The 115,343-nt window shown below is 52.5% G+C and carries 99 protein-coding genes, 11 tRNA genes, 1 rRNA gene, 4 pseudogenes and 1 riboswitch (2 of these 116 only partly in view); of the genes and pseudogenes, 22 read left to right on the top strand and 93 right to left on the bottom strand.

Translation table 11 applies throughout. From position 1 onward, the window contains the following. On the bottom strand, positions 1–1,108 hold the 5' portion of the coding sequence (locus tag LOK74_RS22845) for a CpaE/TadZ family protein (protein WP_230044299.1). It extends 68 nt beyond the left edge of the window; the window shows 1,108 of its 1,176 coding nt (coding positions 1–1,108); the start codon lies at positions 1,106–1,108; its stop codon lies off the left edge, out of view. 1 nt (position 1,109) lies between these two features. Then, positions 1,110–1,811, bottom strand: coding sequence for a Flp pilus assembly protein CpaB (gene cpaB, locus LOK74_RS22840; RefSeq protein ID WP_230044298.1), 702 nt, complete (start codon positions 1,809–1,811; stop codon positions 1,110–1,112). A 150-nt stretch (positions 1,812–1,961) separates the two neighbouring features. On the opposite strand from cpaB, the gene LOK74_RS22835 reads away from it, so the two are divergent. Next, entirely contained in the window at positions 1,962–2,414 is a 453-nt protein-coding gene (locus LOK74_RS22835; RefSeq protein WP_230044297.1) for a prepilin peptidase, read from the top strand. A 116-nt stretch (positions 2,415–2,530) separates the two neighbouring features. Here LOK74_RS22835 and LOK74_RS22830 read toward each other — a convergent pair whose 3' ends face one another. From LOK74_RS22830 to LOK74_RS22820, 3 genes are all read right to left on the bottom strand, one after another. Beyond that, positions 2,531–3,250: a hypothetical protein gene (locus LOK74_RS22830; protein WP_230044296.1), complete on the bottom strand. Its 720-nt coding sequence runs from the start codon at positions 3,248–3,250 to the stop codon at positions 2,531–2,533. Between the two features lie 84 nt (positions 3,251–3,334). Then, positions 3,335–3,895: a TlpA family protein disulfide reductase gene (locus LOK74_RS22825; RefSeq protein WP_230044295.1), complete on the bottom strand. Its 561-nt coding sequence runs from the start codon at positions 3,893–3,895 to the stop codon at positions 3,335–3,337. A 57-nt stretch (positions 3,896–3,952) separates the two neighbouring features. Next, positions 3,953–5,458, bottom strand: coding sequence for a hypothetical protein (locus tag LOK74_RS22820; RefSeq protein ID WP_230044294.1), 1,506 nt, complete (start codon positions 5,456–5,458; stop codon positions 3,953–3,955). Between the two features lie 119 nt (positions 5,459–5,577). On the opposite strand from LOK74_RS22820, the gene LOK74_RS22815 reads away from it, so the two are divergent. Next, positions 5,578–6,894 (top strand): MFS transporter, encoded by a 1,317-nt coding sequence (locus LOK74_RS22815; protein WP_230044293.1) that lies wholly within the window; start codon positions 5,578–5,580, stop codon positions 6,892–6,894. A gap of 36 nt (positions 6,895–6,930) precedes the next feature. Here the strand turns inward: LOK74_RS22815 and LOK74_RS22810 are convergent, their stop codons facing one another. The 28 genes from LOK74_RS22810 to LOK74_RS22675 form a co-directional block, all read right to left on the bottom strand. Then, on the bottom strand, positions 6,931–7,386 hold the full coding sequence (locus LOK74_RS22810) for a DUF2269 family protein (RefSeq protein ID WP_230044292.1): 456 nt from the start codon (positions 7,384–7,386) through the stop codon (positions 6,931–6,933). Between the two features lie 132 nt (positions 7,387–7,518). Then, positions 7,519–8,106, bottom strand: coding sequence for a TetR/AcrR family transcriptional regulator (locus LOK74_RS22805; protein WP_230044291.1), 588 nt, complete (start codon positions 8,104–8,106; stop codon positions 7,519–7,521). 241 nt (positions 8,107–8,347) lie between these two features. Beyond that, complete coding sequence (locus tag LOK74_RS22800; RefSeq protein WP_230044290.1) at positions 8,348–9,121, bottom strand: IclR family transcriptional regulator; 774 nt, start codon at positions 9,119–9,121, stop codon at positions 8,348–8,350. A gap of 112 nt (positions 9,122–9,233) precedes the next feature. Then, positions 9,234–10,223, bottom strand: a complete 990-nt coding sequence (locus tag LOK74_RS22795; RefSeq protein ID WP_230044289.1) for a U32 family peptidase — start codon at positions 10,221–10,223, stop codon at positions 9,234–9,236. 131 nt (positions 10,224–10,354) lie between these two features. Next, positions 10,355–12,568 carry a dihydroxy-acid dehydratase domain-containing protein gene (locus tag LOK74_RS22790; protein WP_230044288.1) on the bottom strand — a complete coding sequence of 738 codons (2,214 nt, stop codon included), beginning with the start codon at positions 12,566–12,568 and terminating at the stop codon, positions 10,355–10,357. Positions 12,569–12,596: 28 nt separating this feature from the next. After that, the gene (dgoD, locus tag LOK74_RS22785) at positions 12,597–13,745 is read right to left on the bottom strand and encodes a galactonate dehydratase (protein WP_230044287.1); all 1,149 of its coding nucleotides are present in this window, start codon (positions 13,743–13,745) and stop codon (positions 12,597–12,599) included. A gap of 157 nt (positions 13,746–13,902) precedes the next feature. Next, positions 13,903–15,171 (bottom strand): nickel pincer cofactor-dependent isomerase, group 22, encoded by a 1,269-nt coding sequence (locus tag LOK74_RS22780; protein WP_230044286.1) that lies wholly within the window; start codon positions 15,169–15,171, stop codon positions 13,903–13,905. A 37-nt stretch (positions 15,172–15,208) separates the two neighbouring features. After that, positions 15,209–16,285, bottom strand: a complete 1,077-nt coding sequence (locus LOK74_RS22775; RefSeq protein ID WP_420908707.1) for a TRAP transporter substrate-binding protein — start codon at positions 16,283–16,285, stop codon at positions 15,209–15,211. 23 nt (positions 16,286–16,308) lie between these two features. Beyond that, the gene (locus tag LOK74_RS22770) at positions 16,309–17,337 is read right to left on the bottom strand and encodes a C-terminal binding protein (protein ID WP_230044285.1); all 1,029 of its coding nucleotides are present in this window, start codon (positions 17,335–17,337) and stop codon (positions 16,309–16,311) included. A 23-nt stretch (positions 17,338–17,360) separates the two neighbouring features. Further along, entirely contained in the window at positions 17,361–18,638 is a 1,278-nt protein-coding gene (locus LOK74_RS22765; protein WP_230044284.1) for a TRAP transporter large permease, read from the bottom strand. Between the two features lie 3 nt (positions 18,639–18,641). After that, positions 18,642–19,223, bottom strand: a complete 582-nt coding sequence (locus tag LOK74_RS22760) for a TRAP transporter small permease (RefSeq protein ID WP_230044283.1) — start codon at positions 19,221–19,223, stop codon at positions 18,642–18,644. A gap of 14 nt (positions 19,224–19,237) precedes the next feature. Continuing rightward, positions 19,238–20,203 (bottom strand): TRAP transporter substrate-binding protein, encoded by a 966-nt coding sequence (locus LOK74_RS22755; protein WP_420908806.1) that lies wholly within the window; start codon positions 20,201–20,203, stop codon positions 19,238–19,240. Between the two features lie 467 nt (positions 20,204–20,670). Beyond that, positions 20,671–20,886: a hypothetical protein gene (locus LOK74_RS22750; protein WP_230044281.1), complete on the bottom strand. Its 216-nt coding sequence runs from the start codon at positions 20,884–20,886 to the stop codon at positions 20,671–20,673. 120 nt (positions 20,887–21,006) lie between these two features. After that, positions 21,007–22,758, bottom strand: coding sequence for a hydantoinase B/oxoprolinase family protein (locus LOK74_RS22745; protein WP_230044280.1), 1,752 nt, complete (start codon positions 22,756–22,758; stop codon positions 21,007–21,009). Further along, entirely contained in the window at positions 22,755–24,809 is a 2,055-nt protein-coding gene (locus tag LOK74_RS22740) for a hydantoinase/oxoprolinase family protein (protein WP_230044279.1), read from the bottom strand. Before LOK74_RS22740 ends, LOK74_RS22745 begins: the two co-directional genes overlap by 4 nt. A gap of 5 nt (positions 24,810–24,814) precedes the next feature. Further along, positions 24,815–25,924 carry an S-methyl thiohydantoin desulfurase family protein gene (locus LOK74_RS22735; protein WP_230044278.1) on the bottom strand — a complete coding sequence of 370 codons (1,110 nt, stop codon included), beginning with the start codon at positions 25,922–25,924 and terminating at the stop codon, positions 24,815–24,817. Between the two features lie 21 nt (positions 25,925–25,945). Beyond that, entirely contained in the window at positions 25,946–26,923 is a 978-nt protein-coding gene (locus LOK74_RS22730) for an ABC transporter ATP-binding protein (RefSeq protein WP_230044277.1), read from the bottom strand. After that, complete coding sequence (locus tag LOK74_RS22725) at positions 26,920–27,897, bottom strand: ABC transporter ATP-binding protein (RefSeq protein WP_230044276.1); 978 nt, start codon at positions 27,895–27,897, stop codon at positions 26,920–26,922. The genes LOK74_RS22730 and LOK74_RS22725 overlap by 4 nt, the downstream gene beginning before the upstream one ends. A 16-nt stretch (positions 27,898–27,913) precedes the next feature. After that, complete coding sequence (gene nikC, locus LOK74_RS22720) at positions 27,914–28,831, bottom strand: nickel transporter permease (RefSeq protein ID WP_230044275.1); 918 nt, start codon at positions 28,829–28,831, stop codon at positions 27,914–27,916. A gap of 14 nt (positions 28,832–28,845) precedes the next feature. Beyond that, positions 28,846–29,871: an ABC transporter permease gene (locus LOK74_RS22715; RefSeq protein ID WP_230044274.1), complete on the bottom strand. Its 1,026-nt coding sequence runs from the start codon at positions 29,869–29,871 to the stop codon at positions 28,846–28,848. Positions 29,872–29,883: 12 nt separating this feature from the next. Then, positions 29,884–31,512: an ABC transporter substrate-binding protein gene (locus tag LOK74_RS22710; protein ID WP_230044273.1), complete on the bottom strand. Its 1,629-nt coding sequence runs from the start codon at positions 31,510–31,512 to the stop codon at positions 29,884–29,886. Between the two features lie 40 nt (positions 31,513–31,552). Further along, positions 31,553–33,109 carry a hydantoinase/oxoprolinase N-terminal domain-containing protein gene (locus tag LOK74_RS22705; protein WP_230044272.1) on the bottom strand — a complete coding sequence of 519 codons (1,557 nt, stop codon included), beginning with the start codon at positions 33,107–33,109 and terminating at the stop codon, positions 31,553–31,555. Next, on the bottom strand, positions 33,106–34,194 hold the full coding sequence (locus LOK74_RS22700; protein WP_230044271.1) for an S-methyl thiohydantoin desulfurase family protein: 1,089 nt from the start codon (positions 34,192–34,194) through the stop codon (positions 33,106–33,108). The genes LOK74_RS22705 and LOK74_RS22700 overlap by 4 nt, the downstream gene beginning before the upstream one ends. Positions 34,195–34,226: 32 nt before the next feature. Beyond that, complete coding sequence (locus LOK74_RS22695) at positions 34,227–35,780, bottom strand: hydantoinase/oxoprolinase family protein (protein WP_230044270.1); 1,554 nt, start codon at positions 35,778–35,780, stop codon at positions 34,227–34,229. Continuing rightward, complete coding sequence (locus LOK74_RS22690; protein ID WP_230044269.1) at positions 35,777–36,889, bottom strand: S-methyl thiohydantoin desulfurase family protein; 1,113 nt, start codon at positions 36,887–36,889, stop codon at positions 35,777–35,779. Before LOK74_RS22690 ends, LOK74_RS22695 begins: the two co-directional genes overlap by 4 nt. A gap of 249 nt (positions 36,890–37,138) precedes the next feature. Further along, the gene (locus LOK74_RS22685) at positions 37,139–38,905 is read right to left on the bottom strand and encodes a sigma-54 interaction domain-containing protein (RefSeq protein WP_230044268.1); all 1,767 of its coding nucleotides are present in this window, start codon (positions 38,903–38,905) and stop codon (positions 37,139–37,141) included. 118 nt (positions 38,906–39,023) lie between these two features. Next, complete coding sequence (locus tag LOK74_RS22680; protein ID WP_230044267.1) at positions 39,024–39,932, bottom strand: LysR family transcriptional regulator; 909 nt, start codon at positions 39,930–39,932, stop codon at positions 39,024–39,026. Beyond that, positions 39,929–40,747, bottom strand: coding sequence for an isopentenyl phosphate kinase (locus tag LOK74_RS22675; protein WP_230044266.1), 819 nt, complete (start codon positions 40,745–40,747; stop codon positions 39,929–39,931). The genes LOK74_RS22680 and LOK74_RS22675 overlap by 4 nt, the downstream gene beginning before the upstream one ends. A 162-nt stretch (positions 40,748–40,909) precedes the next feature. On the opposite strand from LOK74_RS22675, the gene LOK74_RS22670 reads away from it, so the two are divergent. Both LOK74_RS22670 and LOK74_RS22665 read left to right on the top strand, forming a co-directional pair. Beyond that, complete coding sequence (locus tag LOK74_RS22670; RefSeq protein WP_230044265.1) at positions 40,910–42,121, top strand: MFS transporter; 1,212 nt, start codon at positions 40,910–40,912, stop codon at positions 42,119–42,121. A gap of 136 nt (positions 42,122–42,257) precedes the next feature. Continuing rightward, on the top strand, positions 42,258–42,692 hold the full coding sequence (locus tag LOK74_RS22665) for a Dps family protein (RefSeq protein ID WP_230044264.1): 435 nt from the start codon (positions 42,258–42,260) through the stop codon (positions 42,690–42,692). Positions 42,693–42,836: 144 nt separating this feature from the next. On the opposite strand, the gene nrdF is transcribed toward LOK74_RS22665, so the two are convergent. From nrdF to nrdI, 3 genes are read right to left on the bottom strand one after another with little or no spacing between them, the layout of a single operon-like run. Further along, a complete protein-coding gene (gene nrdF, locus LOK74_RS22660) occupies positions 42,837–43,805 on the bottom strand; it encodes a class 1b ribonucleoside-diphosphate reductase subunit beta (RefSeq protein WP_230044263.1) in 969 nt (322 codons plus the stop codon). 18 nt (positions 43,806–43,823) lie between these two features. Further along, the gene (gene nrdE / locus LOK74_RS22655; RefSeq protein ID WP_230044262.1) at positions 43,824–45,908 is read right to left on the bottom strand and encodes a class 1b ribonucleoside-diphosphate reductase subunit alpha; all 2,085 of its coding nucleotides are present in this window, start codon (positions 45,906–45,908) and stop codon (positions 43,824–43,826) included. Then, positions 45,895–46,254 carry a class Ib ribonucleoside-diphosphate reductase assembly flavoprotein NrdI gene (gene nrdI, locus LOK74_RS22650; protein WP_230044261.1) on the bottom strand — a complete coding sequence of 120 codons (360 nt, stop codon included), beginning with the start codon at positions 46,252–46,254 and terminating at the stop codon, positions 45,895–45,897. The genes nrdE and nrdI overlap by 14 nt, the downstream gene beginning before the upstream one ends. A gap of 140 nt (positions 46,255–46,394) precedes the next feature. After that, positions 46,395–46,582, bottom strand: a riboswitch (cobalamin riboswitch). Between the two features lie 149 nt (positions 46,583–46,731). Between nrdI and LOK74_RS22645 the strand changes: the two genes are divergently transcribed. Both LOK74_RS22645 and LOK74_RS22640 read left to right on the top strand, forming a co-directional pair. Then, positions 46,732–47,307: a bifunctional transcriptional activator/DNA repair enzyme AdaA gene (locus LOK74_RS22645; protein ID WP_230044260.1), complete on the top strand. Its 576-nt coding sequence runs from the start codon at positions 46,732–46,734 to the stop codon at positions 47,305–47,307. Then, positions 47,307–47,756, top strand: a pseudogene (locus tag LOK74_RS22640) (methylated-DNA--[protein]-cysteine S-methyltransferase); the annotation flags it as partial. The gene LOK74_RS22645 and the pseudogene LOK74_RS22640, both read left to right, overlap by 1 nt. Before the next feature lie 135 nt (positions 47,757–47,891). On the opposite strand, the gene LOK74_RS22635 reads toward LOK74_RS22640, so the two are convergent. From LOK74_RS22635 to LOK74_RS22625, 3 genes are all read right to left on the bottom strand, one after another. Further along, on the bottom strand, positions 47,892–48,446 hold the full coding sequence (locus LOK74_RS22635; RefSeq protein WP_230044259.1) for a hypothetical protein: 555 nt from the start codon (positions 48,444–48,446) through the stop codon (positions 47,892–47,894). A gap of 161 nt (positions 48,447–48,607) precedes the next feature. Further along, positions 48,608–49,708, bottom strand: coding sequence for a threonine synthase (locus tag LOK74_RS22630; protein WP_230044258.1), 1,101 nt, complete (start codon positions 49,706–49,708; stop codon positions 48,608–48,610). Beyond that, positions 49,675–51,027, bottom strand: a complete 1,353-nt coding sequence (locus tag LOK74_RS22625) for a dipeptidase (RefSeq protein WP_230044257.1) — start codon at positions 51,025–51,027, stop codon at positions 49,675–49,677. The genes LOK74_RS22630 and LOK74_RS22625 overlap by 34 nt, the downstream gene beginning before the upstream one ends. Before the next feature lie 108 nt (positions 51,028–51,135). Here LOK74_RS22625 and LOK74_RS22620 point away from each other — a divergent pair, with 108 nt between their 5' ends. Both LOK74_RS22620 and def read left to right on the top strand, forming a co-directional pair. Further along, positions 51,136–51,930, top strand: coding sequence for a LysR family transcriptional regulator (locus LOK74_RS22620; protein WP_230044256.1), 795 nt, complete (start codon positions 51,136–51,138; stop codon positions 51,928–51,930). Positions 51,931–51,971: 41 nt separating this feature from the next. Further along, positions 51,972–52,493, top strand: coding sequence for a peptide deformylase (def, locus tag LOK74_RS22615; protein WP_230044255.1), 522 nt, complete (start codon positions 51,972–51,974; stop codon positions 52,491–52,493). Positions 52,494–52,530: 37 nt separating this feature from the next. Here def and LOK74_RS22610 read toward each other — a convergent pair whose 3' ends face one another. From LOK74_RS22610 to LOK74_RS22565, 10 genes are all read right to left on the bottom strand, one after another. Next, positions 52,531–52,827 carry a hypothetical protein gene (locus tag LOK74_RS22610; RefSeq protein ID WP_230044254.1) on the bottom strand — a complete coding sequence of 99 codons (297 nt, stop codon included), beginning with the start codon at positions 52,825–52,827 and terminating at the stop codon, positions 52,531–52,533. After that, a complete protein-coding gene (locus LOK74_RS22605) occupies positions 52,824–53,444 on the bottom strand; it encodes a hypothetical protein (protein WP_230044253.1) in 621 nt (206 codons plus the stop codon). Before LOK74_RS22605 ends, LOK74_RS22610 begins: the two co-directional genes overlap by 4 nt. Before the next feature lie 95 nt (positions 53,445–53,539). Beyond that, on the bottom strand, positions 53,540–54,493 hold the full coding sequence (locus LOK74_RS22600; RefSeq protein ID WP_230044252.1) for a helix-turn-helix transcriptional regulator: 954 nt from the start codon (positions 54,491–54,493) through the stop codon (positions 53,540–53,542). A 156-nt stretch (positions 54,494–54,649) separates the two neighbouring features. Further along, entirely contained in the window at positions 54,650–55,276 is a 627-nt protein-coding gene (locus LOK74_RS22595) for a LysE family translocator (protein ID WP_230044251.1), read from the bottom strand. A 54-nt stretch (positions 55,277–55,330) separates the two neighbouring features. Further along, positions 55,331–57,319: an LTA synthase family protein gene (locus LOK74_RS22590; RefSeq protein WP_230044250.1), complete on the bottom strand. Its 1,989-nt coding sequence runs from the start codon at positions 57,317–57,319 to the stop codon at positions 55,331–55,333. A 220-nt stretch (positions 57,320–57,539) separates the two neighbouring features. Next, positions 57,540–59,117: an eCIS core domain-containing protein gene (locus tag LOK74_RS22585; RefSeq protein WP_230044249.1), complete on the bottom strand. Its 1,578-nt coding sequence runs from the start codon at positions 59,115–59,117 to the stop codon at positions 57,540–57,542. A 256-nt stretch (positions 59,118–59,373) separates the two neighbouring features. Next, the gene (locus tag LOK74_RS22580; RefSeq protein ID WP_230044248.1) at positions 59,374–61,197 is read right to left on the bottom strand and encodes a DUF2357 domain-containing protein; all 1,824 of its coding nucleotides are present in this window, start codon (positions 61,195–61,197) and stop codon (positions 59,374–59,376) included. Next, positions 61,181–63,154 (bottom strand): McrB family protein, encoded by a 1,974-nt coding sequence (locus LOK74_RS22575; RefSeq protein WP_230044247.1) that lies wholly within the window; start codon positions 63,152–63,154, stop codon positions 61,181–61,183. The genes LOK74_RS22580 and LOK74_RS22575 overlap by 17 nt, the downstream gene beginning before the upstream one ends. A 3-nt stretch (positions 63,155–63,157) precedes the next feature. Beyond that, the gene (locus tag LOK74_RS22570) at positions 63,158–64,315 is read right to left on the bottom strand and encodes a hypothetical protein (protein WP_230044246.1); all 1,158 of its coding nucleotides are present in this window, start codon (positions 64,313–64,315) and stop codon (positions 63,158–63,160) included. Positions 64,316–64,817: 502 nt separating this feature from the next. Beyond that, positions 64,818–65,843: a methyltransferase gene (locus tag LOK74_RS22565; protein WP_230044245.1), complete on the bottom strand. Its 1,026-nt coding sequence runs from the start codon at positions 65,841–65,843 to the stop codon at positions 64,818–64,820. Positions 65,844–66,306: 463 nt separating this feature from the next. Between LOK74_RS22565 and LOK74_RS22560 the strand changes: the two genes are divergently transcribed. After that, entirely contained in the window at positions 66,307–66,960 is a 654-nt protein-coding gene (locus LOK74_RS22560) for a hypothetical protein (RefSeq protein ID WP_230044244.1), read from the top strand. A gap of 63 nt (positions 66,961–67,023) precedes the next feature. Then, positions 67,024–67,632, top strand: a complete 609-nt coding sequence (locus LOK74_RS22555; protein WP_230044243.1) for a hypothetical protein — start codon at positions 67,024–67,026, stop codon at positions 67,630–67,632. Positions 67,633–67,706: 74 nt separating this feature from the next. Here the strand turns inward: LOK74_RS22555 and LOK74_RS22550 are convergent, their stop codons facing one another. Further along, positions 67,707–68,519 (bottom strand): hypothetical protein, encoded by an 813-nt coding sequence (locus LOK74_RS22550; protein ID WP_230044242.1) that lies wholly within the window; start codon positions 68,517–68,519, stop codon positions 67,707–67,709. A 550-nt stretch (positions 68,520–69,069) separates the two neighbouring features. Here LOK74_RS22550 and LOK74_RS22545 point away from each other — a divergent pair. Next, a complete protein-coding gene (locus LOK74_RS22545) occupies positions 69,070–69,498 on the top strand; it encodes a universal stress protein (RefSeq protein ID WP_230044241.1) in 429 nt (142 codons plus the stop codon). Positions 69,499–70,691: 1,193 nt separating this feature from the next. On the opposite strand, the gene LOK74_RS22540 is transcribed toward LOK74_RS22545, so the two are convergent. The 3 genes and pseudogenes from LOK74_RS22540 to LOK74_RS24125 form a co-directional block, all read right to left on the bottom strand. Next, positions 70,692–71,594: a helix-turn-helix domain-containing protein gene (locus LOK74_RS22540; RefSeq protein ID WP_230044240.1), complete on the bottom strand. Its 903-nt coding sequence runs from the start codon at positions 71,592–71,594 to the stop codon at positions 70,692–70,694. Between the two features lie 394 nt (positions 71,595–71,988). Then, a pseudogene (locus LOK74_RS22535) lies at positions 71,989–73,441 on the bottom strand (SulP family inorganic anion transporter). Positions 73,442–73,582: 141 nt separating this feature from the next. After that, positions 73,583–73,672: pseudogene (locus tag LOK74_RS24125) on the bottom strand (hypothetical protein); the annotation flags it as partial. Between the two features lie 117 nt (positions 73,673–73,789). Here LOK74_RS24125 and LOK74_RS24455 point away from each other — a divergent pair. Next, positions 73,790–75,003 (top strand): annotated as a pseudogene (locus LOK74_RS24455) (catalase); the annotation flags it as partial. A 229-nt stretch (positions 75,004–75,232) separates the two neighbouring features. Here the strand turns inward: LOK74_RS24455 and LOK74_RS22520 are convergent. The 6 genes from LOK74_RS22520 to LOK74_RS22495 all read right to left on the bottom strand — a co-directional run bounded on the left by LOK74_RS22520 (position 75,233) and on the right by LOK74_RS22495 (position 80,467). Next, positions 75,233–75,691, bottom strand: coding sequence for a DinB family protein (locus LOK74_RS22520; RefSeq protein WP_230044237.1), 459 nt, complete (start codon positions 75,689–75,691; stop codon positions 75,233–75,235). A 354-nt stretch (positions 75,692–76,045) separates the two neighbouring features. Beyond that, positions 76,046–76,375 (bottom strand): cytochrome o ubiquinol oxidase subunit IV, encoded by a 330-nt coding sequence (cyoD, locus tag LOK74_RS22515; protein ID WP_230044236.1) that lies wholly within the window; start codon positions 76,373–76,375, stop codon positions 76,046–76,048. 1 nt (position 76,376) lies between these two features. Next, entirely contained in the window at positions 76,377–76,997 is a 621-nt protein-coding gene (cyoC, locus tag LOK74_RS22510) for a cytochrome o ubiquinol oxidase subunit III (RefSeq protein ID WP_230047101.1), read from the bottom strand. Continuing rightward, positions 76,997–78,970 carry a cbb3-type cytochrome c oxidase subunit I gene (locus LOK74_RS22505; protein ID WP_230044235.1) on the bottom strand — a complete coding sequence of 658 codons (1,974 nt, stop codon included), beginning with the start codon at positions 78,968–78,970 and terminating at the stop codon, positions 76,997–76,999. Before LOK74_RS22505 ends, cyoC begins: the two co-directional genes overlap by 1 nt. Positions 78,971–78,987: 17 nt before the next feature. After that, complete coding sequence (gene cyoA, locus LOK74_RS22500; RefSeq protein WP_230044234.1) at positions 78,988–79,950, bottom strand: ubiquinol oxidase subunit II; 963 nt, start codon at positions 79,948–79,950, stop codon at positions 78,988–78,990. Between the two features lie 250 nt (positions 79,951–80,200). Beyond that, complete coding sequence (locus tag LOK74_RS22495) at positions 80,201–80,467, bottom strand: hypothetical protein (RefSeq protein WP_230044233.1); 267 nt, start codon at positions 80,465–80,467, stop codon at positions 80,201–80,203. 345 nt (positions 80,468–80,812) lie between these two features. Here LOK74_RS22495 and LOK74_RS22490 point away from each other — a divergent pair, with 345 nt between their 5' ends. Then, positions 80,813–81,415: a nitroreductase family protein gene (locus LOK74_RS22490; RefSeq protein ID WP_230044232.1), complete on the top strand. Its 603-nt coding sequence runs from the start codon at positions 80,813–80,815 to the stop codon at positions 81,413–81,415. A 245-nt stretch (positions 81,416–81,660) separates the two neighbouring features. Here the strand turns inward: LOK74_RS22490 and LOK74_RS22485 are convergent, their stop codons facing one another. The 4 genes from LOK74_RS22485 to LOK74_RS22470 form a co-directional block, all read right to left on the bottom strand. Next, entirely contained in the window at positions 81,661–83,037 is a 1,377-nt protein-coding gene (locus LOK74_RS22485; protein WP_230044231.1) for an aspartate kinase, read from the bottom strand. Between the two features lie 283 nt (positions 83,038–83,320). Continuing rightward, complete coding sequence (locus LOK74_RS22480) at positions 83,321–83,635, bottom strand: antibiotic biosynthesis monooxygenase (protein WP_230044230.1); 315 nt, start codon at positions 83,633–83,635, stop codon at positions 83,321–83,323. A 567-nt stretch (positions 83,636–84,202) separates the two neighbouring features. Beyond that, positions 84,203–86,164, bottom strand: a complete 1,962-nt coding sequence (locus LOK74_RS22475; RefSeq protein ID WP_230044229.1) for a TRAP transporter permease — start codon at positions 86,162–86,164, stop codon at positions 84,203–84,205. A gap of 188 nt (positions 86,165–86,352) precedes the next feature. Next, a complete protein-coding gene (locus LOK74_RS22470; protein ID WP_338148629.1) occupies positions 86,353–87,387 on the bottom strand; it encodes a TAXI family TRAP transporter solute-binding subunit in 1,035 nt (344 codons plus the stop codon). Between the two features lie 248 nt (positions 87,388–87,635). Between LOK74_RS22470 and LOK74_RS22465 the strand changes: the two genes are divergently transcribed. Both LOK74_RS22465 and LOK74_RS22460 read left to right on the top strand, forming a co-directional pair. Beyond that, entirely contained in the window at positions 87,636–89,018 is a 1,383-nt protein-coding gene (locus LOK74_RS22465) for an aspartate aminotransferase family protein (protein WP_230044228.1), read from the top strand. A 245-nt stretch (positions 89,019–89,263) separates the two neighbouring features. Further along, the gene (locus LOK74_RS22460; protein WP_230044227.1) at positions 89,264–90,130 is read left to right on the top strand and encodes a MurR/RpiR family transcriptional regulator; all 867 of its coding nucleotides are present in this window, start codon (positions 89,264–89,266) and stop codon (positions 90,128–90,130) included. Positions 90,131–90,177: 47 nt separating this feature from the next. On the opposite strand, the gene LOK74_RS22455 is transcribed toward LOK74_RS22460, so the two are convergent. From LOK74_RS22455 to LOK74_RS22425, 7 genes are all read right to left on the bottom strand, one after another. Next, positions 90,178–91,074, bottom strand: coding sequence for a DNA polymerase domain-containing protein (locus LOK74_RS22455; RefSeq protein WP_230044226.1), 897 nt, complete (start codon positions 91,072–91,074; stop codon positions 90,178–90,180). 110 nt (positions 91,075–91,184) lie between these two features. Then, the gene (locus tag LOK74_RS22450; RefSeq protein WP_230044225.1) at positions 91,185–92,300 is read right to left on the bottom strand and encodes a M24 family metallopeptidase; all 1,116 of its coding nucleotides are present in this window, start codon (positions 92,298–92,300) and stop codon (positions 91,185–91,187) included. Then, positions 92,297–93,301, bottom strand: a complete 1,005-nt coding sequence (galE, locus tag LOK74_RS22445; protein ID WP_230044224.1) for a UDP-glucose 4-epimerase GalE — start codon at positions 93,299–93,301, stop codon at positions 92,297–92,299. Before galE ends, LOK74_RS22450 begins: the two co-directional genes overlap by 4 nt. Then, a complete protein-coding gene (locus LOK74_RS22440) occupies positions 93,286–94,461 on the bottom strand; it encodes a galactokinase (protein ID WP_230044223.1) in 1,176 nt (391 codons plus the stop codon). The genes galE and LOK74_RS22440 overlap by 16 nt, the downstream gene beginning before the upstream one ends. A gap of 296 nt (positions 94,462–94,757) precedes the next feature. After that, entirely contained in the window at positions 94,758–95,471 is a 714-nt protein-coding gene (locus LOK74_RS22435) for an AAA family ATPase (protein WP_230044222.1), read from the bottom strand. Positions 95,472–95,535: 64 nt separating this feature from the next. Continuing rightward, entirely contained in the window at positions 95,536–95,943 is a 408-nt protein-coding gene (locus LOK74_RS22430) for a hypothetical protein (RefSeq protein ID WP_230044221.1), read from the bottom strand. 417 nt (positions 95,944–96,360) lie between these two features. Then, positions 96,361–96,885, bottom strand: a complete 525-nt coding sequence (locus LOK74_RS22425) for a MerR family transcriptional regulator (protein ID WP_420908706.1) — start codon at positions 96,883–96,885, stop codon at positions 96,361–96,363. A 292-nt stretch (positions 96,886–97,177) separates the two neighbouring features. Between LOK74_RS22425 and LOK74_RS22420 the strand changes: the two genes are divergently transcribed. From LOK74_RS22420 to LOK74_RS24450, 6 genes are all read left to right on the top strand, one after another. Further along, positions 97,178–97,546, top strand: a complete 369-nt coding sequence (locus tag LOK74_RS22420) for an MFS transporter (RefSeq protein WP_230044220.1) — start codon at positions 97,178–97,180, stop codon at positions 97,544–97,546. Beyond that, the gene (locus tag LOK74_RS22415; RefSeq protein ID WP_338148628.1) at positions 97,518–97,988 is read left to right on the top strand and encodes an MFS transporter; all 471 of its coding nucleotides are present in this window, start codon (positions 97,518–97,520) and stop codon (positions 97,986–97,988) included. Before LOK74_RS22420 ends, LOK74_RS22415 begins: the two co-directional genes overlap by 29 nt. A 237-nt stretch (positions 97,989–98,225) precedes the next feature. Beyond that, complete coding sequence (locus LOK74_RS22410) at positions 98,226–99,143, top strand: VOC family protein (protein WP_230047099.1); 918 nt, start codon at positions 98,226–98,228, stop codon at positions 99,141–99,143. A gap of 275 nt (positions 99,144–99,418) precedes the next feature. After that, a complete protein-coding gene (locus tag LOK74_RS22405) occupies positions 99,419–99,748 on the top strand; it encodes a helix-turn-helix domain-containing protein (RefSeq protein WP_230044218.1) in 330 nt (109 codons plus the stop codon). Further along, positions 99,715–100,269: an IS3 family transposase gene (locus LOK74_RS22400; protein WP_230043151.1), complete on the top strand. Its 555-nt coding sequence runs from the start codon at positions 99,715–99,717 to the stop codon at positions 100,267–100,269. The genes LOK74_RS22405 and LOK74_RS22400 overlap by 34 nt, the downstream gene beginning before the upstream one ends. Further along, positions 100,220–100,456 carry an IS3 family transposase gene (locus LOK74_RS24450; RefSeq protein WP_420908705.1) on the top strand — a complete coding sequence of 79 codons (237 nt, stop codon included), beginning with the start codon at positions 100,220–100,222 and terminating at the stop codon, positions 100,454–100,456. Before LOK74_RS22400 ends, LOK74_RS24450 begins: the two co-directional genes overlap by 50 nt. 115 nt (positions 100,457–100,571) lie before the next feature. On the opposite strand, the gene glmS is transcribed toward LOK74_RS24450, so the two are convergent. The 9 genes from glmS to sigW form a co-directional block, all read right to left on the bottom strand. Beyond that, positions 100,572–102,404: a glutamine--fructose-6-phosphate transaminase (isomerizing) gene (glmS, locus tag LOK74_RS22395; protein WP_230044217.1), complete on the bottom strand. Its 1,833-nt coding sequence runs from the start codon at positions 102,402–102,404 to the stop codon at positions 100,572–100,574. A 127-nt stretch (positions 102,405–102,531) separates the two neighbouring features. Continuing rightward, on the bottom strand, positions 102,532–102,741 hold the full coding sequence (locus LOK74_RS22390) for a hypothetical protein (protein ID WP_230044215.1): 210 nt from the start codon (positions 102,739–102,741) through the stop codon (positions 102,532–102,534). A 227-nt stretch (positions 102,742–102,968) separates the two neighbouring features. Continuing rightward, on the bottom strand, positions 102,969–104,015 hold the full coding sequence (locus LOK74_RS22385; protein ID WP_230044213.1) for an ABC transporter substrate-binding protein: 1,047 nt from the start codon (positions 104,013–104,015) through the stop codon (positions 102,969–102,971). Positions 104,016–104,105: 90 nt separating this feature from the next. Further along, complete coding sequence (locus LOK74_RS22380; RefSeq protein WP_230044211.1) at positions 104,106–104,948, bottom strand: AraC family transcriptional regulator; 843 nt, start codon at positions 104,946–104,948, stop codon at positions 104,106–104,108. 138 nt (positions 104,949–105,086) lie between these two features. Further along, positions 105,087–106,433, bottom strand: a complete 1,347-nt coding sequence (gene glmM / locus LOK74_RS22375) for a phosphoglucosamine mutase (RefSeq protein ID WP_230044209.1) — start codon at positions 106,431–106,433, stop codon at positions 105,087–105,089. 41 nt (positions 106,434–106,474) lie between these two features. Further along, positions 106,475–107,710 (bottom strand): CdaR family protein, encoded by a 1,236-nt coding sequence (locus tag LOK74_RS22370; RefSeq protein ID WP_230044203.1) that lies wholly within the window; start codon positions 107,708–107,710, stop codon positions 106,475–106,477. Further along, positions 107,703–108,521, bottom strand: coding sequence for a diadenylate cyclase CdaA (gene cdaA, locus LOK74_RS22365; protein WP_230044201.1), 819 nt, complete (start codon positions 108,519–108,521; stop codon positions 107,703–107,705). The genes LOK74_RS22370 and cdaA overlap by 8 nt, the downstream gene beginning before the upstream one ends. Positions 108,522–108,628: 107 nt before the next feature. Beyond that, positions 108,629–109,252, bottom strand: a complete 624-nt coding sequence (locus LOK74_RS22360; RefSeq protein WP_230044199.1) for a zf-HC2 domain-containing protein — start codon at positions 109,250–109,252, stop codon at positions 108,629–108,631. 22 nt (positions 109,253–109,274) lie between these two features. Continuing rightward, entirely contained in the window at positions 109,275–109,838 is a 564-nt protein-coding gene (sigW, locus tag LOK74_RS22355; protein WP_230044198.1) for an RNA polymerase sigma factor SigW, read from the bottom strand. Positions 109,839–110,018: 180 nt separating this feature from the next. Here sigW and LOK74_RS22350 point away from each other — a divergent pair, with 180 nt between their 5' ends. Continuing rightward, on the top strand, positions 110,019–110,177 hold the full coding sequence (locus LOK74_RS22350) for an aspartyl-phosphate phosphatase Spo0E family protein (RefSeq protein WP_230044197.1): 159 nt from the start codon (positions 110,019–110,021) through the stop codon (positions 110,175–110,177). A 128-nt stretch (positions 110,178–110,305) separates the two neighbouring features. Here LOK74_RS22350 and rocF read toward each other — a convergent pair whose 3' ends face one another. From rocF to LOK74_RS22280, 14 genes are all read right to left on the bottom strand, one after another. Next, complete coding sequence (rocF, locus tag LOK74_RS22345; RefSeq protein ID WP_230044196.1) at positions 110,306–111,202, bottom strand: arginase; 897 nt, start codon at positions 111,200–111,202, stop codon at positions 110,306–110,308. A gap of 193 nt (positions 111,203–111,395) precedes the next feature. Then, complete coding sequence (locus LOK74_RS22340) at positions 111,396–111,617, bottom strand: hypothetical protein (RefSeq protein ID WP_230044195.1); 222 nt, start codon at positions 111,615–111,617, stop codon at positions 111,396–111,398. A 142-nt stretch (positions 111,618–111,759) separates the two neighbouring features. Continuing rightward, positions 111,760–111,833, bottom strand: a tRNA-Gly gene (locus tag LOK74_RS22335). 61 nt (positions 111,834–111,894) lie between these two features. Next, positions 111,895–111,971 (bottom strand) — tRNA-Pro (locus tag LOK74_RS22330). 19 nt (positions 111,972–111,990) lie between these two features. After that, a tRNA-Arg gene (locus LOK74_RS22325) sits at positions 111,991–112,067 on the bottom strand. A gap of 43 nt (positions 112,068–112,110) precedes the next feature. Further along, a tRNA-Gly gene (locus LOK74_RS22320) sits at positions 112,111–112,186 on the bottom strand. Between the two features lie 8 nt (positions 112,187–112,194). Further along, positions 112,195–112,270: transfer RNA gene (locus tag LOK74_RS22315), tRNA-Lys, on the bottom strand. Positions 112,271–112,274: 4 nt separating this feature from the next. Further along, positions 112,275–112,349, bottom strand: a tRNA-Gln gene (locus LOK74_RS22310). 16 nt (positions 112,350–112,365) lie between these two features. Next, positions 112,366–112,450: transfer RNA gene (locus LOK74_RS22305), tRNA-Tyr, on the bottom strand. Between the two features lie 22 nt (positions 112,451–112,472). Next, positions 112,473–112,548 (bottom strand) — tRNA-Val (locus tag LOK74_RS22300). Positions 112,549–112,631: 83 nt separating this feature from the next. Next, positions 112,632–112,708: transfer RNA gene (locus LOK74_RS22295), tRNA-Glu, on the bottom strand. A gap of 16 nt (positions 112,709–112,724) precedes the next feature. Then, positions 112,725–112,800, bottom strand: a tRNA-Thr gene (locus LOK74_RS22290). Position 112,801: 1 nt separating this feature from the next. Continuing rightward, positions 112,802–112,876 (bottom strand) — tRNA-Asn (locus LOK74_RS22285). Between the two features lie 92 nt (positions 112,877–112,968). Beyond that, positions 112,969–115,343: ribosomal RNA gene (locus LOK74_RS22280) — 23S ribosomal RNA — on the bottom strand (it continues 686 nt past the right edge of the window).

Genomic DNA, 115,343 nt, shown 5'->3' with positions numbered 1-115,343 from the left:
TCACTTTTTGCTTGCTCTGCTGCAGCCATGGGAGTCCCAGGTTGATAAAACGCTGCAATTGTCTGAAATCGTCAGCGATCGTGCCATGTACCGGAAAGCGGGACATGCGCTGCAGTTCTTCCAGGCCGATATCCCGCTTTTTGCAGAAGCGGTTGACGATGATCGAAACGTTGTTATCGTTGATCAGGTGGTAGCGATCAAGCAAATCCAACACGTTTTGCATGCGAACGATGGCTGGCCGCTCCAATTCGGCGATGTAAAAGATGTGATCCGAATGGTTTAAGGCACTGACTGAGATCTCGTTCAGCTCTTTTGGAATGTCCAGAATCACCAGATCAAAACAGGAGCGGCAGGCAAACAGCAGCAATTCAATCTCTTCACTTTTCACGTTCTCTGATTCTTCCGGGCTATTGGGAGAGAGCAGGATATGCAGATGGGTCGTCTCCATGCGGTACAAAACATTGTTCAACTGGCTCTCTGTCAGCTCGTGTATCACTGGCATGAGATCACCCAGATGGCGATCGTGGCGGATGTTGAACAGGGTCTGGATGCCGCCAAACTGCAGATTGAGATCAACCAACAACACTCGCTGTCCACCCTGCAGCGCCAGGCTATTGGCCAGGTTGGCGGCGAGCAGACTGGTGCCGGCCCCTCCCTTGCCGCTGTAAACAGAGATTACCGTCCCCGCTCCCTTGATGACGGTCGGCTTATCCATCTCCACCTTTTGTCTGTTGAGACCCAACTGACGGAACGCCCGCTCCATACTGCGCTGCAGCTCAGGCAGTTCTTCCGGGACCTTTAACACATCGGTCACTCCGGCCCGAAAAAGACGGCGCGACTCTTGAAAGTCCTCGTTCATGGTCAAAAACAGGATGGGTGCAGCCGTATTTACTTTGTGCAGTTGCTGCATCACTTGTATCACTGAAAGTTCCTCTGCGGGTTCGACAAAGACGATCACCCTTGGCTCCTTGGGATTGATCTTTAAGTAGGCTTCACGCGGCTTGTCAATCACTTCGTCAATTGCGATATTGTAGAACGTGATTTCCTGAACCAGTTTTTGCGTCATCCGCTGATCATCGCAAATGATCGCCACCTTTGCCGTAGACATGCTACTGATCCCTCCCATCCTGCGGCAGGTGAGTGTTTGCTTTGAGCACACGCACCTCTTTGCCAAAGTTCTGAAGCCACACAACCTGTCGAGCCTGCTCCAAAGTGAGGGCCACCCCGATAGAGACAATCTCCTCCTCCTGCTTGTAGACGCGAATCACAGAGATGTCACGCATGACTAGCTCCGTAGTCCTTGTGTCACCGGCGCTCCTCCCGACCGGATCGGTAGACAAATCATCGACAGTCAAATCGTCAAACCCGCTCTCTTTACCCGCTTTTTTTTCGTAGGTACCGATGACGTCAACCTTGTCAAGCACATCGATCTGATCGTCAAAGACCGCCATCGGTGCACGAAGCTGTACCAGCCGGTAATCGCTCGGCGTCTTGCTCATCTCCCTCAGCATTGCCTTGGACAACACTTCGTCCTGCGGAATCTGCACCAGCGATATCTTTCCTGCTGCCTCATCAGGGGATGTGACAAACGAATCGACTGCGTACTTCCTGGGCAGTCTCATCGTCTTCAGCATGTCAGGAGTTATCAGCGTACCGGCAGGAATCGCTGCACCGGCGACCTGTATCTCAACCAGTTCGCCCAGATCCTGCTCCATCGTCTCCACATAACTGGAAAACAGAAAGACTGCCGCAAGCGCAAACAAGATGGAAACGATTAAGAATATAAAGGCCCGTTTCTTCGATTCAAACATGGTTGCATCCCCACCCTTGCCAGATAAAATATGTTGATCAGGTGTTGGTAAAAGCAGGAACACCCTCATCCGTGTTGAAATGATCTATAATCTATACCATCGTTTGCTCTCGCTTGATCTATCGCTTTTCATCATTGAGGGGGTAGTCTGGTGTTGTCGCCACTCATCGTAATTCCGCTGTCCTGCGCCTTGCTGATCGCCACCTATACCGATATCCGCTGGCGGCTGATCTACAACTGGCTTACGTTGCCTGGAATCGCTTTTTTCTTGATCGTGTACGCGTTGTCAAAACCGGCATTTTTGGGAAGCAGCCTCTTGGGTGTTGTCTTGCTCGGCGGTGGATCACTGCTGCTGGCTCTCATCAGCAACGGGCAGTTGGGCGGAGGGGACATCAAGCTGTTTGCCTTGATTGGTGCCGCACTAGGGTGGCAGGCCGGACTGCTGATTACGATCTGTACCTACCTGCTGGCCGGTTGCACAGCGCTGCTGGTGGTGCTCGTCTGCCGTCTTTTGCCCGGGAAGAAGTCAATCAAGGAGCTGCCGATGGCCCCGTTTATTACAGCAGGTACCGCTCTGTTTTTTCTCTTTATATTGAGATGGTGAATAAGGAAGGTTCGTGATCGTACTATATTCTTACCATTGGTTCATGGGACAAAAAAACAAAGGTGGCGGATAGATGATCCGGCACCTTTGTTTATAAAATCGTTGTTATCTACAACTCACTTCTTCGGGAGCAACAGCAGTGTCACCCCTACTAGCAGAGCTGCCACCAAAAGCAGTTCTGGCAGCGTCATCCCCCATAGCAGCGTATCTGCTGCAGGTACCCTCCACAGCCCTCGTATCAAACCGGCAAGTCCCAAACCGACCAGCAAGATCCCCACTCGGTCACGGGTGGCAACTGTTTTCTTTACAAAGAAAACGTAAGCGACCACCAACAGACTGAGGTACAAAACAAGATCAATCAAGTTGAGTGGTATGTATGTGTTTCCCGCAAGCTCCCAGCCCCAGCTGGCAGAAACCCCGTATTCCTTGACAAACACAGCCTTCGACAATAATAGCAAGACACTTCCTGCAAACAGCCACTCTGCCGCTTGCCATCCCAACCACTTCCCGCGGATACCGCGATATAAGAACCATCCAGCAGATGCAATCCCAGCGGCTTCTGCGGCGTAGGCGCCGCCGCTGTACAACAGCAGTGCGGCCGGATTGCGGATGAATATATCGGTCTGTTCGACAAGCGGCCATAATTTGTAGATCAATACTCCAATCAAAGCGGCAGATGTGATCGTGTCGAGAAAAGGTTTAACGGTTGGTAGCTGCTGCTTATGCCCAATACGGGCAAGCAGATAGTAACCGCCGATGATGCCAACCAGCATCCCCATCCATAGCACAGGGACGGTAAATGGTCCCCACGACCATACGGTTCCCGGTTCAAACATGTGGCTCTCCTCCTCGTCGCAGACGGCCGAAACGGCGTACTCACTCCGCCCTCAGGCGGCTTCTCGTCGTTTGGGTCTGTTGTGTCATTCTATAGGTTGACTCCCTGCCACTCGTCGTGGCGCCTGCTCCAGCAGAGGCTCAATCACCCGTTCCACTTCACTTTTCGTCACCGCTCCGATTTTTTTGTACACGATCACACCATCACCGTTGATAACAAAGGTAGTTGGCAGTACACCGACTTGGTACTGCTTGCTGACGATTCCTTCCTCGTCTAGCAGGATCGGGTAATTCACACCATACTGTTTCGCGAATCGGTGGACTTGCTCTATCGAATCCTTCACCGTCACATTGAGACCGATGAAACCTACCTGTCCCTGGTACTTTTCAGCCAGATCGATCAGATCCGGTGTCTCCGTCTGGCAAGGTGGACACCACGTGGCCCAAAAGTTGAGCAGCAGCGGCTGACCTGTGTACCCTTCCAAACGAGTCAAACGTCCGTTTAAATCTGCTAAAGAGAAGGAACTTGCCCGGTAATTCACCTCGGGCAGCTCTGCCCGCCTACCTGCCTCTCGCCCAGCCAGATTGGACAGCAAGGTAGCCGCAACGGCGATGACGGCAGCCACCATGACCACTCTGTTTCTCATCCCGCCTGCCTCCCGAACATTTTATCTAAGCGGCGCTATAACAGCTTCGCTGCCCCATCACCCGGTTCCACCCGTTTCCTCTTCCTCCTCTTCCTCTCGTTCCATTTCCAGAACCTCCTCCTCTTCTTCTCCACTCTTCTTCAACTTACTCAAATCAATCCTTGCGTAAATACCGTGGTGATCGGACTGTTCGTTCATTTTTTTGTTGATTTGTTTTACTTTTGCTCTCCGCGCCCGCTTCTGCTTCCCTTCTGTATTTTCCTGCAACAAGTTTTGCAGCAGATTCACCTCTTCCACCTCTCCTGCAAAATCTTTTCTTCGGTATACTTTGTCCAGCGGATAACCCCCTTTTGACGTTTTCAAATCTCCCGACATCAGTTCATATTTCTCCAGCAGTTTCCGTCTTTTGCTGGCACGTATCGATTTGCGCGCACCGCTGTATGTGTTGGCATCACCGATCAAAATATCGGAACCATCCCAGGACAAAAGTTCCTGCATATATTGGCTGGCTATTCCGCTATTACTGTCATACGGCGCGTGAAAAGTGGTAACGCTTACTTCTTTTTTCGACTTGGAGGCGGTAAAATGGGCGGCAAATCTGTTAAAATTATCGATTATCTTTGTCCGATTCAGTTTTGAGATTTCTACCCCATCCCTCGCCAATATCCAAATGTACTCCTGCTTCGACTTTCCTCTCTTGGTCAACGATCTGTTCGGGGTAATCTCGATAGAATACTCTGTCCAGCCCTTCAGTTCAATCTTTTTATCATGGTAATACTCACCGAGAATCAGCACATCGAGATCTGGCCTTTTGGCCAGATAGCTTTGCAGATTTCCGCTGTGGAAAGAATGTTTCCCCTGTGTATTCCAAAAACCGACGACTAGTTGATCGTCACTCTCCATCTCTTCCCTTTTGCGTTTCCTGGCTGCTTTTCGGTGGGAGGTGGATGTTTCTGCTTTCTCTTTCCCTTTCTGCTGTGGCTCTTCCTCTTGTTCCATTTCCACCTGACCCTCCAACTCCGCTTCCTTGATCTTGTGCCTGGGCGTCTGATTGGTGTTCCAGGCATCGATCAGACCGTTGCGCAAATCCTCTGGGTTGTTCAAATCACGCGCATAGGTAATAATGCCTTTCTTCGTTATGGTAATGCTGATGTTATTGTCTTTCGCAAACTGCTCTGCTTCTTTTTTCTGCCTCTGCACAACGGCATGATTAGCCTTCATTGTGGGATCAGGTGACTGCTGCGAGCCCTCTGTCTCCCCTGTTAAGCCAGTTTGACCCGCAGAATACAGAGAATGGAGAAACTGTGTTACGGCACGGTTCCCATACGCTTGCTGCATCTGCAAGATCGTCTCCTGCGTTAACGGCCCTTGTGACAGTCGTTGCTGTCGAGATGAGGAATGAGTCCTTGGTGAGAGCTCTTTGGAAGTACGCTGTGATGCAGCCGATCTCGTTCTGAATGAATGCATGTACAACAAGCCTCCGCTCCAGAAGATTTCCTCTTCATTGTAATCGATTAAGGAGAGTGGAGCGAGTGTAGAACCTTCTTCGCACTGCTTGCGCATGGTCCCTCCCGTCCGCCGTTGATCCATCATGCTCGAAGATGCTTTACCCATACCCATATCTTGACAGAGAGATATATAATAGAAACAAAACAGAGCAATAAGGAATGAGGGGAATCACCTTGAAGGTTGAAAAGACAGAACAAGCACGTTTGCACCGTTTTTCTTCTGCTTCGCTTCCATTGCAGGTCCCCTTTTTTTACGGCTGGGTGATCGTTGCAGTCAGCGCACTTGGCGTCTTTTTTTCCGGTCCTGGCCAAACCTATACGGTCTCCGTCTTTATCGATGCGTATATTCGTGACTTTGAGATGGAAAGAACAGTTGTCTCCGGAATTTATTCAGCTGCTACACTCTGTGCGGGCTTTTTGTTGTTTATCGTCGGCCGTCTGATCGACCGCTACGGCAGACGGGCGATGGCGGTTGTGATTGGCCTGCTGCTCGGTCTGGCATGCTTGTTTAACAGCGCCGTTGCCGGACCGATTACCCTGTTTGCCGGTTTCTTCATGCTTCGCCTGTTCGGCCAAGGCTCGATGACGCTGCTTCCCTCCACGCTGGTGCCGCAGTGGTTTTTGCGCTATCGTGGCCGTGCCCTTAGCATCATGGGTCTGGGCGGATTGATTGGGGCTTCCGTGTTTCCGCCGTTAAACAACTGGTTGTTTGAGCTGATCGGGTGGCGCGGCACATGGCAGGTACTCGGGGCCATGCTGATCCTGATCTTTGTTCCGCTCGCTTTTCTGCTGATTCGCAATAAACCAGAGGATGTGGGGATGCTGCCGGATGGACAGCCGCACCCTGATTCAGATCATCAGGCGGTTGATAAGTCATCTCGTTCCCACCCAGTAGTTGAAGAGTCCTGGACGGTCAAAGAAGCGATGCGAACAAGGGCGTTTTGGTTCTTGCTGTTTTGTGTAGTCGTACCGGCATTGGTCATTACCGGACTTACCTTTCAATTATTCTCGATTCTGGGTGAATACGGAGTAGGGCGGACGACGACCGCTTTTCTGCTCAGTTTTGTCCCTATCGTGGCTTTCCTGGCCCAACTGCTCTCTGGATTCCTGGTGGAGCGGATCAAGGTTCACGCCATGCTGGGTTTCTCGTTTCTGCTCAACATCGTGGCTATGCTGACGCTTTATTATTCAGCCACACCTGCGATGATCTTCGTCTTTGCGGTGTTGTGGGGGATTTCACAGGGCCTGCTCAGCGTAACGCTGCAGGTGATCTGGCCCAACTATTACGGCAGGGAACATCTGGGGAAAATCGGCAGCATTACCGCTACCGCAACCGTGATCGGTTCTGCATTTGGACCGATTCCATTTGGCTGGGCCTACGACCATCTGGGAGGATACTCGGATATGATCCTGCTGATGACGCTATTCCCGGTGGCGGCGATGATACTCGCTTTTCTATCTCCGCCTCCGAAAAAAAACAGACCGGTCTGATCTCACGGATCATCCCGGCGGAGTGACAAAGAATTCCTATCTTGTCGTCATGAAATACAAAATGATGAGCGGAAGAATCGTAGCAGCAGTGCCAAACAAATCCCAGGTGCGGGATGCTCTCCGATACTCTGGACCAAGTTGACCGCTATCGATGGCCTCCCGGCTGTGTCTGACCATCGCCGACTGGCTGGGCAGCAGTATCGCCACCCAGATCAGTCCGGTGATGGCAAACAAGCCGAGTGAAATCGTCAGCCAGTTCACTTCTGTCAGGGAATAGCCTAGCTGGAGCGTCAGAAAGACTCCACTGCCCAGAACCAGCAAGATACCGGGCAGAGTAAAGATGAAATCAGCCAGCATCACGTTCCTCACTGTACGGTGCAGATGACCGAGATCATTGCCGCGTTCCGCACGGATCTTCCAAAAGGCGGCTGTAGCAATGTTGCCAATAAACAGGATCGCTCCTAACACATGCAGAAAAACCGCAATTTTCATGAACACCTCTCCCTTTCCCTACCTGTTGCAGGTTATGATCGCTTCCCGGTTGCTTCCCGATTGCATGCCAATCGCTTACATTCTCTATCCATCTATCTCTTCGTACCTAAACGCACAACTTCTCACTCCTGCCTACTGCAGGGTCTCGCGCATCACCTGATGAAAGTCGGCGATGGAAAAATGGTTCTCGTCCGTGGTGACCATGCTCCGCAAGCGAAATCCGTACGAAATCACGATAAACATGTCGGCGATCCGCCGGGCATCAAGCGTGCTTGGAATGACTCCATTCTGCTGACCGGTCTCGATCCAGTTGACCGAGGTTTGCAGCGAAAGCTGATACAGGTCCTGCAGCAGGCGTGCGATCGCCGGATTGTCGCGCTGACTGACCAGGTATACGAATATCTGGTTGGTCACGTCTTTGGGGTCATGGATGTGCTGCAGTCCTTCTGCAATGGCCTGCAACGGATGATCCAGCTCTTTTTTTCCCGCGTTGACCTGGGAAAAAAATCGTTCATTAACCGCCTCCAGCCTTGTTTGCAGCACCAAGCCGAACAATTCATCCTTGCTCCTGACATAATGGTAAATCGCTCCTTTGGACAGACCAGAGCGGTTGATGATTTCCTGGAGCGTGGTGTTGCGGCAGCCTTTTTCCTCAATTAACTGTTCTGTGGTGGACAAAAGCAGTTGAAAGCTGGGGTTGTGATTCCCTTCCTGTGGCAAACAGCATCATTCCTTTCCGCCGTTCCGGTACGGCAGTGTGCAGCGTGTTCACGTCCGCTTTGGGACGACAACATCTCACACCAACGATCACTACGTGTTGGCAAATGATACAATCTTTCACCCGGACCGACCATCGGTATGTTGATGTCTTCATTCTACAAACCGACGGTCGGTCTGTCAACAATAAAAAAGGAGATACCCTTCGTGCAAGGCATCGTCCCGTTGTACGGTTCATGTGCATTTAGTCTGCATGCGGTCCAATCCCGTAACCCAGTTTGGTCGAAATCTCCTGCGCTGCCTGCTTTAGCATCGCTACCGCACTTTCCGTCGCTTCCGGATGTAGTCTGGTCGCCGGCTGGGACATGCTCATCGCGGCAATCACCTTGCCGGTATGATTGCGGATCGGCACGGCAATGCAGGCCACTCCCGGTTCGTTCTCTTCGTTGTCCAGCGCGTATCCCCGCTCCCGGATTTTTTCGAGTTCGGTCAGGAAGTCCTGCTGGTTGGTGATGGTATTGGGGGTATGGACGACGAACTCATAATCCTCCAATATCTGCGCCAGTTCATCGTCACTTTTAAACGCTACCAGCGTTTTCCCCACCGCACTGGAATGAATCGGGACCCTCCGCCCGATCCGCGAATATAAAATCGTCGCGGAGGTTCCCTCTACCTTGTCGATGTAGACTCCTTCCTTCCCGTCCTGAATGACGAGGTGTGTCGTGTTGCCCGTTTTCATCGACAGTTCCGTCAAATAATTTTTGGCAATGACGCGAATATCGAGATTGGACAGGACAAAATTGCCCCGCTCCACCAGTTTCATCCCCAGACGGTACTTGCCATTCTCTTGGTTTTGCTCAATGTAGTGAAACTTTTGCAAGGTTTTTAAGAGAGAATGAACCGTACTTTTGTGCAGGTTTAATCTCATGCTGATGTCGGTAATTTTCAACTCGGTAGCGTACTCGTCAAACAAGTCCAGGATTCGGAGCGCGCGTTCAATGGATTGGATGATGGGCATCAGACTCACCTTTCAACAGCCAAAGTATCAGTTTGTTCTTATATTAGCATACGGCTCGCTAGATACTAGTCCAACCCGTTATCTTTTCTACTTGTTCAGCGAGATGGTCTCATCACAGAGTAGGCTGTGAAGTGCTCTGCACCGCCGATAGCTGCGGCTGCTGGTCGCTTCCCTCCATCACCGGTATCGCGAGCCCCTGGGCTGCCCGCTCGGAGGTTTTCAACTGCGGTGCATAGCGGTGCAGGATATCCAACCCGATCTTGGCTCTCCGTACCCGTTCCTGGGCGAGCGAGATGGAGACTTGCTCCAAATGCGTGCCGGACGGGTAAATGTTGGGGGCATTGCGCAGTCCAAACTTGATGTAGACGGGAGCCGCCACCCTGATGATCTCGGGGATCTCATAATGGCGGATAAACCCGCCGACGTCATCGGGGACTTCGACGTAGATGTCAATCGGGATATCGATCGCCTGACGAATGGCAGCCAGGCGGGCCAGTGTCAAATCGGTTGGCACATTGTAGGTGCCCGCCCCGATCTGCTCCATCAGTTTGATCGATACTGGATTGGACTGGGCCATCTGGACCGATACCTTTACCAGCAGGTCGGCAGGCAGTTCTCCTGCTTTCTTGGCCTCGTCGACCAGCCAGAGCAGTCCCTCGTCAGCAACGAGGATGCCGCGGATACCTGCCCGGCAAGCCCGTTTCACATCTTCCAGCGAGTAGACCAATTGATCCATCCCCTGTACGCGGAGACCGGCTACCTTGCCGGCGCTCGCCCAGGACATCGAGGTAATATCCCAGGCCCCGCGCGGCCCGACAAACAAACTAACCTCAAGCCGCTCCTGACTGCCAATCGCCGCCATCTCGTACAGCTCTTCGTCGGTCAGCAGCATGATGCCGCTGCCTTGGGAGATGCGGTGTATCGTTACGTCATATCGCCGGCACGCCTCCAGGACAGCTCGAAAGGTAGCAGGTCCTTCCACACTGGGAATCTCCACCCGATAGTGAGCACCATCGGGAAACGTTTTGGTCGATGAGGGCAAATCGTGGCAATCCCGTTCCGGAAATCCAAGCTTTCGGACAAACTCCCTTGTCTCTTCCATCTGTATCCTCCACCCTTCCTACCATCTCTCTCACTCGTCTTCACCGCTATGCAGGGAAGCCAGGCAAACTGAACTTTTAGTGCATCCTTTCTTTGTCTCATCCCACCATATGGAGTCGGGCTATGCCTCTCTTATCCGCTGTGGTGCGTCAGATTTTCGTCGGCCACCAGGAGCTGTATATCACGCCGGTAATCGAGTGTCGCTTCTTCGTGCACTGGCAGGGGGACAACTCCGTTTGCGGCGTCAGTGTGGGCATACATCCGATTGCTGGCGGCCACCTGACGCTGACGTCGCTCGATCATGGCGAGCCGCTGCTCTGCCAACTGGCTTCGCTCCTCCGGTATCCGATCGAACGAGAAAAGAAGCTGACCGCGCAGGAAAGCCTCGCTCTCCAGAAACTGAATGCTCCGCCCGCGCAGATCCAGATAGAGCAGATCCCCAGTCTTCAGGTACAAAATCCCGCCGCCTGCTTTTGCTTCCGGCGTCATATGCCCTATCGCCGCTCCATAGGTGACACCAGAGTACCGACCGTCGCTGATCAGGGTAGCAATCCGCTTCAGTTTCCGGTTGGCGTTGATGTGCTGCATCGGCGTGAACATTTCCGGCATGCCGTAAGCAGACGGCCCTTGCCCGGAAATGACGACCGCCAGTTTCAGATGACCGCGATCAACCATCTGCGCAAAGAGTGGATCGTACGCAAGCTGCTCCGCATCGCCAGCCTCCTCCGGCGCGTTATGCTGCAGCAGGGCGAGCAGACTGGCGTGCGAAAACGTCCGGCTGCGGCGAAGTTCTTCCAGCAGATCCGGATTGAGCAGGCCGTGGTTGGCATCGTCTTCGTTGTCATAGTACAGGACGAGTGCCGCTTTCTTGTCGAACTGATCCAACTGGCTGCTGGTCATCCCGCTGATTTTCACTACCGCGCTATCAAAAAAGTTGCCTCTGAGCACATCCACGCCGCTAAACGGACGGCGCGGCTTGGCAAGGATCACCGGATTTTCCCCTGCATGGTCGGCAGACAGCGCCGTCTTGTCGGCCAATCGCTGGCGCCACGTGGTGCCGGTCACCGTGGGCGCATCCAGATCCATCGGCACACCGTTTTGCAGCAACTCGTAAAATACGGTTTCCATCCCCCGGCTGACACCGGAACAGCACTGGGCAGCCAAGGCAAAAATGTCCCTACCCTCTGTCAGGCTGTAATCAAACAAGTCCGGCACCGGCACCTCGTGATGGATGCGATCCAGTTCCCACAGGCTAAATCTATAACCGCCGTACAGCATCGCTGCGACGATATGCATCATCAGGTTGGTCGATCCACCCGTAGCACTGTGAATGCGGATCGCATTGCGGATGTTGGCCGCCATCAGATTGGCTGCTCCGAACACGGGATCGTTGATCATCACGGCCAAACTGTCGAGCGCTTGATTCACCTGCTCTCCGGTCGGCGGAGCGGTCAGCAGTTCCAGTGCGGGATGGACCAGTCCCATGCCAGCTACCAGATGACGCGAACTGTTGCCGGTGCCGTTAAAGGCACACACGCCCCCCTTGCCTTCGCAGGTATGGACCGCCAAACTCTTTTCAAAATCCTCGTGCTCCGCTTGGCTGATCAAACCGCGTTCCCTCGCCCGGGTCAGCACTCCCTGAAAGGCGGTATTGGATGAGCACTGCAAAATGTAGGCCATGGTATCGCGCAGATCATCCGCAATATCTCCTGCTCCGCCACGCTCGGCCCGCTTGGCCACCTCCTCCAGTTCCTGGAACAGATCATCCGGGATCGACCCTCCCTGCAGGACATGAGCGGGAGCAAACGTGGCGAAAAAGGGTGCCTCCCCTCTGCTGCGCCGCAGTCGATCGATGTGGGCCAGCCCGCTGACCACGCCCAGCGGCTGTTTGTCGCATCCCTGGATCACAAACGCCCCGTGGTAGCCGTGCGATTCGATCTGGTTGACCACCATTTGTGCCACCGCATTGCGGCTTTGTAGCGAATAACTCATCCCCTGCGTACTTTGCGCCGTACCATCACACATCACCGGGGTGGAAAAGAGAAAAGGAACGCCGCCGTTTTGCCAGATGCGAATCGCCGCAAACGCGGACGTTTGATAATCCATGATATGGGCCGGATGGTCGGGCGAACCGCCGATGATTGCGATCCGCGGCGCATTGTGGTGCAAGCGGTCGTAAATCGCCTCCAATGTCCAATCCGGCTGCGGCCCCTGATACATCGGCCCCAGGATTTGTTTAGCGCGGTCGAGCAGGCCGGCCACACAGATCGGCTCGTTTGCTTTTCCCTGTACATTGTCCCGGTACGGATTGATCGTCGTATTGACGTACGGATAAGCTGGACTCACGTCAACAACCTCCTCTGTTCTTGTTGATCTACCACTCGGCAACACTGCCGTCTGTATGCCGCCAAAGCGGATTGCGCCAGTTATGCCCTCTGCCCGCCGCCTCCCGCACCGCCTGCTCATCCACTGTGATGCCCAACCCTGGCCCCGTGGGAATCTCCACAAAACCATCTGTATAGCGAAAAACAGTGGGGTCAGCCAAATAGTCGAGCAAATCGACTCCTTCGTTGTAATGAATGCCCTGACTCTGTTCCTGAATTACCGCGTTTGGCGTGCAGGCGTCCAACTGCAGGCTTGCGGCAAGGGCGATCGGACCAAGCGGGCAGTGGGGAGCGACCGCTACGTCATACGCCTCTGCCATCGCGGCGATTTTCCGACATTCTAGGATGCCGCCCGCGTGCGATAGATCAGGCTGGATGATGTCGATATAGCCATCGGCCAGCAGTTGTTTAAAACCCCATCGAGTATACTGCCGCTCCCCGGTGGCGATCGGAATCGTCGTATGACGGGCGATTTCCCGCAGCGCCTCATTGTTCTCCGGCAGAACCGGTTCTTCGATAAACATGGGCCGATACGGCTCCAGCTCTCTAACCAGCGCCTTGGCCATCGCTTTATGGACCCGTCCGTGAAAGTCGACGCCGATGCCGAAGTCCTGCCCCACCGCTTCGCGTATCGCCGCTACACGGCTGATCACCGCGTCTACTTTGGATGGAGAATCGATATAGTGCATCTCTTCTGTGGCATTCATCTTGATCGCCGTAAAGCCCGCCTGTGCCTTTGTTTTTGCCGCTTGCGCCACATCATGAGGCCGGTCGCCGCCAATCCACGAGTACACGCGGATATTGCGGCGGGCGGCACCGCCGAGCATCTGGTAGACCGGAATGTTGTAATACTTGCCGGCGATGTCCCACATCGCCTGCTCCAACCCGGAGATGGCGCTCATCAGCACCGGACCGCCGCGATAAAAACCGCCCCTGTAAAGTGCTTGCCAGTGGTCTTCGATCGTCAGCGGGTTCCTGCCGATCAAATACTCCTCCATTTCTTTGACACAAGTCGCCACCGTATCCGCTTTTCCCTCAACAATCAGCTCCCCCCAACCGCTGAGCCCCTCATCTGTCTCCATCTTCAGAAACAGCCAGCGCGGCGGAACCTTGTACAGCGTACACCCGGTTATCTTCAACCCATATCCCTCCGTCTGCCACTTACGTACCCTTTGTTCCTGCAACCAAACGGTGATTCACAAATATTCAGCAGCGTGTACCAATGACGGCAGCCATCATGTTCAACAGCATATAGTGAGGTTCAGTAGCGTACACTCAGGTTCAGCAAGCGGCCGCTTACGACCGCACGTCTATTGCGTCCCATGTCATCTCGCACAAACCGCTGGTCACCTCAACGTCCGCTCGCTCCTGAGCCTCGGGAAGCAGACTCTTCGAGATCCAGATCTCTCTCAGCTCCAGCGTGTTGCGTATACGGACCACCCGCACCTGTGTCAAGTCACGGACGTTGCATGTCTTGATCGCAGCCTTGACCGCAAGCTCCTCCGTATCCATGATCATCGGCAGCTTGACGACCTCAGTCACCGTGCTGGTTAGTGCGTTGGCATATCCTTTTTCCCAGGCGATCTGCCCAAACAGCTTGCGGGTCGTAACATCAGCCAGCCCGATGCCATTGGCATTGCCGTGTGTCTTCTCTGTCAGTCCGAGGACGACGATGCGGGAGACTTCAGGGCCGCCGCTGGCGTACGGGGTGGCATAGCGTCCTGTGATGTTCGGGTCCATCCCGTCTCCGGAGATGTCTTTGCCGATCTGATCGACGATCAGCACATCGATGGGCGATAAAAGCAGTTTGGGCATCAGCTTCTTTGCCTCAGCCAGCAGCAGCGGCTCTTCTTCCGCCAGCTTTTCGGCGGGGACGGCAACGATTTTAGCCGGGCGATCATACGCGTTCTCCAGCGTACCCACTCCGAAGATGATCGGCACCCGCTTCAGCACTTGCTTTGCCATTTCCGGCACGTGCTCGGCCATGTATTTGAAGCTGTAAGCGTGCGCCGCCTCCGCCCCTTTTTGCTTTCCCAGGCCGATTGTGATCATCTTCATCAAGCCGCTCTCCACCGGACCGCGAAAAGCGGTGTGCGGCTTGATCCGATTGATCACGATCACCTTGTCGGCCTCATATGCCTGCCGATCGGTGTAGACGGGCAGACCGTTTGCCAATCTGCCCACTTCCACAACCTCCATGCTGGAGATAATTCTCGCTTCGACCGTTTCCTCGTCGACCCCCAGCTGCCGCAGCACCTCGATTTGGCCGACCGCCGTCGCTCCCCCGTGGCTGCCCATCGCCGGGACCAGAAACGGCTGGCCTCCCTGAGCCTTGACCGCCCTGACCACCTCGCGCACGATGATCGGCAGGTCGGCCACCCCCCGGCTGCCGACCGCGATAGCTACTCGATCGCCGGGGGCAATCCGCTTCAGCACCTCCCTCTGCCGCAACGCCTGCCGTACAGCGAGCGCCGTGTCAGCAAGTTCAGGGGCATGAAAGTGCTGGCGAACCTTCGCCATCCGGGGAAGGGGAATATCACGCAGCAGCTGCTCGATCACCTTCATCGGTTCTCCTCCCTTTCGCTCGCCGCTCTCTGTTGGGTTACTTCACTTTTTCCAGCTCGCTTTGCATCTCCTGATACAGTTCCTGACCGATCTCTTTGGCAAACCTGTCGACAACAGGCTGTACGGCTTGCTTGATTTTTTGTCTGTCCTGATCGCTGATCTCGTTTACATTCATCCCCGCCGCCTTCAAGTCGGCCCGTGCTTTCTCGTTTTCCTGTCGGTTCAGATCCCGCTGATATTGGCCTGCTTCAACCGCCGCTTCGCGCAGGATGGTCTGCTCTTCCGGGCTAAGACCATCCCAAAAGCTCTTGCTCACCAGGAAAACAAACGGCGTATAGACATGTTTGGTCAGACTGAGGTAATCTTGCACCTCGTAAAACTTGTTCGACTTGATCGTGGCCAACGGGTTTTCCTGACCATCCACTGTTTTGTTTTCCAATGCGCTGAATACCTCGGAGAAAGCCATCGGCGTCGGGTTTGTCCCTAGTGCTTTAAAGGCTTCGAGATGGACCTCCGTCTGCATGGTGCGAATCTTCAGTCCCTGGAAATCCTCCAGTGTACGCACCGGGCGGCTGCTGTTGGTCAGATTACGGAATCCGTTCTCCCAATATCCCAGCCCGATCAGGCCGTGTTCCGGCAGCTTCTCCAAAATCTTTTGGCCGACCGGTCCATCCAGTACGGCATATGCCTCCTCTTCTGTGCTGAACACAAAGGGAAGATCGAACAATCCAAACTCTTCGACCATCCCAACCAGTGGCGAGGTGGACGGAATCGTTATCTCCTGCAGTCCGGCCTGCAGGGCCTCGGTCATCTTTTGGTCGTCACCGAGTGAGGCGCTAAAGAAGTTCTGCACCTTCATTTTTCCGCCGCTCTTTTGCTCAACCAGTTCCTTAAACTTGATAATCCCCTGCCCTTCCGGATGATCCTCGTTGAGACCGATCCCTACCTTGATGGTGCGCTCCTGAATGCCGGAGCTACTTTCGCCATCGGTGGTGGCCCCGTTCGCTGCCATGCTGCTTCCACCGTTTCCAGCGTTGCCGCCACTCGCACAGCCGGCTGCCAGCAGCGCCGGAAAGACTAGACTGATCACCATTCCCGTTATCCATCTCTTCATGTTCCATCCCCCTCTTTTTTTTCTTATACAAGTGCGGCGTAACGGTTGTCTGCTTGACTTGGTTTGAGCGTGACTCGTTCGCACACCTGCTTGTTGACCAGGTATCTCGGATATTCTCCATGCACCAGCACATCGATCACACCTAGAGCCGCTTTGGTTCGCATCTCTTCTTCCGCTTCTTCCGAGTACCAGGCGACATGCGGCGTGAAGATGACGTTATCCATCGCGAGCAGCGGATGATCGCGGGAAATCGGCTCCTGCTCTACGACATCGAGAGCGGCACCTGCCAGCCGACCGCTGCGAAGTGCCTCCACCAATGCCTGTTCATCTACGACCGGACCGCGCGACGTGTTGACCAGAAATGTCTGCGGCTTCATCAACGCAAACTGCTCCTTGCCAATCATGCCCCTCGTCTCTTCTGTAAGCGGGGTGTGCACCGATACCATATCAGAGGTGCTCATGATCTCTTCCAGCGAGGCGGCCGTCACTCCCTGGTGCTCCATGACCTCTGCCGGACAATACGGATCGTATGCCACGACATCGATGCCCAGCGGCTGTACTTTTGCCGCAAGCGCCTGCGGAATCTTGCCGAAGCCGACCAGGCCCAGCCTCCTGCCCCGCAGCCTGTAGATCGGTTTGGTCACTTTGTAGTCCCATGCCTCTGCTCGGATGTGACGGTCGGCTCTAACCACCTTGCGTGCCCAGGCGAGGATCAACGCGAGGGCGTGATCCGCCACCTCATCCTGGCAGTAGTCAGGTACGTTGGCCACACAGATCCCTTTTGCTGTAGCATCCTCCAGATCGATTGTGTTCACCCCGACCCCGTAGCGTGTGATCACCCGACATCTGTTGAGCGCGGCAATCACGTCTGCTCCAAGCGGCGCGTACTGGTTGATGATGGCATCAGCATCGGCGCAGGCGGCGATCACCTCTGCTTCCGTCCGGCATTGGGCCGGTACCAGTTCGATCTGATCATATGGGGCAAACACCCGCTGTTCGTAACGCAGGTCGGGATACTCCCAGTCCGTAATGACTACCTTCCATCTATTCATTCCACTCCACCCCCACAACTCGTTTACGTGAGCCATTCCAGCGGAACAGTCACGATACTTGGGAACAAGATGAGCAGCAGCAGCACGATCACGTGTACGATCAGGAAAGGCCAGATCCCCCTGGTTAGCGTGAACAGGTTGATTTTGCTGACGCCGCAGCCGACGTACAGTACGGTTCCGACCGGTGGCGTGATTAAGCCGATGCACAAGTTGACAATCATCACGATCCCGAAGTAAACCGGATCGATCCCCGCCATCTTCACCACTGGCAGCAAGACCGGAGTGAAGATCAGTATGGCCGGAGTCAAGTCCATCACCAATCCGACAAACAGCAACAGCAGGTTAATCAGCAGCATCAAAAGCAGCGGGCTTTCTGCCAAACCGCCCAACGCGCCGGCCATTTCCGCCGGAATGTTGGCGACGGTAATCAACCATGCCGATACCATCGCTGCCGACGCGACAAACATCACCACACTGGTTGTCTTGGCTGCTGCGACTAGCACATGGTACAAATCGCTGATTTTCAGTTCCCGGTAGACCAGCAGCCCGACAAACAGCGCGTAAAACACGGCTACTACCGCCGCCTCCGTCGGGGTAAAGACCCCTCCACGCATCCCGCCGACGATGATCACCGGCAGCAGGAGAGCCCAACTGGCTTGCTTGGTAGCAGCGAAAATCTCCCTTGCCTTTTTGCGCGGGGGCAGCTCTCCCTGCTCGTTGTTGCGAGAGAGAAAAAACCAGATGATGATCAAGCCGATCCCCATCAGGATCCCGGGCACGATCCCACCCATAAACAGGGAAGTGATCGAGACGCCACCCGTCACGCCAAAGATAATCATCGGGATGCTGGGTGGAATCACTGGCGCAATCACACCGGCTGCGCAGATCAAACCGGTAGAACGGCCCAGATTGTAGCCGCGCGCCGCCATCATCGGGATCAGAATCGCCCCAAGTGCCGCCGCATCGGCCACCGCAGAACCGGACAGCCCGGCGAACAGCATACTGGCGATGATCGAGACATATCCTAATCCGCCTCGGATATGGCCGACCAGGGACATGGCGAATTGCACGATCCGCTGCGAGATCCCCCCTGCGTTCATCAGTTCACCGGCCAGGATAAAAAACGGGATAGCCATCAGGGCAAAGTTGTTGGCTCCGTTGATCAGGTTTTGTGCCACCACTTGGCTGTCAAAGATGTCCATCATCAGCATCAGGGCGACACCGCTGATGATCAAACCGAAGGCGATCGGTATCCCAAGCGCGAGAGAGCCAAACAAGGACCCGAGAAATACACCCAGCATCGCTTACCCCCCTACTCTTTCTGATCGTCTGTTTGCTGATTGGTCCGTGATCTCCGTCTCCTGAGCCGAGTCGGTCGGCGGCTGATCGGGCTGTGCGATGATCGTCAGCGGCTGCTGTGGATCTCTGGCAGATAATACTCGCCACAGATTGCCAAGCACGATCACAGCCATGGAGATGCTCGTAATGATGCCGATGCCGTACATGAAAGCGAGCGGCAGGCCGGTCGCCGGAGATTTGCTGTCCATGTTGAGCAGCGTCATCTTCCAACTGCCCTCCAGAAACAGCCATAGTACGTACAAGACCAAGATGTTGCTGATGACGAAAACGAGTTTTTTCCCTTTTCTGGGGAGCAGGTTGACCACGATGTCCATCCCCAGGTGCATGTTGTCCTTCAGCGCGCCAATCGCTCCGAGGAACACCAGCCAGACAAACAGAAAGCGGGACATCTCTTCGGACCAGGTAATCCCCGAGTTAAAGAGGTAACGAAGCACGACATTTCCAAAGACAAGCACGGCCATGAAAGCCAGCGATAAGGCAATCGCAACATGTAGAGCAGTGGTTAACGCCTTGCCCGATTTCTGCACGCAACTCCCTCCTTTTACTCAGCTTCTGCTTTGATTCGCTGTACCAGTTCCTCGGCCCAGGGATACTGGCCGTAAAACTCTTCATAGAGTGGTTGTGCTGCTTGTTCCATCTCTGCCACGAAGGCGGGGGAAGGGGTGGTAAAGGTGATCCCGTGTTCCTGCAGGAATTTTTTGTCTTCTTGATAACTTTGTTCCAGCAGCTCGAATTCGTAGCTGGCAGCCGTCCGTGCCGCTTCCTCGACGATCTGCTGCTGCTCCGGCGACAGCTGACTCCAGAACTGGCTGTTGATGATGTAGAGATTGGGACTAAACATATGCTTCGATTCCAGTACGCCCGTCTGCACTTCGTACCAGCCGGACGCTCGCAGGGTGGCGATGGGATTGTCTTGACCGTCCACCACCTTTTGTTCCAGTGCTGTAAACACTTCTGAGATCGGCATTGGCGTCACATTCATCCCCAACAGTTGTCCTAGCTTGATATAGTTGGGAATGTTGGGCATTCGGATGCGCATCCCGCTAAAGTCGGCCATGCTGGTGATCTCACGGTTGGCAGAAAACATGCGGAAGCCGTTCGCACTCCAAGCCAGCGGTCGGACGCCATGCCTGCTCTCCAGGTCTGCGGTCAATTCCGCTCCGATCGGCCCGCTCAGCACCTTTTTGACGTGCTCAAAATCTTTAAACAAAAACGGCCACTCTGGTACGGCTAATTTTTCGATGTCTGCCTGCATGATCATGCCCGGAATCCCCATCTCGATCGTCCCGTTGCGGACGCCGTCGTAAAACTCCTTTTCCGCCCCCAGAGTGCTGTTGGGATAAATCTCCACCTTTAGCGCGCCGCCTGACTTCTCTTCCACCATCGGCTTAAATCTTTCGCGGAGAGCGACATTTTGCGGATGATCTTCGGCAAAGTAGTTGGCTACCTTGATCGTCTTCACCTGATCGGCACCGCTGTCAGAGGCGGGCGCTCCGGTACAGCCCACTGCTAACCATAACAAGGTGGCAAACAGCAGCAGCACCGAACTGCGGATGAGCAAACGCTCTTTTCCTTTGGTTCCCACATCGATCCCTTCCTTTCACCCTTTGCTTTGGCTGCTCGCTTTTTGAAAGCGCTGCCAACAAATTATATGTTTTATAATATAAAACTACGTTTTGTATTGTTGACAAGCTGTTGCCCGAACAGCTTTCGCTTTGCATGTGCCGCTCCTCTGCTTTCCTCGCCACTGTGCAGTGTCGATTGCAAATGTTTTATATTATAGAACTCGGTATGATTATGTAGTCACTGCACCTATATAATAGTACCAAGATTTTTACATGTCAAACTATTTGATCTATTTTTGTGGAAAAAATTATCTCGCCTGGATGCTGCTTGTCCTATGATCGCAAGCAAGCGGCATGCATGTCGATGAGAAAAGCTGCCAGGGGAAAGTCACTCTGACGGTATTTTGCTTTAGACGGGCATAGTGGGGGGCGAAAGAGAAAAGCAGGTTCGCTCGGCTCGTGCCAGTGCCTGCGTGGAAGCTGTCATGACCGTCTCCGCTCCAACAAAATGGTACTGCGGCCAAAAGCCCTCAAGGAACGGCGCGGAGGAGAGTAGCTCTTTTCCTCCAGTCGCTCCGTTGCCAATCAGCGAGGAAGTGGGACTGTCCGCTGAGCTGGTTGGCAAGAGTCGCTCCTTCCGGAAAAGAGCTACTATCCGCCTGTCCCGAGGTTTTGTCTACACGCAAAACACCTTCCTAAAATGGAAGGTGTCTTCTCTTGCTGTCTTAGATTGGGACGCGCGATACTAAGGAGTGGCAGAAGGAGAGCGACTCTCTTGGTAGTTCAGCCGTTCTTGTGTATAGTGGTACGAACCCGCATTGCCGATGATCACCCCGTATAGGCACTCCGCCTGTTCTACGGTGATATACCCATTGCGGACATCGCTGACGACGCGGTCGCCCGCCCTGTCGAACGGATGACCAAAGCCGCCGCCGGTACCAGTGAGGAAGCGGACAATATCCCCCTGCTTGAGGGTTGCTTGTCCCACTTTGCCGGTCGCCTCCTGCCATTTGCCGTCCCTGCAGATTTGGATCGCGTTTCCGGTGCCGTCATGACCGCCGTTAAAGCCCCAAGGGAGAAAGTGATGGCGGCCGAATGAAGCACTCACTTCAGCTTGAGCGGAGGTGATGCGGTAGTCGCGGACCAGTCCGCTGCCGCCGCGGTACGCTCCCGCCCCGCCTCCATCGCAGCGCAGGGCATACTGCTCGACCAATACACCGTAACGCGCCTCCGCCACTTCAACCGGGATCACGTAGGTTTCGCCGTCACCGATGCAGAACAGGCCCGCCTGTCCGTCCTGCTCCTGTCCTGCCCCCCAGCCGCCTGCACTCGGCTCAACCAGCAAGAACAGTTCGTCGGTGTCTGGATGCTTGCCGCTGACGATCAACGAGCAGACACTGAGAAAGTGACCTGCCGTCAGTTTGTCCGAGGCGATCGGCATTAACGCTTTCCAGATCAGTTCGCTCACGTATTCATTGCTCTCCCAGTAGATCGAAACCGGTGCCGGCCTCTCTGCGGTAAAAATAGAGCCTTTGTCCGTCAGGATGCGGATCGGGCGAAACACGCCGTCGTTGATGTTTTGCGACGGATTGGTCACAGCGACAAAAATCGTGCGAATCGCTGAAACAAGTCCGGTGTACGAGCAGTTGATCGGTCCCTGCACCTGGGGCGGATTCCCTCTGAAATCGCATATGAACGCATCGTCCGTGATCTCTACCTTGACCCGCACCTTGAGCGGACCGCTGTCGGAACCGTCATCATCGATTGCGTCTTCGGCCTCGTACACCCCTTTGGGCATGCTGCGCAGTGCGCTGCGGGCGATTTCCTCCCCTTGGTCCAGCAGACGCTCCATGCTGTCCAGTACGGTCTGTACGCCAAACTTTTCACACAGCTCCTGCATCCGCTTGTCACCGGTGCGCAGCGCCGATACCTGGGCCCACATGTCGCCGATCGACAGGTCCGGGGTCCGTACATTGGCTTCAATCAGGTCGACCAATCCTTGATTCAGCTCTCCCCGTTCAAACAGCTTGATACAGGGGAGCTGCAGCCCTTCCTGATAGATCTCGGTCGCCAGCGGGTTCCAACTGCCGGGCGCCATGCCGCCGATCTCCGTCCAGTGCGCTTTGTTGGCGGCAAAGGCGACCAGCCGTTCTTCGCAAAAAATCGGCATCACAAAGGCTACGTCATTCAGATGGGAACCGCCGCCGCCATAAGGGTCGTTGGTGATGATGATGTCACCAGGGTACAGATCACCGTCAAACTTGGCCAGCGTATCTTTCACCGCAAAGGTGAGGTTGCCGAGAAAGCCGGTAATCCCGTTTCCCTGTGTCAGCAGTTCCCCGACTGGTGAGGTAAGCCCGGTCGCGTAGTCGAGTACTTCGTAGATGATCGGGCTTTTGCTGGTACGCTGCAGGGCGTAAAACATCTCGTCGCTGATGGAGATGAGCTTGTCTTTGACGATCTCTAGGGTAAACGGATCGGTTGTCGTCCGAGTCATGCGCGCGTCGCTCCTTCCACAATGAGATTGCCGTAGCGGTCTACCCGGCACTGCTGATCGGGATAGATCACTGCCGAGGACGAGGGTTCCTCGACAATCGCCGGACCGGCAAACTGTTCACCGGCTGCCAGCCGATCTCTTTGATAGACCGGAATCTCCTGCCAGCCAAACTCATCGAGATGGACGTGGCGCCGCTCTACAATCGCCTCGTCGGCCAATCCTCCCTGGGTCCATTCCGCCATCGGCGGCTTTTCCAACAGTCCCCAACCAGTCAGGTGCAGATTGACGATCTCTGTCTCCGATTCCGGGAGCCGGTAGGAGTAGTGCTGCTCGTGCAGTTGGTGGAAGCGCTCGACCAGTTGTTCGGTCAGCTCTTCCCATGTGTCGCACTCCGGCACAGAGACTTTGACGGTGTGCTCCTGACCCAGGTAGCGCATATCGACACTTAGCGAGAAGACGATCTCTGCTTCCGTCACTCCCTGCTCGGCAAACGACGTGTACGCCTCCGCTTTTACCCTGTCCCATTCTTGCTGCCATTGCGACTCGGAGAGCTGGCTCAATCGGTGGTTAAACGTGCCGATCCAATCCTGGCGCAAGTCAGACATCAGCATTCCCCACGCGGAGAAAACAGCGGAAGCGACCGGGATCACGATCCGCTGGATCTGCAGTTCGCGGGCCAGCGCCATGGCGTGCATCGGTCCGCCGCCGCCGATCGCGACCATCGTGTAGTCGCGCGGATCGTGGCCACGGCGGATGGAGATCAGCTTCAGCGCGTTTACCATGTTGGCGTTTGCCTTGCGCACGATCCCTAGCGCTGCCTCCTCCACGCTTGTCCCGTAGGCGTCTGCGATTGGCTGAATCGCGCGACGAGCCGCCTCCAGATCAGCCTCTATCTCGCCACCCAAAAAATTATCTTTGTTCAATCGACCGATGACCAGATTGGCATCTGTGGTCGTCGCTGAACTGCCGCCCCGTCCGTAGCAAGCCGGACCTGGCATGGAACCGGCGCTTTTCGGTCCGACATGCAGCGCATTCCCTTCGTCCAGCCAGGCAATCGAACCGCCGCCGTTGCCGATCTCGACGATATCGACGACAGGGACTTTGATCGGATAGCCGGCGGAGCGATGATCCCATTCGATTTTGTAGTCGGTCGTAATCGAGATCTCTCCCTCTTGAATCAAAGAACACTTGGCTGTCGTCCCGCCGATGTCGAGCGCGATCACATTGTCGTAACCCAGCAGTCTGCCCAAGACGGCTGCACCGTACATACCAGCCACCGGACCGGACTCCACCAGATTGATCGGCGCTTGTTTGGCATGCTCAAATGTGGTGATCCCGCCGTTTGACTGCATGATCGTCTTGCGTCCGCGGGCGCCGTTTTCCACCAGATGCTGTTCCAGTTTATCCAGGTAACGCGCGGTCAGCGGCATCACATAGCTGTTAAGTACAGCTGTATTGGTCCGCTCATATTCGCGCCACTCCTTGGTGATCTCGTGGGAAGCAGTGACGGCTACCTCCGGCCACTGCTGCTTGATGTAGTCGACGATCATCCGTTCATGCAGCGGATTCTTGTAGGCATGAAGCAGGCAGACCGCGATGGCCGTCACTCCTTGCTCGCGAAAGTGTTGCACAATCGGATCGATCTCCCCTGTATCCAGATCTCGCAGCACTTCTCCCTTGTGCGTAAGTCGTTCATTCACTTCCTGCCGCAGGTGGCGCGGCACGAACGGAACCGGTTTGCGATAGGCCAGGTTAAACAGATCAGGTCGGTTGGCTCGCCCGATCTCCAGTACATCGCGAAAGCCTTTGGTGGTGATTAACCCGGTCACCGCTCCCTTCCGCTCCGTCAGCGCATTGATCACAACGGTAGAACCATGGACAAAAAAATCGATTTGCTCGCCTTGCAGTCCCGCTTTCTGGATCACGTGCAGGACACCTTGCTCGAAGTGGGGCGGTGTGGTATCCGCCTTGACCATCCCGACACGTCCCGTCAACTCGTCGAGGTAGACCAGATCAGTAAACGTCCCGCCAATATCTACTGCCACACGCATGCTGATTACCTTCCTTTCCCCGCTGCATAGGTTTGTCGGCTCATCCCGATATACTCCGGTCCGAAAATGGATAGACCCTTGTCACTTTCCCAAGCCGCAGGGGCAGGGAAGGTCACAACCGTTACTTCCATCCCCGGTGTACAGTCGGGATTTAAGATCGGCATCCCCGTTTTTTGGTCGAGTACGGTAATCAACTCTGGAATGATCGAGAGGATCTGCTCGCCTCGGCGGGCAATCATGTGTTCATTGCGAAACCACAGCGTAACCGGGAGCTCTCCCTGCTCGGCGTCAGAGGGTTCAATGACAACCTGTCCTTCGGTAAATCCTTTGACATCCTGCCAATCCGCTTCCCGAATCACTCCATCGATCAAGGAGCGGCTGCCCTCCACAGCGGCCAAGATCGCCTCGGTAGGCGACTCACCTCGTTCGTTGGCTAGGCGCATCGCCCGACCGACCCGCTCAGCCTGCGTCAGTGTTCCCGCGATGACAGACTGTTTCAATCGTCTGCCGTCTACCGGATGATCGCATACGCCTGCCGTGTTGCCAAAGAGAATCGCAAAGTTGCGCGCGATCATCTCGGCGTGAGCATGGTTCACCACAGCGGTGACGACCGCTGTGTCACCGTAGCGGCTGGCCAGCGCAAACGGCGCAATCGAGACGCCGTGTACGTGAAAAGTAGAATGGGCAAGATCAGGTACGGCGCGGCCAGCCGGGTCCGCGTCAACCAGCGGAATATCCTGGCTGGCCGCCGTCTCCATCGCACATGCCGTATTGCCGCCCAACTCGGTGGCGATGACGGCCTGAATCGGCCTTCCGAGATACGCCTGCAGTGCTCGCAAGGCGGTTGTCGGAACCTCATCTGCTGTAACAGGAAGTTCGGCAAAACGTTTCACTACTTCGGGATCAGGAGGTGCCACCGAACCAACGTAGTAAGGGGAGGCGATCAGCCAATCGTCCCCGATTTCGTCCAGTCCGGCCAGCTTTACCCGTTTTCCGGCGGCGTACATCGTGCGCACAACCTGCAGCGCTTCTTCCAGGCTGCCGCCGCCGCCCGTACCGTAGATCGCCGCTCCGTGCAGCATATCTTCCACTTCTTGCAGCGTTAACGTTCTCATCTATTCTCTTATCCCCTTTGTCTACTCAGCAAGCTGGCAGCGAACCCAGTGCCCGGGGCGTACCTCTGCCAATTGCTGCGGTGTCGTTTCACACGTCTCGTTCTTCTGTGGACAACGCATCGCAAATCGGCAGCCAACCGGAGGATTCACCGCCTTTGGCATCTCGCCTTCGTAGAAAGAGAGGGCAAACTCTGTCTCATCAACCGTCGGCACGGACTGCAGGAGCAGTCGGGTGTAAGGGTGCAGCGGATGGGCGAACAGTTCTTCCACCGTGCCCATCTCCACGATCTGCCCCAGGTACATCACCGCGACCCGGGAGCACATGTGTTTGATTACGCTCAAATCGTGCGATACCAGCAGGTACGTAAGCTGTTTTTGTTCCTGCAAATCTTTGAGCAGATTGAGGATTTGCGCCTGCACCGACATGTCGAGCGCAGACGTAGGCTCATCCAGAATCACCAGCTTGGGATCAAGCGCGATCGCACGCGCAATCCCGATCCGCTGCCGCTGCCCGCCGCTCAGTTGATGCGGAAAACGTCCGGCAAAATCAGCTGGCAGCCCCACTGCTTCCAGCAGTTCGCGAACCTTGGCCTCACGCTTCGCCTTGGACATGGCTGTGTGTGTGAGCAGCGGCTCTTCGATGATCGCACCGACCCGCAGTTTGGGATTGATCGACCAGTACGGGTCCTGAAAGACCATCTGCAGCTGTTGGCTCTGTTCCTTCGCTAGCGATCGACTGAGGGCAGAGATATCCTGACCGGCGAACCGAACCGTCCCTTCCGTCGGTTTGTACAGCGAAAGCAGCGTACGAGACAAGGTGCTTTTGCCGCATCCGGATTCACCAACCAACCCGAAGCACTCACCCTCCCGGATAAAAAAGCTGACGTCATCCACGGCGTGAACGGTCTGCTTCTTTCCCAGCCAACCGGTGCGAACGGTGAAGTATTTCTTTAGATGTTCTACTTCCAATATGCTGTCAGCCATCTCGATATTGTTCACCTCACTTCTTCCAGCGGATGAAAACATGCCGCCTCGTGCTCTTCTCCGATTTGCTCCAACGGTGGTCTCTGGAGGTGGCATTGCTCGCTCGCGTACGGACAACGATTGGCAAAACGACAGCCTGTCTGCATCTCGGCAGGACTGGCCACTCGTCCTCCGATCACCGGCAGCCTGTCCCGCTGTTCCTGCATCCTCGGAATCGCGTCCAACAGCATCCGTGTATAAGGATGGCGCGGTGAGCGAAACACATCCCGCGTGCGACCGGTTTCGACGATGCTGCCGGCGTACATCACAGCAATTCGGTCAGCCATCTTGGATACCACGCCGAGGTTGTGGGTGATAAACAAAACAGACGTACCTTGTTCTTCTTTTAGCTTGTTCACCAGGTAGAGAATCTGTGACTGAATCGTCACGTCAAGCGCCGTCGTCGGTTCGTCGGCGATCAGCAGCTTCGGCTCACAGACCATCGCCATGGCAATCATCACCCGCTGCCGCTGACCTCCGCTCAGTTCGTGCGGATAGCGACGCAGCAGTTGAACCGGATCTGGCAGTCCGACGAATTGCAGCGCTTCTGCCGCCCGTCGCCTGGCTTCCTTGGCCGACAGGCCCGTGTGCTTGCGGATCACCTCGATCATCGGATCGCCAATCCGAAAGACCGGATTGAGCGAGGTCATCGGGTCCTGAAAGATCATCGTCATCTTGCGGCCGCGGATTTCATCCAGCTCCATCGGGGAGCAGTCTAGCAGGTTTTTTCCATCAAACAGAATCCGGCCGCGAACGATACGGGCCTTATGGGTGGGAAAAAGCTGCATGATGGAAGCAGCCGTCATCGACTTGCCGGAACCGGTCTCCCCGACCAGCGCCAGCATCTCCCCCTGACGAAGCGAGAGGTGATCCAGGTCAAGTGCCGTGATCTCCTGGTGACGTGTCTTGATCTGAACAGCTACCTGTTCCAGTTTCAGCAATTCATTCATCGTGTCACCTCTCTCTTTAGCGATCTCTCGTCTTCGGATCGAGATAGTCCCGCAAGCCGTCGCCGAGGAAGTTGAACGCCATCACTGTCAACAGGATAAACAAGCCGGGGAAGGTGATGTACCACCAACTGGTCATGAAAAAGTTGCGTCCAATGCTGATCATCAAGCCCCACTCTGGTGTCGGGGCCTGGGCGCCCAAGCCCAGGAAGCTGAGCGATGCAGCGGTGAGGATGATCGAACCGAAGTCCATCGATGCCTGCACGATCACAGGGGACAGGCTGTTGGGCAAAACGTGACGGGCGATGATCCGCGGCGATGAGACGCCAATTGTTTTCGCTGCCTCCACGAATCCCCGTTCCTTGATCGAAACCGCCTGACTGCGGATGAGACGGGTATACCACGGCCACCAGGAGAGTGAGATCGCAATCATCATGTTGGTAATGGAGGGGCCGAGCAGCGCCACGATCGCAATCGCCAACAGCAGCGGCGGAAAGCTGAGAAAGATGTCGCACACCCGCATGATCACTTCATCGACCCAGCGGCCGAAGTAGCCGGCGATCAGCCCCAGAGGAACGCCGATCACCAGCGACAAGGCAATCGCCGTCAAGCCAATCTCAAACGAGATGCGGGTTCCGTACACCACCCTCGAAAAAATATCCCGTCCCATCTCATCGGTGCCAAACCAGTGATCCGCAGACGGCGGCAAAAACTTGTTTTCCAGATGGACTTCGTCATAGATATCTTCGGGATACGGCGCGATCAACGGTGCAAACAACGCGATGATCAGCAGGATCACAATGACGATAAAGCCTACCAGCGCCAGTTTGTTGGTCCAGAGAAAATAGCCGAACTCTTGTGCCAGCTTCCTCGCATGCTGGACGGGAGAAGACGTCTCGGCAGGAGGAAGCGAAGTGGTTGGTTTGGTTGAATTCACTTGAAAACGCCCCCTTATGCTGCCTCGCCCAGTTTGATGCGCGGATCGAGCAGGACGACGACAATGTCAACGAGCAGATTGACCAGGATGTAAGATGCTGTGACCAGCATCGTAATGCCCATGATCGCCGGGTAATCAGAAGAGAGAATCGCTTGGGACGCATACATGCCCAGTCCCGGCCAACTAAATACCGCTTCGATCAAAAACGTGGTCGTGAGCGCATAGGCAAACGTCAGGCCAAGCGAGGTAACCGTCGGTGCCAGCGCGTTCTTCAGGGCATACAGATAGATTCGTTTGCGCCGAGGAATGCCGTAGGCCTGGTGGACGCGCATATACTCTTCGCCCATCACTTCCACCATCGAGGAGCGGATCATCCGGGTGATCAAGCCGAGTGGATAAGCGGCCATCGTGATCGCCGGCAGGATGAGATGGAGCAGCGCGTCGGTGAAAAACACCGTATTTCCCTGCAGCAGGGCGTCAAGCAGGTAAAAACCGGTTTGCTCCTCTATCGGATTTAACAGCGACACTTCTGTGCTGACCCGTTCGCCAAGCGGCAGGATTCCCAGTGCTTGAAAAAAGAGAAGCTGTAAAATCAAGGCCAGCCAAAAGGTAGGGATGGAGACTCCGCCGATGCTGAAACCGCGGCTTAGATGATCAATCCAGGATTCCTTCCTGATCGCCGATATCACCCCTAACGGAATCCCCAGCAGGATGGCAATCAGCATCCCGGCAAAGATCAGCTCCAGACTGGACGGCAAAAAGGTAAGCAGTTCGTCCAACACCGGCTGGTGGGTACGAATCGATTGACCCCAATCCCCGGTGACGAGTCCCTGCATATAATCGATGTATTGGATATATAGCGGCTGATCCAGCCCCAGTTCTACTCTCGCCGCCGCGATCTGTTCCGCAGTCGCATGGGCCCCTACCCACCTGGCAGCCGGTTCGGACGGTATGACGCGAGCGATAAAAAACGTGATCATGGAGACTCCTGCCAGGACGATCAGTCCTAGCAGGAGCCTGCGTACGATGAAGCGAAGCATTCGGCATCACACCTATTCTCGATGGGTATCGTAGAAGAACACGACGCTTGGATAAGCAGGGTTGTCGACGTATCCTTTGAAGTTATCTCGCAGCACACGCACGTACTTGACATCGTAGAGAGAGATGCCGGGAACATCTTCGATCAAGATTTCCTGAGCTTGCTTGTACAAGTCGATCGCCTTTTGGCGGTCTACACCAGATACTTGCTTGGCCACTTCTACCAGCTCGTCATACTCTGGGTTTTTGTAGTACGCCAGGTTAAAGACGATTTCATCCTCAGAGGCGTACAGGTTTTTCAAGAAGCTGTACGGATCGGCATAATCCGCCCACCAGTACATCAACAAGATGTCCTGACGTTTGGTCGGGTCCTGCGCTTTGGCCATATCCCACTGCGCTTCCCACAACATCCCTTTCACTTCCAGATCGAAGCCCAGTTTGGCCAGTTCCACTTTGAGCAGTTCGGCGATGCGTCGTTCAAACTCATCCCCCGACACATACGTCAGCGTCAGCTTGCCGCCGAAGACACCCGCTTCCTGCAGCAGTGCTTTCGCCTTGTCCAAATCGTAGCTGTACTGCTTCAAGGAAGCGTCATGCCCCCACAAACCGTTGGGGATACTGCCGTGAGACTGACTTCCAGTACCAGACAAGATGTCGTTTACAATCTGATCGTACGGAATCGCATAAGCCAGTGCCTGGCGCACTTTCGGATTGTCAAACGGTGCTTTTGCCGTGTTCAGCTGCATCACCAACTGCTGGAAGCTGTCTGTCTCGGTTACTGCGATTCCCGGCTTGTCGCGCATCGCCTGAACCATCTCAATCGGCATCTGGTCCGTAAAGTCCATATCACCAGCCTCCAGCATCTGCTGACGGGTATTGGCTTCCGGGATCGTCTTAAAGACCACTTTTTGGAACTGATTTGCTTTCCAGCCCTGCCAGTAGTCTGGGAAGTAGGTGAGGATCAAGTCGCTGCCTTTGCTCCATTTCTGGACGGTATACGGGCCGGTTCCCACGTCGTGCCCCTGGTTGATCCACTCTTCTCCGTTTTTCTCCAACGCATCGACATCAAAGATAAACGCAGCGTAGCCGGACGATACGATCGTATCGAGCGGAGCGGCATACTTCAGTTTGAATTCAACCGTATCCTCATCGACGACATTGATGGTATCCAGCGCGTCCCAGATAAACGCAGCGCCTTTTCCTCTGGTAATCGTGCGTTCAATCGATTTCTTCACACTTTCCGCTGTCATCGGCGCACCGGTATGGAACTTCACGTTGTCGCGCAGGTCGAAAGTCCAGGTTAGACCGTCGTCAGTTACTTTGTACTCTTCGGCCAATACCTTGTCGAACGACTGATCTTTTGGGTTGTAGCGAAGCAGGGTTTCATACATGTTGTTCATCGCTACAATCTCGTTGGAGTAGCTGTCGCTGGGGTCCCAAAACGTCATCACGTCGTCATGGTACCCGTAAACGGCAATACCTCCATTAGGCTCGCCGCTGGCTGCTTCTCCTGCCGGTTGCTCTGTTGATCCCTGTCCATTTTTCGGCTGTTCTGCCGACGGACTGCTGCAAGCGGCAAGTGCGGCAATCAATCCAAGGATAAGACCTGTCCTGAACAGGCCTTTCTTCGCTACCTTTTTCATTCGATTACTCCCCTTTTCTGTTTGATTTTGGCCTCTTTCTCTATGTGAATAGGTGACCAACAGCTTTGATCCGGATGCGGACGGCATTGCCGGGCAGGTAGGCAAGCGGAACTTCCTCGATGTCGACGATCTGCACCGTTTCCGGGTCAGCTCCTGCCGCAACCGCCTCTTCTGCGGCCAACTCTCTGGCATCCTGCAGCGCCTCCTCCCGCTTCCACTCCGTCATCGCGTATATTTTTTCAATCTGTCCGCTTACCTGAGCGATCGTGACGCCAATCGCATTGGCTACAGCAAAGTTCTCGGGACGAATCACGCCGGATATCCCTGCCAGCTTGTCCGGCAAAATGATACTGCCGCCCCCGACCAGAATCGCGGGAACCGGATCGGCAGATGTCTTCATTTTGTCAACCGCTTCCTCCACCATCTCTATCATCATGCGGTAAGCGGCGCGAATCTGATCGGCTGGAAGATGGGCCACACACTGGCGATCACCCAACTCCGCCTGGCCGCTGGCCACGGCGATATCGGTAGCGGTTACCTCCTGCCCGCCGAAGATCAGCGCCTTTTCCGGCAGTTGGTATCCGACACTGTCCGGACCGATCGTCAGTTCCTCGCCCAAGCCCCTGATCCTGGTTCCTCCGCCAAGGCCGAATGAGAGCAGGTCGGGCATCCGAAAGTTGGTACGGACTCCGCCGATCTGAGCAACCAGCGAGGACTCCCGTGGGAAACCCTGGACGAGTACCCCGATATCGGTGGTGGTTCCGCCTACGTCCAGCACCAGCGCATCCTTCAACCCGGTGAGATAGGCGGCGCCACGGATGCTGTTGGTCGGACCGGATGCGATGGTCAGCACGGGAAAACGCAGCGCGTAGTCTGCCGTCATCAGTGTGCCGTCGTTTTGCGAGAGAAAGATGCGAGCGTGCTCAATGCCGTTTTCCACCAGCGACTGGCGAAACCCATTGACCATCTTGCGAGCTACGTCGACCAGTGCCGCGTTCAAAATCGTTGCGTTCTCCCGCTCGATCAAGCCGATGCTGCCGATCTCATGAGAGAGGGAATAGGCGATCTCCTCCCCCAACTCCTCGCAGATAATCTGACGTGCCCGCTGCTCGTCCAATTGATCGACCGGTGAGTAGACCGAAGTGATGGCAACGGATGCCACTTTCCCCTTCCACTCGCGAGCGATCCGGCGCAGTTCTGTTTCGTCAAGTGGCGCGATGCGGCGCCCATCGAATTCGTGTCCGCCAGGTATCATATGGCTGCTGACATACACGGCTTCCCGCAGATCGTCCGGCCAACCCGTATAGGGGGGAATCGCCAATGTAGCAGGGGCGCCGATCCGCACCACCCCTACCTTGGACAGGTGACGCCGCTCCACGATCGCGTTGGTGCAGTGCGTGGTACCCAGCATGGCGTGGGTAATGGCGGCGGGATTGATGTTGCTTTGTTCCAGACAGGCGGCAATCGCTCGCCCGATTCCGCTGCTCACATCCTCTGTTGTAGCCTGTTTGGTGGCAGCAAGCAGACGGTTCTGTCTGTCCAGGATAACCGCGTCCGTATGCGTGCCCCCTACGTCAATTCCGATCCGATAGTTCACGAATCCTTGCCTCCTCTCTCCGCCAGCGGCCGATAGTCGATGTCATAGCCGAAGTAGCGCGGTCCGGCTGTTTTGATCCCCTTTTCCGTTCGCCACTTGGGATCGCAGGGAATCCCGATCACAGCCACCCGGCTGCCGTACCGCAGGGCTTCCGTCGTAATCGGAATGCCGGTTTCCAGATCGAGCGCGGTGATCAGATCAGGTGTAGTCGCTGCTACTTGATCATCCCGTTTGGCGACCAAAAATTCATTTTGGAAATAGAGACGGAACGTATTTCCCTGACATTCCTCAACACCATCCAGCCACACTTCTCCCTTGGTAAAGCCCTCACTGGTACGGCGCAGTAGATTGCTGATCTTGCCGGTAAACAGCAGGGTGGCCCCGATCGCCTCGACAAGCGCTCTGACCGGACTCTGGTTTTGGTGCCGCAGGCTGTTTATCGTTTGGCCGATCCTCTCCGCCAGAGTAAGCGTATGATGAATGCCAGCCTCCTTTAACTGCTTGCCCTGCATCAGGTAATCGCAACTCATCACCGATCCGCCCATACTGATCAGCGCCGCCCGGCCGATACGCTCATTCCAGACACTTTCCACACCGTTCACGATCACGGTGTTGCCCTTCTCATCGGCGATCGACATCGGGGCAGAAGAGAGGCCAGCCAGTTCAAAGCTGGTCATCTGCACCTCTGGAAACGCCCTGCCCATCCCGTCAATATCGACGACCGGCAGCCCGGTCATCGCAGCCAGCACAAGCGGAACGGTCGAGTTGACTCCACCGATCTCGATCGGATAGATCGCAGAAATCGTTTTGCCGCTGTGGGCCTGCAATGCCTCAAACGCCCCGACGACCTCCCGCCCACTGGGAATCTTTTCGATCATGACGGTAGGGGCTCCCATCATGCCGGCTGAGACAACCCACGCCTCATCTGGTACTTCCTCCGGCGACAGGACGCGAATCGGTCCATACTGTTCGATGGCCGCCATCGCCATCAACATCCCGACATGCGGATCGCCTCCGCCACCTGTGCCCAGCACGGCAGCTCCCAACGCGATGTGTTCTACATGCTGTTTCTCAATCTTTCGCACGGTTATGCCTCCCTATGGCAGGCAGTCTGACGTTACAAACGCAGCTGCCCAACAGCTTTCAGGCGAAAACGGATCACTTCGCCCTTATAGTAGTCAAACGGAATCTCTTCCACCTGCACCAGCCGGATCGTCTCTTTGATCCCGCCGCTTCGTTCCACTTCCTCGATTACTTCCTGCTTTACTACGTCCAGCACCGCTTCCTTGCTCCGATTGTTCAGCCAATAGATGCGGTCGATTTGCGAGCTGACCGGGGCCATGCACGCACCCACGGCATTGCTGATCTGAAAGCCGGCGGGGTGAATCGTCTCCCCGTATTTGTTGAATAGTCTGTCAACGAGCAGCGGGCTGCCACCGCCGACGAGCACGACAGGCAGTTTCTCTTTGGCCGGCTGCACCCGGTCGATCGTCTGCCGCAGCTGATCAGTCGCGTGCTTGACCACCTGCTCCGTCTCCCGACGAGAGAGTTGTTCTGCGGCAGGATCCCGCTCGTAGCGATAGCCAAATGCCAGTGGATTCAACTGCAGAAATACATCGGTCAGGGTGCATCCACGCTCATCGATCTGCTGTTCTTGCTGTTGCCGGTGACTCAGCATCGCTTCAAACGTCGGTTGCCCCTCCACAAAAACGATCCGGCTTTCTCCGCCAAACGGCAGTGAGGTGGCTTTGGGCAGACGGACGTTCATCCGAATTCCCATCACGTTTACATCCCGCGTCAGCTCTTGTGGCTCCCCGCCGGTGACAAGCCCGACTTCAGTAGTACTGCCTCCCATATCGACCACTACGCAATCCCGCAGACCGGTCAGGTAGGATGCTCCTCGCAAGCTGTTAGCCACCCCCGAACCGATCGTCAGAATCGGGAATGAAGCCGCCATCTCCAGGGACATCAGGGAACCGTCGTTTTGTACGAACCAATAAGGACAGTGAAAGCCCAGTTCCTCAAACATCCCGGACAATCCGTTGATCGCGCTTTGCATCACGTTGGAGAGCATCGCATTCAACAACGTCGCATTTTCCCGCTCCAGGTAGCCCATACTGCCGATCTGGTGAGACAAACTGATTGATAGATCGGGCAGAGCCTCCTGGATGATGGCCGCGAGCATCTGTTCTTCCTGCTGGTAGAGCGGTGAAAAGGTGCCGACAATCGCCACTGCGCGGCAGCCGCTCTCCGCCAGACGCGTAATCAAAGCTTGCCGTTTTTCAAAAAAGTCAATCTCTTTTTGCCTGGACCCGTCCAGTTCATACCCACCGGCAACCTGTTCTGTCAGCTTGATTCGCCTCTTGAGGATCTCAGGCCATCCCTCTCCCGCTCTCATCTTGGATGGATGGGGGCAGATGCGGATCAGGGCGGTGTCGGTAAGACCTTTTCCGTAGTACAAGGCATTGAGCACATGTGTGGTTCCGACAAAGATCCCCTGGATGTGTCGAGGGTCAAGGGAGACCTCCCGGATCACCCCACCGGCAGCACGGCGAATCCCGGTCAGGATGTCAAATGTCGTCGCTTGTTTCGCCTCGCCGATCAACCGTCCTTCATTGGAGATGATCACGGCGTCGGTATTGGTTCCGCCTACATCGATCCCTAGTTTCATTCGCCATTCGCCTCCATCGCCAGCAGTTCAGTCGGCATATAGTCGGCGGGAATACCCATGGCACGCGGGCCAACATGCTGCAGCATGTCCCGAGTGCGCAGCAGATTGGGGGCGGGAATGGCAAACACGCTCACCGGCAGTCCTTCCTGGAGCTTGTCGACCAGGCAGGGAGAGAGGTTTTCTTCGTCGAGGACGAGCAGCAGGTCCGGTGTCAGACAGAGGTACTGATCTCCTCGCTTGGCTGCAAGATATTCGTTGCCAAAGTGGATTTCAATGATTTGACCATCCCATTGCTCCGTACCAAGAATCTCGAACCTTCCCTCAATTGAACCGTTGACAAACCATCTCCTGATCGAGTGGATCTTGCCCTGGATCAAGCGACGGGGCGTACCGTAGACAGAATTGGCCAGGCAGACGTGCATCTGCTCCAGACAGCTGGCAAGGTCCTGCCGGTTGTAGAACAATCGGCCCAACTCATAGATCAGCTGCATCGTATTGGGAATCGTGGCTGTTCTCGCTTCTCTGCCGGCCATCCCGTAGCATGCCGTGTACACGATCCCTCCCATCGCCTGTACCTGCTGTCTGGCCTGTTCGGACAAACGCAGCGTATCTTCGTCCTCCAAGACGTGAAAGCGACGGTGTTGATTGACCATCACAAGCGGAGCACCCTGTACCCCCATCACATGAAAAGAGGTCATGTGGATCTCGGGGAAGGTCCTCCCCATCCCGTCGCCATCCAAGATCGACAGGTTTCGTTGAGCGGCCACGATAAAAGGGATCAAGGCATTAGCCCCGCCGATATTTTCCGTCACGATCAGATCGACGGTCTGACCCGTCACCTCTTCGTACCGCTGAAGCACATCCAGGCCCTCATCACCGGTCGACATCTTTTCATCGCAGACAGCAGATGAGCCCATCGTCCCGATCGCTACGACCCGTTCTTCCATCGAAAGCTCTTGAAAGGAGCGGATCACAATCTCCTGCGTATCGCTCATCACCGACTGGGCCAAATGCTGCATGGTAAACGGATCTCCTCCGCCGCCAGAACCCAGAAACTGGGCTCCCATGGCGAAAAAGGGGATGTCCCTTTTCCGTATCGTCCAGACCATGATCGTACCCCTTTCTGATAGACAGACAGTATAAGCAACTTTTGTGCCAACATGATAAAAAGGCTGCAATCCCTTTACAAACGCAGCCTTTTCCTCTTTCCCTCCAGATTCTGCGATTTTTTTATCAGCTCGATTCTCAAATAAGAGGGTTTATTTTTAGAGAAACAGAGAGATTATCGCTTATTTATTATTTTTTTCTCAATCTTTCTCCTTTTTTATCAATTTATCGTGTGATAAAAATAAGCTGGCTCACTTGATTCGCCACTTCTTCATCCGGCGATACAAGGTAGGCAGACTCATATGCAGCTTTTCTGCCACGGTTCGCTTTCCCTCCGTGTCCCGGCCATACTGATCCAGCAGACGCACGATCGCTTCTTTTTCCTGTGCTTCGCTGCCCCGTCTAGAAGCTCGCGGTTTGGCCGCAGTTGACGTATCCGTGTTGGCACTGCGCAGCTGTTGAGGGAGACTGTGAAGCGTAATCAAATCTCCAATCTCTAGTTGCACGAAGTGTTCAACCACGTTTTCCAATTCACGGATGTTGCCAGGCCAATCATAGTGCAACAGCCGCTCCATGACCTGCGTGGACAGACGCTTCGGTGTACGGATGAGATCCTCTGAGATTTTCTTCATGAAATACTCCACCAGGATCGGGATATCGTCCTTCCGTTCACGCAGCGGCGGGATCGTCAGGGGGATTACGTTTAACCGATAGTACAGGTCTTCTCGAAACGTCTCCTCGGCGACCATCTTTTCTAAGTTGCGGTGTGTGGCAGCGATGAGCCGTACGTCCACTTCAATCGCCTGTGTGCCGCCGATTCGCTCCACCTTGCGATCCTGTACAACCCGCAGGAGTTTGGCTTGCAGATGCAGGGACATGTCACCAATCTCGTCTAGAAAGAGCGTCCCGCCATGGGCCAGTTCAAAGCGACCTGCCTTCCCGCTGCCGCGCGCACCGGTAAAGGCCCCCTCTTCGTAGCCGAACAGTTCACTCTCCAACAAAGATTCCGGGATGGCCGCACAGTTGATCGCCACAAACGGACCTTCCCTGCGCCGACTGGCGTCGTGAATCGCCTGGGCAAACACTTCTTTGCCCGTACCGCTCTCGCCGCGGATCATGATCGTCGTCTCACTGGGCGCAATGCGTTTGGCCATTTCTTTTACCGACCTGATCGCAGAGCTTGTCCCTTTGACGTCATCAAACCGGTACATCGCCCGATGCGGCAGCTGCGGGTTTCGTTTGGTGGGTGCTTTTTCCTCATGTACCAACAGCAAAATGGTAGATAGCTTTCCTGAGTCATACACCGACTTGACCCGTACTTTCCAGACACAGTCCTTTTTTTGCCAGTCAGGCAGGGGGGTGATCAAGGTATTGTCCAGGTCTTTTCGCTGCCTGACACGATGCCAATCCTTTTTGGGAATCAATTCTGTGATCTCCCTATCGAGCAGTTGGAGTCGGGACTTTCCGAGTACATGACACATCGGTTGGTTTGCCTCCAGGATCACACCGTCCGGATTGAGCACCAGAACAGCCTCTCTGGAGAGCGAGAGCAGCGCGCTGATTTCTTTTTTCAGCAGTTGGAGCTCCCGGCTTACGCGCGTCATCCCCAACGCGTCGGAGAGCAGATCGCACAGCACGTAGTTATATTCTGCCACTTCCTGCAGATGATTACGAAACCAGCTCGATCCGTCTGTCTCGCCAGGTACCGCCACCAGCACCAGGTTGGAGCGGGTTTGGGAGAACACTGGTGAAAAGACAGCTGTCGTGATCGGGCACTCTGCCTGCCGGGAACAGTCTGAACAGAGCGTATGATTCTGCTTGTCCTGAACCAGGAAGGAAACGCCCGTAGCTAGCGACTTTTCCACAATCGGGCATGGATCAGGCAGTGAGAATGCTTGCTCTCCCCCCTGCACCACAGGCCCCGAGGCGTATAGGTGAGTATCGTACGACAGCGGTTCCGTGATTTGTTTCAGCAGTTGGATTCCTCTTCGATATTCCTGAGCCAACTCTTCTCTCATCGTTATCACCCTGCTCGTGATCTTGGTTTTCATTATGCAGGTAAACCGAATCGATATCCATGTCAAACTTTGTACCTGATGTGTTCTTTTGGAAAGCAGTCACAGTCCTGAATCCCGATTAGCGGGAGGGGGCAACAAGCTTGGCGATATCTTCATTCAAACAAAAGTGAGTAAATTGTTGCACGACAGGGGACATCTCCTCCCCTTTTCGGACGTGCAAGTAGATGGGAACCTGGACATCGACACCCTCTATCCAAACCCGCCCAAGCCGTTTGCGGGCGATCTCGTCCTGCACCATCAGTGACGGCGCCAGCATCGCTCCGTAACCGGACAGCACAGCCTGTATGCCTTCGTTGGTTCCACTGAATTCCATACCGATGTCGGGAAATGGCAGTTGGTGGAGACGGCACAACGAAGCCAAGGCTTCTCGGGTCGTGCTTCCTTTTTCCCGCACCACAAATGGCTCCTGCAGCAGCTCTTGCAAAGAAACGATCTGATTGGACTTGGGATGATTGGCGTGTACGATGAACCAAAGTTCTTCACGATACAAACACCACTGATCCGTCCTTGATCCCCGGGACTCCCCACCCGTTATGGCAACGTCCACCTGAAAATCCTGCAGTAGTTCTATCGCGTTCGTAGAGTTTGTGCTGTGCAGTTTCACTTCGACTTCCGGAAACCGCTGCTTACATGTTCCCATCAACAGCGGGACGAGCCGGTTTGCCGGAAGATTGGACGCGGCGATCCGCAGACTGCCGATCTGACCGCTCTTCCATTTGGCTAACTGGTATTCCATCTCTTTTTCATAGGCGAAGAGTCGACGAGCCGATTGGAATAAAAACCTGCCTGCTTCTGTCAGTTGAATTCCCCGGCCATGGGGCGTGAACAGACGTAAGCCTACTTCCTGCTCCAGTTTTTTGATCTGGGCAGAGATGGCAGGTTGCGTCAGGTTCAATTCTTCGGCCGCTCTGGTATAACTGCCTTTGGAGGCGACAGACGTAAAGATCGACAAGGCATACAAGTTCACCGGCTGTCCCCTCCTTCTTCTGGCGAGTCCAACTCTCTGTCAAACCGAATCAGAGTGCCTGGAGGTGGGTCATCTACCAAAGCGGACATCATCACTTGCGGGTTTGTGCCGTCGCAGATGACACTCTCTACTCCGCATTCTGCAAGACGCAAGGCTGCCGTCAACTTGTTCCTCATGCCACCGGTAACGTCGGGATGAGTGGAAGCTCCCGTCAGCTGCAAAACATCTCTCTTGTTTGCTCCCGTTACGAGCGGCACGATTTCATCTGGTTGATGGCCACTCTTGATGCCAGGCACATCCGTCAACATGGCTACACGGCGAATCGGCAGAGAATCCACCAGTAGTTCCGGGATCTGATCACTAGAAAAAATGACAAACGACTTCGCAGCATCAAAGACCAAATCCCCGGACAGTACTGGCAGCAGTCCCAACTCCAAGGCGTGCAGGATCGGCTGTGTGGAGACGGTCGCAGGAACCCCATCGTTAGTCGTGATCCAACTGCTTGATTGGAAGGGATAGCCGGGGACGCCGTGTTTTCTCAAGGTATCCGCTATGATCGTCAGCCACTCGAACATCTTCGTCGTCATCGTCATCACGTTGATCGACTGCCAAGGCTCCGTTGCATCGGTCAGAGCATATCGTACGGGAACTTGATTGCCGTAAGAACCCCCGCCTACAACCAACACGAGACGTCCGCGGAAAGTTGGCCAATGCTCGGATAGCGTTCTGGCGTAGGCATCCAAAACGTCATGGTTCGGAGTACAGTATCTGTCCTTATGAGTCAGCAGACTGCCACCGATTTTCAGCACAAACATGAGGAACCACTCACCTCCCCAACGAAAGATCGTCCGTTGCTGTAATCATTATATAAAAAATAGTAATAGAAACATAACAAATGCAAATTAGTACTTATGGTTTTGCTGTTTTATACTCCAATTGAATCGCGATTATCTTTTGTTTCGGGAGGCATCACATGAATGAACGTTTCAAACATAGCCCTTTGGAAAAACAGCAGCTTTTTTGCTCTCTTCATCATGACGGCCATGGTTCTGTTTGGGGGAACGGTCAACACTTTTCTTCTGCCGCTCCTTCTGTACGAACTGACGCGCTCCTCGATAGCGATGGCTGCCATGCGAGCGATGGAAATGCTGCCCCTCTTATTGGCAGGACTCTGGGTCGGGGTAATGGTCGATCGCGTCAACAAGCGGCACTTGCAGCGCCTATCGTTATGGAGCCAAATCCTCCTGCTGCTGATTCTGTTTATCTCGATCAAGTTGGGAAAAGCAAGTCCATCGATGTTTGTGATGATTGTTTTTTTCTTGTCCCTGTGGAACTACTGCTTTGAAAATCTGCGAGTCAGCATGATGAGAATCATCCTGCCCAAGGAAGAACTGACAGCGGCAAATGCTTCCTTCTCTTTCCTGAGTACGTCGATCACCATCCTTGGCCCGATCATCGGAAGTCTGATTCTATTTCTCGCTACCATGCCAGATGGCCTTCTCTTCTCTATCGCCATGTTTGGCCTGGCGCTCATCTTATCGCATGCCTTACCCATACCGGATAAAGGGGCTCCACCAGCACCATCACAGTCCGTATGGCTTGATCTAAAACAGGGCTGGCGAAATCTTCGCAGCAATGTGATTCTATGGCATATGACTCTTTTTTACATGGTCATGAACGGGACGTGCGGGCTGTTTAGCTCTGTGCTCATCTTTCACTTAAAAGACACGCTGCAGTTATCCCATACAGATGTAGCCGTTCTGCTCTCCATCATGGGAGCAGGCGGTTTGGCAGGAAGTCTTGCCGTCGGAAAATGGAGACGAGAGCTGGGCACAGGCAAGCTGTTTGGATTATCCATATTGGGTACGACGTTGGTGTTTTTCGCGATGGCATGCCCTGCTTCATCGCTTGTGTTGGAGGCTGTTTCCCTTTTTGGGTACGGACTTTCGACGACGGTTATGTCTATCCTCATCTGGTCATTCCGTCAGGAAAGCACACCAAAAGAGTTGATCGGCAGGATTACAGGCATGACAGGGACCTTCTTTCGCATGCTCTCCCCATTTTTTATGTTTGCTGCCGGTTTTCTCGCTGACTGGGCTCATTCCACCACTTGTTTTTTAACAGCAGGGGTTGTCAGTGGGGGATGTTGGCTCGCTTATCTGCTGCAACCGCTGCGCAAAGCTGTATAAACCGATGGTATGGTGACACATCGGGTTGATGGACCGCTCCATTTTGGAGCTTCTTTTTTTATGTTGACATGCAGCAAGATTTACTTTATATTTATTTCTATATAATAATTATTATAAATAAGGGAGCGATAACCAGATGAATGAAATCGTAGTGATGCTCAATAAACAGGTAGCGAACTGGACCGTCTTGCATTTCAAGCTGCACAACTTCCATTGGAATGTGAAAGGACCGCAGTTCTTTACGCTGCATGCTAAGTTCGAGGAGTTTTACGGGGAAGCGGCCCGCCACATCGACGAGCTGGCGGAGCGGGTCCTGGCGATCGGAGAAAAACCAACCGCGACTCTGCGGGAAGCACTTGAACTAGCCAGCATCCGGGAAGCAGCCGGCAATGAGACAGCAGCAGAGATGGTCCAGGCCTTGATTGACGACTTTTCCCTGCTGATCGATGAAGCCAGCCTGGGTGCGGAAGTGGCGGAGAGCCTGAATGATCATACGACAGAGGACCTGTTGCTTGACCTGAAAGCGGAGCTGGAGAAGCACGTATGGATGCTGCGTGCCTTTGCCCAATAAGGGCGGGTCGAATCGACGTGTTTGCCAACCCACTCAACGGAGTGAACCTTTTCTCTGAGTGCTGGTTAGCTATCAACAATGTGGACGGAGTGGGGAAAGGGGCTTCTCCCCTTCCCCCTCACCTATGTCTCCACATTATTTCTCCTACCGATCAAACAAAAAATCTTCATCTCGCAGCATTTCGACACGGGTCGCCCGATGATAGGAGTTGCCTTTGAGACTAAAGAAATCGTGGTTTTTCGTATCTGTCTTCAACCCGTTCTCTACGATCGGGTTGATTTTTTGATGCTCAAAATGCGGCTCCAGCCCAAGGTTCATCAGGGCTTTATTGGCATTGTAGCGGATAAACTTGACCACCTCATCCTGCAAGCCAACAAGCTCGTAGATTTCCGCCGTATACTGCTTTTCTATCGTGTATAGCCGCTCCAGCAAATCGTACAGCTCGGCAAGGACCTCTCGCTGCGCTTGCTCCGCTAATCCAGCGAAAACCTCCTGGGCCAGCAAGCCGACAAACACGCCGTGAATGCTTTCGTCCCGCAAGATCAGATTGATGATCTCCCCGCTGGCCGTCATTTTTCCTTGACCGCTCAAATACAGCGGGTAGAAGAAGCCGCTGTAAAACAGAAATGATTCCAAGAGCACACTTGCCGCCATCGCCATGTAGATCTCTTTGCCGCTCGCATCAGGCTTGAACAGCTTCCGGTAACAGCCTGTAATCAGATCCGCTTTTGCAGTTAATAGAGGGTGCTGGTCGACCCAGGAAAAGAGCTCGTCAATTTCTGCGGCGGTGCAAAGCGTAGTAAAGATATGGCTGTACGACTTAGCGTGGATTTCCTCCATCGCACTCATGAAAGCCAGCACCGATTTTGCCTGCAAGTTGTCGACATGAAGCAGGATCAAGGGCATCCCCTCTCCTCCTTGCTTCGTGTCCAGCAGGGTTAGTCCACCCAACACCTTTTTGAATACATCCCGCTCGGCATCCGACAATTCGATCCATGTGTTTTTGTCAGATGAGACCGGGAACTCTTCCTCTGTCCAGAACTGCTGAATGCTTTGATTCCAGAACATTCGGGAGTACTCATCTTCCGGTTTGTTCCAGTTGACAGCCCGCATGTCTTGCACCCCTCCCTTCTACACCGCGCACGCGATGCACTCCTCTATTCCCCTTTTGTTCGTTCGCGTATAGTACAGACTTTTTAGCCCCTGTCGATTGGCATAAATATAGTATCTGGCCAACTCTCTCGTAGAAATGTCGCTGTTGACGTACAAGATGGTGGAAATCCCTTGATCGATGTGCTGCTGGATCACCGCAATCAGATCAATCAGCTTGAACATGTCCATGTTGTAGGCTGATTTGTAGAGCAGGACATTCTCCTTCGCCAAGAATGGAGCCGGATAGTACGTGGTGGCATTTCCGTACGTTCTGGTTTCAATCTGCTCCACGATCGGCATGACCGAAGAAGTGGCATTCTGGATATAGGAGATGGAAGCGGTTGGCGCGCACGCCAATCGATAGGCATGGTAGAGGCCGTAGGTTTGAATCTCCTCTTTCAGCCGCTGCCAATCCGCTCGTGCAGGAATCGAGATCCCCTCGAATAAAGCGCCCACCTTCTTCGTTCGCGGAGCATACTCCTGTGCAAGGTATTTCGCAAAGTACACTCCTGTCGCATAATCGGATCGTTCAAAACCGGCAAACATCGTCTGCCGCTCTTTGGCGATCAGCATCGACTTTTCCAGACTGTAGAAGTTGACCATCATAAAAAAGGTGTTGGCAAAATCTTTCGCCTCTTCACTTTCAAACGGGATGCCGTTCTTGGCCAGATAGCCGTGCAGATTCATCGCTCCAAGTCCGACCGAGTGCAGCTCAGCGTTGGCTTTCTGCACCCCCGGCGCATTGCTAACACTGGTCATGTCCGATACGGCCGTGAGCATCTCCATGCCGGTGTGGACCGATTCGCGGATCAGCCCCGTTTCCATCACATTGGCAATGTTTAACGAGCCCAGGTTGCAGCTAATATCCCGGCGGATGATGTCCTCTACGCCGTAGTCGTTGATCGTGGACGTCTCCTGTAATTGAAAAATCTCCGTACACAGATTGGACATTTTGATCCGGCCCACCCCTTTTAAGGGGTGCTGTCGATTGGCATTGGAGAGAAAGATCAGGTAGGGATAGCCGCTCTCCAATTGAATCATCGCGATCTTCACCAGCATTTCGCGGGCGCTCATCAGCCGCTTCTTTTTTACATCTGGATGCTGGAGCAATTCGTGATACATCTGATCCAGGTCCATATCGTCAAAGTGCCGTCCGTATGCCTGATAGACGGAATAGGGAGCAAACACATACAGGTCTTCATCTCTCTCAGCCAGTTCAAAAAAGATGGCGGGACAGATCAGGCCGATCGAGAGCGACTGCAAGCGCGACTTTTCGTCCGCATTAATCTTCTTGCTGTCCAACAGTTCATTGGCATCCCAGTGAAAGATATTGATATAGACCGCTCCTGCTCCTTTGCGCTGACCCAGTTGATTCACATAGGAAAACGAATCTTCCAGAATCTTGGCCACCGGCATCACGCCGCTTGATGCATTGGCGATCCCTTTGATCTCTTCTCCTCTCGCCCTTAACTTGCTGAGGTTCAACGCAATCCCGCCGCCCAGCTTGGACAACTGCATGGCGGTTGACAGATTGTAGGTGATGCTGTTGAGCGAATCGTCCAGCTCCAGCAGATAGCACGACACCATTTCGCCACGTCTCGCCTTGCCGGCGTTTAAAAACGTCGGTGTCGCCGGCTGGTAGCGCTGCTCGATCATCGCTGCGGTATAGTTGGCTGCTTTTTTGACTTCTCCCTGTGCCAGATAGAGCGCGACGATGATGATCCGGTCCACATACGTCTCCAGATACTGCTTCTTATCGTTGCTCGTGACCGCATAGTCGCGATAGAATTTGGAGATGGCCATGTAAGAGGAAAACGTAAACTCATAATCATTGACCATGCGGTAGATTTCTTCGATCTGATCTACGCTATACTGGCTCAACACGTCATAGTAGTAATGGTTGTCCACCATATAGGCGATTCTTTCTGCCACGCTGTCGAAGCTGACCTGTGATGAGCTGATTTCCGCTTCGTATACGCGAACCGCCTCTCTGTCTTTGTCCAAATCAAAAAATCCATCTTCCCGGCGGTACACGATCTCATGATTTAACTCAATATGCCGCAAGTTGGTTCACCCTCTCTTGAAAGGTACGCACATCGTGCGCGGTGCCGCTCAATTCAAATTTGCACAGGATAGGAACGCGATACAGCTGTGAAATCACATCGGCGCTCCTGGCGTAGTTCTGTCCCCAGTTTTTATTTCCAGAAGCGGCCACACCCTGGAGATGCCGGTGGTTGCGCCTCAAAAACTGCAAAACATTCATCGGCACTTCGCCATATCCGGTCGTATAGGTAACCAGCACAAATGGTTTTTCCAGTGTGAGAGCCTCGTCTATCTGCGCTGATTTCATCGTAAGTTTCTGGACAAAGCGTCTTACATTTCCCGTCTTGGAATCGTAGACAATGTACAAGGCAGCTACCTCCTGTCATGTAGGCACAAAAATGTAGGCGCAAAATGAAAAGGGTATTTTTACCAAATAGGAAAAGGCAAAAATACCCCAGCGTGCGAAACTGACGTTTGTAACACCTCCCTATCTCCCGTAGGTACATCACAGTGTTGTCAGAATAGGCAGGTCTCCTGGCTCCAGTCTCATCATCATAACAGCCTTCCCGGACGTCTCCAGTGGCGTATTTGTTATGACTCCTCTGTCACAGTGGCGGGACCGCGTCGGAGTTACACCGAACTTCCCTATTAAACCCTGAAGCACGCTTCAAGGTACCTATTCCCACAATATGTAGTTTTAATATAACCAGATTAGATCAATATATAGTGTTGCGTCAAGCTCTTTCTCAGTCTGTGCTTCATTTTCCGATTGTTGCTCTCATATTTTCTACCGGTTACGTCCTGGCTTCACAGGGGCTATACTGGAGGCAGGAGGAGATGCTGCATGAATGATTGGATGTGGAGGGCGATTGCAAGCTGCGATCCTGCTTACGACGGGCAGTTTTATTATGGTTTGGTTACCACCGGCGTGTTTTGCCGACCATCTTGCCGATCGCGGACCCCAAAGCGGGATCACGTCAGGATCTTTTACCACCCGGACGAAGCGCGACAATCGGGGCTCCGTCCGTGCAAACGCTGCCGACCGGAAGAGTTGGACTGGCGCTCTCCTGAAGAAGAGTTGGCCAAAAAGCTGGTCGGTTTGATCACAGACTGTTATCACGAAACGCTTACGCTGGCAGATATGTCACAGCGGCTGTTCGTCAGTCCGTTTTACCTGCAGCGTTGTTTTACGCGCGTAATGAAGATGTCACCGGGACAATATCTGCGCAAGACCAGGATCGAGGCTGCCAAGCAACTGTTGACAACAACGGATACAACGATAACGGAGATTGCCCAGCAAGTTGGCTTCCACAGCAGCGCCCACTTCTCCTCGGTATTTCACCGGGAGACCAGCTGCACCCCGACGGAATACCGACTCCGCTATCGCGAGCCAGAAACGGAAAGGATGGTTCGGTCATAATGATTGCTGCATTTTACCAATCGCCTATTGGGTGGATCGAGATAAACGGCACCACAGAGGCCATCACGGTTGTTCGTTTTGTAGAGCAGGTCCCTGTGGAGAGAGAAAAGACTTGCCTACCTCCGGTGATAGAACAATGCATTTCTGAGCTTAATGAGTATTTTTCCGGAAACAGATTGTCATTTACCGTTCCCCTCTCTGCACAGGGAACCGCGTTTCAACAACAGGTCTGGGAGCAGCTTTGCTCGATTCCCTTTGGAGAGACGGTGAGTTACCGGGAACTTGCCCGTTTGCTTGACCGTGCACAAGCTGTACGGGCGGCAGGTCATGCCAATGGAAGAAACCAACTGGGCATTCTCGTTCCCTGCCACCGGGTGATTGGCAGCAACGGCAGTCTCACTGGTTATGCGTGGGGGATCTGGCGGAAGGAGTGGCTGTTGGCCCATGAGCGGGCTGTGTTGCAGGGAGCCGACATCACGAGCCTGTCTGCCTCTTCACATGGTGTCAAACCAGCCACCGCCGAGCTGCCTGTACTGGGGAACGGGTAATCATACGAGTTTGTTCAAAAAAATCATCTACTGCGCCTACCTTAACAACTTGGATTTTCCACATCTTTCAAGAAGCCCTTGAATACTTTTACTCCTGAGCAACGCAGGATTAACCTTTTCGATGTGACGAATGAACTCATCTGTTTTGTCTAAAACTTCATCGATAAACTCCTGTTTCGTGATCGTTTCCTGCCAGTAGCATATTGATATACAATTCAGAGGTTCCGTTACAATGAAAGAACTGATGTTATCCTCTTCTACTTGTACATGATATACGGTAAGGTCTTCACCTTCTGCAATAAATTCAAACCATGCAAAATGAGCATCGATCGTATTTAAGGCAATGTATTTGTGATGTTGCATAGAAATGACAACCTCGTTTAATAGTCCGAACGAGGCTATGATTTCTTCCTCAAAGAACTCTAGGATTGGGGTTGGAGCATCTGGGTCATACAAACCATAGGTTTTTCCGTTGACATTTATCTCAAATTGTCCGTAGAGAACATTCCCGTATTCACCTTCAAAATCAGCTAAAGTGATTTGACTCAATTCATGGTCTGGGATGTTGGGTTGGTACCTTATGGTAAACATCGCCTCACTCCTTTTATGTTTGTGGGGGACGATTATATTCATCCCCTTACACTTCAATGGTTTAATAACCAAAGTCGGACAAGGTGTATTTATGTGGTCCCCAACCTGTCAAAAAGTGTCAAAAAGAAAAAAAAGAGCCCTTGAAAAATCAAGAGCCCAGACTATAAAATCCATTCTCCTCGAGAGGTGCCTACCAGAACAACCGTATCCTCCTCTGTCAAGCTCACGATCGAGGCCAACCTGTCTAAAGCAGCGATCACGGACGCTGCCGAACGCTCCAGCGGTATCCCCCATGACCTTGCCTCCTCCTGAGCATGGATCGCCTGTTGATCCGACACCGCAATTGCTGTCCCACCGGATCTGTCCACAGCAGCTGCCGCTTGATACGTCACCGTGCCACCGGCAATCGAATGCAAGGATGTATTCCCGGTAAACTGAGCAGTGTACGGCTCCCCGGCAAACACGCGAGTGAGTCGAGGAAATGGTTCGACTGCGATCAGCTTGGGCATCTTCTCGATTTGCCCAATCGCCAGCAGCTCGCAGAATCCTTCATAGATTCCCCAGAGCAAATCACCTCTAGCTGTAGGAACCAGCACATAATCGGGAGCAGAAGCAGCCAGTTCGTAGGCAACGGTCTTGTACCCCTGCACGCCAAATGGATTGCTGCCGACAGGAGGAACCGCGAAGTTCGTCGCTGGGTAGTAACCTTCCTCATAGACCAGTTGCTTCATCTTTTCCCAGCGCGATGCGGAATCCTCGGTTTTGACCAATACAGCTCCCCACTTCGTCAGCGCATGACGCACCTGCGACGATATGTCTCCGGCCATAATCACAGTGCACGACAGGCCCACCTGATGGGCATAGTAGGCCAAGGATACGCCGGCATTGCCGCTGGACGCGATCACCAGCCTGTGCTTCTGTTCGCTGAGGGCATGGGCGATGACCAGCGGACTCATCCGGTCCTTATGAGAGCCGGTCGGATTGTTCCCCTCCTGCTTCAGCCATACTTTGCCGATGCCATACCGCTCGGCCAACTCCGGCAGTTGGACGAGCGGTGTATCGCTTGCTCCACCGTCTGGGTAATCGCTAAACGGGAGGCGATCACGGGCATGCCTGGAGATCTGCCGGTAGCGAACAGTCAAGCTGGCTGGCGCCCCCTCCTGCCGACAGGATAGACACCCCTCCGGATACAGCTGCAAGCTGTACTGATTGCCGCATCGTATACATCTCATCCCTTGTGCCAGTTCGTTCCAGACAACCACTGTTTCCCCTCCCTTCCGATTCTCAGGTAGTAGTTGACCAAGGTTTCTACCCCTTTTGCAAACTGCGCCAACGGCATCTGTTCGTTTGGTCCGTGTACGCCGGAATCGGGCAGACCGAATCCAAGCATGACGACCGGTACGTCATAGATCCTGCTCAGCCACTCCACTACTGGAATTGTGCCTCCCGCACGTATCGGGTATGCTTTGCGCTGATATACCTCTTCCAACGATGCGAGTGCCGCAGTCACCAGCGGATGGTCAGCAGCGAGCAGATACGGATAGGCATGGCCGCTAAAAGATGACTGGATGCGGACACCAGCAGGTTGATGAACCTCCAGATGCCGTTCGATTTTTTGCTGGATGTCGTACGGATCTTGGCCTGGTGCCAGGCGGCAGGAGAGAAACGTCCTCGCTTTATGGGGAATGATCGTATTTGCGGAACCGCCCTCCATGCCGTTTACCTCTAGTGTAGGACGCAGCCATACCTTTTCGAGATGACTGTAGTCTGCTTCTCCGCCAAAAGACGGTACCCCGATCCTCTCTGCGATAGCCGCCTCGTCAAAGGGAATCTCCTGGATCAACCGTCGATCTTCTGCTGACATGCGGACATGATCGTAAAACCCGTCAATCCGGATCCTCCCCTGCTTGTCTTTCATCCCCGTGATCAGCTCGGCTGCGACCTGCAGCGGATTGACCACAGCACCACCGTAGAAGCTGCCGGAGTGCAGGTCCTGAGCCGGCCCCACCACTTCCAGCTCGATGTGCAGCAAGCCGCGCAGCGCATGACAAACGGACGGCAGCCCGCTGCCCAGCATCGCTGTGTCGGAGATGACTACGGCATCACAGGCGAGTAGTGCCTGATGACGCTCCAAAAAACCAGGCAGGCTGGGACTGCCGATCTCTTCTTCTCCCTCGATCAACACTTTTACGTTAAACGGCAACGATCCCCTCTGTTCCAGCAGGGTGCGAACCGCTTCCAACTGAATAAACAACTGCCCTTTATTGTCAACAGCTCCCCTGCCGTACAAGCGCTCGTTGCGAATCGTCGGCGTAAACGGCGGGCTCTCCCACGCGCCAGGATCGCCGGGCGGCTGCACATCGTAATGGCCGTAGAGCAGAATGACCGGCTGACCCGGCTGATGCAGCCATTCTCCGTACACGACCGGATACCCTTTCGTCTCCAGACACTGCACCCGCTCCAGCCCGATCTCCTGCAGCAGGGCGTGCAACAGATCCGCACATCGCCTCATCTCGTCCCGGTACTCCTCCGACGAACTGATACTTGGTACAGACAGAATGTCCAAATATTCCGCTCTCATCCCTTTTCCCTCCCTACTTCACATCTCCAGTATAAATGGAGTACAATAAATTGAAAAACTCAATAAATCTATTACAGTTATCGAAAAAACAAATGACAAGGAGGCAGCATGAATCCGGAATCGATCCGTACCTTTTTGCTGGTAGCGGAAACACAAAGCTTCACCAAAACGGCAGATGTAATGCGTGTCACCCAATCTACCGTGACTTCTCGCATTCAAACGCTGGAAAAAGAACTAGGGATTACATTGTTTGCCCGCACCAAGCGTTCCGTTGAACTGACAGAAGCCGGGCGCAGCATCTATCCCCTGTTGGCGGAGAGTGAGCGGTTATGGGACAAGAGCAGGGAAATCGCCGCCGCAGCCAACCGACACACTCGTTATACGTTTGGCGCCACCCATTCGGTCTGGCCGATGGTAGTGGACTGCCTCCAGCCCTTGCTGACAGCAGAATCGACAAGCGTAGAATGCAAGACGGGTCATTCCATTGATGTTCTGGACTGGGTGAAAAAAGGGTTGGTTGACCTGGGGTTTGTCTACGTGGAACCAGAAGAGCAGGGAATCGAATATGTCATATTGGATCGTAAAAAGTTGGTCTTGGTGCAGCATGTCTCCCTGCCGGACGATGCCCCTTTTCTCTACAACAGCTGGGGATACGAGTTCGACAGCTGGTTCGAGCAGGCAGCAGAGACTTTTGATAAAAAAGTGGTTGTCGATCAGTACGCTCTGCTGATCGAGTTGGTACATCGCGGATTGGGCAAAACCTATCTTCCCGAAGACCTTGCCCGTCCCTACCTCACACAAGGGATATGGCGCAAACTGGCCCATTCAGATGAGCCGCCGCCACTTGCCATCTATCAGATCTGGTCTGCTGCCGCCGGTGACCCATTGGGTCGATTTGCTTGAGGAAGCGTTACTGCAAATAAAGAAGGAAAGGTGAATCCACAATGGCTGAACGCTCAATTCGAAAGATTGGAGATCCTGTTTTGCGGGCCGTGTGCAAGCCCGTCCCCAAGATAACGCCCAATGTGCTAAAACTGCTTGACGACATGGGCGAAACGCTATATGCCACACCCAACCGTGCAGGACTAGCTGCCCCGCAAGTTGGCATCGCCAAACGGATCGTGGTGATGGACTGTGGTGAGGGATTGATTGAATTGATCAACCCGGAGATTGTAAAAACGGCAGGTGAACAGACGGGGCCCGAGGCCTGCCTGTCGATTCCAGGCGTGTACGGCTACGTGAAGCGTGCCCGCTATGTAAAGGTAAAGACGTTAACCCGCTCGGGTGACGAAGTCTTTTACGAGGGTGAGGACGACCTGGCCGTCTGCATGCAGCATGAGATCGATCATCTGAACGGTGTTTTGTATATCGACCATGTGCAGCAGGGCCAACTGTTTCATGAACAGAGCAATAAGCCGCTCAACGTTTTGGAGATGATCAACCTCTCCAGACGGAATACGATGTAAACCCGTTGTTATTCCAAGAGCAGAGGGTCTTCCAGCATTACGTTGACGGTTCGGGGCGGGACCAGGTGGAGTCAGCATCAAGCAGCGTTCCTCTGTCATAGCGATACAGACGTCCGCCACCCGACTCCCCCGGCGACAGTTCCCCTATCTCGATTAGCCAACCGTCGGAATCCTGACGCAGCACGGCATAATCGCCATCCCCCGCTGCGGCCAGGCTGACGCACTCCAGTTGTCCAGCATGCCAGCGATAGAGAAACACGTTCTCCCGGTGAAGATGAGCCCCCGAAAATACAGCGACCAAATCTTCGCTGCCTTCGCGGTCCAGATCAATCATGGCAGGAGCACCGCCGGCTGACCATCTGCTGCACCAAATGGGACACTCTTCACCTTCTGCCAATCGTCGGGCGGACGAGCCGTCTGAAGTTCCATCACGGGCACTTTGGCAAACGGAGCAGATATCACTGGAGGATCACCTACATATCCCTTCAGTGCCGATTGCCACTGGTTCCTATCATCCGGCTCCGGCAACAGCGGCTGCAGATTGCTTACCTTCCACTGACCCTGTTCTTTGTTAAAAGCCACATACACCTCGTATCTCTGCTCCCCGCCATTCTCCACAACGCTCAATACAGCCCTCCCATTGACCCATCCATCATCCTGCCAGACACGAAGGTCCTGGTAAGCCTTCACATACGTCCCCTGCTCCTTGAGACGTTTTACCCGGTCAACCCAGATTTTCCTCGCCTCTTCCTCGGAAATCGTCACCTCTTCATCGTAAGCACGGTTATAGTAATAGACATAATCAAACGCTCGTTCAAACTGCCCGCTTGTCAGATGATCCAAAAAACGGATCGCCTGGTATCGGGCGGACATCGTGTCGGCTGCGAACAGCCAACCTAAAGCGATACCTGCTAATACGACGGCAGCAATCAGCCATTTGCCAACCCGCATCGATTATCCCCCCATCTCTGATCACTCCTACTCGTGTTGACGATCTTAGAGACGGAATCGCTGCTTTTTTTTATGGCGGGAGAGCTCCACCTGACTCAACCCGATTCATACAGCCTCATGATCGCCCGTGCCTGCTCTGCGATTTGCAGGCGAAGTTCCTGTGGCTCCAGTACCTCCACCCGCGAGCCAAAACGAAGCAGCATCTCGCAGGCCCAATCCATCGTTTCAAAATCTACGGTCGCGATCACCCGGTCGTCGTCCGTTGTTTTTGTTCCCCCCAGCTGCGAATAACGTTCACGGCAGATTCGCCGCAGTGTGCCAGCGTTTGTGTTCAAGAGGACATGATACTGAGGGAGGTTGGCTTTAAAGTCCGACACCGATTGCTCCCAGTAGGCAGCCAGATCAAACGATTCTGGGCGAATCACCGGTTCTTCCAACAGACGAGCTTGCTGGACGCGAGAGACACGATACGAGCGATAACCGCCATCCCGCTCCGCGACCAAATACCACGTACTTCCTTTGGCCACCAATCCGAGTGGGGCGACTGTACGCTCCAGCACCTGATCCCCTTTTTGATACTGCATCCACAGCATCCGTTCTTCCCATACGGCTTCCTGAATCGTCGGGAGATGCGGGAAAGACTCTGGCGATTGGTACCATCCCGCCCCATCGATATGAATCCGTTGGCGTGCGTACTCCGCATCCCTGCGAAACCAAGGAGGGAGGGACGCCAACAGCTTCAGAGAAGCAGTCTCAAACGATTTGCTCATGCCCAAATCGTCCAGGATACGGGTTGAGTCGGCCAACAGCAGGGAGAGAAGCTCTTCCTTTTTCAGCCCGGTCAGATTGGTCCGATAGCCTTCGGACAACTGCCAGCCTCCTTGGGAGCCGCGCCTGGCGAAAACGGGTACACCGGCCGCACTGAGCCCGTCCATGTCACGCAGGATGGTTCGTTGCGATACCTCCAAGGCCTCAGCCAATTGACGCGTTGTCATGCTGCCATGTGCTTGCAGCAGCAATAAAATAGAAAGCAGTCGGTCTCCACGCACGTGTTGTTCCCCCTCTTCGATCAACGGGTTCTTCACCTGCACATATTGTAACAGATGAATACGACAATGATTGTCATATATCTTTTGCGAGGATGAGGATGCCTGATCCGGATAAAAGAAACACCCCTGACCGTAACCATCAGGGGTGCCTGAGCATCATCGCCTATCAAAAGCCAGTTTTAATCCAAACAGAAGCAGCGCCACCCCGGTAATCCCTTCGAGGGCCCGCTGGGTGGAGGGCCGCTGAAGCCAGCCGCGGATCAAATCGATCAGATAGATGTAGACAAACAGCCAGATGATCGCTAGGACGGCATAGGTAACCCCTAACAGCGTAAATTGGAGCAGGGTATTGCCTCCTGGCTGCACAAACTGCGGCAGGAAGGTGAGGAAAAACAGGGCCACTTTGGGATTGAGCACATTGGTCAAAAGCCCTTGGTTGAAACAGGAGGAGCCGTGATAGGTTCGCTCCTGCTGTTCTGCACCTGTCGACGACGTCTGTTTCTTCCTGGCAAACCAGAGAGAAGAGATCCCCAGATAGATCAAATAGGCGGCACCAATATACTTCACCACCTCATAGAGAAACGCTGACTGGGCCAGTATCGCTGACAATCCGAAAGCCGCAAAAAGCGTATGCACGATCACGCCGGTCGTTATTCCCAGCGCGGTAGCGGCTCCTCCCTTTTTTCCATAGGCGATCGTACTCCTGGTCACCAACGCCGTATCGACACCTGGTGTCAAAATCAGCACGATCGACATGACCACGTACAACCAAAGATGCTCCATCCCTCATCCCTCCTGAATAATATCACGCCATGTTTGACGACGTTGAGAAACTCTCTATCTTCGTTCATCCGACATCCGCTGCAAAACAGAGAACAAATCTCCTTCCAGCATCAGATCAGACAGCTTCAACCGTTCCTGCGCTGTCAAAAACCGTTCCTTCGCCGCCTCAACGGTAAGCGGTTCGCCGCTGTCTCGCTCATAATACTTGCCGCTCTCAAACAAGCCGTCACGCGTGATAAACGCAGACGTCTGGGTCACGTACGAGCCGTCGCGGAACACAACCAGCCGTTGATCGTCCGGGAAGTCAAACAATCGCTGACCCATAAAGTAGTGGCCTTCCTGCGGTATCCCCAGCAAATACAACAGGGTGGGTGTCAAATCCAAATGACCGGACACCTGTTCCTGAACCGTCCCATTCAAGTCAGCCAGCGCGGAGCTGTAGATCACCATCGGAACCTTGTCGTATTGCCGCTCGTACTTGGGAACAATTCCGATCTTGCGCAGTTCCTCTTCCGGCACGCCCGCGTCGTGATCGCCGTACACGACCAGGATGGAGGAGTCGTACAACCCGTTCTGTTTGAGCAGACGAATCAAGTGTCCCAGCGCCTGATCGGCGTAATGGGAGGAGTGCAGATAATTGCCCATAAAGGTGCCTTCCAGCTCGCCCAGGTCCAGCTGCTTATACTCGGGCGGCACTTCGAACGGATGATGATTGGAGAGCGAAATCAAAAAAGCGAAGAACGGCTTCGGCAGCGCCTCCATCTTTTCATTCATCTGCTCAAAAAACGCTTCGTCGGTCAGCCCCCAGCCGAACGACTCGCCGGGCTTGAGATCTTCCATAAAAAAGGACTGCTCAAATCCTAGGTTGCGATGCATCACGGCCCGATTCCAGAACGCTCCGGTATAGGCGTGAGCCGATACGGTCGCATACCCGTGCTGTTTCAGTACCTTGGGCATGGAGTCGAACTCGTTTTCGGCAAAGTTAAAGTAGATGCTGCCGGCGATAGAGGACGGGTAGAGCGAGACAAGTGAATTGAATTCCCCATCTGATGTACGCCCATGGTGAGTCTGGTCGTAGTAATGGGGAAAAGCAAGCCCTTCCCGCATCAGTTGATTCAGATGCGGCGTCACTTCCTGTCCGTTCACCTTTAGATCGACGACAAACGCCTGTAGCGATTCTTCTTGGACGACAATCACGTTTTGCCCCTTTGCCCTGCCAAACAATGGCCCCGGCGGCAGTTTGCTGTTGTGCTCCCAGAACCACTGGCGTACCTCCTCCAGCTCGGAACTGGAGGCTTCCTTGCCGCCAAGCGAAAGTTTGCTGTATTGATACATATCATACAGGTGGTAATGGTAAATGCCAAGCGCTTGCAGCAAGGCTTTGTTGGAATAGCGTGCATCGAGAAACCCGGGCACTTGAGCCACGGTTCGCTCCACGTGGACCGTGGTCCCTACCACCAACAACGCAGGTATGGACAAGGCAGCTATGCGGCGTGCCGTTTTTGTCACTCTGGTCTGATACGTCAGGATCACCCGCTTCATCTTCCAGCGGTAGACGACAATCAGCAGGGGAATATCCAGAAAGTACACAGCGCAGGTCCAATTGGTCAGGCTGACGATACTATCCCCAATGTCTCCGACCTGACCGATCTGACGCAGCAGACTGACCGAGGTGACGTCGTGGAAGTAGCTGTGGTACAGCGTATCCACAAATAAAACCAGACTTAATCCGCCATCCGCGATGATCAAAAACGGAAACCGCCAGGCAGCGGGTAGCAGGTTGCCGCAGAGGAGCAGGCTGGCTACCGCCAATAGCGAGATGATAAACGCCGAGGCCGACACTCCCATTCCGACCAGTCGATAGAACAGCCACATTTTTACGGCAAACACAAGCAGCAGACTGGCCACATCTGCTCTAGCCGCCACCATGCACACAGTCCATGACAGCAGCTTGTTGATTCTCTTTTTCAGACCCTTCATCGTCAGACTCTCCTTGACTCCCCATTTTTTCTCTCTGTCTGTATCTTCATAGCTAACTGCCATCTACTGGCTGCCTATAATCTACTAGCTAGCTGTCATACTAGCTACCTGTCATCTACATAGCTAATCATAGTTGGTTCTGTTTCGGTACACAAGTATCCATGAGCCTGCCCACTATACTCTCTCACCCCGGCCGTCCCGCAACAAAAAGAAGCATCCCGGCCCACTTCTTCCTGTGAAACGGGATCGGGATGGTTCTCGACGGCTTCAATCAGCGCCGCTGCTATTGCATATAATCCATCAGACTGGTTTGGCGCGATGTCGTCGTCCGGGATGAACCCGGATCATAGGCTGGCGATTCCGGGTCGTACGGTCTCGGCTGCTCTGGCGTATAGTACGTGCGATTCGGTTCACCGGTTTTCGTGGTAGGTCCGATCCACTCCCCATCGACAAAGGCTTTTTTCGCCCCGATGGCTATCCGAGCCATCGCCTCTTGCACTTTATTGGGATCCAAATAGTCCATCAGCATGCGTAAAACAACATTTGGGTCCATCCCCAGCTTGCCAGCGGTCTGCATAATCTCCTCTTGCATGAATGGACCGATAGAAAAGGCGTCAAGCGTCAGCTGCGATTTGCTCTGTAATGCCTCAATGAATTCGGGGTTGTCCAGTGGACGTTTAGACAAATACTTGTACATATAAAGCTCCGACAACGCCTGCATTTCCTCAGCAATCATTTGCTTGGTAATCTTGCTGCCCTGCTGCTCTGCGGCCAGCATAATCGAGTCGTATTCGCCGCGGGTCAGCTTCTTATTCCCCTCTGCACTCCCCATAAACTGGGCGCCGAGGTGCTCCGTGTAGTACTCCCAGCCGGACAGTTGGTTCTGCAAGGTGACAATCTCTTCCTGCGCCTTTTTAAATACCGGCCTCTCGGCATAATTTTTCTGATAAAACCGTCGCGGCACGGACAGACGGACATCTTTGGGAGACATGTGCCGGTACACATTCCCTTTTTTCAAGCCATAGTTGTCCTTCTCCACGTACTTGTAGTCGCCGTCCCTTTCTACTTTTAAGCCGCCCTCGTCCACGATCACTTTCGCTTTCCGCTGAACGACACTGCCAGTAGTCTCTACTGCGTGCTGTCGCACAGCGGCAGACTTCCCGCTCTCTGGCACTTCTTTGCGCTGAGCGGTGCTGTCCGCCGTCGGTGAGGCCGTTCGCTGCAAACTGGCCGCCTTACTCCCCATCCGATCTGCTTCGCCCTCCAGTGACCGGTCATCGTTAATCGATACTCCCCCCAGCTGCATCGTAGGACGCACCCGTCCCTGCCGCTGCTGTACCACGTGCCAGCCCTCATGAGGCAGATGTCGCTCCTGCCCCGGCGCGAGGTGAATCTCGCTGCCCTGGGCGTAGGCGAGCGCCTGCACCTGCGCCGGCTTGTCAGAGTTGTAATGGACACGGACATCGGACAAGTCCATTCCGGACAAGGACTCCAAGCCCTCCTTCAACTGATCCGGCATCCCGGTACGGTTTGCTTTTGTTTGCACAACCGGCTCTGCTGCCGCTTGCGTGTCCCTTCCGACTGCACCACTCTGCTCCAATGGTTGCGAAATCATTGGTTGTGCAGCCACTGGCTGTACAGACTGTGCATGGGAGCTAAGCAGTTGCTCCACAGCGCGATTTCCGAGCATCTGCTGCATCTGGATAATCTGGTCGGCCGTCATCGCCTGGGGATTGGCCAGCGCACGTTGCAGCTGTAGAGCGGTTGTCTGTTCATGAGCAGCAGACAAGCGGGGGACCGGGTTGGTACGCGCGTTTCTAACTCCGGCTTTCTCCCTCTTCTGATCTGGACGAGATCTCATCGATACGTTCCTCCGCTCAAAAGGTATTTCTTTATCTCATTAGATAGCAAGGGCATATATACCTTTTTTCTCCATGTTACCATAATACCGAATTGGGCGATACTCCGAGCTTTCTTGCAAACATTGTAGTGGACGAAAGAGGAATACAGGTTTGCTTTATCCGGGTACGTCCGAAATCTTGTGCACCTATCCAGATCGACTGTTTATCTTATCCATTAAAAAGCACACTGCCTACTCTGACAGTGCACTTTTGGTACTACACCCGATGAAAGCGGGCCATCCTCTCTCGAATCCCCTCGATCGCATCTCGCAGGGCTTCCACCACATGCGTATTGTCAAGCCCTGGGGACATCGTGATAAAACGCAAACTAAAGTCGTCCAACTTTTGATTCTCACTCTTCATCTCATCTTTGACGGGATAGATCGCCCATGCTTCGTACACGGGGACAATGCCGAAGTAATCGCTGCCGCTCTGATCGCCATAAATAAACTTGGATCGGCTGTTGCTGCCGTAGGCAATCAATTGGTTCATCTCCCGGCTGCGGTAGATCGTGCGCACCTTGATCTGGTCCCAAAAGTTGTTCCGCGGCCGGTACTTGTAATCAATCAACAGCGTTCCCGCATAGATCCCATCCAGGTAAAAGTTGATCCGGGTATCTGGCCGGTTGTGCGTGTCGGTCATATACAGCGGATTCCGCTCAAAGTCAGTCTCGTCGCTGGTGAGTGGAATCACACTGTTGTAGGTTACGGTGAGTGAGAGGTCGCCCGATTGCAGCCGCACCTGGGCGTCCTCCGGCAAGTGCGGGATTAGCCACTTATCGCCGGTAAAACCTTGCGAAAACAGCCAGCCGCCGGTGGGAGTGAAGCCCAACTCGCGGATCAGCAGTTTCAACAGCGTGGTAAACCCCCACATCTCATAGAGAATATCAGAGCGCTTCCACTGATAAGACATGTACGGATCAAAGTCAACCGTCAGTTCCTCTTGTCTAAAATCGCGATACATCTGATACAACGCCCGGTACCGCGAATCGGAGATCAATACGTGCGACACGTGGGAAGCATACCCCTGATCGGCGATTTCCTCGTACCAATGAGCCGTCGTCATCAGATTGAGACTTGCCCGCACCTTCCGGACAAACTCTTCGAAATCATCCAGCAGTTCAAGCACCTTTTGTTTCTCCTGGATTGTGTTTCGCGTCGAATCCTGATAGGCCGCAAAAGGCTGCAATCCGGAGATCTCCTCTGCAACAAAGCTTCGGTAATGTTCTATCGACTGCTCGAACTCGTTGATGCGCACGATCAAGTCGCGGATCATCTGCTTCACCCAGCGGTTCTCCGGCAGGTCGTAATCCATCCTGCGGTACGGCACCATCCGATACCCCGGCTTGCCTGGATAGCGCATCATGTGACGGATTGTCACATCGTCCGTCTCGCCGGCACGGTCCTCTCTGTCCAGCTTGTATTCCTTTCGGTTGCGAAAGTTGATCCGCGTGTACAGATCGTTTAAGGCTGCCATGACCGGTTCGTAGTGCTTTTTCAATACCATGAACTGATACAGCAGTTCAGGCGGTATCATGTTTTGCAGTCTCATCCCCTGGGCAAACCGCTTGCGGATCAGGTCCAGGGCCAGCCCGCGAATCGTTTCCTCCAGTTCCTGCCGCATGATAGTCAGCTGTTCATTGGTAATTCCTTTTGCATGGATCACAAACGGCGCATAGTAGATCTGCTCCCCGACATGGACCCGGATCTGGTAGACCCCTGGGATCAACGGGTACGAATCATGCGTAAACAAGCTGAGTTCCTCACTGGACGGGCTGAGGTACGCCTCAAAGTTCTCGTCTTCTTCCACCATTTTGCCCTCTACCGTATCCAGACCGTACATATAGAGTCGGGCAGTCGGATCATCAGACTCAAACCGGATGGAGATCGACATATGCTCGATCAAGGAAAGGGATGGCTTGTCGATGTTTTCGTAAAACGCTTCTTCGCTCGGATAAAAGCGAGTCACTTCACGTTCTATGCGCAGGTGTCCGGTATAGAACACCAGCCGAAACGACCGCTCATTATACTGTGTATCCATTCACCTTCAACTCTTTCGCTTTTTGAGTCAGTACGCTCTTGGTCTCCACAAACTGGGACACCGTGCTGTAGTTGTCTAAAATCGTCAACAAACGGCTGTTCTTCCACTCATCATTGGAATCAATCGTGCCGATCAACTCTTTGAGCAGCCCTTCCGGCCCTCGCAGCTTGGTAAAGACCCGCTGAACCAACTGCAGATCAAAGGCGGCAGCCCGGTCGAGATGGGGACTTGGCGGCAGGTTTTTCAGGTAATGGTCGATATGCCGCGCCACGCGGGGGCCTACGCCCAGGTTTTTGTTCACCTGTTGCAATGTCTGATGCAGTTCCCACAGCAGCGCAGTTTCTTCCGGCGTTAAGGTAAATGCGCCATCGGGATTGCGGAACTGATTATACTGCTCGTAATTGTAGTACGTTGGCTGCTTTTTCTCCGTTTTCGCCTTGTCTTTGGCATCCTTCTGCGAGACGTGACGCAGGGCCTCGAAATCTTGAACCTCCAGCTTGATCACGTTGGCACGGTCCAACACCTTGTCGGAGAAGTGATAGGTAGACTCATCCAGGTTGACCGTCCCCACAAAAATCACATTGTTGCCGATGTTGATCTCCTGCTCCACCTGGGACGAGTTATAGAGCAGCGTGTTCTCATCGTACAGCTTTAGTTTGCGCCGGCCAGGCTCCATCTCCAGTACCGACAAGAACTTGGCGAAATAGTGTTCCACCCGGGCCAGATTCATCTCGTCGAAGCAGACGATGTACAGATTGTTGCTGTTTTTCTGCGCTTCGTGCAGGACGTTGATCAAACCGGTGTTGCCTGGCCGATACAACATGTTCATCGTATCCACATAACCGATCAGATCGGAATCGTCCGTCCAGGAAGGGCTGACCGGGATGATCACCAACTGCTGGTCAAGACCGAGTGCTTTGCCGTATGCTTGCACCAGTCGCGATTTGCCTGTGCCGCTCATCCCAGCCAATATCGTCAAATACCCCGACTTCATCGCGGTGTGGAAGTTGTACAAGTCCTTTTCCCGATAGGACAAGCCCATTTCCTTGGTCACCTGGATAAAGTGTTCCATAAACAGCTCTTCATCTGATTTTTTCTCCTCTTCGACTACAGGGTCGGACTCCTCCTCCACCTGAATCTGTGCGAGAGGCGCGGCTGGTTTCTCCTCTGGAACCGGCGCTTGTTCCTGGATGCTGGACGTCTGGATCGGATCTGTCTCCCGCAATGCCTGTTCCATCGTCAAGTATGTCTCCGTGTTGACAAACATCAGCGTATTGGCTGAAGCGTCGTCGAGATAGGAGGCATCCAGCCACTCATCTGTAAAGTCTCGTTCTTTTAGGCCGTTCTCCGTCACCATGCTGAAGCCGCCGTGAGCGTAGCTGTGGTCGACGAATTCGCCTAGCATTTTGTATCTGCTCTTTTCTTCCCGCCACAAGATGATCGTTGGCGTATCGTCTTGATCATGTGAGATGTTCTCGATACGGCCGAGATACTTCCCTTTCATCAGTCTCAGCAAAAGTTCATCATAGTCGATATTATGTACCTCCGGGCTAAACACCGGGATCGGAATGAAGGTATCCGTCTCCCGGAAGCTTTCCCGTTTTGGAATCAGCCGAACATTTTTGGCCAGGAAATGGTCATCGTTGCTGGATATCTTCCGATAGGGCTGCAGGATCAGCAAGCTTTCCTGCAAAAAGTCCTTCAGGTCTTCTTCGCGCTCTTCGTTTGTCTTCTTTAAATCGTCATCAAAGCCGTACTTCTCCAAATCGGTCGAATAGCAGGTAAACAGGTCGACACGCGGAAACGAAGCCGGCTTATTGGTAATCAGCCTGATATAAAACTGCACGTAGCCCAACCGGTTCACAAATACAGCCTTTGGTCGGCCCAACTGCTGCTGCACCGTCTCATCATCCGCCAACACACCTAACAGGTCGATTTCCCACATTTTATTAAACATCGCTTACTTTCCCTCCATGTAGGTTTTTAACTTGTGAAAATCAGCGAACTCTACGACTTTGGATTGGTAGATTTGCTGCAACCGAACTTGCTGTTCCCTGGGGACCCGGTAGGTCAGCACCCATACCTCGTCTGCTTTTGCTTGAGGTTCAGACTCCAGAAACTGATCAATCTCACTCGACTCAACCACCCGGACCGCATACTTGGGGATGGAAAATACCCGTCTGTTGCGTGGATTGCCAAACAGAAGCACCTTTATCTTGATATCGTCTGTCCCCTCGATGCCGTGGATGATCTTGATCAACTCCAGCTGTTTCTTCATCTCCTCGGCAGCCTGTTTCTCTTGATCGATACGCGACTGCAGTGACTGCTTGCTCTGCTCCAACTCTTTGATCCTCGCCTGCGCTTGCTGGAGGCTTGTCCGCAGCTGCTCTTTGTCTTGTTCCAGTTTGGCGATGGCTGCCTCCTGTCTGGCAACCTCTTGTTCCTTTCGGTGGAGTTCCCGCTTTATCGTTTGTGTTTCAGCTTCATACGCCTGCTTCGCCTCTTTCCATTCACGGCGTTCTCGTTCTCGTTCTTCTTTGCACTCATCCAGCTTCTGCTGAAGGATCTCTGATCTCTTCTTTTCCTGTCTATACTGTTTCTCGTATTCCGCTGTCTCCGCTTTTCTCTCTGGTTCAGGCTGCTCTTCTCTGTTTTCTTTTTCTTTTTGTTCGGATTGTTTTATTTTCTGGGCATGTGCATCCAATTCGCCTTTTTCTTTTACCTTTTCAAATAACGCTGCCGCTTTTGTATGGTCGTCTGGTTCAGAACTGCTGAGCAGAACCATCAAGACGGACGGCAAATCGATGGCGGTATCATCAGATTGTATCTCCGCATACAAGTTATCGCTATCTCGTTCCCGTATCTGAGATATCTTCTCGATCAACTCATCGTCAAAAGGAATCTCATCAAAATGCTGACAGATGTAAAAGAGTTTGTCGTTTTTTAAGAGTCCGTTGATGATTCTGGGGCGAAATGCCCGAAGCTGCTCTTTTTTAATGTGTTGAACATCACTTACCCCCGGGATTCGCAGGTTTAACCCTTTTACCTTTGCGACGGAGAGCAGAAAATGATCCGGCGCTATCTCAAAAATCCATTTCCAGATCTCTTTGTGATTCATAGCCTGGACAACCACCCTTTCATCCTGTTGGTATGTTGTTGCATCTCATCCTGCTCCTGACCTCTCACTTTTTAGAAAATAGGGAAAACTCGGTCATTGCTGAATCTGAGACGGCGGCAGAGCTGTATTGCCAAGCCACCTATGGGCCATGACATCTGCTGTGACATCGATGCGCATGACTTGTTTGTCGCAGCATCTCTGCTTCCTTGACACGAAAAAAAGGGTCCGTTAAAAGGAACCCCTCGGGCAAGCTGATTCACACACTGACTCGACGAGTGGAAATGGGAAATCGTCCTCTTCCTCTTCAACGTTGGTGACTGTTTCGTATGTAAGGCAGGTGTCGGATGAGATTTTGTTTTATTAAAGAATCGGCGTTGTTCTATCTCTATTGTAAGGGATGATGTCCGAATTGACCAGTGTCCGGTATCAAACTCGACCTTAGAAATCGGCTGTCCGGTACAAGTGATGACTGGCAAAGCAGTACGTTCCTAGAGCTCCCTGACTATACAGCCGTGGCCTGGATGATCGCAACACCACCAGAGATCGGGATCAACTGCCTGCATACAAAACCGGCTGTCGACAGCAACGACCGGAACTCCTGCTCGGTTCGTTCTTTCCCGCCTACCATCACCAGCATCTCCAGGTCGGTCCACTTCGCCTGTGTCGATTCGCTATCGGGAAGCAGGACTTGCTCCACCAACAATAGGTTTGCCCCTGCTGACATGGCCTTGCGGCAGTTGGACAAAATCGTCAGCGCGGATTCATCCGGCCAGTCGTGGATGACAAACTTTAACAGATAGGTATCAGCACCAGCTGGGATCGACTCAAAAAAACTGCCTGGCTGAACGTCACACCGATCGTCCAATCCTGCTGACTGCAGGAAGCGTTTCGCTCCATCAGCGACCAAGGGTTGGTCGTAAACGATTCCTCTCAGATGGGGATGAGCCTGTAGAATCGCAGCCATCAGGGAACCATGCCCCCCGCCAACGTCGACCAGCAGCCGGCAATCGGCAAAATCATAGTTCTGGGCAATGAGCGGATTCATCGTTTCGGAGATACTTGTCATCGCTGCGCTGAAAACCTGTGTCGCCTCTTCGTTTTTCGCCAAGTAATCAAAAAAGTTCATCTGATGCAGATGCGTAAACGCCGGCTCTCCGGTCTGAACGCTGTACAATAGGTGACTCCATGCGCGGCGATGCCATTCTTCTCCGTACATGATCGCACTATTTCGGAGTGAACCAGGAGAGTCGCTCTCCAACAACCTGCTCATCTCCGATGGCCCATACACTCCTTCTCCCTTTTCCTCAAAAATGCCGACACTGGAGAGTGCCCGCAGGAGGCGATATAGTGTCGGCGCGTGACAGTCGCTTTCGGATGCAAGGTATTCACAGGACTGCGGACCCTCTTTCACAAGATCGGCGATTCCCAGCTTGGCAGCGACATGAATCGCTTGGGCGATCCAGCTCCCCAGGATCATCTGGAACAACATCTCTCCCGGCTGGTACTCTTTGTTTGTCTGACGGCTCATGTTCATTTTTGCACCTCACTTTCTGGTTCCCTCTTTTTGGTATCAAACTGGAATTAATTGCAGTACTATACTTACGCGTAGAGAAGCAATACTTTCCCTCTTTTATCCAAGAACGGTCAATCATAGTTTTTGAGTAAAGAATGCGCCCTGCGTCCTCCTATTTTATTTCTGCAGGAAGAGTAGTAACGTTTATTGTTATTAGGAAACTAGATATCTGGACGGATAAAATGGAGGCCTTCTTCGGCAATAAGATTCCTGTATTTTGGGAAAATTATGTCGTGTTAGAATCATGGCAATTTTATTTTAAGTAGATTGTTTATTCTCCTTTTAATAGAACTTGAAACCGGAATTTTACTTAAAAAGGTTATGATGGATAACATTGATAAAAATTAACCTGCCAGTTAGTATATGAGTAACCTCTAGACTATTCCTTAAAAAGCCAAACATTAAGGAGTGAATTTTTATGAGGAAGAAAGCAGGTTTATGTATTCTCACGTTTTTACTAGTAGTTCCTGCAATTGTAAGTGCTGCCCCTCAACCGGAGCAACCCCAAACAAAAGTGACTGTTGCCCCAGCAACCGAAACGACACAAAATGGTATACCCGAATCCGAGCTTGATGATATTGTAAAACCAAGAGACGTTATAGTTGGCCCAATCTTCCATAGTTATGACCCCGATGGGTATGTTACTGTCAAAAAGTTCAGGGAAATCATTACCTTCGAACACGACAACACACGAAACTCAAAGCCATATAATATGACAGTTACTGTTACAAGATCTGAATCCCAGGGCTCTGAGTGGAGTGGGAGTTTAGAGTTCACAGGAGAAATTAAGGCTGGAATTCTTGCCGAACTTAATTCTACTGTTGGTGTTGAGCATAAAACAACCCGGGCAACAAATGAAGCGGTTGGTGCCAAGGGAGATATGGAGGTAGATCCCGGAAAAACAGGTTTCATCCGCTTTTGGTACAAAGGTCGTACGACGGATGGTACGGTAAGAGTTTATTATTATAATACTGCAGATCCAAGTAACAGAACTTATGTTGACAAGCCTATTGATGCGACTGTGTTTGTGGCAGACCATATGGATGTGTTCAGTGAAGCATGGCAGGAATAAAATTTAGTTGGTTAGAGAAGAGTCGCATGACTCTTCTCTTCACACATGGGGTGAATGGCGAGCATGAAAAGTAAGATGCTGTTATTTATAGTAGTAATGTTATGGATTACAGGATGTGCAAATGAAACTGTCACTGAATCCCGCATTCTTGCTTATGATGATTTCAAAAAGACGTTTTCTACTTTTAAGGAAAAATTTGACCCGAGCCATTTTGAAAAAATCTCTCCTGAACACCTTGCAGTTATTACAGCTTCGTTTCCAGAAAATAATCTTGATGAAAGGGGAGCTGATATCATTGATCATAGTGTTGAATTTCCGGCAAGATACGAAGCATATTACAAATCAGAGGATAGTAGCCTGTTAGTGAAGGTGAACTTTATTTACTTTCCGGCAAGTAAAGAAAAACATTTCGTTACAATCAACTCTATTTCTCCCGTACAGAATTCCAATATCTTAGAAGACTATCGCAAGATTCCTCGCCCTTTTTTTGACGAATACCTTCTTTCGATGGAAGGATATCTGGTATTGATCAATTTTTTTGATTTAAATAAGGCTGTTGACAGAATGAATGATCAATATCAAAAATCATTTATTCAAGATACCCTTGTGTTTTATGAGCAGTTCGAAAAAACCTTGCTGCAAATTCATCATGAAGTCCTACAAATAGAGTAACTGGCTAATTACCATGCCGTGTACTCTTCAATGACACATTCCGCGCTTTTCTTTTGAATACCAATATAGCCTTGTCATGCTGTTGATTTCCGCGCAAACCAGGTACTGATCATTGCAAGCAGCATCAGCCGCTCATTGGCCGACAGATCGTCATCGATTTCAATATAGGGATTGTTATAGTCTTTGAACAACTGCTGCTGTTCGACCGGAACCCATCCGTACCGAAACACAGCCCACTGTTTCCCCTCTTCGTCAGTAATGGAAAAGTCCCCGGTGAACCCACTGCTTTTGGCTTTCAACAGCGGACGCCCCTGAGCGTCTTCCAATACCCCCTGAAAGGTGAGCACCGTCTTCCAATCATTCTGCTTGTAAATCCCGATCTTCTGTCCCTCTGCATCGAAGATCGCCACTTCCAGCTTCATTCTCGCGTTGTTTCGAAAGCTGCCAATCGGTTTATCATCATGGTCCCGTATCGTATAGGTCAGCGGCAGCCAGAGATGTACGGTCAGGTTAGGGACCAATTGCAGCAGATACGCATACCACGGCACTCGTTGCACAGCAATGCGCGCCAGGTACTTGCCATTGGCATAAAAGAGCCAATACTGCGGCAGGAAGCCTGCCGTTTTTTTGACAATCAGCCGGTCTGCCTGGAGCAGGTGCCTCTCCGACTTCTCGACGACCGTTTCGGCTGTATGCCTGGCCCGCTGTTTTTCCCTGACAGCCAAAACGAGAAAAAATAGGGCCGCTAGAGAGATGCCTGCGATATTTGCCCATCCTTCTCCGTCTTGTGGCGGTTCCAGGATGAGAAGTCCGACAATGATTGCGAGCAATATAGCAAACAGGACGATGTAGATTGTCGATTGCTTTTTATGGAATGTGGACAGCATATTTGGTCCTCTCCCTCTGTTTACGAACATCCCGAATCAAGCTACATGCAAAATGCGTGCTTACTTATTTATTACGTAAACCAATGGGCGACAGTTTCACCTGCACAGGAAGGCACGCCAACCTTACCTCCTCGAGACGGCGGGAATCCCCTGGCTGGAAACAACTGCTGCAACATCATGCAAGCGATTTGCGATTCCTTCATGCCGTTGAATCATTCGTACTGAGAAACCTGATTATCAAACGATCTTGAACAGCAATGGATTCCCCTGGGCCGCACAATCAGTTATAATAACAAGAAGAGGAAGCGCTTTCATTTCGGTTCATATCTAATACAGGGAGTGTGACCAAGATGATCTTTGAGTCCAGATACCGTAGACAGGCTATGCAGATATGGAAAACCTCAAATGAGAAAACCAAGCAGGATGTATCCGCTTCCTTACAAAAGGCTCAGCGGCAAAGCAGAAACCCGATTGCACTGGCCGTGTTATCGATTGCCGCTTGGTTCACCCAACAGTAAAGCATTTGACGAACAATACACGGGGAATATAGATGATGTTTCAACACATTTTAGTAGCCGCTGATGGATCTAGGCACTCTCAAAAAGCCGCATCTGCTGCCATCAATCTGGCCAGCAAGATGGGGAGTTCCACTGTTACGCTGATGCATGTCGTCAGTAAAGCGCCAACCAAAACGCAACTGCTGGATGCGAGGTTTGACGTCCGTATGCTCCTGACGGAACAAGCCCATCAGGCAATCCGGCAGATTGAACATGACTTCCGTCTGAATGGCATTCCTTTTAGACTGGAAGTAGGGCTGGGTGATCCCGCCGAAGAAATCACCGCATATGCCGGACGTGCAGCCGTCGATCTGATCATGATCGGCAGTCGCGGCTTAAGCAGATTGGAAGAACTGGTATTAGGGAGCGTCAGCCATAAGGTTGTTCAGCTTTCCCCTTGCCCGGTCATGGTCGTCAAATAGACATGTGAACAAAACCTCCATGCCTTTCTGAGCCACATCCCAACATGAAAAGATGAACTCCTAGGTTGTGTGAAGGGGAAGGTGAGACAGAAAGTCAAAGCCCTTTCGGACTCCCTGTTTGGAACTTTTACACACCATCAGATCTTCCTGATCCGCCAGTCTTGGAGTCACATTATGTTTTTAGAGGAGTCGATTCGGAAACTTGACGAAGAGATTGACAAATACTTGGAGCCTTACAAAGAAGAGGTACAACTCCTTCAATCCGTACCTGGGGTAGACAAATCAACAGCAGTGGTTCTTCTCGCCATTATATGAGTCAATTTCCAAATGCTGCTCATTTGACTTCATGGACTGGGGTTTGTCCTGGTAACTCATGGGATTTAAGGTAAAAAAATACACGAGAAATCCACACATAAAGTCTTCCCTTTGTGTACTGCATGGGCAGCATCACGAACTCGCAACTCAGCCTTGGCAGCAAATTATTGTATATTAGCTTCTCGTCCTAGGAAGAAAAAGGCTCTCATTGCCCTTGCTCACAACTTTTTAGTCGTTCCGGGCATTCTATTGTCTTTTTTTATTTGTCCAATGATTCGGAGGATTAGACCAGATTTTTTACTCCGATGCTAGATCATTAGGGATTTTCAAAGAAAAAAGCACCCAAAAAAGTGCTTAACCACCAACACCGTTTTCATAATTATTTTTGCGTCTTGGATTAATTACCTGTTTATCTGCAACGCTACCAACCAAACTCAGGTTTAGAGCCGGCGAGAGAAAATTGAAGTTTTTGTTGATCTGTTGCATAATGCCTGTTGATCTCATATAAGGCTACAGATTGTTTAAAACCAATAATATTATTCGTTCTTGCAGATAAACTGAGGCAATGTAAAATATCATTAATACCTGTAACGTATTGACCATTTTGCAGTCGATATTTGGCCAGCCAATACCGAAAGCGGTAGTAACGGTCTAGATCAACAGAATTCTGCCGTTCAGAAAAGTGGCTGATCTCCGTCGCGAATCGTTCCAATATGTTGTCTATGGAAAACCCATGTTTGACTGCTGACTCGACGATTATGATTAAGCTGGCCAGTAACTCGTTCGGATGATTAACTAAAAATCGTACATAATCGGGGAGAACGTCAGTATTACCCATAAGAACGTCGAGATTGTACGTATTAGCAGTGGCCCAAAGACTAAATTTTTTCTACTTCTTTCAGCCCAACTTCGTCAAGCAGTTCAAACCAGCTAAGGTCTGAGTAACCTGAAACATATTCCTTTGCCTTTTCATACAGACCCTGTTTTTCTAATGCTACTGATTTTAAAAGATACCCTTGTCCATAATATACCACCAAATGCCTCTCTGTTTGTAGAGGTTCACTTACTTTCTTCCGTTTTTTCTTGCGCATTTCGTTTTGGTAAACGATAGTTGCCAACTCCCTCAATTCATCAGCAAACCGTTCGACATCCTCCCACCTGTGGAGTGCAAAGCAGACATTAGCCAGCTGCAAAAGCCCATCCAACCTGTTCCCCTCCGATAACCGATTTCGATACGGCTCAAATCGGATCACGGCCTTCCAGTTTTCCTCAACGTCCGTACCCAGCGAAGCACGAAACAAACGATACTGACTGATCAGGAATCGGTCGGAATGGTTGTCCTTTTCGTTGTCGATCACTAGTCGATAGAACAGCGCGGATTCCTTTCGTCTGCCTGACTTATACAACTGTTCCGCTACGTCATACAAGATCGAGACGTTTTTCGGATTCTCCATTAACACGGCAACAACTCTCTCAATCAATTCCGTTCGGCCAAGTTCCGAACAACGAATCAGGAACGGAATGACTCGCGGTCGAGAGATTCTTTCTGGCATCGCACATTCTTCAGGGTAAAGATCGTACAACCAGCCCGGTTCATAGCCTATCGCTACGGTGATTGCATCTAACTGTCGAACCGTAATCGGACGTGGGGGATTGCTGTTGAAGATTTCACTCAAGTTTCCGTTATTGATTCCGGTTCGTTCACTTAGTTTGCTCAGTGTAAAGCCCTTTTCTTTGAGATGTTTTTCTATCTCGGATCGAATCGTTGGTTGTATGTCCATTATGGAAATCACACCCCCTTGATCGATAAGGAAATATTTATTACACTATACAATATTTTATAACAATCTTACAATATTTTTCATAAAATGAGTTTGATCGAGTAAGAGGGAGATTGACCTGTCTTCATATCGCCTCGGCTGCCGTTCTCCGCTAGCTGGCGGTTCCAAAAGGTCGAAACAACCTTTTTAGCGTATATCTTTTTCAGAAAAAGAGTTAAGGGAATGATCATGCCATACCATATCGGAAATTTCTCAAACAAGCCACGATCCTGTCACAATCCAACCATAGGCACTCCCTTGGCGACAGGTATGCCATCCTTTTTAAAAGCTAACAGATATGACAAAAAGTCTTGATAGGCACTAATCTATCAAGACTTTCTTTTCTTTATCACAACTAATGTCCCGACGGTGCAGAAAGGCCAATCTTTTCGACCAATAGCTGGCTTTCTTCATTTAATCCTTCGATCGATACCTGCTTGTCCCGCTGCTGGTACATAAAGATCACTTTGGCAATCGCCGTCACAGCGGACTGATCCCACACATGCGAGTGCCGAAAATCAATGATGACGTGTTTCGGATCCTCATCGAACTGAAACTGTTCCACGAAATGGCTCATCGTGCCAAAGAACAGCTGCCCGGAAACGGTGTACACTTTAGCCCCGCTGGGGTTGGTCACGGTCGACGTCTTCAGGCGTGCAATCTTCCAGCCAAAGACGAGTGCACTGAGCACCACTCCCGCGATGACGCCTTTGGACAAGTCATGCGTCACCACGACGATCGCTACGGTGGTGATCATCACCACGGAATCACTCAGCGGAATTCTGCGCAGCTCTTTCAATGACTGCCAATCAAACGTACTGATCGATACCATGATCATGACACCCACCAGAGCAGCCATCGGAATCTGCTGCACCACGTCTCCCAAGACCATGATCAGAAACAAGAGAAAGACCCCAGCCACCAGCGCCGACAATCTGCCTCTGCCACCGGATTTTACATTGATGACGGATTGTCCGATCATCGCGCATCCGGCCATCCCGCCGAAGAAGCCTGTTACCACATTGGCGATGCCTTGCCCTTTCACTTCCGTATTCTTGTTGCTCTTCGTTCCCGTCATTTCATCTACAATCGTCGCCGTCAACAGCGACTCCAGGATCCCCACGAGAGCAAGCGCGAAGGCGTAAGGGAAAAGAATTGTCAGCGTCTCAAACGTCAACGGTACCATGGGCAAATGGAAGACGGGCAGCTCACGCGTGATCTGACCCATATCGCCCACCGTTCTTACCTCCAAGCCGAAATACATGGCCAGAGCGGTCATCACAATAATCGCAATCAGCGGCGAAGGAACGGCTCTAATCAAGCGCGGAAGCAAGTAAATAATCGCTAGTGTTCCGGCAACGATCGCGTACATCACCCAGGACTCCCCGACAAAATGAGGCAATTGCGCCATAAAAATCAGAATCGCCAAGGCATTCACAAATCCGATCATGACGGAATGAGGAATGAAGGTGATAAACCTGCCGACCTTGGCATACCCCATCACTAACTGGATGATCCCCGTCAGAACAGTGGCGGCGAACAAATACTCGACTCCGTGTTCCTTCACCAGTGTAACCATCAGCAGCGCCATGGCACCCGTAGCAGCCGAGATCATCCCCGGTCGACCGCCGGTAATGGCGATCACACAAGCGATGCAGAACGAGGCATACAAACCGACCATAGGATCGACACCGGCGATGATGGAAAAGGCAATCGCCTCCGGGATCAGCGCCAAAGCGACCGTCATCCCTGCCAGTACATCCCCCCCGCACATTGGAGAACCACGTCATTTTCAGTTGTTGTAGCAATGATGAACCTCTTTTCTATTTGATGTTTGACTTTCTTCTTGCAAGAAAGCCGGGGCCGTAGAACACAAGTACCCATTATACAGAAGAAACTGTCTTCTGGCTACATAAATTTTTTGGGTTTTGCAAGCCATCCTTTTTGGGTCATACCTTGAACCGCGAAACCACTGGCTGCAGTTCCTCCGCCATTGCCGCTAACGAAGCAGCAGAAGAGGAGATCTCCTCCATCGATGCGCGCATACAGATGCATTGTGACAAGCGGATTGTACGCCACATTCCACAAACGAATACTCCTAAACCTCACTGGTAATCATAGGCATGAATCAAACCATACAAGCAGGAGGAGATGAAATGGACCAGCCCACCAGCCATGACACATACGGCACCGCTGTGGAAGACGTCGGCAGCTCGCTTGATAACCGCACTGGAGAAGGCGAGACAACCGATACCCTCACCAATCGGCAGGGACATCCTATATCGGATAACCAGAATGTGCGAACCGTTGGCAATAGAGGCCCCATCACACTGGAGAATTACCATTTTTTAGAGAAAATCACCCACTTTGACCGGGAGCGAATTCCGGAACGCGTCGTTCATGCCCGAGGAGCGGGTGCCGATGGCTATTTTGAAGCATACGGAAAAGTAGGAGACGAACCAATCTCCAAGTATACCAGGGCAAAACTATTCCAAGAAGCCGGAAAACAGACGCCTGTGCTTGTCCGTTTCTCCACGGTAATTCACGGGATTCATTCGCCCGAGACCCTCCGTGATCCACGCGGATTCGCGGTCAAATTTTATACGGAAGAGGGCAACTGGGATCTGGTTGGCAACAACCTAAAAATCTTCTTCATCCGTGATCCGCTGAAGTTCCCTGATCTGATCCACGCCTTCAAGCCAGATCCGGTAACCAATATCCAAGATCCGGAGCGAATCTTTGATTTCGTTTCCCAAAGCCCAGAAGCTACGCACATGATCACGTTTGTATATTCTCCCTGGGGGATTCCGGCCAACTACCGCCAAATGCAGGGTTCCGGTGTAAATACCTACAAATGGGTGAATCAAGAGGGACAAGCGGTACTTGTCAAGTATCACTGGGAACCGGTAAAACAAGAATCAAAAACCTGACGCAGAGAGAAGCAGAGATGATCCAGGCCAAGAACTTTAACCATGCGACACAGGACCTCTATGAAGCGATCGAGCGGGGCGACTATCCAGAGTGGGAGCTTTGTGTGCAGATCATGAGTGACGATGAACACCCGGAACTGGATTTCGATCCACTCGACCCGACCAAACTTTGGCCGACAGACCGCTTCCCGTTCCTGCCAGTCGGAAAAATGGTACTGAACAAAAATCCGGAGAACTATTTCGCTGAGGTGGAACAAGCTGCGTTCGGCACGGGTGTGCTGGTAGATGGCCTCGATTTCTCCGACGACAAGCTGCTGCAGGGCCGAACGTTTTCCTACTCGGACACCCAGCGCTACCGGGTCGGCACCAACTATCTGCAGCTTCCGGTTAATGCGCCGAAGAAACACGTAGCAACCAATCAGCGGGACGGACAGATGGAATAGTACTTCACCAATGCAGACCCGGAATACGGCAAACGTGTAGCCGACGGTCTGGCAAACATTCGTGACCAGTTAAAAGATCATACGGGTTACCCTGCTGCTGACATGGCTGTTAAGCAAGCCGTTAAGATGGGACATGAAGCAGAGCCATATTGAGTGAGGCAAAAGAGGCGAGGGAAGCTCATTGCTCAGCTTCCCTCACTTCATTGTATGGAGAGCGGTATTTGTGCTACAGCATGCGCCGAATGGACAGAATCGCTCCCGCATGCAGGGCCTCATGGTAAATCGTGCGAACCAATACCTGCGCGATCGTATGCATGCCCGATTCCGTCGCCGGGAACTCCTCTTCCAGCCGATCACCATACTGCTGCCGAATCCATCCGATCTGTCCGCCTAAGAGTTCCCGCAGCGTGTCTAGGGACGGCACGCTTCCCTGCCAATCCGCCGGTTTGGTGCCGTAGTTAAACCAGGTGAGATAACCGTCGGGCAGTTGGATCGGTTCTTTGGTCAAGTGCTGAATCCAGAGATATTGATCTAGATAGATATGGCCTAAGTTCCAGCGAATATTGTTGGAAAACCCGGCAGGCACGACATCAGCCATCTCCTCGGTAACATCGGCAACCAGCCGCAGTGTTCCGTGCCGGTAATCCTCCAATTGTTGGAACAGGACGGCGTGTCTTTTCTCCATCGAATCTCCTCCTTCGTGCCTTGCTGCTTCCCTATCTTTCTAAATCCACTATATTACACCACATGGCGGCTGCCTATCGTTTTTTCCTGCTGGACAAGCAGCGGCAACAGACAACTCGAAACTGGCTCTAAAACATTATCATGAGAAAAAAAGGCAGGAGAAAAGTGAACTTTGGACTTACCCATGTCGGTTCTTTGCTTCGGACGAGCATAGTGGGGGGCGAAAGCGAAAAACAGGTTCGCTCGGCTCGTGCGCTTACAAAAAGACTCTTACATGTGTGTGGCTACACATGCAAGAGTCTTTTCAGATAGAAGCGTAGAAGCGGATTTATCGTGCGTTCCAGCGGATTACGTGTTAGTGAGCCACCGCATTGTAAGTCATGATCCAGATCGATCCGGCGACAATGGTCAGCAAAATGATCAATCCCAAGATTAGAGCCATGATGTTCCACTTGGCGTTCTCGCCTTCCTTCAAATGCATGAAGAAAACCAACTGGACGGCGAACTGTAGTACGGCCGCAGCCAGGATCAGCACGATGGTTCCGGTTCGGTGGAGCATGTCGTTTAAGACGACAACCAGAGGGATAATCGTCAACACGATCGAGAGCAAGAAGCCGACTACATAAGCCGTAAAGGAGCCATGACCCTTATGTTCATGGTCGGAAGCAGCTTTTGTCTGGCCCATCTCACATCACCCCCATTAAATAAACGACCGTAAACACGAAGATCCAGACGACGTCCAAAAAGTGCCAGTATAAGCAGATTACGTCCACTTTGCGCTTTGTGACAGGTGTAATGCCGCGTTTGCGCAGCTGCAGCATCAGACCGATCATCCAGATCAGACCCAGGGAGACGTGCAGGCCGTGAGTGCCCACCAGTACAAAGAAGCTGGATAGGAACGCGCTCGTCGCAATCGTCGCTCCCTCATGCACCATGTTGACGAACTCGAGCATCTCTAGCGCAATAAAGGCAGCGCCGAGCAGCGCCGTCACCGCCAGCCAACCAATCAGCTGGTTTTTCCTGCCCCGATTCATCGCCAGCACCGCAAGTCCACTGGTAAAGGAGCTGGTCAAGAGGATAAACGTCTCGGCGATGATCCCCGGCATTTCAAACAATTCTGCCGGAGTCGGTCCGCCACTGGTGTTGCCCCGCAGGACAACGTACGTGGCGAACAATGTACCAAACAATATGCAGTCCGTAATCAAAAACAGCCAAAAGCCAAAGGTTTTCATCGATTCATGCTCATGTTCGTGATCATGACCATGTGCATGCTCTCCGGTATGCGCAGTTGCTGTTGCATGAGCCATCACAGTGCCGCCCCCCTTGCTTGCGCTTCCGCTTTTTGAACCTCACTGACTGGAATGTAGTAGTCCGTGTCGTAGGAGAACTGACGAACCAACATACAGATCCCGACACCGATCAGAGCCGGAATCGCCATCCACAGCCAGCCCCATACGAACCCAAATCCGACAAAGAACCACAGCAGCGATTTGATAAACGGAATCCCTGAGTTTTTCGGCATATGAATCGGTTCCAACGGCGGGGCGGGAGGCGGAGCGATGCCTTGTTCCCGTTTCTGCTTTTTCTCCCACCAATCGTCTACCGCCTCTACCTGTGGCAGCGTAGCAAAGTTGTAGAGGGGAGCCGGAGAAGGAATCGACCACTCCAGCGTCCGCCCATTCCACGGATCGCCTGTGACATCCTTCTGATTCTTCTTGATGCTGTAGGCAATCTGCCACACCTGAAAGATGAAGCCAATCCCCATCATAAATCCGCCGATGGTAGAAACCAGGTTGAGCGGTCCCCAGCCCATGTCGAAGTCATAGGTGTACATCCGGCGGGTCATTCCGTCAAGTCCCAGGACGTACTGCGGCATAAAGCAGACATAGAAGCCGATGTTCCAAAACCAGAAGGCCCATTTGCCCAAATGCTCATTCAGCTTGAACCCAAACATTTTGGGCCACCAGTAATACAAGCCCGCAAAGTACCCGAAGGCCACACCGCCGATCAGCACCTGATGGAAGTGAGCGATCAGAAAATAGCTGTTATGGAATTGGAAGTCAGCCGGCGCTACAGACAGCAACACCCCGGTCATGCCCCCTATGACGAAGCAGGGAATAAAGGCGATCATCCACATCATCGGTGTGGTAAAGGTAATCCTGCCGCGGAACATCGTAAACAGCCAGTTGAACACCTTCACCCCGGTCGGGATGGCGATTGCCATCGTCGTCACCGCGAAGAAGGCGTTGACGTCGGCGCCAGAGCCCATCGTGAAGAAATGGTGGGCCCAGGTGAAGAAGGAAAAGACACTGATTGAAATCATGGCAAAAACCATCGATTTATAGCCGAACAATTTCTTTTTGGAGAACGTTGCCGCAATCTCTGAAAAGATACCGAATGCCGGAAGCACAACGATATAGACCTCAGGGTGCCCCCACATCCAGATCAGGTTGATATACATCATCGGGTTTCCGCCGGCATCCAGCGTGAAAAAGTGGGTCCCCAGAAAACGGTCGAGGAACAGCAGAGCCAGGGTCACCGTCAAGATCGGAAACGCAAAGATGATGATGATGCAGCTGGAAAAGACAGACCAGGTAAACATCGGCATTTTCATCAGCGTCATTCCTGGCGCCCGCATTTTTAAGATCGTAACGATAAAGTTGATCCCTGTCGCCAAACTCCCGATCCCGGAGATCTGAATCCCCCAGATGTAGAAGTTCTGTCCCACCCCTGGACTATGGGTGAGTCCGGACAGCGGTGGATAAGCAAGCCAACCGGCATCCGGCGAACCGCCGATGACGAAGGAGACGTTGAACAGCATCGCCCCCCAGAAGAACAGCCAAAAACTTAACGCGTTCAAGAAAGGATACGCCACGTCCCGCGCCCCGATCTGAAGCGGCACGACGATGTTGAACAAGCCGAACATGAGCGGCATCGCCATGAACAGAATCATGATCACGCCGTGTGTGGTAAAGATTTGGTTATAATGCTCCGCCTCGAGGAATTGCATCTCGGGCATCGCCAACTGCAGTCTCATCAACAGAGCGTCGACGCCGCCCCTAAACAGCATCAAGATCGAGCAGATGATGTACATGATCCCGATCTTCTTGTGATCCACGGTCGTCAACCACTCGCGCCACAGCCAACCCCACTTTTTAAAATAGGAGAGGACAAACAGAATGGCCACCATCGCAATGGCAATACTGACTTGTGCCCCGAGAATAAGCGGGTCGCCCGTAACAAAAAACTCGGATGCGAAATCTTTTATACTATCCAGCATGTTGGGGCCTCCTTTTGTTAGTGACCGGCATGTTCGTGAGACATGTCAGACTTTGGTTGCTCCGGTTCCGATGACGGGGACTCTTCTGTGGTCATCTGTCTATGACCGGCATGCCCTTCGTCACCTTCTACCACGTACTTGGTCACAATGCGCTCAAAAAGACCTTCCGGAAAAGAAGAGAAATACTGGACATCCGCTTTTCCCGGCTTGGCTAGCTGCTGATAGCCCTCCTCTGTCAACGCAGGAGAGGTCTGCTTCACGGATTCCACCCATTTGTTGAATTCCGCTTCCGAGGTGGCCCGCACCGTGAACTTCATATCGGCGAAATGCTCGCCGCTGAAGTTGGCTCCGGAACCATAGTACTCTCCTGGCTCATCTGCCTGCAGATGAAGCTTCATCGCCATTCCTGACATGGTGTACATCTGTCCGCCCAACTCCGGTATCCAGAACGAATTCATCGGCGCGTCTGAGGTTAGTTCAAAACGGATCGGAACATCCTCTGGGATCTCGATGTAGTTTACCGTAGCAATCCCCTGCTCCGGATATTTAAAGAGCCATTTCCAGTCGAGCGAGGTCGCCTGAATGACCAACGGCTTTTTCTCTGAATCCAATGGCTTGGAGGGCTCCAGATCGTACGTCCCTTTTACCGTGACGATCGCCAGTATGGTGATGATCACCACCGGGATGCCCCACCAAATGGTTTCCATCAAGGTGCTGTGAGACCAATTGGGCTTGTAAGCAGCCTTGTTGCCCGGTTTGTCCCGGTATCGGTAGACGATGAACGCTGTCAAGGCCAGCACCGGTACCAGAATGATCGCGCACAAAAGGGATGAGATCAGAATCAGATCCTTCTGGCTTTCCCCGATAGGCCCTTTCGGGTCCAAGACGCGGATGCTTTCACTACATCCCGACAGCAGCACCAGTATCGAAACGAACAACAATGGTACAATGAAGCGGCGCACTTTTTTCCGCGATTTCATTACACTCCACTCCCTCGGTAGTCCCATCCATTACGGTAATCGTAAAGCGTGTTGTCACCTCTACCTCTACGATAACGGATTGGCACGCGCGCTGCTCCCCTGTTAACAAATACGTCAACAGATCGCCTCAATTTGTCAACCATTTCTTCACGAAACTGACGCAAATGAGCCAATAAACGGCAAAACCCCCCTTCAAGACATGCTTGAAGGGGGGGTTGTGCGATTGGCAAACAGACCAGAATGCGGGATGTTAGGATTGCTCCATCTCCTCAGCCCGTTTGTGAACCAGATGGATCGCAGTGCGTATGACGTAAATATGTACACTGCCCACCATAAATCCGATCCCAACCATCAGAGAGTGGTTCTGGTCGCTGAAATGATGGAGATTGAACAGACTGAGGAACAAGCCGATCAACAGCGCTATCCAAGCCGCTGCTGTCATGATCCTCACCAGACGTTTCACATCTCGCCCGGCAGGCGCTTTATGATGATCATATGTTGCCGTTTTCGTCGTCATCGGAAACACTCCCATTTCCTTGTAAGTGTTTTCATACGAAAAGTATAGCACACAAACGCAGAAATGTTTACGATTTGTTCAATTTTTCTTCAAAAAATAGACAAAGATGATGGGAGGTGATCGTTGCTCCCCTTTCCCTCATCAACTGTCACATGTCCCGCACCGTAAAGACACTTCACCTAAAAGAGACTATTGACACCATTTACTTACTAAAATATACTTACTTACTATAGGTAATTAAATATACTGTGCAGTTATTCTTTTGGGCCTTGCCACATATTGTGACTACCTGTGAGCAAATCAGTCTACTGATTTGTACATAAATCCTTGGGAGGTTATGGAGAGATGTCAAAAGATTTCTTTTCTGCTGTCAAACAGAGACGTACGTATTACGGCATTAGCAAAGAAGCGGTCGTGTCAGATGAACGCATCCGCGAGATTGTTGAGGATGCCGTAAAGCACACCCCTTCCTCATTCAATTCACAAAGCGCGAGAGTCGTCCTCCTGTTGGGCGAACAGCACGACAAATTGTGGGATATCACCAAAGAAACGCTGCGCGGCATCATTAAGGATGATGAGCAGTTTGCTTCCACCGCTCAGCGGATGGCAGGATTCCGCAGCGGATACGGTACCGTACTCTTTTTCGAAGACAACAGCGTGGTGGAAGGCCTTCAGCAGAAACTGCCGCTGTATAAAGATAACTTTCCGATCTGGTCTCATCAGTCATCTGGAATGCTGCAGTACGTGATCTGGACCGGACTGGAGCTAGAAGGCTTCGGTGCATCGCTGCAGCACTACAACCCACTGATCGACGACCAGGTGAAAAAAGAGTGGAACATTCCCGATAGTTGGCAACTGATCGCCCAACTGCCATTCGGCAAACCGACTGCGGAACCTGGCGAAAAAGAATTCCAGCCGCTGCAAGACCGTGTAAAAGTATATAAATGATCGTAGAAGAGAACGCCAAAGGAAGCTCTGATCGGCTTCCTGGCGCTTCTCTTTTTTCTAATAGCCTGGACGAAGCAACTGGTGAATGAAACAATAAGACCGATGCTCACCTCTTCTGCTGGATGAGTATCGGTCTTTTACTACATGTCGGCCGTTTGATACATATCGGTCTGTTTGACGGAGAACCGGTGAAACCAAACCATAGCCCCGGTTTGGCACGTCAGGCATATCGTTGATACCAGCCGCTACCGCTGCGATACGACCGGCTCAGGCTGGAAAAACTCGTCATACAGCGCCAATACGGCACGATCAACGTCCACTTCTTTAACGCCAAACATCATGCTGACCTCCGATGATCCTTGGTTGATCATCTCCAGGTTTACTTGTGCTCTCGCCAGAGCGAGTGTCGCCCTGGCCGAGGTGCCTACGGACTGTCTCATCCCTTCTCCGACAATCATCACAAGGGCCAGCTGACGCTCAACCGATATGTCATCTACGGCCAGCTCTTCGCGCACCCGCTCAACGATGCGCTTCTCTTTCTCTACGGTCAGTGCTGTCTCGCGCAGAATGACCGAGATGTTGTCAATTCCGGAAGGGGTATGTTCATAGGATAATCCCTCTTCTTCGAGGATTTGCAGCAGTCTCCGTCCAAAACCGATCTCTCTGTTCATCAAATACTTGCTGACGTACAGACTGCAAAAACCACGGTCGCTGGCGATACCGGAGACGATGTTCTTATGGGACTTCCGCTCGGCAACAATCATCGTCCCCGGTGCTGTCGGATTGTTGGTATTCTTGATGTTGACGGGAATACCGGCCTCATAGGCAGGGATCAGCGCTTCATCGTGGAAGACGCTGAAGCCGGAATAGGAGAGCTCCCGCATTTCGCGGTACGTAATCTCCCTGATCTCCTTTGGGTTCTCGACCAGGTTGGGGTTGACGGCGTACACGGAGTCCACATCCGTGAAGTTTTCGTATACATGAGCTTTGACAGCAGCCGCCAGGATCGACCCTGTAATATCCGATCCACCGCGGGAGAACGTGACTAGCATTCCCTCCGGCGTGTATCCGAAAAAGCCTGGAAACACGACGATCCCGCTTCTCTCTCTCAGCGAGTGCAAGTTCTCATAGGCCACAGGCAGCACCTGGGCATTGCCTGCTTCGTCTGAGACGTACAGACCCGCTTCATAGGGATTCACGTATTGGGCTTCTTCCCCGAGGCTCTGTAGGTATTGCGCAACCAGTTTTGCACACGTGTCCTCGCCTGCCGCCTTTACCATATCGATAAAACGAGTAGGCGATTCCACTTTGCGCGCAGACAATACTTCATGCAAGTCAGCCATGATCGGCTCCGTGATATCTGGGGAAAGACCAAGCCCCTCCGCTATCTCCTCAAATCGCCGAAAGATCGCACTTTTTTCGTGCTCGGCTGCTCCTTCATCCAGATACCGCTCGGCATACCGGATCAACAGATCGGTCACCTTGGTGTCCGCTTTATCCCGCTTGCCCGGAGCTGACACGACCACAATCCGTCGGTCGGCATCATCTCGGATGATACGGCACACTTTCTTGATCTGCTCGGCACTGGCCAGGGACGTCCCTCCAAACTTTACAACTTTCATCTCCAACTCCCTCTCTCTATTCATCCACATGAGTATAGGGTAAAGGATCTACCCAGAAAAGACAAGTGTCTTTTCTGCGAGGACATCGTTAGCCACCCTTGGTTGGTTCAACACGAATGACCTGGCGGAGATGAATTCCTGCTCCTGTGGGGAAACACTTGCCTCTGCGACCTGACTGAAATCTTCACACATCAGCCCAGTCAAAAACTGTCTTGTCGTCTCAAGCTTCTGTTACGAACCGATACACTGCCTTCAGGGGGTGAGTGAGTGGATCAACCGATCCCTATGCCCGCTTCACCGCTTTTACCTCATAAAAACTGTGTTGAGAACTGATTACGTGATCCGGCTTTGGTTTTCCTCTGTTTTTTCTGTGGCCTTCCAGGTGGGCCTCGCTGGTCTCCCAATTTTTCCATGCTTCTTCAGACTCCCAGCGGATCATGATGACCACTTCTTCGTCTCCTCTTTTCACTTTTTTGACAAGCACGCTTAAATCGATAAAACCCGCCGACTTTTCAACCGCTCCCTCAGCACGGAAGCGCTCGACCACCCGATCAGAAGTGCCTTTTTTCACTACGATTGTAATGGTTTCGATAAACATGTTATTCCGCTCTCCCTATACGTTTTCTATCATACAACGATGCTTTCATTGTATTGATAACGATTATCAATGTCAATTTTCGGAGCGGTTGCTTACGCGCTTTTGTCTACTTTGCCCTTCCCACCCATGGTGGTGGCAGCCACGGGGGAGGCAGCGTGGGGCATTCCTACAGCACTCGCATGAAAAAAAGCTAAGGATCCTCCTTAGCCATTTTGTTGCCAAACCGTGCTATCGACGATTATACGGTTGTTTGTCATCACGTCTTATGGTTGCAGAAGGAACCGAATCATATGATGGCTAGGGGAGGAGTTGTACGATGGAAACAGACGTTGAAACAACAATGGCCCTTTCCTCTACGGAAACACGATAACTGCCATGGATAAAAAATACAACCAAAGTTGGGATTTTTTCCCTTATGTTTGCGACACCTGCAAACACGCTGGTCCTGGGTGCTGGTGACGATTCCCCCGCTACCATTGGGATAGAAACTTCAGGGGACCACCGAGGCGGCCCCATTCGCATCATGCCTTCTGAATCATGCCTTTCGAACATGCCACGATCCACTGCTTACACGTCGACTCCTGTTTCCCCTTTTCCTGTCTGCTGACGGCTTCCTGTTCCGACGCGGTATTGATACATACCTACCAGGCAAAGAATGACCAAACCTGCCAATGAGATTTCGATATGATAAGGATAGACCAGCAGCAGTCCACCCACGATCAGCAAAAGGCGCTGCGGAATGCTGGTACGACCGACAAAGTAGCCCATGATCGCTCCACTGATCCCGATCATCCCGACAATGGCCGTCAGCAACGGAGGCAAAAGCGTCGTTACGGTTGCCCCTTCGAGCACGAGGACGGGATTATACACAAACACGTATGGGATGATAAAAGCGGCAATCGCCAGCTTGACTGCGTTCATCCCTGCTTTCATCGGGTTGGCCTTGGCCAGACCTGCCCCTGCATAGGCCGCCAAACAGACCGGAGGCGTGATATCGGCGACAATTCCAAAGTAAAACACAAACATATGAGCAGCAATCATCGGGACACCGAACTCCATCATCGCTGGAGCAGCCATCGTTGAAGTAACCACGTAGTTAGCGGTCGTCGGCAACCCCATCCCCAGAACGATGCAGGCAATCATCGTGAAGAACAGGATCAGAAAGAAGTTCCCTCCTGCCAGTTCAAGGATGCCCCCGGCAATCTTGCCGCCGAGTCCGGTAAGCACCACGATTCCCACAATGATGCCGGCTGTAGCGCAAGCAGCGATGACGGCCAATGCCGTGCGGGCCCCTTCCTCCAGCGCCTTCAGCAGTTCCCGCAAGGACATGCGGGTCTCTTTGTGAAAGAAGCTGACGAGATAAGCTGAGCCGATTCCCCACAAAGCAGCATAGGTGGGCGTATAACCCAGCAGCAGCAGACTGACAATCACGACAAGCGGAAGCAGCAAATCCAGGCGCTTGATCAGACCCCGCAGGGGAGGAAGCTGTTCTTTTGGCAAGCCGATTATGCCATGTTTTCGCGCTTCGAAATGAATCCCCATATAGACGCCCGCAAAGTACAGCAAAGCCGGGATTAAGGCGATCATCATGATCTCGCTGTATGGAACACCAGTATACTCTGCCATGATAAAAGCGGCGGCACCCATAATCGGCGGCATGATCTGACCCCCTGTCGATGCGGACGCCTCCGCAGCAGCAGCGAATTCCGGCTTAAAACCGGAACGCTTCATCATCGGGATGGTAAACGAACCTGACCCTACCGTGTTGGCGACCGAACTGCCTGAGATCATTCCCTGCAGGGCACTTGCGGTGACGGCAGCTTTGGCCGTCCCGCCCGTAAACCTCCCGGTAGCACGAAACGCCAAATCGTTGAAATACTGTCCGATTCCCGATTTGGTCAGCATCACGCCAAAAAAGAGAAACAAAAAAATATAAGTGGATGAGATCTGAATCGGAATGCCAAAGATCGCATCGGTGCCATAAAACAATTCGGTCGACAGACGGCTCCAGTCAAACCCGGCATGCCCAAAGAGCGGGATGCCCTTGCCCCATAAGCCGTATGCCATGGCCAGAACAGCAATGACCACAATCGGCAGTCCGACAGAGCGGCGAGTTGCTTCCAGCAAGAGCAGGATTCCGATCGTCGCGACGATAATGTCCATGGTGGTAAACCCAAGAACAATGCTTTTCGTTGTGAGCCTCTCATAGTGCCATACAATATAATAGTTGGCAAACATCGCTGCAGCAGCGAGGAGAATATCGTAATAAGGGACTCCTTTTTTATGCAGAAAGCTTTTTTTCGCCGGATACAAAAGGAAGATCAGGCCCAGTGCCGTCCCTAAATGGATCGTTCCTTGTATCAGGGATACATAGGGGCCTCGCAGGGCCGTATAGATATGAAAGAGCGTCAGAGAGATTCCAATGACCGTGACCACCCATGCCAACCTGCCCAATTGGGTGCGATAGGCGCTCTCTGGATCGTATTTTGCCAGAATATCCTGCTGTACATCCTTCGTGTCGCTGGCCATGTATCGATCACCAACCTTTCTATCCACGAATCTATGCCACGAAGATTGGAAAAAACCCGGCTTGCCGCCAGAACCTGACGGCGAAAGCCGAAGTTTTTCCCGTCCTTTCATCTTATCTCGTTCCTGTACGTAGATCATTCGATGGTACAAAAGAAGACCGGACAGTTGTCTATCCGGTCCGTCGATGATCATTTAAGGATTCCGGCTTCTTTGAAGTATTTCTCAGCCCCGGGATGAAGCGGCAAGCCATCAGAACCTCTCAGCGCATTTTCTTTTGTGATGTTTTTTCCTTGCTGATGGGTAATCTGGCTGGCGTTTTCAAACAGTGCTTTTGTGATCTCATACCCTAGTTCATCGCTTACCTGGGTTGTCGAGCCGACGAGGACGGCATACGCTGAGATCGTGTTGACTGGAGAGCCCAGCCACTCATAGCTATCGCCCGGGATCTCAAACGACTTGTACTGACTATGCTCCTCGACGTATTGTAATGCTTCTCCCTCAATCGGCAGGTATTTGACGTCCTGCGTCTGCGCCTGCAGCTCGTCGATGCTGGAGGCGGGAAGACCCAGCAGGCCGAATGTAGCGTCAATCACACCGTCCTGCAGCTTGCCTTTGGCATCCCCGAAGCCTTCCTGGTACGCTTCATAATCCCCATCCTTGATCCCGTACGCTTCCAACACCAGCTTTGCAGCCGCCTGGGTACCGCTTCCCGCTGGTCCGATTGCCACCTTTTTGCCTTTCAGATCGGCAATCGAGGTAATCCCCTTGGACTTCAACGTCACGACCTGCATCACTTCTGGATAGATGTGGCCCATGAAACCAACGTTCTTGATCGCCGCCCCTTCAAACTCACCCTTTCCGTTCACCGCATTCCATGCAGTCAGATGAACGGACAAGCCGAGCTGCAACTCGCCACGCCCGATCTTGGCCAGATTGTCTACAGAAGCTCCGGTCGCAACGGCGCTGGAGTTAAACCCTTCCACCTGTACGTGGTCATTCAGTACATTGGCGATTTCCTGGCCAAGTGGAAAGTAGGTGCCGCCGGTACTACCGGTACCAATCTGCAGATCTGTACGATAATCTACCTGGGATTCTGCCGTTCCCCCTGTTCCCGTTTCACCACCGGCCTGCTGCTGACCAGTACCGCTGCCACAAGCTGACACGATCAGGGCAACCGCAAGCAGCAGGGAAACCAACCCGTAAAACCTCTTTTTCATGCTCATGATGAGCCCCCCTTATCTGTATTGTATTTGAATCATTTTTTTCACAATTGATTATTTTAGGAAATTTTATATTCATAATTTAACCACCAGCCCGTTGCGGTGTCAATCATTTTGAAATAAATATTTCTTGTCTTATGTTTTATGAAAATGATTATTCACATTTCGGCAGCAGAGGTGTAATATGAAGTCAATATTTCACAAACCAAAAAAAATGCAATTCGCATTTCAAAAACAGAGGTGAATCTGCGATGACAGTGATGAAATCAACACAAGAGTATGCAGAATTTAGGAACAGAACCGTCAAATCGAAAGAGTTCTTCGAGGAAGCCCAAAAGGTAATGCCGGGCGGTGTGACTGCCAATATCAAATCGTTTGATCCGTATCCCATCGTGATGAAAAGCGGCAGAGGAGCATACCTGACTGACATCGACGGCAACCAGTACATTGATTACCTGCTTTCCTACGGCGCTTTAATGCTCGGACACGGCCACCCCGCCATCGTACAAGCCGTCCAACAGCAATTGGCCACCGACGGCACCTCGCTCTTCGGCACGCCTCACCGCCTGGAAGTGAAGTTGGCTAGGAAGATCCGGCAGTATTATCCGAGCATGGAGCTGATCCGTTATACCAATTCCGGAACAGAAGCGATGTTATTGGCGATCCGTATGGCGTACGCCTATACCGGCAAATACAAAATCGCCAAGTTTGAAGGCCATTACCACGGCGGGTTCAACCAGGTTCTGCTCAGCGTCAATCCGCCTCTGGATAAAGCCGGACCGATCGAGCAGCCTGTGGCTGTGATCGAGTCGAAGGGCATGGAGCCGTATCAAGCAGAACAGACCATTATCCTTCCGTTCAATGATCTGGATGCCTGCGCAGAGATCCTCAAGAAGAGGCAGCACGAAATCGCCGCGGTCATACTGGAACCCGTCCAGGCCGGGTTTATCCCCGCTGAGCCCGCCTTTATGGTTGGACTTCGCAAAGTGACGGAAGAACTGGGCATCCTGCTTATTTTTGACGAGGTCAAGACCGGGTTTCGCATGGGAATTGGCGGCGCCCAATCCGTCTACCATGTGAAGCCTGACCTGACTGCGCTGGGCAAGGTGATTGGCGGCGGGTTCCCTGTGGGCATCATCGGCGGCAAACAGGAGATTATGATGATCAGTGCTCCGCTGGCGGCGTCCGACGTCTTCGACAACAGCGCGAGCAAGCGATCAAGTTCCCAGGATGTGTTGTTCCACAGCGGCACGTATAACGGTCATCCGACCATTTTGTCGGCTGGATTGGCAGTGATCGACGTGTTGGAACGAGAGATGTATCGCGTCATCTCTGCTGCCGATCAATTAAAAGAGGGGATCTGCCAGCTGTTTGTCCGTCGGGGAATCCCTGTGCAGACGATCGGCCTGGGCAGCATCTTTAGTCTGGTCATCACCGAAAAAGAGCGGGTGCGCAATTACCGTGATCTGCAGCAGTCCGATTTTGCGCTGCGAAAGCAGATCGACTTCCACCTGTTCGCCGAGGGGATTTATACCAAACCGCTCAATCGATACAGCCTGTCCACCGCTCATGGAGAAAAGGAGATTAGCCTTACCCTCGAAGCGTACGATAGAGTGTTATCCAAAAAGATCTGACCAAGTGACGTTGGTAGCAAGCAGCATCCTGTTGCATCTTGTACTCATATCAACGCTTCCGCTTGAGGACGCATCAATCTGACGCGTTCTTCCAGAATCGTCAGCGACCCGTTATAATGTAACACGAGATAGATATCGAACGTAAAACGGACTCCTTTGATGAACGGACGATGCGACGCAATCAGCCGTGAGCAAGCCGCGAGCACAGGATAGACTCAGACCAGGAGGAAAGCAGGAAGCAGCCCATGGAGCCTTCAAATGTATATCAGCATATAGCGGAAAAGATGCAGTATATGAGCAAATCGCAGCTGAAGATCGCGAAGTATATTCTGGAGAACACTAATTCCGTACCCTTTCTCAATGTAGCCAAACTGGCAAAGAAGGCGAAGGTAAGCGAAGCCACTGTTGTCAGATTTGCGACGTTTCTCGGCTTTTCCGGATACCCTGAACTCCAGCAGTACATGCAGGATTCCGTCAAGCAGCAGTTGACCATTGCCGAACGCTTGGAGATGTCCCTGCAAGAATACGGGGAAGAGGAAAAGGGTGTATACGAGATCTTCCAAGATGACATCGCCAACCTGAAATCGACGATGGAGAAACTGGACATCCAATCCTTTCTCAAAGCGGTCGATCTGCTGCTTCATGCGAACAAGGTTTACGTCGTCGCCAACCGCAGTGCGGTGGCTTTGGGAGCTTTTTTGCAGTATTACCTCAATATTGTGCTGGGCAACACGGAGATGATCCAGTCTGCGGAGATGATGGCGGAGCGGTTGTACCAGATCAGTGAGCAGGATGTCGTGATCGGCATCAGCTTCGCCCGCTATTCCAACAGTACAATTGATATCTTGTCGTATGCAAAAGGGAAGGGAGCCAACACGATCGCGATCACAGACAACCTGCTGTCGCCGCTGATTCCGCATGCCGATATCTCGCTGACCGCTTCCAGCCAGATGCCGACCTTCATCGATTCGTTTGTTGCTCCATTAAGTCTGATCAATGCCCTGATCACATTCGTCGGGAAACATAAGATGAGCGAGTTTCACGAGCGGCTGGAGAAGCTGGAGGAGATCTGGGATCATCTGGGGATCTTTCACATGAAAGAGAAGGAATGATCGTACCGTGTGCGAGCGGAACCAAAGTCAACTCTGTTCCGCTCGCCTCACATCTTGTGGCTTTCTATGAACCTGAGGATTTCATCCAATCGTTGAGCCTGTTTTTCTGTCGTCATCGGGCGGAACAAGTCCCCTTTTTCTCGCAGCCGCTGCTCCATGTTGAGGATCGTAAAGTCTTCCGGACGAAATCCCTTTTGCACCTCGGACCATTCCACAGGCGTCGATACCGTTGCCTCTGGCGTTGCCCGAACCGAATAGGGTACAGCCATCGTTCGTCCTTTCCACAACTGCAGATAATCAAAATACAGTTTGTTCCCTCTTCTTGCCACGACTCGATCAAGCGTGATCAGACTCGCATACTTTTCCGCCATATAGTTGGCAATGAAGCGGTTCACTTTTCGTGTCTCTTCAAAGCGGTAGTCAGGATCAATCGGCACATGGATGTGCATCCCCGATTTTCCTGACGTTTTCGCCACGCAAAACAACCCGATCGAATCCAACACCTCTTTCGTCCGCAGGGCAATCTCCAGCGCCAGTTCAAAATCGTCTTGGCCCGCAGGGTCAAGATCGAAAACCAACTCCGTAGGGTAATCCGTCTGCTGATAGGTATCAAACGGGACATGCAATTCCAATGCTTCCTGATTGGCGATCCATGCCAGTGCAGGTTTGTTGTTTAACAGTACTCTCTGTTTCTTCTTGTAAAACACGGCCGGCATCCACTCTGGTGCGTTTTTCGGAAGAGATCGTTTTTCTACCTTTGATCGGCCGAAACCGGCCGGATACAACCACCACATCAGCATCTTGTCGGTCGTGTACGGAATCAGGTAATCCGCTACGCTCAGCAGATACTGGATGTATTGACGCTTGGTGATGTTTGCTTCCTTCCATAACACCTTGTCGGGATTGGAAATCTGGATCTCATGTCCTGCGATGAACATATCCATACGCTTTCCCCCGCTTCCGTCCTGACCTGCTTTCTTGTTGTATTGTTGATTGAACGGATAAAAACTATGTGAGGTGCTGCCCTGGACTTCCGCAGGATGGTATCAGACTGTCACGAGTGAACCATGACATCCGGGCGCTGATAGATCTGACCGTCCCATTCCAGCGAAATATACGGCCAATCGCCTGTATGGGTCAAGAATTCGTTGCCATCCGCTCCGACCAGGATCGTATCTTCCGACTTGATGCCGCGCACGGCAGGGTTCCAGGCAAAGGCCTGGTGGAGCTGAACCTGTCCTTCACATGTCGGCGTCGCCAAAAACTCTCGCGCTGCATAACCGGTCGGCCCTCCCAGATGCAGATACCTCCAGTCGTCGCCAAAGCCTAATGCTTCGTATGTCCTGATGCCGCGCCGGACCACCTCCTGGATTAGTGTGTCAGGACGTGTAGCGAGGTTCATCACTAGATCAATCTGCGCCAGCTTCTGCCGGTTTTCCCGCACCACGTCTGGCAGCGGCCCAAAGTGAACGAAGCGGGTCACATTGGCAACCAGCCCCCACCGCTCCGCGCAGAGCACCACCATGGCGTACCGCTCCAGCCTTTTCCCCGTCGGGATCGGGTGGCGATAGTTGAAGATTCGCTCGTCTGTGGCGATCAGGATAATTGATGGGTTGATGCCCTGCTCCATCACCCGCGCAGCCAGTTTTGCCTGGATCTCATATTCGCTCATTCCCGGCCGCATCTGTCGGCAAATCGCTTCCACTGCTCTCGCCGCCCCTTGTGACAACGTGCGATAACGTGCGATCTCCTCTTCGTCGAGCACATAGGACAATGCAGCAATCTGCCGACTCAGCTCAACACCGGACGGCAATCCCACCGCTGCAGGTTCCACGTCACATCCCATCTTTCTCCCCTGACAGAGCGAGAGAATCGCAGGCCCTGTTCCTTCGTACCATTCCGGGGTGATCCATTCACATGCCAGATCGACAAGTTCTTCCTCTCTGATTCGGGCCGCTTCCATCTTGGTTGTCACGCAGTAGACGCTATCGGGAAACACCACGAGATCAGCCACCCCCAGGTTAGTGGTCTGTTCTATATGGTTGCGACGTCCTCCGGTCAGCCAGCTGAAGTGACGCCGTTTGCGCAGCAAAAGCCCGTCCACATCCGTCTGCCGCATCAGTTCACGCAGGCGGTCCAGCCGCTGCAAGATCCTCTCGCTCCTGTTCATCGGCTGCCTCCCGTCCCGCCGCCAAATCCGAGCGGATGACGACGATGCCAGTTCCAGGCGCTCTCGATGATCGTGCCCAAATCGGCGTAACGCGGTGTCCAGCCCAACTCCCGTTTTGCCTTTTGCGAAGAAGCGATCAGCACAGCCGGATCGCCGGGACGACGCGGCGAGACAACGCTCGGGATCGGATGGCCGGTAACCTCCCTGCACTTCTCAATCACCTGTTTCACAGAAAAACCTGTGCCGTTGCCCAGGTTGTAGATGCCGCTCTCGCCTGATGAACGGAGACGCTGCAGAGCCAGATAATGCGCCTGCGCCAGATCCATCACATGGATGTAATCGCGAATACACGTCCCATCCTCAGTGGGATAATCATCGCCAAAAATAGCGACATGCTCCCGCTGCCCCAACGCCACCTGCAGGATGATCGGAATCAGATGGGTTTCCGGTTGGTGATCCTCACCGATCCATCCGTCGGGATGGGCTCCCGCCGCGTTGAAATACCGCAGCGAGACGGATTTGATCCCGTACGCCCGGTCGCACCAGGCCAGCATCTTTTCAATCGCCAGCTTGGTCTCGCCGTACGGACTGGTCGGTTCCGTAGGGTCCTCCTCCTCGATCGGCGTACGTAGCGGTTCACCGTAAGTAGCCGCCGTGGAAGAGAAAACGATCTGCTTCACCCCGTGCCGGTTCATCGCCGCCAACAGCCGCTGCACAGCTACTACATTATTGTCGTAGTATTTGAGCGGGTCCGTCACCGACTCGCCCACCAGCGAACTTGCTGCGAAGTGAATAACGGCTTCAATCTCATGGTCGGTAAAAACCCGCTGCAATAGATCCGTATCGCGGACGTCACCCTGATAGTAGTATTCCACCAGCACCGCACCACGATGGCCGGTCTGCAAGCTGTCCAGCACCACAACCTCTTCACCGCGGGTTAGTAATTCGGCTACCGTATGGCTGCCGATGTACCCTGCGCCTCCGGTTACCAGAACGGACATGCCTCCACCCCCTGAATAATCTCTCTAACACCGTCACCTGTCTGCCAGCAATAAAACGCCGGGGTACGCCCTGTTCGCTCCCGGAAGCGCTTGTTCACCTGCCGACAGAATGTGTCAAGGTGTGCCTCGTGAACCAGATTGACCGTACAACCGCCAAATCCGGCACCTGTCATCCGCGCCCCGATGCATCCCTTTACGCGCAGCGCCTCCTCAACCAGCACATCCAACTCCGTTCCTGTAACCTCGTAGAGACGGGAGAGAGATTCGTGAGACTCTTGCATATATCGGCCAAAAGCGATCGGATCGCCGCTCTCCAGCGCTTCCGTCGAGCGCAGCACCCGCTCATTCTCATATATTACATGCTCCAGCCGTCTGCGGATCGTCTCTGACGAGATATGACGAGACACCTCTCGCCATTGGTCAACCGATACACTGCCCAGGTGATCTGCTTCTGACAGGTGGGGCTGGATCATACGAAACCCTGCCTCACACTCCGCCCGCCGCTCGTTGTACTTGGATGCGGCAAGTTCCCGCCGTTTGTTGCTGTTGACAATCACGATCCGGTAATCTCCCAGCGTGAGGGGCACATAACGGTAGTCCAGTGTCTTGCAGCGCAGCAGGAGTCCATGCCCGGACCGACCCATCCCGACAGCGAACTGATCCATAATCCCGCAGTTCACACCCAGGTATTCATTTTCCACCTGCTGGCTCAGCCTGATCAGCTCCATCAGCGACAGATCAACCCCGGTCAACGAGCGGACAGAAAATGCAGTCGCCATCGTGATCGACGCAGATGAGGAGAGGCCCGCTCCATTGGGGATATTGCCATGAAAGAGGAGATCTCCCCCAGACAACTCAACTCCCCGCTCTCGGAGGTGCCAGATCACCCCCTTGGGATAGTTGGCCCATCCATCTTCTGTGCGGTAGGCCAGTTCGGCGGCCGAGCACTCCACCTGATCGTCAAAGTTGGTGGAAATGAAGCGAAAACGACCATCCTCACGTTGCCGAATCGCTACCCAGGTACCGCAATCAAGCGCAGCGGGAAGCACATATCCGCCGCTGTAATCCGTATGATCCCCGATCAGATTGACCCGGCCTGGGGCAAAAAAAACGCGTACCTCACCACTGCAGGAGCCAAAATGTTGTTCCAACAGCCCCATCCGCCATCTCCGTCCTTTCTTTGAAGCAATATTCTACGCAACAGCTCTTGCTGGCACCGCCACTAAGTTAATTAATTTAATTATCTAAGCAAATGATAGTATGCCCCGGCTCTTTTGTAAACCTTTTCTGTTTTAAAACTATTTCGTCAATTGATGAGTGAGGGGTAACGATTGAGACGTGGGGAGTAAGGGAGACGAGGAAGGGGAACATGGCAACAGCTAAGTGACCATGGTAAAAGTAAGGAGTGGATCATTACCATGCGGGATAAAGGCGGATGATAGATGATACACCAACGTTACTGATCAAACAACTCGCGCAAGACCGTTTTCCTATTTTCGAGAAAACGTCTCGTAAGGATGTAATGCATCGTTTCTTCATAGCGAATCTCCTGCACCGGCTGCACATCAAAGTTGAGCAGCTGTGCATTTGGATACCCGAGCAAGATCGGCGAATGCGTAGCAATGATAAACTGAGCATTGTTTTCCAGCTCTTTGATGGTTTGCAGCAGCGCCAACTGCCGCGCCGGGGAAAGGGCCGCCTCGGGCTCATCCAGCAGATAGATTGCCTTTTTCCCAAAGCGATGGCGAAACAGCGCCAGAAAGGCTTCGCCATGCGATTGCTCATGCAGAGAACGCCCGCCATAAAACCGTAAGCTATCGCCACCCAAGGTGTCCAGATGGGACGCAAAATGGTAAAACGTCTCTGCTCTCATAAAAAAACCATTGGTGATCTTGGGCAGCCAGGAGAGCCGGATATGTTCACCCAGCGCGGCATGGGAGGAGTCAACATCATAGTAGTTATTCCTCCCTCCCCCCGCCGTATGAAAGCCGCATTGATAAGCGATTGCTTCCAGCAGCGTCGATTTGCCCGAACCGTTCTCCCCGACAAAAAAAGTAACATTGGAACGAAACGAAAGGCGATCCAAACGTTTCACTGCAGGGATGGAAAACGGGTAGCGATCCAGGTCCGTCTGTTCATCTCGCAAAATCTCAAGACTGCGTAAATACATCTTCAACTCAACTCCAGAACGTTTTGGATCCACAAGCTAACCAGCGTCCAAGTGTCTTGGCAAATCAAGAGCGGTGATGGACATAACGATACCAGCCAAAAGCAAATGCGATTCCGGAGATGCCAAAGAACGCATAGAAGAGTTGTGCCTCCGGGGAAACCAGACTGCGGAGTCCTCCCTCCCACGCCCACATGATAAATGCGGTCGGGACAATACCCACAAATACGCAGCCTGCAAGGTAAGCCATCATCGAGGGATCTTGCCATAAACGTCTCAGTACAGCAATCACAATCAAATAGATGGGGACCGCAAGCACTGCATACGCGACACTTCCCCATAACACGACAGCAACCAAATCTCCCTGACTAATCGTTTGGTTCCATACAAGCCAAAGCGTTCCCAGATACGCCAAAAATCCGAGCAAGAATGAAAAAACAGCAATGATGAGCAACGCCAGTATACGCACTGGCACCTCACCTCCCTATGGAAAAGGTAGCAGAGATCTAATTGTTCGTAAACGGGTGTTTAACAATCGCATTTTGGCAAGATTTGCAGGGAACCCGATCTAAGAGAGCTTGACGGGGAGAAAATACCGGGAAAAAAACAGGAACATGACTGAAGCTTCATCGCTCTCAGTCGATCTTAGAAACAAATGCATAAAGTGTAAGCCCCCAGTTTCCCTCACCCTCTCAGTCAGAAAAACTGAGATTTTCGCGGGCCTAATGTTGCTTACAAAAGCCAGTTTTAAACCATTTCCTTATCTTATCGGTTATTTTTAAAAGATATTGACACGAATCCATCTCTATACATCACAGCAAGAGGTGATTCCGTATAAATTCTGAATTATCCCGTGTATTGTATTATCGCCCAAATCCTTACATGCTATCATTTAGACAAGTGTACAAGGAGGGGAGATTCTGATGAAGGTAAAAACCATCACATCAGTTATGCTTCTGACCATTTCAACCGCTTGCTCATTCATGTCTTGAACATCCGTTGGGGCCACCTCAAGAGACTCCATCCCGTATGTTTCCTGCAAATGCTGGTTTTGTTCGCTCAGCGCTTTGTTCCACTCTTCCTCGTTCTCAAACCCTTTGAACATTTCCTTGTGATCCATCTCTTGCCCTTCCTTCAAATAAGCAATGGATTTACGCAACGTTTGAATGATTGTTTCCATCCTTTGTTTGCGGGTAACAAGCAACTCCTCCTGCTGCGAAAGAATGGAGAGTCGGTCCGAACGATGTTCCAGTATTTTTCTAATCTGTTCTAAAGGAAACCCCAATTCCTTGTAAAATAGAATCTCTTGCAAACGTTCCAATTCTTTCGTTCCATACAACCGGTATCCGGCTTCGCTGATCTTGCTCGGTAAGAGGAGACCGATCCGATGATAATGATGGAGTGTTTTGATCGTCACATTAGATATTTCTGATACTTTCTTTACCGTGTACAGCGTGGCATATCCCCCCTTCCTTACGCAGTCTAACGCCTCCCCTTAGAGGAGTGTCAACACCGAACTTTTGCAACAAACCGATTGACTCTCCTCTTACAGGAGGCCGTATGATGGCATTCGAAATAGCTGACCAGGGAGGATATGGAGATGTCGGGACCTATTCAATTCGTTCGCAACCGCTTTGTTCGTGCTGTCATGATTTCAACTCTATTTTCCCAATCGGGTATCTGGATTCGCAATTTTGCTGTCCTCCTGTATGTCCTTGCTGCAAACCTTGCTCTGGGTCTTTATGGTGCTTGGTCCGGTTCTAGGCACCGCTGTATACCAGCAATTCGGAATGGAAGTTTCCATATTGGCGACAAGCGCTTGTTTTTTGTTGTCAGCGCTGGCTCTAGTCTTTCTCCCGTCCGATCAGCAGCAACCCAAGCGTCAAGAGGGCAACCTGTCTTCGCTGCTTCGCGAAATGTCGGACGGCATTCGTTTTGTCATCAAAAACCGGTTGCTCCTGCAGCTCAGTCTATGTTTTACATGGGTGGGACTTGGGGTTGGGGTGATTTCGCCACTGAGCATATTCCCTCGTCACAGAGCAGTTACGTTTGCCCGCAGAGGCTTTGAAATGGATTAGCATACCCTATGGTTTGGGTGAGATTATCGGAGGAATCGCAACCTTTGCTCTGGCTTCCAAAATCGCCCCGCAACATTTCCTGATGTTTGGCTTACTCGTCAACGGGGCTGGGATCATCTTGGCAGGACTGTCTACTGAGTTATGGCTAACCATGGTGGCACAATTCGTCATTGCCCTTCTGCAGCCCGCCATTTTTGTAGGGAATAGCGCCTTGGTGATGCAGTACACCGACAAAGACTTTATCGGTCGGGTCATGGGAATCCGCACTCCGCTTATGACAGGAGCGATGCTCCTGATGATGAGTGTTGCAGGTGTGTTGAAAAGTACGCTTTCTCTCACGATTGTGTACGTATTAGCAGGATTCTGTTTTTTTGCTGGATATCTACTGATGATTCCGCTCTTCCGAAGCAAAGGAAAAGGGAAGCAGTCCACAGCATCATGAATCAAGTACTCTGACTGGGTAGGGTTTCATACCAGACGCTTCCTCCGAAAAATGAACCCGCTGCCGCTCTGCTGAATCTGATTGTAGTTGCGACGGGCACGTGTGGAACCCATGCAGGACTGGTCGCCAAGCCCTCTCTATTCCATCAAGACAGCAATCGGTAAGAAACGTAAAATCAATCTTTGTCTTAGAATCAAAGTAAGTGTGCGCCTGATTATAAAAAAGGAGGAAAGTATCATGAGTCCGCTAACCCAACCCATCACCCCACACTTGTGGTTCGACAAGGAGGCGAAAGAAGCCGCGGAGTTTTATTGCTCTGTATTCCCGGATTCCAACATCACGAGCACGACGACGTTGCACGATACCCCCTCGGGTGATTGCGATCTTGTTTCGTTCACCGTTTGGGGACATCCGTTTATGGCCATCTCTGCGGGGCCGCTCTTTGCGTTCAATCCTTCCATCTCGTTTATGGTTAATTTTGATCCGTCCCGGGAAAAGAACGCGAGAGAAAAGATAGACGAGGTGTGGAATAAATTGTCCGATAGAGGCACCGCGCTTATGCCGCTTGACAAGTACCCGTTCAGTGAACGGTATGGCTGGATCCAGGACAAGTACGGTGTCTCATGGCAGCTCATTCTGACGAATCCGGATGGAGAGCCTCGGCCCACGATTATCCCCTCTTTGATGTTCGTAGGCAATAACTGCGGAAAAGCGGAAGAAGCACGCGAGTTCTATCTCTCGGTCTTCCAAAATGCCAAACCTGGCGCCCTCTTCCGGTATGGTCCCGGCCAAGAGCCGAACAAAGAGAAGATGGTAATGTTCACCGACTTTATGCTGGAGAACACCTGGTTTACGGCAATGGACAGCGCGCTGGAACACCCGTTTACCTTCAACGAGGCCATCTCCCTCATGATCTGTTGTGAGACACAGGAACAAATTGACTACTACTGGGAAAAGCTATCCGCCGTACCCGAGGCCGAGCAGTGCGGTTGGCTTAAAGACAAATACGGTGTCTCGTGGCAGATCTCCCCCGGCGCACTGGACGAGATGTTGGCCAAGGGCACGCCAGAACAACGCGATCGTGTCACGCAGGCGTTCTTGAGCATGAAAAAGTTTAACATAGCGGAATTGCAACAAGCATTTCAAGGGAAATGACCATGCAATATGTCGTGGCCTATCAATGGAGCTTGCTCAACGGTGTTTCGACGCTGCTCACTTGTTGGACGGTGTCACCTGCAGGAAGCTCACCCGAACCGGAATAGTGAGGCATTTAGGCGCAATAGCCAAAAGCATAACACCCGAATTCTCCGGTGCGCCCAATCGTCAAAAAGCAAAAAATCCTCGGTCCCTATTGTGAAGTGCACCCCTTAAAGTAGACATTGGAAAAACCCCTAGGGAAAACCGATGTTACTTTAGGGGGTGTATTCTTTATGGCATTCAAAGGGCAAAAGTTCAAGCATTATCCAGAATCACTCAAGATGGAAGCAGTCCGTCTACATGTGGAAGAAGGCTGGAGCTACAGAAAGATTGCGGATCATCTGGAAGTTCAGGACAAGGATCGTGTTAAGGTTTGGATGAGAAAGTATCGTGAGGATGGGCAGGCTGCATTCGAGGATAGACGAGGCAATCCACACAAGGTGGAAACGGAGCAAGAGCGAGAAATTAGACGTTTGCAATTAGAGGTAGATGTCCTAAAAAAGTGGTTACAAATCTTGAATCGGGAGGGTTGCAAAACCGACACCTCGTTGTCGATGAACTGAAGGATAAGCAGAGCGTTAAGGAACTTTGTGCTTATTTAAGAATAAGCAGAAGCGGTTATTATGCCTATCTGAAGCGTAAAACGAAGAATCCAGACGGAGAACTGAAACGCAGGATCATGGCGATCTACGAGCAACGGAATAAGACTGTAGGCTACCGGCGTATTCAAGACGAGTTATGCCGTCAGTATCAAATGATCGTCAATCATAAGAAGGTTCTGCGTCTTATGCAAGAGCTAGGCATAAAAGCAATTATTCGTCGTAAGTATGTCCATCGTACAACTCGTGAAGCAGCGTTATCGGACGGAAGGATTGCTGAGAATTTGCTGCAACGGGATTTTACGGCAAGTGCTCCTAATTGTAAGTGGGTAACAGATGTAACTCAGTATCGAGTACTTGACGACAGGATTTACTTATCCACAATCATGGATTTGTGGAACGGAGAAATTATTGCGTACCACATAAGCAGTCGCAATGACAATCCACTTGTTTTGGAGACGTTTAGGAAGGTGTTCTTGTTATGACAATGCCGCTATGGAGAGCTTCTTTTCTCATCTCAAGACAGAAGCACTCTATCCTTATGATATACGAAGTATTGAAGAGGCACAAAGGCGAATTGAGGAATATATCGACTTTTATAACAATAACCGCGCTCAAAGAAAACTAAACAAGCTGGCACCTGTCGAATACAGGAACCAGCTTGCTGCCTAGGGCTTTTTTTCAATGTCCACTAAATGGGGTCTTGACCATTGACGGAATCGAGGATTTTTCGTTATGGAGCCAAAGGGGGTCTCTCTGGACAACTAAAGCTCCAACCCACTAACCCCTACTCCACCGTCACACTCTTCGCTAAATTCCGCGGCTTATCCACATCCAAACCACGGGCGACAGAGGCGTAGTAGGCAAGCAGTTGCAGAGGAATGACGGTCAATACAGGGGAGAGGAACGGCAGCGTGGATGGGATTTGTACCACTTGGTCCACGGTTTTCGCCAATTCGGTGTCACCTTCCTGCGCGAAGCCCAGTACACGGGCGCCGCGGGCTTTGACCTCGACGATGTTGCTGACCATCTTGTCGTACAGGTCAGGCTGGGTGACCAGCGCGATCACTGGCACACCTTCCTCGATCAGGGCTAGCGTGCCGTGTTTCAGCTCTCCGGCAGCGTAGGCTTCGGAGTGGATATAGGAAATCTCTTTCAGCTTCAGCGAGCCTTCCAGCGATACGGCATAGTCCAGGCCGCGTCCGATGAAGAAGAGGCTGGTCACGTCTTTGATGCTTTCGGCAAAGCGGCGAAGTCCTTCCGTGTCCTCCAGGATGGCTGCGATCTGATGCGGGATTTGTTCCAACTGCTCCACGATTGCGGCGATTTGTTCCGCTGTTTGCGTCCCTTTTACCTGTGCAAAGTAGAGGCCAAACAGGTACAGCGCCACCACCTGGGAGGTGTATGCCTTCGTGGAAGCAACCGCCACTTCCGGGCCAGCCCAGGTAAAGATCACTTCGTCCGCTTCACGCGCGACGGAGCTGCCGACGACGTTGGAGATGGCCAGCACTTTGACGCCGCGTTTCTTGGCTTCCCGCAGCGCCGCCAGGGTATCGGCGGTCTCGCCCGACTGGCTGATCACGATCATCAGGGTGCTGTCCGTCACGATCGGATCGCGGTAGCGGAATTCAGAGGCAATCGCCACTTCCACCGGAACGCGCGTCAGTTTTTCGATCACATCTTTTCCGACCAGCCCGGCGTGCATGGAAGTACCGCAAGCCACGATGTAGATCCGGTCAAACGCGGCGAGCTCCTCTGCACTCATCGTAAGCTCCGGCAGGACGATACGCTTGTTGGCCTGATCGATGCGAGGGCCGATCGTATCTCGCACCGCCTGCGGCTGTTCGTGGATCTCCTTGAGCATAAAGGAGTCGTAGCCGCCTTTTTCTGCCTGCACTAGGTCCCACTCTACACGGAACAGCTCCCGCTCCACCCGCTCGCCGCTTTCTACGGACAGCAGTTCGACGCCGTCGCGGCTCAAGACGGCCATCTCCCCTTCCTGCAGGATGTGGACGTCGCGGGTATGTTCCAAAATAGCCGGGATGTCGGAGCCGATAAAGCTCTCTCCGTCTCCTACCCCGACAATCAGTGGGCTGGCCAGACGGACAGCCACCAGTTTATCCGGCTCATGTACCGACATGATGCCCAATGCGTACGCGCCGCGCATCCGCTGCACTACTTTGCGGACGGTAGAGACTAGGTCACCGTCATAAGTGTCAGCGAGCAGGTGGGCAATCACTTCCGTATCGGTCTCCGACGCAAATGTATAGCCTTTTGCCAGCAGTTCTTCCTTGATCGACAGGTAGTTCTCAATGATCCCGTTGTGCACGACCGCAAAAGATCCGGCTGTATCCGTATGGGGATGCGCATTTTCATCCGAAGGCTTGCCGTGTGTCGCCCAGCGGGTATGTCCGATTCCCATCCGGGCTGTGAGCGGTTTTTGGTTTAAACGCTCGTCTAATACCGCCAGACGCCCTTTTGCTTTGTCCATCGCCAGACCCGACTCGGTCAGTACTGCAATGCCAGCTGAATCGTAGCCGCGGTACTCCAGCTTGCGCAGGCCTTCCACGATGATCTGCTGCGCATTCTTCTCTCCAATATATCCAACAATACCACACATACGTATGTTCCCCTTTCGTTTGACGGGGGACACACAGCCCTATGCAATTCAAATAACGGGGTGCGCCCCCGTCATCTCCTCTTTGGTTTCGCTTTTTCGTATCATCGTCCAGGTTTTGTCCGCTGGGTCACCCCACCGTTTTGTCCCTGAACTTGCGGTAGTGATACGCGCTACCGGGAGGCATCCGCCGAACCATTCGATAAACCTCCACCTCGTCCACTGCGCTCCACGCCGGGCAGCCGCAGTGCTGGCGCTTGTCGGTCAAATCATCGGTCGGTTGCGTACGACGTACTCCACTCCTCCTCTCTGCAACCTCGTATGCCGATTTGACACGCATCTACTTTACCACATAATAGGGGAAGACGACAATCGTGCTTTTTTCCCTACGTTATAGAGGTACCCGACAATTGTATTTTTTCCCCTACGTTGTATGTATGCAAAAAGGAGCGGCAGCGTGCCGCTCCTACAGCTTGTAACCTAGGTGATTCTCAGTGTTCACACGAAAACGGGGACTTGACCACCCTGAGACAGCCAAGGAGCCGGTCAGCCATGCTTTTATCGAACCTACTGCATGATCTGTTTGATTACTTCCAAGTCTTTGGCCTGACCCATCGCCAGCGGACCGACAATTTCCGTATCGATCACGAATAGATGCCCGTTTTTTACAGCTTCCAAATTGTTCCACACCTCATTTTTGTCGAGTTCCTCCAACCTGACCTCAGCCGAGTTGGTAAAATCCTCGCCGAGGAAAATGTAATCGGGATCGATATCGGCCACTCCTTCCAGGCTGATTTCGCCCCAATCCTTCATTCCCGGAAATTTGGCAAACCCCAGCCGCTCGTAATAAGGCTCCATCCGCACGCCGCCGTAATAATTAAAGCCTTTTCCCCAAGTCATCATGAATATGGCGGTTTTGCCTTGTACGCCAGTCTGAGTCATTTGCGCCGCCAAGGCATCCAGCTTCTTGTTATAGTCGGCAATATACAGGTCCGCTTTTTCCTGCTCGCCGATGACAGCTGCTACTTTCGTAATCGTGTCCTGCCAGTTTTCAGACTGGGGGATCATAATCGTATCAGCGATTTTGGAAAGCTGGTCGTAGATTTTCTCATCTTCCTCCCAGGCGATAATGACATCGGGATCGAGCTCCAATATTTTTTCCAAGTTTGCGCTGTCGCCCAGGTCGGCAATGTTTCCCTGCTTGGTGAAAGCATCATAAACCGGAAAATTTTGCAGCGATTTCAGCCCAACCACGCCGCTGACTACATCCTGCTCCCCGATCGCAAATAAATGGTCGGCATAAGGAAAATAGGTAACGACCACCTTTTTCGGTTTTTGTTTCAGCACGGTTTCTCCTTTGGCATGTTGAATCGTGATGGGGAAAGTAGTCGTCCCTGGCGAGTTCTCCGCGGCGGTAGCAGGGCTGCTTGCATCGGCGGAATCTTGACCCTCGCCGCCGGATTGTTGGCTCTCGCTGCCGACTTGGTTTCCATTTTCCGAAGCTTGTACCCCGCCTTGATCAGACTGGGCCACCCACCCGCAAGCTGCAGTCGTTGTGATGAGAACCAAAGCGATGAGGGGCAACATCCCCCACTTCTTGAAAAATGACAGCACATGCAGTTCCTCCACTTCAAAATGTGATAATGAATCTCATTTTCGGTAAAAATTATCACGAACGATCAGCAGCTTTGACATAGACAATTATCAAAACACAGGTGGATTATTTCCGCTTCGGGAACGGAATTCGCTCAGGGTGCAGCCAACGTGCTTTTTAAACAGCCTGCTGAAGTAATGGGCATCGCTATAGCCGACACTTTCCGCTATGTCACGCACGCTGCAATGGCTTGTGGCGAGCAGTTGGCCGGCCCGTCTGATCCGGTGCTGGATCACATAATCGATGGGAAACATGCCGACATATTTGTTAAACGCATACGCAAATTTTTTCTCATCCATATCGTACAGGCCGGCCAATTTACTCAGGCTCAAAGGCTCCATATAATGGCCATGTATATATTGGATGGCGTGTTCCATGGTGTTTTGGCTTTCTGCATTCCGCCGGTTGCGGGCGCTGCTTATCATTTGGTAAACCGTACTGTAGAACAGCGCTTTGGAGCGCACGGATTGCAGATGTCCGGGGGTGGTCATGGCGGTTTGCAACAAACGCAGCGTCTCCACAATCTGCGGATTTTCTACGGTTTCCAGAACATAATGGGTCCCCGTGTACCCCTCTCCTTCACCGGCAGGTGGAGTGAGCGAGTAGTGAATGAGTGCATATTCAAACCCGGATGGACCAACTGTCACGCGCAAGGCCATTTGTTTGGCGCCATGGACGATCCGGCCCGGGTACAAGTCGTAAGGCGTGCCGTTGCATTCGAAGACGGCATGTCCGCGTAGTGCAAATACAAAACCAGCATGCGGCGTAGGCCGTGAAGGGGTATGCCCATAATACCGACCAGGCTGAAGGTTGGTCATATAGACGCCATGGATCGTCAAGGCTCCATTGGCCAGCTGCCTGGCTAATTCGTTCAGGTCAACGATAGGTATCACCTGCTCCCTTGGCTATTGGCCAGTATTGTCTATTATTTTACCTGAGGTGAGAGGACGGGAGAACGCTTCTTTGCTACACGTAGACCCTTAATAAGTGAAAAGGAGCGGCATTTTGCCGCTCCTTTCGTTTGCATCGTTTTAGGCTAGCTCCTGTTTGACCACGGCAGCAATCCTCTGTACCAGTTCATCCAATTGACTGGCATCCGGGCCTTCGGCCATCACACGAACGATCGGCTCCGTCCCCGAAGGGCGAACCAGAACGCGTCCGTTGCCGGCCAACTCTGCTTCTACCTGGCGAATCGCTTCATCGATCGCCTGGTTTCCTGCAAGCTTCGTCTTATCGGCTACCGTCACATTGACCAACAGTTGAGGATACTTGCTCATGATCTGCTTCAGTTCCGATAGTGGTTTGCCGCTCTCCTTGATGATGTTCAAGAGCTGCAGTCCCGTCAGCAGACCGTCGCCAGTGGTATTATGGTCGAGAAAAATGATGTGGCCGGACTGTTCTCCTCCCAGGTTGTACCCGCCGCGAACCATTTCTTCTACCACATAACGGTCCCCTACGGCCGTCTTGGTGGTATTGATGCCGCACTCCTCCATCGCCTTGAAGAAGCCGAGGTTGGCCATCACCGTCGTAACGACAGTGTTGTTGTTCAGCTTTCCTTTCGCCTTCAAGGCACGGGCGCAGATCGCCATGATGTAATCCCCGTCTACGATCTCACCCTTGTCATCGACAGCAATGCAGCGGTCCGCGTCACCATCAAAAGAGAGACCCAGGTCCGCTTTATGCTTCAGCACTTCCTCCTGCAGTTTTTCCGGGTGGGTCGACCCGCATTGATCGTTGATGTTGACACCATTTGGGTTGGCCCCGATCGTGACGACTTCCGCTTCCACATCGGCAAACAGGCGTGCAGCCAGCGAGGAGACCGCTCCGTTGGCGCAGTCCAACACCACTTTTATCCCTTCAAACTGCTCGTTTACTGTATTTTTTAGATGTGAGAGGTACTTTTGGCTGCCCTCAAGGAACTCCAGCACAGAGCCAATTTTTTCACCCGTTGGGCGTGGCAGCGTATCTTCGGCGGCGTCCAGATGCTGTTCGATCTCCTGCTCCACCTCATCGGACAATTTAAACCCGTCGCTGCCAAAAAACTTGATCCCGTTATCGGGGAACGGATTGTGCGACGCGGAGATCATAACCCCTGCGTCTGCCCCGAGCGCTCTCGTCAGGTACGCTACTCCAGACGTCGGGATCACGCCCAGCCGCATTACTTCCGCTCCGACGGACAGCAGTCCGGCAATCAGGGCACTTTCCAGCATCTGCCCGGAGATCCGCGTATCCCGTCCGAGCACTACCTTTGGTTTTCCTTCCTGTTTGTGCCGGGTGAGCACGTAGCCACCGTAGCGGCCGATCTTAAAGGCCAGCTCCGGTGTTAACTGCTGATTGGCCACACCCCGTACACCATCAGTACCGAAATACTTCCCCATCCTTGTCCCTCATTTCTTTGCTTCTGCACTACAGCCTATGTTCATTCTTCTTTATTGGTGATTTCCACGGTTACCTGCTTGACAGATCCTGCCGCTGTCTTCACATAGTTGGGCAGATTGTAGATCACCGGAATCTCATGCACACCAGCCGGCAGGTTGCTCACGTCTACCAGAACCTGCACATCATCAACAGAGGTCTCCTCCAGGATTTGCGGAGCGCCGATCAATCCGACAGAAAGCATGGTAATTTCCTGTCCTTCCAGCGTTAACACCTTGGCCTGCTGTTCGTCCGCCAGACCGGTAATCCGGAGCGGTACGTTCTCCAGCTGCTTGGTCGTAGACGGAACGACTCTCAACGAGACTTCCAGGTATTCCGGCTCCACTTTTACCACTTTGTCCAGCAGCGGCATCTTCAACTGCAGCAGCTGATTGCTGTTGATCTTGCTAAGATCGATTGGTGGTGCTGGATACGTATTGATTTCCCGAATGACGTCTTGCGGGCCATATACCGTAACCTCTTCGGTATTCGTTTGCACACTAGCCAAACTATAGCCATCCGGCAAGTCGTTCGTCAAGTTCATTTTAAGCGGAACCACCACAAATGGACTGGTGACCGGCACGCTTACTTCCACTGTTAGTGGATTTACTTCTGCTTTGGTGATGATGTTTCCCTTTTTATCCAGTACCTTTAGCTCGGTGGTCACATCGATCTGCTCTGTCGCTTCCTCCAGATTGACGGATGCCTTCACTTCTGCCACGTCATCCACCAGGCTCTCCGGCACTCTGACGTGGACACGGTGCGGCTTCACAACCGGATTGCCAGGCGTATATCCGGGTGCCACTTGTCCCAGCAGTTCTACTTCGACCTCTTTTTCTACCGTCTGTTTTTCTTCCAGCGAAATTTCTACCATGCTCGGCGTGATCCCGATTCTGGCCTCCTCGGGAAAGCCTTTGTGCTGTACCGGGAGACGATGGGTTCCTTTCCCACGGCCTCTCGCATCGACGAACACTTCATACTGGTCAGGCGTCACCAGATTGTAGCGATAAAATGGATTGCTGCTCTCCACCATCACTTTTACCGGTGAAGGCTGCTCTACCAGGTCGTATCTCTCTGTATCATACAAAACATTGATCGCAACTCCGCCGATGTACATGGGCTGGCTCGCTTCCGTGGTCGAACCGGTGTCGCGTTCGAAGTTGACCACCATCCACATCAATACGGCCACCAACAAGGCAATACCCTTGACAAACCAGTGACTGTTCAACCATCTATCCATCTTTTCGCCTCCATTGCCAGCGGTTGCCTATGGATTTGCTTTTGACAGGTGGATGCAGAGATTCAAACATCAAATCAGCCAGTTGCTCTTCCTCTATATTACGGCGCACTTCACCGTTGAGCGCAAATGAGACCTGCCCTGTTTCTTCTGACACGACGATCGATAACCCGTCGGATACCTCGCTCATGCCGATGGCCGCACGGTGACGAGTCCCTAGCTCTTTGGAGATGGAGGGATTCTCGGACAAGGGCAGGTAACAGCCTGCAGCGAGAATGGTCTCCTTGCGGATGATCACTGCACCGTCGTGCAATGGAGTATTGGGAATAAAGATATTGATCAGCAGTTCCGAACTGACTCTCCCATTAATCGCGATACCGGTCTCAACATAGTCATTCAGTCCAGTCTCCCGCTCCACAACGATCAGCGCTCCAATCCTGCGCTTCGCCAAATAGGTGACCGACTTCACGATCTCCTGAACGATCTGGCGAGCTGTCTCCTCCTCTTCCATCGAGGCCGAACGGGAAAAGAATCGTCCTCTTCCCAACTGTTCCAATGCCCGCCGCAACTCCGGCTGAAAGATGATGACCAGTGCCAGTACACCGAAGGTGACGGCCTGAGACATCAGAAAGTGGAGGGTTGTCAACTCAAAGTAGTTGCTCAAGAGCCAGGTGATGACAATCACCAGGATTCCTTTGAGCAGTTGAACCGCCCTCGTACCGCGTATTAACATGATCAATTTATAAATGACGTACGTGACCAACAAAATGTCGATCGCGTAACGGAGCAGATTCCCGTATTCAATCGATCCCATATCGTGAAGCCCCCACATTCAGCTTCCATTCCTTCGTCTCTCTTTTTCGCCTGCATTTGCGGCAAACAGCACGGCCATGCTGCCGTGCTGCTTGTTTATATTTTCCCCTATTGGGCGAAAGGAAGCAAGTCATTTCCGACATTTTTCAGCTGGTACCAGACCCAATCAAAAATAGCTTCGATCGACTCGACATCCCCCGCGATCTGGGCAGTCGAGGCCGTGAAAACTTTACCATCAATGGCAACCACGTTCCCATCCACTTCTCCCAACACTTCCACGCTGCCGTTGCGGACGATCAAGTCACCGGTAACCGTAACCCCCTCGGGAACGACCACTACATTGCGCTGACGGTCCACCCGAAGTTGGTCCAAGTCATTGGAAGAGACCTGCAGGGTCTGATTGGGTTCAAACCAGGAGGCAACCAGACTTCCGGCCATCAGGAAAAAGAAGACGGCAGCGGCCGCTATAAACGGATGCTGTTTGAGCCAGACGGACATCAGATTCATTTTGGTCGGAGCCGGCAACTGTGCGAGTACACGCTGGGTGAAGTCGGCCGGGGCGTGCACGTGGGACGTACTTTGAACGAAGGCGATCGCTTTCTGCAGTTCATGTTTGTGGCGGCGGCAGTCGTTGCACGCCCGTAGATGTTCTTGCAGACGGTTGTTAGCCAATTCGTCAATGTCTCCATCCAGAAACTCATGAATCAGGAGACGGGATTCTCTGCATTCCATCTTCGCGAAATCTCCTTTCTGTTCACATGAATCGCAGCTTGTTGCGTAGGGCTTCCCGGCCGCGATGAATTCTCGTCTTGATGGTTGTGATGGGAAGTTGTAGGACGGCACTAATCTCCTGCAGCGTGAGATCCTCGATATAGCGCAGGATCATAATGGAACGATACTTCGGCGACAACTGCGATAAGGCTCCTTGAACAGTGTCCTGCAGTTCCTGGGTCATCAGGTTTTCTTCTGGTGTTTTGTCGGTAGAGGATAGTCGGGAATACCAATCCAATCCCTCTGTGCCCTCTACCTGTTGGTCGAGGGAAAAGTCGGGTTTCTTTTTCCGTCCCCTGTCAATACAAAGGTCGGTGGCAATCCGATAAATCCACGTCGAAAATTTATAACTCTCGTCATACGTATGCAGGTTGGCAAAGACGCGCAAAAACGTCTCTTGTGCAATATCTTCGGCTTCTTGTCGGTTGCCCGTCATGCGGTAGGCGAGTTGAAATATCTTGTCCTTGTAGATTTCGACCAGTTCAGCAAATGCATCCCGGTCACCTCGCTTTGCTCGCTGCGTCAACCGCTTTTCTACGAATTCCATGCCATCCTCCCCGGGCCGTTCTCTCTCTATACGAATAATACCTGAAGATGTTTCATTTTTTGAGTGGTTTGTGTTTCTTCATGCAGTGTTTTGGGCATAATTTCCTAGTTTGAAAATATACTGGAAGTGGTAAGGTTTACTATGCTAATCAAGATAAAAAGAAATGGAGAGTGAGTACGGATGTGCAATCAACTTGTACTGGGACAGATAGAGGAATTGCGGCAGAAGCTAAACGAGCTGTACAAGCTACACTCCGTCATCACCCCTGAACTTGTAGAACTAAGTGCGCAGTTGGATCATCTGCTGAACAAGCTCCAGCGTTCATCTATAAAAATGTAACTAGTTTTTGATGAAATGTAAAGTATCCATATCATGCAAAGAGAGAGGTTTCCCTCTCTCCTGCTTTGTTTCTGTACATGTTGTCCAATGGGCTTCTATAAAGCCTTCGCTCCGCTATCGAAGCTTTATCATAGCAGCTTGTCACCAAATACGGAGCTCATAAGCGCTACTGCTACTCGCGCCGTCATGTTTTCGCGGTCCAAGATTGGATTTACCTCCACAAACTCCGCTGAGGTGAGGACGTCTGCTTCCGCCAAAATCTCCATTGCCAGATGTCCTTCACGGTAGGAAATGCCCCCAATCACCGGTGTACCGACACCTGGTGCATCATGCGGATCAAGACCATCCAGATCAAGACTTAAATGTACCCCGTCGGTGCCCCGACTGACATGATCGATCGCTTCCTCCATTACTCGAGTCATTCCCATTCGATCGATTTCGTGCATGGTGTACACTTTCATTCCCAGTCTTTTGATCAGATCGCGCTCCTCACGATCCAAGTCACGAGCACCAATGATCACGATGTTTTCCGGTTTTACCTTGGGAGCGAAGCCGCCGATCTGCACGAGTCGCTGATGTCCATAGCCCAGCGAAGCGGCCAACGGCATGCCATGAATGTTCCCGGACGGAGAAGTTTCACCTGTGTTCAGATCTCCATGAGCGTCAAACCAGATGACGCCCAGGTTCTTCTTCTCCTGAGCCACTCCTGCAAGCGTACCGATTGCAATACTGTGGTCACCGCCCAGTACAAGCGGGAAGCGCCCTTCGCTCATGACCCGGTGCACTGCTTCCGCCAAGAGTGTATTCGCCTCAACCACTTCATCGAGATATTTATGGTTGTCCGTCTCCGAGAATGTACTGGGACGCGAAACAGGAATGTCCCCCAGATCCTCAATCGAATAGCCAAGCCCTTCCAAGCGCTTTACAACACCTGCGTATCGGATTGCGCTTGGCCCCATGTCAACGCCGCGGCGATCTGCTCCCAGATCAAGAGGAACACCTATCATGCTGATCTTCTTGTTCATTGTCCCGACCCCATCTCCTTATCTTTTGGTTATATTGTAGCCTGTGATAAGAAAATGACTCAACTCGACAAGTTTTTGTATAGTTATGAATCGCTCAGGGGAGGGTTGAGAGACAAATCCATCGGAGGAGTTGGAAGGAAGATTGGCCCTGGTGGCAGAGCATGAGGCTGTTTTTTCAGCAGAAAACGACTCTTTAATATGGTTCTCCGGTTGTTCCGAAGAGCATCCTCACTTTCACGTAAATACGTATGGGGAGATTGGGAAAGACAAAAGCCAACTCACCTTCCTGAAGGGAAGGGATCTCCTCTGGAGTTTCAATGACATACGGAATATCCAGAGCACGCAGCGCATCCGTATATTTCTTGGCATCATGCCAAGCTACGACGAAATAAAACGATTTTTTCAAAAAAATCACTCCTGTACTCATCGTAGCAACGAGAAAAAGGCAAAGAAACTCGTGGATTGCCGATCTACAGTGGGGTCAATTGTTGCACTCAGGGGTATAAAAAGGAAAAAACGAGCAACCTCAATTGGGCCACTCGTCGTTCGCAAAATAATGGAGCGGGTGATGGGAATCGAACCCACGCATCCAGCTTGGAAGGCTGGAGTTCTACCATTGAACTACACCCGCATACATCGAAATCCCCGAAAAGAGTAGATGAACAGGTCTCTTCCCTCTCTGGGGTAAGTTATGGTCGGGAAGACAGGATTTGAACCTGCGACCCCTTGGTCCCAAGCCAAGTACTCTACCAAGCTGAGCTACTTCCCGACTAAAAGATAAGTGGATATGGCGTGCCCTGAGAGATTCGAACTCCCGACCTTTTGATTCGTAGTCAAACGCTCTATCCAGCTGAGCTAAGGGCACATACAATTGAAAAGGCTAACGAGATATTGTTTATATAGGAAACTGGAGCGGACAACGGGGCTCGAACCCGCGGCCTTCGCCTTGGCAAGGCGACGCTCTACCAGCTGAGCTATGTCCGCATCATACATGGTGAGCCATGAAGGACTCGAACCTTCGACCCTCTGATTAAAAGTCAGATGCTCTACCAACTGAGCTAATGGCTCCCAATGGCTGGGGTACTAGGATTCGAACCTAGGAATGACGGAGTCAAAGTCCGTTGCCTTACCGCTTGGCTATACCCCAACGTCATCAGAAATCATGGTGGGGAGAGACGGATTCGAACCGCCGAACCCAGAGGGAGCAGATTTACAGTCTGCCGCGTTTAGCCACTTCGCTATCTCCCCATGTGAAAGACTTTGGAACGAATGGTGGAGGCTGACGGGATCGAACCGCCGACCCTCTGCTTGTAAGGCAGATGCTCTCCCAGCTGAGCTAAGCCTCCATATTACACCCCACAAAGTACGTGTCTCCTTCACAACACAGTGAGGGATCGTCCGTTCCTTTGCGGGGACAACTAGCAAGATATGGTGACCCGTAGGGGATTCGAACCCCTGCATGACAGCGTGAAAGGCTGCTGTGTTAAACCGCTTCACCAACGGGCCGTAAGAAAAGGAATAATGGTGCTCCCGACAGGAATCGAACCTGCGACCTCTTCCTTACCATGGAAACGCTCTACCGACTGAGCTACAGGAGCATGGCTCCTCAGGACGGACTCGAACCGCCAACCTACCGGTTAACAGCCGGTTGCTCCACCATTGAGCTACTGAGGAACAGTATGAGGTGCCACGAGCAGGCGATGATGCCTGTGCCAGTCACACCTTCAAAACCGGATAACGGGTGTATAGACGAAGGAAAAGAGAGTGTGGATAAGTCCTCGACCGATTAGTATTCGTCAGCTCCACGCGTTGCCGCGCTTCCACACCGAACCTATCAACCTCATCGTCTCTGAGGGGTCTTACCAGCTTGCGCTGTGGGAAGTCTCATCTTGGAGGGGGCTTCACGCTTAGATGCTTTCAGCGCTTATCCCGTCCGCACATAGCTACCCAGCTGTGCCACTGGCGTGACAACTGGTGCACCAGCGGTGCGTCCATCCCGGTCCTCTCGTACTAAGGACAGCTCTCCTCAAACTTCCTGCGCCCGCGACAGATAGGGACCGAACTGTCTCACGACGTTCTGAACCCAGCTCGCGTACCGCTTTAATGGGCGAACAGCCCAACCCTTGGGACCTACTACAGCCCCAGGATGCGATGAGCCGACATCGAGGTGCCAAACCTCCCCGTCGATGTGGACTCTTGGGGGAGATAAGCCTGTTATCCCCAGGGTAGCTTTTATCCGTTGAGCGATGGCCCTTCCATGCGGAACCACCGGATCACTAAGCCCGACTTTCGTCCCTGCTCGACTTGTAGGTCTCGCAGTCAAGCTCCCTTGTGCCTTTACACTCTACGAATGATTTCCAACCATTCTGAGGGAACCTTTGGGCGCCTCCGTTACCTTTTGGGAGGCGACCGCCCCAGTCAAACTGCCCACCTGGCATGGTCCTCGCACCCGATCAGGGTGCCGAGTTAGAAACTCCGTACATCAAGGGTGGTATCCCAACGGCGCCTCCCCCGATGCTGGCGCACCGGATTCTCAGGCTCCCACCTATGCTGTACATGATGCACAAAGTTCCAATACCAGGCTACAGTAAAGCTCCATGGGGTCTTTCCGTCTTGTCGCGGGTAACCTGCATCTTCACAGGTATTATGATTTCACCGGGTCTCTTGCCGAGACAGCGCCCAAGTCGTTACGCCTTTCGTGCGGGTCGGAACTTACCCGACAAGGAATTTCGCTACCTTAGGACCGTTATAGTTACGGCCGCCGTTTACTGGGGCTTCGGTTCAAAGCTTCGCTTCTACCCACCGAACACAAGCTTACGCTCGCGTTCGGCGGGGCCCAGAAGCTAACTCATCCCCTTAACCTTCCAGCACCGGGCAGGCGTCAGCCCCTATACTTCGCCTTGCGGCTTCGCAGAGACCTGTGTTTTTGCTAAACAGTCGCTTGGGCCTTTTCACTGCGGCCCCCTCGGGCTCAGCCCACCTGACACAAGCTTACGCTCGTGTCAGGCGGGGACCCTCACCCTACCGGGGCGCCCCTTCTCCCGAAGTTACGGGGCCATTTTGCCGAGTTCCTTAGCAAGAGTTATCCCGCGCACCTTAGGATTCTCTCCTCGCCTACCTGTGTCGGTTTGCGGTACGGGCACCTTGTTCCTCACTAGACGCTTTTCTTGGCAGTGTGAAATCAGGGACTTCGGTACTTGTATTTCCCTCGCCATCACAGCTTGTGCTGGATGGTATGCGGATTTGCCTGCATACCACACTTGCTGCTTGGACGGCCATCCAGTAGGCCGCTCACCCTATCCTCCTGCGTCACGCCCTCGCTCAAACGGAACAAAGGTGGTACAGGAATATCAACCTGTTGTCCATCGCCTACGCCTTTCGGCCTCAGCTTAGGTCCCGACTAACCCTGGGAGGACGAGCCTTCCCCAGGAACCCTTAGGCTTTCGGTGGACAAGATTCTCACTTGTCTTTTCGCTACTTACACCGGCATTCTCACTTCCAAGCGCTCCACCGCTCCTTCCGGTACGGCTTCACCGCTGCTTGGAACGCTCCCCTACCCAGTCCGTACGGACTGCCATAGCTTCGGTGGTACGTTTAGCCCCGTTACATTTTCCGCGCAGAGTCACTCGACCAGTGAGCTATTACGCACTCTTTAAATGGTGGCTGCTTCTAAGCCAACATCCTGGTTGTCTGGGCAACTCCACATCGTTTCCCACTTAACGTACACTTGGGGACCTTAGCTGATGGTCTGGGCTGTTTCCCTCTTGACGATGGATCTTAGCACTCATCGTCTGACTCCCGGACATAAGTCATTGGCATTCGGAGTTTGACTGAGTTCGGTAACCCGATGAGGGCCCCTAGCCCAATCAGTGCTCTACCTCCAAGACTCTCACTGGACCCACCGAACCCAAGCTTACGCTCGTGTTCGGCGGGGTCCCATCCGAGGCTAGCCCTAAAGCTATTTCGGGGAGAACCAGCTATCTCCGAGTTCGATTGGAATTTCACCGCTAGCCACACCTCATCCCCGCACTTTTCAACGTGCGTGGGTTCGGGCCTCCAGTAGGTGTTACCCTACCTTCACCCTGGACATGGCTAGATCACACGGTTTCGGGTCTACGGCAACGTACTTGCGCCCTGTTCA

It is taken from the genome of Brevibacillus humidisoli (assembly GCF_020923435.1).
Lineage (GTDB): Bacteria > Bacillota > Bacilli > Brevibacillales > Brevibacillaceae > Brevibacillus_E > Brevibacillus_E humidisoli.
Note: the sequence above shows the minus strand (reverse complement) of the source record. Positions and strands in the feature narration are given on the sequence as shown.

Excerpts from the sequence above, each read along its gene's own strand:
- LOK74_RS22405 (WP_230044218.1), top strand. The coding sequence starts at position 99,419 with ATGGCATTCAAAGGGCAAAAGTTCAAGCATTATCCAGAATCACTCAAG.
- LOK74_RS22775 (WP_420908707.1), bottom strand. The coding sequence starts at position 16,285 with ATGAAGAGATGGATAACGGGAATGGTGATCAGTCTAGTCTTTCCGGCG.
- LOK74_RS22455 (WP_230044226.1), bottom strand. The coding sequence starts at position 91,074 with ATGGATATGTTCATCGCAGGACATGAGATCCAGATTTCCAATCCCGAC.
- LOK74_RS22480 (WP_230044230.1), bottom strand. The coding sequence starts at position 83,635 with ATGTTTATCGAAACCATTACAATCGTAGTGAAAAAAGGCACTTCTGAT.
- cpaB (WP_230044298.1), bottom strand. The coding sequence starts at position 1,811 with ATGTTTGAATCGAAGAAACGGGCCTTTATATTCTTAATCGTTTCCATC.
- LOK74_RS22740 (WP_230044279.1), bottom strand. The coding sequence starts at position 24,809 with ATGCGTGTGGCAGTAGATATTGGCGGGACGTTTACTGATCTGGTCTAC.
- LOK74_RS22595 (WP_230044251.1), bottom strand. The coding sequence starts at position 55,276 with ATGGAGCATCTTTGGTTGTACGTGGTCATGTCGATCGTGCTGATTTTG.
- LOK74_RS22475 (WP_230044229.1), bottom strand. The coding sequence starts at position 86,164 with ATGGCCAGCGACACGAAGGATGTACAGCAGGATATTCTGGCAAAATAC.
- LOK74_RS22435 (WP_230044222.1), bottom strand. The coding sequence starts at position 95,471 with ATGTATTTACGCAGTCTTGAGATTTTGCGAGATGAACAGACGGACCTG.
- LOK74_RS22645 (WP_230044260.1), top strand. The coding sequence starts at position 46,732 with ATGAATGATTGGATGTGGAGGGCGATTGCAAGCTGCGATCCTGCTTAC.
- LOK74_RS22485 (WP_230044231.1), bottom strand. The coding sequence starts at position 83,037 with ATGAAAGTTGTAAAGTTTGGAGGGACGTCCCTGGCCAGTGCCGAGCAG.
- LOK74_RS22440 (WP_230044223.1), bottom strand. The coding sequence starts at position 94,461 with ATGGGGCTGTTGGAACAACATTTTGGCTCCTGCAGTGGTGAGGTACGC.
- LOK74_RS22670 (WP_230044265.1), top strand. The coding sequence starts at position 40,910 with ATGAACGTTTCAAACATAGCCCTTTGGAAAAACAGCAGCTTTTTTGCT.
- LOK74_RS22360 (WP_230044199.1), bottom strand. The coding sequence starts at position 109,252 with ATGGAATGCAGAGAATCCCGTCTCCTGATTCATGAGTTTCTGGATGGA.
- LOK74_RS22745 (WP_230044280.1), bottom strand. The coding sequence starts at position 22,758 with ATGACTCGGACGACAACCGATCCGTTTACCCTAGAGATCGTCAAAGAC.
- LOK74_RS22490 (WP_230044232.1), top strand. The coding sequence starts at position 80,813 with ATGTCAAAAGATTTCTTTTCTGCTGTCAAACAGAGACGTACGTATTAC.
- LOK74_RS22800 (WP_230044290.1), bottom strand. The coding sequence starts at position 9,121 with ATGCCCATCATCCAATCCATTGAACGCGCGCTCCGAATCCTGGACTTG.
- LOK74_RS22610 (WP_230044254.1), bottom strand. The coding sequence starts at position 52,827 with ATGATTGATCTGGACCGCGAAGGCAGCGAAGATTTGGTCGCTGTATTT.
- LOK74_RS22575 (WP_230044247.1), bottom strand. The coding sequence starts at position 63,154 with ATGTTTAATAAAATGTGGGAAATCGACCTGTTAGGTGTGTTGGCGGAT.
- LOK74_RS22665 (WP_230044264.1), top strand. The coding sequence starts at position 42,258 with ATGAATGAAATCGTAGTGATGCTCAATAAACAGGTAGCGAACTGGACC.
- def (WP_230044255.1), top strand. The coding sequence starts at position 51,972 with ATGGCTGAACGCTCAATTCGAAAGATTGGAGATCCTGTTTTGCGGGCC.
- LOK74_RS22620 (WP_230044256.1), top strand. The coding sequence starts at position 51,136 with ATGAATCCGGAATCGATCCGTACCTTTTTGCTGGTAGCGGAAACACAA.
- LOK74_RS22545 (WP_230044241.1), top strand. The coding sequence starts at position 69,070 with ATGATGTTTCAACACATTTTAGTAGCCGCTGATGGATCTAGGCACTCT.
- LOK74_RS22605 (WP_230044253.1), bottom strand. The coding sequence starts at position 53,444 with ATGCGGGTTGGCAAATGGCTGATTGCTGCCGTCGTATTAGCAGGTATC.
- LOK74_RS24450 (WP_420908705.1), top strand. The coding sequence starts at position 100,220 with ATGACAATCCACTTGTTTTGGAGACGTTTAGGAAGGTGTTCTTGTTAT.
- LOK74_RS22590 (WP_230044250.1), bottom strand. The coding sequence starts at position 57,319 with ATGGCAGTTAGCTATGAAGATACAGACAGAGAGAAAAAATGGGGAGTC.
- cyoC (WP_230047101.1), bottom strand. The coding sequence starts at position 76,997 with ATGGCTCATGCAACAGCAACTGCGCATACCGGAGAGCATGCACATGGT.
- LOK74_RS22390 (WP_230044215.1), bottom strand. The coding sequence starts at position 102,741 with ATGCGTGTCAAATCGGCATACGAGGTTGCAGAGAGGAGGAGTGGAGTA.
- LOK74_RS22580 (WP_230044248.1), bottom strand. The coding sequence starts at position 61,197 with ATGGATACACAGTATAATGAGCGGTCGTTTCGGCTGGTGTTCTATACC.
- LOK74_RS22710 (WP_230044273.1), bottom strand. The coding sequence starts at position 31,512 with ATGAAAAAGGTAGCGAAGAAAGGCCTGTTCAGGACAGGTCTTATCCTT.
- LOK74_RS22560 (WP_230044244.1), top strand. The coding sequence starts at position 66,307 with ATGAGGAAGAAAGCAGGTTTATGTATTCTCACGTTTTTACTAGTAGTT.
- LOK74_RS22685 (WP_230044268.1), bottom strand. The coding sequence starts at position 38,905 with ATGAGAGAAGAGTTGGCTCAGGAATATCGAAGAGGAATCCAACTGCTG.
- LOK74_RS22520 (WP_230044237.1), bottom strand. The coding sequence starts at position 75,691 with ATGGAGAAAAGACACGCCGTCCTGTTCCAACAATTGGAGGATTACCGG.
- LOK74_RS22495 (WP_230044233.1), bottom strand. The coding sequence starts at position 80,467 with ATGACGACGAAAACGGCAACATATGATCATCATAAAGCGCCTGCCGGG.
- LOK74_RS22370 (WP_230044203.1), bottom strand. The coding sequence starts at position 107,710 with ATGGATAGATGGTTGAACAGTCACTGGTTTGTCAAGGGTATTGCCTTG.
- LOK74_RS22460 (WP_230044227.1), top strand. The coding sequence starts at position 89,264 with ATGGAGCCTTCAAATGTATATCAGCATATAGCGGAAAAGATGCAGTAT.
- LOK74_RS22570 (WP_230044246.1), bottom strand. The coding sequence starts at position 64,315 with ATGAATCACAAAGAGATCTGGAAATGGATTTTTGAGATAGCGCCGGAT.
- LOK74_RS22555 (WP_230044243.1), top strand. The coding sequence starts at position 67,024 with ATGAAAAGTAAGATGCTGTTATTTATAGTAGTAATGTTATGGATTACA.
- LOK74_RS22635 (WP_230044259.1), bottom strand. The coding sequence starts at position 48,446 with ATGTTTACCATAAGGTACCAACCCAACATCCCAGACCATGAATTGAGT.
- cdaA (WP_230044201.1), bottom strand. The coding sequence starts at position 108,521 with ATGGGATCGATTGAATACGGGAATCTGCTCCGTTACGCGATCGACATT.
- LOK74_RS22585 (WP_230044249.1), bottom strand. The coding sequence starts at position 59,117 with ATGAGATCTCGTCCAGATCAGAAGAGGGAGAAAGCCGGAGTTAGAAAC.
- LOK74_RS22690 (WP_230044269.1), bottom strand. The coding sequence starts at position 36,889 with ATGGTCTGGACGATACGGAAAAGGGACATCCCCTTTTTCGCCATGGGA.
- LOK74_RS22765 (WP_230044284.1), bottom strand. The coding sequence starts at position 18,638 with ATGCTGGGTGTATTTCTCGGGTCCTTGTTTGGCTCTCTCGCGCTTGGG.
- LOK74_RS22810 (WP_230044292.1), bottom strand. The coding sequence starts at position 7,386 with ATGAAAATTGCGGTTTTTCTGCATGTGTTAGGAGCGATCCTGTTTATT.
- LOK74_RS22770 (WP_230044285.1), bottom strand. The coding sequence starts at position 17,337 with ATGAATAGATGGAAGGTAGTCATTACGGACTGGGAGTATCCCGACCTG.
- LOK74_RS22350 (WP_230044197.1), top strand. The coding sequence starts at position 110,019 with ATGTGCAATCAACTTGTACTGGGACAGATAGAGGAATTGCGGCAGAAG.
- rocF (WP_230044196.1), bottom strand. The coding sequence starts at position 111,202 with ATGAACAAGAAGATCAGCATGATAGGTGTTCCTCTTGATCTGGGAGCA.
- LOK74_RS22675 (WP_230044266.1), bottom strand. The coding sequence starts at position 40,747 with ATGTTTGTGCTGAAAATCGGTGGCAGTCTGCTGACTCATAAGGACAGA.
- LOK74_RS22625 (WP_230044257.1), bottom strand. The coding sequence starts at position 51,027 with ATGAGAGCGGAATATTTGGACATTCTGTCTGTACCAAGTATCAGTTCG.
- cyoA (WP_230044234.1), bottom strand. The coding sequence starts at position 79,950 with ATGAAATCGCGGAAAAAAGTGCGCCGCTTCATTGTACCATTGTTGTTC.
- LOK74_RS22450 (WP_230044225.1), bottom strand. The coding sequence starts at position 92,300 with ATGAACAGGAGCGAGAGGATCTTGCAGCGGCTGGACCGCCTGCGTGAA.
- LOK74_RS22725 (WP_230044276.1), bottom strand. The coding sequence starts at position 27,897 with ATGAATGAATTGCTGAAACTGGAACAGGTAGCTGTTCAGATCAAGACA.
- LOK74_RS22715 (WP_230044274.1), bottom strand. The coding sequence starts at position 29,871 with ATGCTTCGCTTCATCGTACGCAGGCTCCTGCTAGGACTGATCGTCCTG.
- LOK74_RS22695 (WP_230044270.1), bottom strand. The coding sequence starts at position 35,780 with ATGAAACTAGGGATCGATGTAGGCGGAACCAATACCGACGCCGTGATC.
- LOK74_RS22465 (WP_230044228.1), top strand. The coding sequence starts at position 87,636 with ATGACAGTGATGAAATCAACACAAGAGTATGCAGAATTTAGGAACAGA.
- LOK74_RS22410 (WP_230047099.1), top strand. The coding sequence starts at position 98,226 with ATGAGTCCGCTAACCCAACCCATCACCCCACACTTGTGGTTCGACAAG.
- LOK74_RS22830 (WP_230044296.1), bottom strand. The coding sequence starts at position 3,250 with ATGTTTGAACCGGGAACCGTATGGTCGTGGGGACCATTTACCGTCCCT.
- galE (WP_230044224.1), bottom strand. The coding sequence starts at position 93,301 with ATGTCCGTTCTGGTAACCGGAGGCGCAGGGTACATCGGCAGCCATACG.
- LOK74_RS22795 (WP_230044289.1), bottom strand. The coding sequence starts at position 10,223 with ATGGAAGAGACAAGGGAGTTTGTCCGAAAGCTTGGATTTCCGGAACGG.
- LOK74_RS22470 (WP_338148629.1), bottom strand. The coding sequence starts at position 87,387 with ATGAGCATGAAAAAGAGGTTTTACGGGTTGGTTTCCCTGCTGCTTGCG.
- LOK74_RS22735 (WP_230044278.1), bottom strand. The coding sequence starts at position 25,924 with ATGAGAACGTTAACGCTGCAAGAAGTGGAAGATATGCTGCACGGAGCG.
- glmS (WP_230044217.1), bottom strand. The coding sequence starts at position 102,404 with ATGTGTGGTATTGTTGGATATATTGGAGAGAAGAATGCGCAGCAGATC.
- sigW (WP_230044198.1), bottom strand. The coding sequence starts at position 109,838 with ATGGAATTCGTAGAAAAGCGGTTGACGCAGCGAGCAAAGCGAGGTGAC.
- LOK74_RS22825 (WP_230044295.1), bottom strand. The coding sequence starts at position 3,895 with ATGAGAAACAGAGTGGTCATGGTGGCTGCCGTCATCGCCGTTGCGGCT.
- LOK74_RS22550 (WP_230044242.1), bottom strand. The coding sequence starts at position 68,519 with ATGCTGTCCACATTCCATAAAAAGCAATCGACAATCTACATCGTCCTG.
- LOK74_RS22540 (WP_230044240.1), bottom strand. The coding sequence starts at position 71,594 with ATGGACATACAACCAACGATTCGATCCGAGATAGAAAAACATCTCAAA.
- LOK74_RS22780 (WP_230044286.1), bottom strand. The coding sequence starts at position 15,171 with ATGAAGGTGATCGAGCAGCTGCTGCGTGATATTCCCCTTCCCCGGATG.
- cyoD (WP_230044236.1), bottom strand. The coding sequence starts at position 76,375 with ATGGGCCAGACAAAAGCTGCTTCCGACCATGAACATAAGGGTCATGGC.
- LOK74_RS22420 (WP_230044220.1), top strand. The coding sequence starts at position 97,178 with ATGTCCTTGCTGCAAACCTTGCTCTGGGTCTTTATGGTGCTTGGTCCG.
- LOK74_RS22505 (WP_230044235.1), bottom strand. The coding sequence starts at position 78,970 with ATGCTGGATAGTATAAAAGATTTCGCATCCGAGTTTTTTGTTACGGGC.
- LOK74_RS22565 (WP_230044245.1), bottom strand. The coding sequence starts at position 65,843 with ATGAGCCGTCAGACAAACAAAGAGTACCAGCCGGGAGAGATGTTGTTC.
- nrdF (WP_230044263.1), bottom strand. The coding sequence starts at position 43,805 with ATGCGGGCTGTCAACTGGAACAAACCGGAAGATGAGTACTCCCGAATG.
- LOK74_RS22820 (WP_230044294.1), bottom strand. The coding sequence starts at position 5,458 with ATGCGCAAGCAGTGCGAAGAAGGTTCTACACTCGCTCCACTCTCCTTA.
- glmM (WP_230044209.1), bottom strand. The coding sequence starts at position 106,433 with ATGGGGAAGTATTTCGGTACTGATGGTGTACGGGGTGTGGCCAATCAG.